The sequence below is a fragment of the Mesorhizobium sp. M0166 genome (genome assembly GCF_040322255.1).
Taxonomy (GTDB): Bacteria; Pseudomonadota; Alphaproteobacteria; order Rhizobiales; family Rhizobiaceae; genus Mesorhizobium.
Window position 1 is genome coordinate 56,972 of the sequence record NZ_JAMYTD010000005.1, and the last position, 112,525, is coordinate 169,496.

Annotated in this window: 107 protein-coding genes, 3 tRNA genes, 2 pseudogenes and 1 riboswitch (2 of these 113 cut by a window edge); of the genes and pseudogenes, 56 read left to right on the top strand and 56 right to left on the bottom strand. The window is 62.4% G+C overall.

Features of this window, described 5'->3' with window-relative positions:
- Positions 1–310: the beginning of an HAD family hydrolase gene (locus NKJ46_RS08545; RefSeq protein ID WP_352664351.1), read on the bottom strand. Its footprint begins 407 nt before the window's first position; 310 of the gene's 717 nt are visible here — the first part of the coding sequence; the start codon lies at positions 308–310; its stop codon lies off the left edge, out of view.
- A 167-nt stretch (positions 311–477) separates the two neighbouring features.
- On the opposite strand from NKJ46_RS08545, the gene NKJ46_RS08550 reads away from it, so the two are divergent.
- The 4 genes from NKJ46_RS08550 to NKJ46_RS08565 all read left to right on the top strand — a co-directional run bounded on the left by NKJ46_RS08550 (position 478) and on the right by NKJ46_RS08565 (position 4,722).
- Positions 478–1,911, top strand: a complete 1,434-nt coding sequence (locus tag NKJ46_RS08550) for a glutamine synthetase family protein (RefSeq protein WP_352664045.1) — start codon at positions 478–480, stop codon at positions 1,909–1,911.
- A 57-nt stretch (positions 1,912–1,968) separates the two neighbouring features.
- Positions 1,969–2,337, top strand: coding sequence for a four helix bundle protein (locus tag NKJ46_RS08555; protein WP_352457075.1), 369 nt, complete (start codon positions 1,969–1,971; stop codon positions 2,335–2,337).
- A 62-nt stretch (positions 2,338–2,399) separates the two neighbouring features.
- Positions 2,400–3,686 carry an NAD(P)/FAD-dependent oxidoreductase gene (locus NKJ46_RS08560; RefSeq protein WP_352664047.1) on the top strand — a complete coding sequence of 429 codons (1,287 nt, stop codon included), beginning with the start codon at positions 2,400–2,402 and terminating at the stop codon, positions 3,684–3,686.
- A 259-nt stretch (positions 3,687–3,945) separates the two neighbouring features.
- Positions 3,946–4,722, top strand: coding sequence for an SH3 domain-containing protein (locus NKJ46_RS08565; protein ID WP_352566409.1), 777 nt, complete (start codon positions 3,946–3,948; stop codon positions 4,720–4,722).
- Between the two features lie 63 nt (positions 4,723–4,785).
- Here NKJ46_RS08565 and NKJ46_RS08570 read toward each other — a convergent pair whose 3' ends face one another.
- Positions 4,786–5,532: an SDR family oxidoreductase gene (locus tag NKJ46_RS08570; protein ID WP_352664049.1), complete on the bottom strand. Its 747-nt coding sequence runs from the start codon at positions 5,530–5,532 to the stop codon at positions 4,786–4,788.
- Between the two features lie 274 nt (positions 5,533–5,806).
- Here NKJ46_RS08570 and zwf point away from each other — a divergent pair, with 274 nt between their 5' ends.
- From zwf to edd, 3 genes are all read left to right on the top strand, one after another.
- Positions 5,807–7,276 (top strand): glucose-6-phosphate dehydrogenase, encoded by a 1,470-nt coding sequence (gene zwf, locus NKJ46_RS08575; protein ID WP_352472717.1) that lies wholly within the window; start codon positions 5,807–5,809, stop codon positions 7,274–7,276.
- Positions 7,258–7,971, top strand: a complete 714-nt coding sequence (gene pgl, locus NKJ46_RS08580; RefSeq protein WP_352664052.1) for a 6-phosphogluconolactonase — start codon at positions 7,258–7,260, stop codon at positions 7,969–7,971. The genes zwf and pgl overlap by 19 nt, the downstream gene beginning before the upstream one ends.
- A 73-nt stretch (positions 7,972–8,044) precedes the next feature.
- Complete coding sequence (gene edd, locus NKJ46_RS08585; protein WP_352664054.1) at positions 8,045–9,868, top strand: phosphogluconate dehydratase; 1,824 nt, start codon at positions 8,045–8,047, stop codon at positions 9,866–9,868.
- Positions 9,869–9,974: 106 nt separating this feature from the next.
- Here the strand turns inward: edd and NKJ46_RS08590 are convergent, their stop codons facing one another.
- The 5 genes from NKJ46_RS08590 to NKJ46_RS08610 form a co-directional block, all read right to left on the bottom strand.
- The gene (locus NKJ46_RS08590; RefSeq protein WP_352664056.1) at positions 9,975–11,642 is read right to left on the bottom strand and encodes a vWA domain-containing protein; all 1,668 of its coding nucleotides are present in this window, start codon (positions 11,640–11,642) and stop codon (positions 9,975–9,977) included.
- Positions 11,643–11,753: 111 nt separating this feature from the next.
- Complete coding sequence (locus NKJ46_RS08595; RefSeq protein ID WP_352464953.1) at positions 11,754–12,752, bottom strand: GlxA family transcriptional regulator; 999 nt, start codon at positions 12,750–12,752, stop codon at positions 11,754–11,756.
- A gap of 16 nt (positions 12,753–12,768) precedes the next feature.
- Positions 12,769–13,668, bottom strand: coding sequence for a bifunctional methylenetetrahydrofolate dehydrogenase/methenyltetrahydrofolate cyclohydrolase FolD (gene folD / locus NKJ46_RS08600; RefSeq protein WP_352664058.1), 900 nt, complete (start codon positions 13,666–13,668; stop codon positions 12,769–12,771).
- 37 nt (positions 13,669–13,705) lie between these two features.
- On the bottom strand, positions 13,706–13,840 hold the full coding sequence (locus NKJ46_RS08605) for a hypothetical protein (protein WP_352664060.1): 135 nt from the start codon (positions 13,838–13,840) through the stop codon (positions 13,706–13,708).
- 36 nt (positions 13,841–13,876) lie between these two features.
- Complete coding sequence (locus tag NKJ46_RS08610) at positions 13,877–14,542, bottom strand: hypothetical protein (RefSeq protein ID WP_352664062.1); 666 nt, start codon at positions 14,540–14,542, stop codon at positions 13,877–13,879.
- Positions 14,543–14,768: 226 nt separating this feature from the next.
- Here NKJ46_RS08610 and proC point away from each other — a divergent pair, with 226 nt between their 5' ends.
- A complete protein-coding gene (proC, locus tag NKJ46_RS08615) occupies positions 14,769–15,584 on the top strand; it encodes a pyrroline-5-carboxylate reductase (RefSeq protein ID WP_352664064.1) in 816 nt (271 codons plus the stop codon).
- A gap of 170 nt (positions 15,585–15,754) precedes the next feature.
- Here proC and NKJ46_RS08620 read toward each other — a convergent pair whose 3' ends face one another.
- Positions 15,755–17,071: an NAD(P)H-dependent oxidoreductase gene (locus NKJ46_RS08620; RefSeq protein ID WP_352664066.1), complete on the bottom strand. Its 1,317-nt coding sequence runs from the start codon at positions 17,069–17,071 to the stop codon at positions 15,755–15,757.
- A gap of 257 nt (positions 17,072–17,328) precedes the next feature.
- Between NKJ46_RS08620 and NKJ46_RS08625 the strand changes: the two genes are divergently transcribed.
- From NKJ46_RS08625 to NKJ46_RS08650, 6 genes and pseudogenes are all read left to right on the top strand, one after another.
- Positions 17,329–18,564, top strand: coding sequence for a pilus assembly protein TadG-related protein (locus NKJ46_RS08625; protein ID WP_352664068.1), 1,236 nt, complete (start codon positions 17,329–17,331; stop codon positions 18,562–18,564).
- A 5-nt stretch (positions 18,565–18,569) separates the two neighbouring features.
- Positions 18,570–19,010: a TadE/TadG family type IV pilus assembly protein gene (locus NKJ46_RS08630; RefSeq protein ID WP_352664070.1), complete on the top strand. Its 441-nt coding sequence runs from the start codon at positions 18,570–18,572 to the stop codon at positions 19,008–19,010.
- Entirely contained in the window at positions 19,000–19,404 is a 405-nt protein-coding gene (locus tag NKJ46_RS08635) for a TadE/TadG family type IV pilus assembly protein (protein ID WP_352664072.1), read from the top strand. Before NKJ46_RS08630 ends, NKJ46_RS08635 begins: the two co-directional genes overlap by 11 nt.
- Positions 19,405–19,572: 168 nt before the next feature.
- Positions 19,573–20,454, top strand: coding sequence for a YihY/virulence factor BrkB family protein (locus NKJ46_RS08640; RefSeq protein ID WP_352664074.1), 882 nt, complete (start codon positions 19,573–19,575; stop codon positions 20,452–20,454).
- Between the two features lie 80 nt (positions 20,455–20,534).
- Positions 20,535–20,675 (top strand): annotated as a pseudogene (locus tag NKJ46_RS08645) (SDR family oxidoreductase); the annotation flags it as partial.
- Between the two features lie 105 nt (positions 20,676–20,780).
- Positions 20,781–21,284: a DUF2314 domain-containing protein gene (locus NKJ46_RS08650; RefSeq protein WP_352664076.1), complete on the top strand. Its 504-nt coding sequence runs from the start codon at positions 20,781–20,783 to the stop codon at positions 21,282–21,284.
- Between the two features lie 70 nt (positions 21,285–21,354).
- Here NKJ46_RS08650 and NKJ46_RS08655 read toward each other — a convergent pair whose 3' ends face one another.
- From NKJ46_RS08655 to NKJ46_RS08670, 4 genes are all read right to left on the bottom strand, one after another.
- Entirely contained in the window at positions 21,355–22,116 is a 762-nt protein-coding gene (locus NKJ46_RS08655; RefSeq protein ID WP_352664078.1) for a glutamine amidotransferase, read from the bottom strand.
- 88 nt (positions 22,117–22,204) lie between these two features.
- The gene (locus tag NKJ46_RS08660) at positions 22,205–23,206 is read right to left on the bottom strand and encodes a rhamnose ABC transporter substrate-binding protein (protein WP_352488291.1); all 1,002 of its coding nucleotides are present in this window, start codon (positions 23,204–23,206) and stop codon (positions 22,205–22,207) included.
- A 46-nt stretch (positions 23,207–23,252) separates the two neighbouring features.
- Complete coding sequence (locus NKJ46_RS08665; RefSeq protein ID WP_352664080.1) at positions 23,253–24,242, bottom strand: ABC transporter permease; 990 nt, start codon at positions 24,240–24,242, stop codon at positions 23,253–23,255.
- Positions 24,239–26,797, bottom strand: coding sequence for an ATP-binding cassette domain-containing protein (locus tag NKJ46_RS08670; RefSeq protein WP_352664082.1), 2,559 nt, complete (start codon positions 26,795–26,797; stop codon positions 24,239–24,241). The genes NKJ46_RS08665 and NKJ46_RS08670 overlap by 4 nt, the downstream gene beginning before the upstream one ends.
- 197 nt (positions 26,798–26,994) lie before the next feature.
- Between NKJ46_RS08670 and NKJ46_RS08675 the strand changes: the two genes are divergently transcribed.
- The 5 genes from NKJ46_RS08675 (at position 26,995) to NKJ46_RS08695 (ending at position 30,921) form a co-directional block, all read left to right on the top strand.
- Positions 26,995–28,278, top strand: a complete 1,284-nt coding sequence (locus NKJ46_RS08675) for an ROK family transcriptional regulator (RefSeq protein WP_352664084.1) — start codon at positions 26,995–26,997, stop codon at positions 28,276–28,278.
- A gap of 191 nt (positions 28,279–28,469) precedes the next feature.
- Positions 28,470–28,670 (top strand): CsbD family protein, encoded by a 201-nt coding sequence (locus NKJ46_RS08680; protein ID WP_352664086.1) that lies wholly within the window; start codon positions 28,470–28,472, stop codon positions 28,668–28,670.
- Positions 28,671–29,193: 523 nt separating this feature from the next.
- A complete protein-coding gene (locus tag NKJ46_RS08685; protein WP_352664088.1) occupies positions 29,194–29,721 on the top strand; it encodes a hypothetical protein in 528 nt (175 codons plus the stop codon).
- 265 nt (positions 29,722–29,986) lie between these two features.
- Positions 29,987–30,244 (top strand): hypothetical protein, encoded by a 258-nt coding sequence (locus NKJ46_RS08690; protein WP_352664090.1) that lies wholly within the window; start codon positions 29,987–29,989, stop codon positions 30,242–30,244.
- Positions 30,245–30,327: 83 nt separating this feature from the next.
- Positions 30,328–30,921: an SOS response-associated peptidase gene (locus NKJ46_RS08695; protein ID WP_352664092.1), complete on the top strand. Its 594-nt coding sequence runs from the start codon at positions 30,328–30,330 to the stop codon at positions 30,919–30,921.
- Between the two features lie 98 nt (positions 30,922–31,019).
- Here the strand turns inward: NKJ46_RS08695 and NKJ46_RS08700 are convergent, their stop codons facing one another.
- The 3 genes from NKJ46_RS08700 to NKJ46_RS08715 all read right to left on the bottom strand — a co-directional run bounded on the left by NKJ46_RS08700 (position 31,020) and on the right by NKJ46_RS08715 (position 34,193).
- On the bottom strand, positions 31,020–31,565 hold the full coding sequence (locus tag NKJ46_RS08700) for a group I truncated hemoglobin (protein ID WP_352664094.1): 546 nt from the start codon (positions 31,563–31,565) through the stop codon (positions 31,020–31,022).
- A 984-nt stretch (positions 31,566–32,549) separates the two neighbouring features.
- Positions 32,550–33,341: a DUF1194 domain-containing protein gene (locus tag NKJ46_RS08705; protein ID WP_352488279.1), complete on the bottom strand. Its 792-nt coding sequence runs from the start codon at positions 33,339–33,341 to the stop codon at positions 32,550–32,552.
- 777 nt (positions 33,342–34,118) lie between these two features.
- A tRNA-Thr gene (locus NKJ46_RS08715) sits at positions 34,119–34,193 on the bottom strand.
- Positions 34,194–34,364: 171 nt separating this feature from the next.
- Here NKJ46_RS08715 and NKJ46_RS08720 point away from each other — a divergent pair.
- From NKJ46_RS08720 to NKJ46_RS08765, 10 genes are all read left to right on the top strand, one after another.
- A complete protein-coding gene (locus NKJ46_RS08720) occupies positions 34,365–34,571 on the top strand; it encodes a hypothetical protein (protein ID WP_352664096.1) in 207 nt (68 codons plus the stop codon).
- Between the two features lie 158 nt (positions 34,572–34,729).
- Positions 34,730–36,022, top strand: coding sequence for a UDP-N-acetylglucosamine 1-carboxyvinyltransferase (murA, locus tag NKJ46_RS08725; protein ID WP_352664098.1), 1,293 nt, complete (start codon positions 34,730–34,732; stop codon positions 36,020–36,022).
- Positions 36,023–36,115: 93 nt separating this feature from the next.
- Positions 36,116–36,550 (top strand): DUF2948 family protein, encoded by a 435-nt coding sequence (locus NKJ46_RS08730; protein WP_352488277.1) that lies wholly within the window; start codon positions 36,116–36,118, stop codon positions 36,548–36,550.
- Positions 36,551–36,554: 4 nt separating this feature from the next.
- Positions 36,555–37,847 (top strand): histidinol dehydrogenase, encoded by a 1,293-nt coding sequence (gene hisD, locus NKJ46_RS08735; protein WP_352664100.1) that lies wholly within the window; start codon positions 36,555–36,557, stop codon positions 37,845–37,847.
- 2 nt (positions 37,848–37,849) lie between these two features.
- Complete coding sequence (locus tag NKJ46_RS08740; RefSeq protein ID WP_292663977.1) at positions 37,850–38,335, top strand: UPF0262 family protein; 486 nt, start codon at positions 37,850–37,852, stop codon at positions 38,333–38,335.
- 1 nt (position 38,336) lies between these two features.
- Entirely contained in the window at positions 38,337–38,804 is a 468-nt protein-coding gene (locus NKJ46_RS08745) for an arsenate-mycothiol transferase ArsC (RefSeq protein WP_292663983.1), read from the top strand.
- Positions 38,805–38,893: 89 nt separating this feature from the next.
- Positions 38,894–39,112, top strand: a complete 219-nt coding sequence (gene infA / locus NKJ46_RS08750) for a translation initiation factor IF-1 (protein ID WP_006200926.1) — start codon at positions 38,894–38,896, stop codon at positions 39,110–39,112.
- Between the two features lie 25 nt (positions 39,113–39,137).
- Positions 39,138–39,767, top strand: a complete 630-nt coding sequence (locus NKJ46_RS08755) for a Maf-like protein (protein WP_352664102.1) — start codon at positions 39,138–39,140, stop codon at positions 39,765–39,767.
- On the top strand, positions 39,764–39,955 hold the full coding sequence (gene yacG, locus NKJ46_RS08760; protein ID WP_352488273.1) for a DNA gyrase inhibitor YacG: 192 nt from the start codon (positions 39,764–39,766) through the stop codon (positions 39,953–39,955). Before NKJ46_RS08755 ends, yacG begins: the two co-directional genes overlap by 4 nt.
- 308 nt (positions 39,956–40,263) lie before the next feature.
- Positions 40,264–40,339, top strand: a tRNA-Phe gene (locus NKJ46_RS08765).
- Positions 40,340–40,540: 201 nt separating this feature from the next.
- Here the strand turns inward: NKJ46_RS08765 and NKJ46_RS08770 are convergent.
- The 9 genes from NKJ46_RS08770 to NKJ46_RS08810 form a co-directional block, all read right to left on the bottom strand.
- Positions 40,541–41,359 carry a class I SAM-dependent DNA methyltransferase gene (locus NKJ46_RS08770; protein WP_352664104.1) on the bottom strand — a complete coding sequence of 273 codons (819 nt, stop codon included), beginning with the start codon at positions 41,357–41,359 and terminating at the stop codon, positions 40,541–40,543.
- A 13-nt stretch (positions 41,360–41,372) separates the two neighbouring features.
- Positions 41,373–42,128, bottom strand: coding sequence for an AAA family ATPase (locus NKJ46_RS08775; protein WP_352664106.1), 756 nt, complete (start codon positions 42,126–42,128; stop codon positions 41,373–41,375).
- Entirely contained in the window at positions 42,125–42,568 is a 444-nt protein-coding gene (locus NKJ46_RS08780) for a hypothetical protein (protein WP_352664108.1), read from the bottom strand. Before NKJ46_RS08780 ends, NKJ46_RS08775 begins: the two co-directional genes overlap by 4 nt.
- Positions 42,569–43,008: 440 nt before the next feature.
- Entirely contained in the window at positions 43,009–44,601 is a 1,593-nt protein-coding gene (ggt, locus tag NKJ46_RS08785) for a gamma-glutamyltransferase (protein WP_352664110.1), read from the bottom strand.
- Between the two features lie 21 nt (positions 44,602–44,622).
- Positions 44,623–45,342 carry an ABC transporter permease gene (locus NKJ46_RS08790; RefSeq protein WP_352664355.1) on the bottom strand — a complete coding sequence of 240 codons (720 nt, stop codon included), beginning with the start codon at positions 45,340–45,342 and terminating at the stop codon, positions 44,623–44,625.
- On the bottom strand, positions 45,339–46,052 hold the full coding sequence (locus tag NKJ46_RS08795; RefSeq protein WP_352664112.1) for an ABC transporter permease: 714 nt from the start codon (positions 46,050–46,052) through the stop codon (positions 45,339–45,341). Before NKJ46_RS08795 ends, NKJ46_RS08790 begins: the two co-directional genes overlap by 4 nt.
- A 70-nt stretch (positions 46,053–46,122) precedes the next feature.
- Entirely contained in the window at positions 46,123–46,968 is an 846-nt protein-coding gene (locus NKJ46_RS08800) for a transporter substrate-binding domain-containing protein (RefSeq protein WP_352664114.1), read from the bottom strand.
- A gap of 85 nt (positions 46,969–47,053) precedes the next feature.
- Positions 47,054–47,701: a GntR family transcriptional regulator gene (locus NKJ46_RS08805; RefSeq protein ID WP_352664116.1), complete on the bottom strand. Its 648-nt coding sequence runs from the start codon at positions 47,699–47,701 to the stop codon at positions 47,054–47,056.
- Between the two features lie 531 nt (positions 47,702–48,232).
- Positions 48,233–48,682 (bottom strand): VanZ family protein, encoded by a 450-nt coding sequence (locus NKJ46_RS08810; protein ID WP_352664118.1) that lies wholly within the window; start codon positions 48,680–48,682, stop codon positions 48,233–48,235.
- A 92-nt stretch (positions 48,683–48,774) separates the two neighbouring features.
- Here NKJ46_RS08810 and NKJ46_RS08815 point away from each other — a divergent pair, with 92 nt between their 5' ends.
- Complete coding sequence (locus NKJ46_RS08815) at positions 48,775–48,927, top strand: hypothetical protein (protein WP_352664120.1); 153 nt, start codon at positions 48,775–48,777, stop codon at positions 48,925–48,927.
- 333 nt (positions 48,928–49,260) lie between these two features.
- Here NKJ46_RS08815 and NKJ46_RS08820 read toward each other — a convergent pair whose 3' ends face one another.
- Both NKJ46_RS08820 and NKJ46_RS08825 read right to left on the bottom strand, forming a co-directional pair.
- On the bottom strand, positions 49,261–49,590 hold the full coding sequence (locus NKJ46_RS08820; RefSeq protein WP_352664122.1) for a DUF6894 family protein: 330 nt from the start codon (positions 49,588–49,590) through the stop codon (positions 49,261–49,263).
- A gap of 40 nt (positions 49,591–49,630) precedes the next feature.
- Positions 49,631–49,822 carry a DUF3606 domain-containing protein gene (locus NKJ46_RS08825; protein ID WP_352664124.1) on the bottom strand — a complete coding sequence of 64 codons (192 nt, stop codon included), beginning with the start codon at positions 49,820–49,822 and terminating at the stop codon, positions 49,631–49,633.
- A 423-nt stretch (positions 49,823–50,245) separates the two neighbouring features.
- Here NKJ46_RS08825 and NKJ46_RS08830 point away from each other — a divergent pair, with 423 nt between their 5' ends.
- The 3 genes from NKJ46_RS08830 (at position 50,246) to NKJ46_RS08840 (ending at position 51,657) form a co-directional block, all read left to right on the top strand.
- Complete coding sequence (locus NKJ46_RS08830) at positions 50,246–50,545, top strand: DUF1236 domain-containing protein (RefSeq protein WP_352664126.1); 300 nt, start codon at positions 50,246–50,248, stop codon at positions 50,543–50,545.
- Positions 50,546–50,684: 139 nt separating this feature from the next.
- A complete protein-coding gene (locus NKJ46_RS08835) occupies positions 50,685–51,134 on the top strand; it encodes a hypothetical protein (protein WP_352664128.1) in 450 nt (149 codons plus the stop codon).
- 181 nt (positions 51,135–51,315) lie between these two features.
- Complete coding sequence (locus NKJ46_RS08840) at positions 51,316–51,657, top strand: hypothetical protein (protein ID WP_292663955.1); 342 nt, start codon at positions 51,316–51,318, stop codon at positions 51,655–51,657.
- Positions 51,658–51,720: 63 nt separating this feature from the next.
- Here NKJ46_RS08840 and ggt (NKJ46_RS08845) read toward each other — a convergent pair whose 3' ends face one another.
- The 3 genes from ggt (NKJ46_RS08845) to NKJ46_RS08855 all read right to left on the bottom strand — a co-directional run bounded on the left by ggt (NKJ46_RS08845) (position 51,721) and on the right by NKJ46_RS08855 (position 57,464).
- Positions 51,721–53,457, bottom strand: a complete 1,737-nt coding sequence (gene ggt, locus NKJ46_RS08845; protein ID WP_352664130.1) for a gamma-glutamyltransferase — start codon at positions 53,455–53,457, stop codon at positions 51,721–51,723.
- Positions 53,458–53,890: 433 nt separating this feature from the next.
- Positions 53,891–55,183 carry an L-rhamnose catabolism isomerase gene (gene rhaI, locus NKJ46_RS08850; RefSeq protein WP_352664132.1) on the bottom strand — a complete coding sequence of 431 codons (1,293 nt, stop codon included), beginning with the start codon at positions 55,181–55,183 and terminating at the stop codon, positions 53,891–53,893.
- 178 nt (positions 55,184–55,361) lie between these two features.
- A complete protein-coding gene (locus NKJ46_RS08855; RefSeq protein WP_352664134.1) occupies positions 55,362–57,464 on the bottom strand; it encodes a bifunctional rhamnulose-1-phosphate aldolase/short-chain dehydrogenase in 2,103 nt (700 codons plus the stop codon).
- Between the two features lie 187 nt (positions 57,465–57,651).
- On the opposite strand from NKJ46_RS08855, the gene NKJ46_RS08860 reads away from it, so the two are divergent.
- The 7 genes from NKJ46_RS08860 (at position 57,652) to NKJ46_RS08890 (ending at position 64,793) form a co-directional block, all read left to right on the top strand.
- Positions 57,652–58,461 carry a DeoR/GlpR family DNA-binding transcription regulator gene (locus tag NKJ46_RS08860; protein ID WP_023677380.1) on the top strand — a complete coding sequence of 270 codons (810 nt, stop codon included), beginning with the start codon at positions 57,652–57,654 and terminating at the stop codon, positions 58,459–58,461.
- 55 nt (positions 58,462–58,516) lie between these two features.
- Positions 58,517–59,512 (top strand): rhamnose ABC transporter substrate-binding protein, encoded by a 996-nt coding sequence (gene rhaS / locus NKJ46_RS08865; RefSeq protein WP_352664136.1) that lies wholly within the window; start codon positions 58,517–58,519, stop codon positions 59,510–59,512.
- Between the two features lie 83 nt (positions 59,513–59,595).
- Positions 59,596–61,137 carry a sugar ABC transporter ATP-binding protein gene (locus NKJ46_RS08870; protein ID WP_352664138.1) on the top strand — a complete coding sequence of 514 codons (1,542 nt, stop codon included), beginning with the start codon at positions 59,596–59,598 and terminating at the stop codon, positions 61,135–61,137.
- Entirely contained in the window at positions 61,134–62,111 is a 978-nt protein-coding gene (locus NKJ46_RS08875) for an ABC transporter permease (RefSeq protein ID WP_352664140.1), read from the top strand. The genes NKJ46_RS08870 and NKJ46_RS08875 overlap by 4 nt, the downstream gene beginning before the upstream one ends.
- Positions 62,108–63,109, top strand: a complete 1,002-nt coding sequence (locus NKJ46_RS08880) for an ABC transporter permease (protein ID WP_352664142.1) — start codon at positions 62,108–62,110, stop codon at positions 63,107–63,109. Before NKJ46_RS08875 ends, NKJ46_RS08880 begins: the two co-directional genes overlap by 4 nt.
- Positions 63,109–63,426 carry an L-rhamnose mutarotase gene (gene rhaM / locus NKJ46_RS08885; protein WP_352664144.1) on the top strand — a complete coding sequence of 106 codons (318 nt, stop codon included), beginning with the start codon at positions 63,109–63,111 and terminating at the stop codon, positions 63,424–63,426. Before NKJ46_RS08880 ends, rhaM begins: the two co-directional genes overlap by 1 nt.
- Positions 63,423–64,793, top strand: a complete 1,371-nt coding sequence (locus NKJ46_RS08890; RefSeq protein WP_352664146.1) for an FGGY-family carbohydrate kinase — start codon at positions 63,423–63,425, stop codon at positions 64,791–64,793. The genes rhaM and NKJ46_RS08890 overlap by 4 nt, the downstream gene beginning before the upstream one ends.
- Before the next feature lie 36 nt (positions 64,794–64,829).
- On the opposite strand, the gene NKJ46_RS08895 is transcribed toward NKJ46_RS08890, so the two are convergent.
- Together NKJ46_RS08895 and galE are read right to left on the bottom strand one after the other, a co-directional pair.
- Positions 64,830–66,080: a D-amino acid dehydrogenase gene (locus NKJ46_RS08895; RefSeq protein WP_352664148.1), complete on the bottom strand. Its 1,251-nt coding sequence runs from the start codon at positions 66,078–66,080 to the stop codon at positions 64,830–64,832.
- A 43-nt stretch (positions 66,081–66,123) separates the two neighbouring features.
- Complete coding sequence (galE, locus tag NKJ46_RS08900; protein WP_352516604.1) at positions 66,124–67,119, bottom strand: UDP-glucose 4-epimerase GalE; 996 nt, start codon at positions 67,117–67,119, stop codon at positions 66,124–66,126.
- Positions 67,120–67,384: 265 nt separating this feature from the next.
- On the opposite strand from galE, the gene hemA reads away from it, so the two are divergent.
- Positions 67,385–68,662 (top strand): 5-aminolevulinate synthase, encoded by a 1,278-nt coding sequence (hemA, locus tag NKJ46_RS08905; protein WP_352448656.1) that lies wholly within the window; start codon positions 67,385–67,387, stop codon positions 68,660–68,662.
- Between the two features lie 79 nt (positions 68,663–68,741).
- On the opposite strand, the gene NKJ46_RS08910 is transcribed toward hemA, so the two are convergent.
- Positions 68,742–69,908: a pyridoxal phosphate-dependent aminotransferase gene (locus tag NKJ46_RS08910; protein ID WP_352664150.1), complete on the bottom strand. Its 1,167-nt coding sequence runs from the start codon at positions 69,906–69,908 to the stop codon at positions 68,742–68,744.
- A 111-nt stretch (positions 69,909–70,019) separates the two neighbouring features.
- Entirely contained in the window at positions 70,020–70,442 is a 423-nt protein-coding gene (gene mscL / locus NKJ46_RS08915; protein ID WP_352664357.1) for a large conductance mechanosensitive channel protein MscL, read from the bottom strand.
- 235 nt (positions 70,443–70,677) lie between these two features.
- Here mscL and NKJ46_RS08920 point away from each other — a divergent pair, with 235 nt between their 5' ends.
- Positions 70,678–74,166, top strand: a complete 3,489-nt coding sequence (locus NKJ46_RS08920; protein ID WP_352664152.1) for a PAS domain-containing hybrid sensor histidine kinase/response regulator — start codon at positions 70,678–70,680, stop codon at positions 74,164–74,166.
- A gap of 3 nt (positions 74,167–74,169) precedes the next feature.
- On the opposite strand, the gene NKJ46_RS08925 is transcribed toward NKJ46_RS08920, so the two are convergent.
- Both NKJ46_RS08925 and NKJ46_RS08930 read right to left on the bottom strand, forming a co-directional pair.
- Positions 74,170–74,832: a response regulator transcription factor gene (locus tag NKJ46_RS08925; protein ID WP_031211969.1), complete on the bottom strand. Its 663-nt coding sequence runs from the start codon at positions 74,830–74,832 to the stop codon at positions 74,170–74,172.
- A gap of 119 nt (positions 74,833–74,951) precedes the next feature.
- A complete protein-coding gene (locus NKJ46_RS08930; RefSeq protein WP_352470125.1) occupies positions 74,952–75,383 on the bottom strand; it encodes a hypothetical protein in 432 nt (143 codons plus the stop codon).
- A 125-nt stretch (positions 75,384–75,508) separates the two neighbouring features.
- On the opposite strand from NKJ46_RS08930, the gene NKJ46_RS08935 reads away from it, so the two are divergent.
- Together NKJ46_RS08935 and NKJ46_RS08940 are read left to right on the top strand one after the other, a co-directional pair.
- Positions 75,509–75,859 carry a DUF952 domain-containing protein gene (locus NKJ46_RS08935; protein WP_352664154.1) on the top strand — a complete coding sequence of 117 codons (351 nt, stop codon included), beginning with the start codon at positions 75,509–75,511 and terminating at the stop codon, positions 75,857–75,859.
- Positions 75,856–76,929 (top strand): quinone-dependent dihydroorotate dehydrogenase, encoded by a 1,074-nt coding sequence (locus NKJ46_RS08940; RefSeq protein ID WP_352664156.1) that lies wholly within the window; start codon positions 75,856–75,858, stop codon positions 76,927–76,929. The genes NKJ46_RS08935 and NKJ46_RS08940 overlap by 4 nt, the downstream gene beginning before the upstream one ends.
- Positions 76,930–76,932: 3 nt before the next feature.
- On the opposite strand, the gene NKJ46_RS08945 is transcribed toward NKJ46_RS08940, so the two are convergent.
- A complete protein-coding gene (locus NKJ46_RS08945; protein WP_352664158.1) occupies positions 76,933–78,267 on the bottom strand; it encodes an MATE family efflux transporter in 1,335 nt (444 codons plus the stop codon).
- On the opposite strand from NKJ46_RS08945, the pseudogene NKJ46_RS08950 reads away from it, so the two are divergent.
- Positions 78,224–78,874: pseudogene (locus NKJ46_RS08950) on the top strand (histone deacetylase family protein); the annotation flags it as partial. The gene NKJ46_RS08945 and the pseudogene NKJ46_RS08950 sit on opposite strands and share 44 nt — an antisense overlap.
- Positions 78,875–78,878: 4 nt before the next feature.
- Here NKJ46_RS08950 and NKJ46_RS08955 read toward each other — a convergent pair.
- On the bottom strand, positions 78,879–79,142 hold the full coding sequence (locus NKJ46_RS08955) for a DUF6460 domain-containing protein (protein WP_023677362.1): 264 nt from the start codon (positions 79,140–79,142) through the stop codon (positions 78,879–78,881).
- Positions 79,143–79,275: 133 nt separating this feature from the next.
- Between NKJ46_RS08955 and NKJ46_RS08960 the strand changes: the two genes are divergently transcribed.
- Positions 79,276–79,349, top strand: a tRNA-Gly gene (locus NKJ46_RS08960).
- A 332-nt stretch (positions 79,350–79,681) separates the two neighbouring features.
- Here the strand turns inward: NKJ46_RS08960 and NKJ46_RS08965 are convergent.
- Positions 79,682–80,671: a LysR family transcriptional regulator gene (locus NKJ46_RS08965; protein ID WP_352488235.1), complete on the bottom strand. Its 990-nt coding sequence runs from the start codon at positions 80,669–80,671 to the stop codon at positions 79,682–79,684.
- Between the two features lie 319 nt (positions 80,672–80,990).
- Here NKJ46_RS08965 and chvE point away from each other — a divergent pair, with 319 nt between their 5' ends.
- The 4 genes from chvE to araD1 all read left to right on the top strand — a co-directional run bounded on the left by chvE (position 80,991) and on the right by araD1 (position 86,158).
- Positions 80,991–82,055 (top strand): multiple monosaccharide ABC transporter substrate-binding protein, encoded by a 1,065-nt coding sequence (gene chvE / locus NKJ46_RS08970; protein WP_352664160.1) that lies wholly within the window; start codon positions 80,991–80,993, stop codon positions 82,053–82,055.
- A 99-nt stretch (positions 82,056–82,154) separates the two neighbouring features.
- Positions 82,155–83,687: a multiple monosaccharide ABC transporter ATP-binding protein gene (gene mmsA / locus NKJ46_RS08975; RefSeq protein ID WP_023677359.1), complete on the top strand. Its 1,533-nt coding sequence runs from the start codon at positions 82,155–82,157 to the stop codon at positions 83,685–83,687.
- A complete protein-coding gene (gene mmsB / locus NKJ46_RS08980) occupies positions 83,684–84,976 on the top strand; it encodes a multiple monosaccharide ABC transporter permease (RefSeq protein WP_292659525.1) in 1,293 nt (430 codons plus the stop codon). The genes mmsA and mmsB overlap by 4 nt, the downstream gene beginning before the upstream one ends.
- Before the next feature lie 189 nt (positions 84,977–85,165).
- Positions 85,166–86,158, top strand: a complete 993-nt coding sequence (gene araD1 / locus NKJ46_RS08985; RefSeq protein ID WP_352664162.1) for an AraD1 family protein — start codon at positions 85,166–85,168, stop codon at positions 86,156–86,158.
- Between the two features lie 54 nt (positions 86,159–86,212).
- Here araD1 and NKJ46_RS08990 read toward each other — a convergent pair whose 3' ends face one another.
- Positions 86,213–87,364: a 2'-deoxycytidine 5'-triphosphate deaminase gene (locus tag NKJ46_RS08990; protein ID WP_502903374.1), complete on the bottom strand. Its 1,152-nt coding sequence runs from the start codon at positions 87,362–87,364 to the stop codon at positions 86,213–86,215.
- Positions 87,365–87,442: 78 nt separating this feature from the next.
- Positions 87,443–87,520, top strand: a riboswitch (SAM riboswitch).
- 70 nt (positions 87,521–87,590) lie between these two features.
- Between NKJ46_RS08990 and NKJ46_RS08995 the strand changes: the two genes are divergently transcribed.
- Positions 87,591–88,781: an O-succinylhomoserine sulfhydrylase gene (locus NKJ46_RS08995; RefSeq protein ID WP_352664166.1), complete on the top strand. Its 1,191-nt coding sequence runs from the start codon at positions 87,591–87,593 to the stop codon at positions 88,779–88,781.
- A 36-nt stretch (positions 88,782–88,817) separates the two neighbouring features.
- On the opposite strand, the gene NKJ46_RS09000 is transcribed toward NKJ46_RS08995, so the two are convergent.
- A complete protein-coding gene (locus tag NKJ46_RS09000) occupies positions 88,818–89,972 on the bottom strand; it encodes a ceramide glucosyltransferase (protein ID WP_352664168.1) in 1,155 nt (384 codons plus the stop codon).
- A 228-nt stretch (positions 89,973–90,200) separates the two neighbouring features.
- On the opposite strand from NKJ46_RS09000, the gene apaG reads away from it, so the two are divergent.
- Positions 90,201–90,593 carry a Co2+/Mg2+ efflux facilitator ApaG/CorD gene (gene apaG, locus NKJ46_RS09005; protein ID WP_352664170.1) on the top strand — a complete coding sequence of 131 codons (393 nt, stop codon included), beginning with the start codon at positions 90,201–90,203 and terminating at the stop codon, positions 90,591–90,593.
- Positions 90,594–90,671: 78 nt separating this feature from the next.
- Here apaG and NKJ46_RS09010 read toward each other — a convergent pair whose 3' ends face one another.
- From NKJ46_RS09010 to NKJ46_RS09020, 3 genes are all read right to left on the bottom strand, one after another.
- Positions 90,672–91,682: an Hsp33 family molecular chaperone gene (locus NKJ46_RS09010; RefSeq protein WP_352664172.1), complete on the bottom strand. Its 1,011-nt coding sequence runs from the start codon at positions 91,680–91,682 to the stop codon at positions 90,672–90,674.
- A 162-nt stretch (positions 91,683–91,844) separates the two neighbouring features.
- Complete coding sequence (argF, locus tag NKJ46_RS09015; RefSeq protein ID WP_352664174.1) at positions 91,845–92,756, bottom strand: ornithine carbamoyltransferase; 912 nt, start codon at positions 92,754–92,756, stop codon at positions 91,845–91,847.
- Positions 92,757–92,770: 14 nt separating this feature from the next.
- Complete coding sequence (locus NKJ46_RS09020; protein WP_352664176.1) at positions 92,771–93,970, bottom strand: aspartate aminotransferase family protein; 1,200 nt, start codon at positions 93,968–93,970, stop codon at positions 92,771–92,773.
- A 354-nt stretch (positions 93,971–94,324) separates the two neighbouring features.
- On the opposite strand from NKJ46_RS09020, the gene NKJ46_RS09025 reads away from it, so the two are divergent.
- On the top strand, positions 94,325–94,849 hold the full coding sequence (locus tag NKJ46_RS09025; protein WP_352664178.1) for a GcrA family cell cycle regulator: 525 nt from the start codon (positions 94,325–94,327) through the stop codon (positions 94,847–94,849).
- Between the two features lie 89 nt (positions 94,850–94,938).
- Here NKJ46_RS09025 and NKJ46_RS09030 read toward each other — a convergent pair whose 3' ends face one another.
- The 3 genes from NKJ46_RS09030 to NKJ46_RS09040 all read right to left on the bottom strand — a co-directional run bounded on the left by NKJ46_RS09030 (position 94,939) and on the right by NKJ46_RS09040 (position 98,171).
- Positions 94,939–95,946, bottom strand: coding sequence for a magnesium and cobalt transport protein CorA (locus NKJ46_RS09030; protein ID WP_023677347.1), 1,008 nt, complete (start codon positions 95,944–95,946; stop codon positions 94,939–94,941).
- A gap of 116 nt (positions 95,947–96,062) precedes the next feature.
- Positions 96,063–96,788, bottom strand: coding sequence for a phosphate signaling complex protein PhoU (gene phoU / locus NKJ46_RS09035; RefSeq protein WP_352664180.1), 726 nt, complete (start codon positions 96,786–96,788; stop codon positions 96,063–96,065).
- Between the two features lie 117 nt (positions 96,789–96,905).
- Positions 96,906–98,171 carry a sensor histidine kinase gene (locus tag NKJ46_RS09040; RefSeq protein ID WP_352664182.1) on the bottom strand — a complete coding sequence of 422 codons (1,266 nt, stop codon included), beginning with the start codon at positions 98,169–98,171 and terminating at the stop codon, positions 96,906–96,908.
- A gap of 198 nt (positions 98,172–98,369) precedes the next feature.
- Between NKJ46_RS09040 and ppk2 the strand changes: the two genes are divergently transcribed.
- Entirely contained in the window at positions 98,370–99,272 is a 903-nt protein-coding gene (ppk2, locus tag NKJ46_RS09045; protein WP_352664184.1) for a polyphosphate kinase 2, read from the top strand.
- A 21-nt stretch (positions 99,273–99,293) separates the two neighbouring features.
- On the opposite strand, the gene NKJ46_RS09050 is transcribed toward ppk2, so the two are convergent.
- From NKJ46_RS09050 to NKJ46_RS09060, 3 genes are all read right to left on the bottom strand, one after another.
- Entirely contained in the window at positions 99,294–100,043 is a 750-nt protein-coding gene (locus tag NKJ46_RS09050; RefSeq protein WP_352664186.1) for an enoyl-CoA hydratase-related protein, read from the bottom strand.
- Positions 100,044–100,058: 15 nt separating this feature from the next.
- Complete coding sequence (locus tag NKJ46_RS09055) at positions 100,059–100,697, bottom strand: acyl-homoserine-lactone synthase (RefSeq protein WP_352475930.1); 639 nt, start codon at positions 100,695–100,697, stop codon at positions 100,059–100,061.
- A gap of 97 nt (positions 100,698–100,794) precedes the next feature.
- Positions 100,795–101,526 (bottom strand): helix-turn-helix transcriptional regulator, encoded by a 732-nt coding sequence (locus tag NKJ46_RS09060; protein WP_023677341.1) that lies wholly within the window; start codon positions 101,524–101,526, stop codon positions 100,795–100,797.
- A 271-nt stretch (positions 101,527–101,797) separates the two neighbouring features.
- Here NKJ46_RS09060 and NKJ46_RS09065 point away from each other — a divergent pair, with 271 nt between their 5' ends.
- Positions 101,798–102,649, top strand: coding sequence for an ABC transporter substrate-binding protein (locus NKJ46_RS09065; protein ID WP_352664189.1), 852 nt, complete (start codon positions 101,798–101,800; stop codon positions 102,647–102,649).
- A gap of 14 nt (positions 102,650–102,663) precedes the next feature.
- On the opposite strand, the gene NKJ46_RS09070 is transcribed toward NKJ46_RS09065, so the two are convergent.
- Complete coding sequence (locus NKJ46_RS09070) at positions 102,664–103,074, bottom strand: tellurite resistance TerB family protein (RefSeq protein WP_352664191.1); 411 nt, start codon at positions 103,072–103,074, stop codon at positions 102,664–102,666.
- Between the two features lie 246 nt (positions 103,075–103,320).
- On the opposite strand from NKJ46_RS09070, the gene NKJ46_RS09075 reads away from it, so the two are divergent.
- On the top strand, positions 103,321–104,976 hold the full coding sequence (locus tag NKJ46_RS09075; RefSeq protein WP_352664193.1) for a lysine--tRNA ligase: 1,656 nt from the start codon (positions 103,321–103,323) through the stop codon (positions 104,974–104,976).
- On the opposite strand, the gene NKJ46_RS09080 is transcribed toward NKJ46_RS09075, so the two are convergent.
- From NKJ46_RS09080 to NKJ46_RS09105, 6 genes are all read right to left on the bottom strand, one after another.
- Positions 104,939–105,775 carry a thermonuclease family protein gene (locus NKJ46_RS09080; RefSeq protein WP_352664195.1) on the bottom strand — a complete coding sequence of 279 codons (837 nt, stop codon included), beginning with the start codon at positions 105,773–105,775 and terminating at the stop codon, positions 104,939–104,941. The genes NKJ46_RS09075 and NKJ46_RS09080 overlap by 38 nt on opposite strands.
- 11 nt (positions 105,776–105,786) lie before the next feature.
- Positions 105,787–106,431, bottom strand: a complete 645-nt coding sequence (locus NKJ46_RS09085; RefSeq protein ID WP_023677336.1) for a S24 family peptidase — start codon at positions 106,429–106,431, stop codon at positions 105,787–105,789.
- Between the two features lie 81 nt (positions 106,432–106,512).
- Entirely contained in the window at positions 106,513–108,732 is a 2,220-nt protein-coding gene (locus NKJ46_RS09090; RefSeq protein WP_352664197.1) for a 3-hydroxyacyl-CoA dehydrogenase NAD-binding domain-containing protein, read from the bottom strand.
- A 12-nt stretch (positions 108,733–108,744) separates the two neighbouring features.
- The gene (locus NKJ46_RS09095) at positions 108,745–109,953 is read right to left on the bottom strand and encodes an acetyl-CoA C-acetyltransferase (protein ID WP_352664199.1); all 1,209 of its coding nucleotides are present in this window, start codon (positions 109,951–109,953) and stop codon (positions 108,745–108,747) included.
- Between the two features lie 31 nt (positions 109,954–109,984).
- Complete coding sequence (locus tag NKJ46_RS09100) at positions 109,985–111,154, bottom strand: acyl-CoA dehydrogenase family protein (protein ID WP_352664201.1); 1,170 nt, start codon at positions 111,152–111,154, stop codon at positions 109,985–109,987.
- Positions 111,155–111,268: 114 nt separating this feature from the next.
- Positions 111,269–112,525 carry the 3' portion of an acyl-CoA dehydrogenase gene (locus NKJ46_RS09105; protein WP_352664203.1) on the bottom strand. It continues 540 nt past the right edge of the window, so 1,257 of the gene's 1,797 nt are visible here — the last part of the coding sequence; the start codon falls outside the window, past its right edge — the gene reads right to left on this strand; the stop codon is at positions 111,269–111,271.

Here is a 112,525-nt window from a genome sequence, read left to right on the forward strand (position 1 = left end):
CGATCGGATGGCTGAGCATCTCGCGGCCCGCGGCGAGAATTTCGGCAACGGTTGAGGCCGGCACCTGGCCCTCCGTGACCTCGATCGCCGTCTCGATCATCGACAGCGTGAATCCCTTGATGCCGAAGCCGTAGACCGCGAGGTTGCGCTTCTCGGCCTCCAGCAATCTTGCCGAGATCCGGTCCGCCTCGGCGTGGTCGGCGAGCAGTGCGGCAAAGCGCTTCTCGGTCACGCGGAAGAACTGTTCGTTCTGCCACAGTGTGTCATCGGCGTCGAAGCCGATCGTCGTCAGTTTGCGGCTGTGTTGCATGCGGCCCATTAATTGCAGCGTTGCGGGAGGCCGACCCTAGACCAGGAGGCTTTTATCCGGAAGTCGTTGTGTTCCCCCGGTTATCGAGGCGCACGCCAGCTGGCTCCCCTTCCCTTTCGTCGTCGGCAACGGCTATACTCCACAATCTGCAACAAATCTGGTGATTGATGCCGCCTGCAAAAAAGGAAGTCCGTCCGTCGAGCCGCGGAGGACGCGCCCGCACGCCTGCCTTCGTGAAAAACCAACGTGGCGTCAAGAACTGGAAGGAAGTCAGCGCCTGGCTGGAATGGCGCGGCATCGAAGACATCGAATGCATCACACCCGACCAGGCCGGGGTTGCGCGCGGCAAGATGATGCCATCGAAGAAGTTCACCTCCAACACCTCGCTGGCGCTGCCTTCGGCGGTGTTCATGACGACGATCTCGGGCGGTTATCCGGAGGACGGCAATGGCTTCCACTATCCGGAGGACGATGGCGACCTCAAGCTGATGCCCGACCTCTCGACGCTGACCGTGGTGCCGTGGGAGGAGGACCCGACGGCGGCAGTGATCTGCGACCTCGTCCACCAGGACGGGCGCTCGGTCGAGTTCACGCCCCGCAATGTGCTGAAGCGCGTGCTTGCCGCCTATGACAAGCGTGGGCTGAGACCGGTCGTGGCGCCCGAGATCGAGTTCTACCTGGTGCGCAAGAACCCCGATCCGGACTATCCGCTGACCCCGCCAGTAGGTCGATCGGGACGGCCGATCGGCGGCGGCGCCGGCTATTCGATCGCCGGGGTCAACGAATTCGACGAACTGATCGACGACATCTACCATTTCTCCGAAAGCCAGGGCCTGGAGATCGACACGCTGATCCACGAGGAGGGCGCCGGCCAGCTCGAAATCAATCTGCGTCACGGCGATCCGATCGAACTCGCCGACCAGGTGTTCATGTTCAAGCGCACCATCCGCGAAGCGGCGCTCAAGCACGAAATCTACGCCACGTTCATGGCCAAGCCGATCCAGGGGCAGCCCGGTTCGGCCATGCATATCCATCAGTCGATCATCGACAAGAAGACCGGCAAGAACGTCTTTTCGGCGGAGGACGGCTCGGAGACCGAGGCCTTCTTCCATTTCATCGGTGGCATGCAGAAACATGTGCCGAACGCGCTGGTGATGTTTGCGCCCTACGTCAATTCCTACCGGCGGCTGACGCAGTCGGCCTCGGCGCCGGTCAACAACAAATGGGGCTACGACAACCGCACCACGGCCTTCCGCGTGCCCCGCTCCGACCCGGCAGCGCGGCGCGTCGAAAACCGCATCCCCTCCTCGGACGCCAATCCCTATCTGGCGATGGCGGCATCGCTCGCCTGCGGGCTGATCGGCATGACCAACAAGATCAAGGCCGAGCCGCCTGTTCTGACCACCGCCAACGAGGACCAGATCGACCTGCCGCGCAGCCTGCTCGAAGCCGTCGACCTGTTCGAGGCAGACGAGGAACTCTGCGCGCTGCTCGGCAAGTCATTTGCCGCCACCTATGCGGCGATCAAGCGAGCGGAATTCGAGACCTTCATGGAAGTGATCAGCCCGTGGGAGAGGGAGTATTTGCTGCTGAATGTGTAGTAGGGGAGTAGGGGAGTAGGGGAGTAGGGGAGTAGGGGAGTAGGGGAGTAGGGACGAATGGCTGAGAAAACGGGTTCCTACAAGGATTTGATAGTCTGGCAGCAGGCCATGGACCTTGCTGTGGCCGTTTACGGCGCGACTAAATCATGGCCCAAGGAAGAACTTTATGGACTGACCAGCCAGGTGCGGCGCGCTGCAAGCTCGGTGCCGTCGAACATTGCTGAGGGATATGGCAGAGAGATCCGAGGTTCCTATCAACAATTTCTCCGTATCGCTCAAGGATCATTGAAGGAACTGGAAACTCAGCTTCTGATCGCCGAGCGTACCGGCATCGCGCCGAAGGCGACCGCGGCTTCATTGTTGGCGAGTACCGAAAGCGTTGGGAAGCTTCTTCGCCTTCTGATCCGCAAACTGTCACCCGACTAGCTTCCCTACTCCCCTACTCCCTACTCCCTACTCCCTACTCCCTACTCCCCTAGCCGAGCATCATGACCTACCAATCCCCAATCTCCCCCGGCCGCTCCTGGTACGAAGACACGGCAGGACCGAGGCCCGAATATCCGGCGCTCGACGGCGACCGGACATGCGATGTGGTGATTGTCGGCGGCGGCTTTACCGGCCTGTCGGCGGCGGCTCACCTCGCCAAGACAGGCGCGGATGTCGTGCTTATCGAAACGCATCGTTTCGGTGATGGCGCATCGGGCCGCAATGGTGGCCAGCTCGGCACCGGACAGCGGGCCTGGGCAGAGGAGTTGGAAGCGGAGTACGGCTTTTCCCGCGCCAAGGCGCTGTTCGAGCTGGCCGAAGAGGCCAAGGCGCATCTGCTCGATTTCGCCGCGATGCACCAGATCGAGATCGACTATATGCCCGGCCAGATGTCGGTAGCGCACAAGAAGCGCTATGTCGACGACTACAAGGCTCATGCCGAGATCATGGCGAGCCGTTTCGGCTATCCGCACATCTCATTCATGGATGCCGCGGAGACAGCCGGGCGGCTGGGCTCGACGCATTATTTCGGCGGCACCCGCGACACCGGCACCGGCCACATCCATCCGCTGAAGCTGGTGATCGGCACAGCGAAAGTCGCGGCGCGGGCCGGCGCAAAGCTATGCGAGCAGACGCCGTCGACCGGCATCACCTCCGGCGGCGGCAAGGTGAGGGTGACGACGCCGAAGGGCACGATCATCGCCGGGAAGTGCTTGATCGGGGTCAACGCCTATGGCGGCACGCTCGAACCGGTGAGTGCCGCGCATATCATGCCGATTGGCTCGTTCATCGGCGCGACGGTACCGCTGGGAGCCGATTCCAAAGTGTTGCCGGGTGGCGAGGCAGTCGACGATTCGCGCTTCGTCGTGCGCTATTTCCGCAAATCGAAGGATGGGCGGCTGCTGTTTGGCGGGCGCGAGATCTACGCGGTCAACGATCCCAAGGACATCCACATCCACATCCGCCGGCAGATCGCCGAGATTTATCCGGCATTGAAGGACGTTGAGATCACCCATGGCTGGGGCGGTTATGTCGGCATCACCGTGCCGAGAAAGCCGTTCGTGCGCGAAGTGATGCCCAATGTGATCTCGATCGGCGGTTATTCCGGCCACGGCGTCATGCTGTCGAACTTTTTCGGCAAGCTTTATGCCGAGACGGTCGCCGGCAACCGCGACCGGCTGAAGCTGATCGAGGACCTGAAAATTCCACCCTTCCCCGGCGGCCGGCGTTTGCGCGCGCCACTGCTCTTTCTCGCGCTCAACTGGTACGCGTTGCGGGACAGAATCTAACCAGACGTTGCAGAACCCTTAACCAGGGCGCAGAATTCGCGCCACGGGCGCAGTGATGCCACAATCGCGGGCGAAAGATGATGCTCGTGGGCAGCTGAACGGGGAATTTTTGCGGGCCTGCCCGCTTTTGGTTTGGGACCGATGCCGATCGAAATGCCGGCTCTCCGGCATCGGTCGTAAGAACATCGGCCCGCAAATGGAGGTGGCAAGAGTGAGAGAGCCCTTCAGTTTCGGCGCGCCGGAACGACGGCGCCTTGCGATGCAATTCGGTTACGATATGCGGCCGACGTTCTGGCACGGGGTCCGGTCGAACGCGCATCTGGTAATCGCCGCGCTTGGCACGGCCGCACTGCTCGGCGTTGCCGCGGTGGCGCTGTGGCTGGCATTGCCGGCAAATGAGCGACAAGCGGCCGCAAGCCCTGAGCAGATCGTTCCGACCATCCCGGTCAAGACGACGAAGATCATGCCTGCCAAGGTTGCTGCGGCGCCGAGGACGACGGGCAAGGCAGATGCAGTTTCCCCAGCGGTGGCCGCAGCGGAAGCCGAGATACCGGCGCTGGCTCCCAACGATCCGCGCTGGACGGGGCCAAAGACGGCATCGGCCGCCGCCACGGCAGCATCCGACCAGCTGGCAAGCCAGACCGAGCAGGCGGCCGATAAATCGTCTGCTTCGGTGGCATTCGCCGACCCGGCGGCAAAACCCGACGCTGCGGCATTGTTTGCCAAGGTGGCGGCTCCCGGCAGCTCGACGAAGAACACAGGGCCTGACGGCGCGCAGACCGCCGCCATTCCCACGCCCAAGCCGCAACCGGCGGCGCAGACCGCGAGCGAAGACGACAACAGCACCAAGGCAAAATCCGGACGGATCCTGAGATCCGTTACCATGCGCACCGGCCCAAAGAAGAATGCGGCCGCCATTCTCACCGTGCCGGCCAAGACCTCGGTGCAAGTGATGAGCTGTAAGCAATGGTGCCAGATCGTCTACAACGGCAAGCGCGGCTGGGTCTACAAGAGCTACGTCAAAACCGGGGCGTAGGGCCGGCAGAGCGATTGCGGGTCGCTCGCCATCAGCCAGTCCTCCGCCGGATGACTGGACCGTTCAAATACAACGCCCGCCATCGACTTCCAGCGCCACGCCGGTGATGAAAGCCGCCTCGTCCGAAGCGAGCCAAAGCGCGGCATTGGCTATGTCGAGCGGCGTCGAAAGCCGGCCGAGCGGGATCGACGCGCGGAACTTCTCGCGGATCTCGGGTGTGTCGGCGCCCATGAATTTCGCGAGCATGCCGGTCTCGCCGGCAACCGGGCAGAGGCAGTTGACGCGGATGTTCTTCGGCGCGAGTTCCACCGCCATCGATTTGGTCGCGGTGATCGCCCAGCCTTTCGATGCGTTGTACCAGGTGAGGCCAGGCCGCGGCCTGATACCGGCCGTGGAGGCCGTCGTCAGGATGACGCCACCGCCTTGCCGCTCCATCACCGGTACCACGGCAAGCGCTGCGTGGTAGATCGCCTTCATGTTGACTGATGTGATCAGGTCAAAGGTCGCCTCATCGACTTCCAGCATATCACCGTTGCGATGGGTGTAACCGGCGTTGTTGACCATGATGTCGATGCGACCGAAGGCGCTCATTGCAGCATGGACCATGTCGTCGAATTCGGACCGCAGCGAGACGTCGGTCTGGGTCCAGATCGCGTTTTCGCCGATCTCGCCGGCGACGCGCTCTGCACCCTTGGCGTTCAGATCGGCGACGACTACCCGCGCGCCCTCCTCGGCAAAGCGCCTGGCCATGCCCTCGCCAAAACCCGAGGCGGCGCCGGTGATGATGGCGACCTTGTTTTTGAGGCGCATGCTTTTCTCACTCATCGTTGAAGACGATCGACGACGCGTTTGGCCACGGCCATCGAAAGATGTGTGTCCATTGCCGATTTCTCCTTTGGCTTTCGCCTTGATCCCGCTCTATGCTGCACCTGCGAACGCTCCCGGAAGCATCGCTTGCCGACAAGCCTCCGGCTAGCGCCGGTGTCAAGAGCACACGCGGATGTGACGCAATGGCACTGGCAAGTTTAAATCGATTAGATTATATCAGCCGCGTTATCGCGACCGGCGTCAGAGCGGACAGACCATGACCAGCCAGATCATCCCCGTCGACCCTTTCGACTTCATCATTTTCGGCGGCACCGGCGATCTGTCGGAACGCAAGCTTCTGCCATCGCTGTACCACCGCCAGCGCGACCACCAGTTTTCCGAGCCGACGCGCATCATCGGCACATCACGTTCGAAGATGACAGACGAGGAGTTCCAGTCTTTCGCCAGGCAGGCGATTGCCGATCATGTGAAACCGGAAGATATCGACGCCACGGAACTGAAGACGTTCCTCGCACGGCTCTCCTATATCCCGGCAGATGCAACAACTGGTGCCGGCTTCGACAGGCTGAAGAAGGCGATCGGCGACAGCGAACACATCCGCGCTTTCTATCTGGCGGTGGCGCCGGCGCTGTTCGGCGACATCTCGCACAAGCTGAAGGAGCACGGGCTGATTACGCCGAATTCGCGCATCGTGCTGGAAAAGCCGATCGGCCGCGATCTCGCTTCGGCGCGCGCGCTCAACGACCTGGTCGGCGACGACTTCCATGAAAGCCAGATTTTCCGCATCGACCACTATCTCGGCAAGGAGACGGTGCAGAATTTGATGGCGCTGCGCTTTGCCAACGCGCTCTACGAGCCGCTTTGGAATTCCGCCAATGTCGATCATGTGCAGATCACCGTGGCCGAGACAGTCGGCCTGGAAGACCGCGTCACTTATTACGACAAGGCCGGCGCATTGCGCGACATGGTGCAGAACCACATGCTGCAACTGCTCTGCCTCGTCGCCATGGAGGCGCCGTCGTCGATGGACGCCGATGCAGTCCGTGACGAAAAGCTGAAGGTGCTGCGGGCGCTGAAGCGCATCAACGGCAACGAGGCGCCGAAGCACACGGTGCGCGGGCAATACCGTGCCGGCGCCTCGGCCGGCGGGCCGGTGAAAGGCTATGTCGAGGAGCTCGGCAAGAACAGCAACACCGAGACTTTCGTTGCGCTCAAAGCCGAGATCGGCAACTGGCGCTGGGCGGGCGTACCGTTCTACCTCCGAACCGGCAAGCGGCTGGCGACGCGCGTTTCGGAGATCGTCATCGAATTCAAGCCGATCCCGCATTCGATCTTCGGCGAGAGCGCCGGGCCGATTTCCGCCAACCAGCTGGTCATCAGGCTGCAGCCCGACGAAGGCGTCAAGCAGTTCATCATGATCAAGGATCCAGGGCCGGGCGGCATGCGGCTACGCCAGATCCCGCTCGACATGAGTTTTGCGCAATCCTTCGACGGCCGCGCCCCCGATGCCTATGAGCGGCTGATCATGGACGTCATCCGTGGCAACCAGACGCTGTTCATGCGCCGCGACGAGGTCGAGGCGGCGTGGAAATGGATCGACCCGATTCAGGATGCCTGGGAAAGCGGAAGGCAAGAGGCGCAAGGCTACACCGCCGGCACATGGGGTCCCTCGGCCTCGATTGCGCTGATCGAACGCGACGGGCGGACATGGCACGAGAGCAATTAGGCGGCGCCTACAACTGGCACGAATTTGCCGGACGCCAGGAGTTGGCGACAGCACTTGCCGGCCACGTCGCCGGCCGCCTGTCAAAGGCGATCGCCGAGCGCGGCACGGCACTGCTGGCGGTCTCGGGCGGCACGACGCCGGCGAAATTCTTTGCGGCGCTTTCGACCGTTCCGATCGCCTGGGAAAAGGTGACGATAACATTGGTCGACGAGCGCTTCGTGCCGCCCTCATCGCCCCGCTCCAATGCCGGCCTGGTTGCCGCCAACCTGCTGCAGAACGCGGCCGCCGCCGCGAATTTCGTGCCGCTCTACCACGCCGCGGCAACGATCGAGGGGGCAGCGGTCTCCGACAGTGAGGCGCTGCAAGTGCTGCCCTGGCCACTCGACGTTGTTGTGCTCGGCATGGGAACTGATGGCCACACCGCCTCGTTCTTTCCGGATGCCGACAACCTGGCAAGATTGCTCGATCCGTCGTCGCAAAGGATTGTGCTTCCAGTTCACGCGGCAAGCGCCGGCGAGCCACGGCTGACGCTGTCACTGGCGCGGATCATCAATGCCGCCTTCATCGCGCTGCATATCGAGGGCGCGGAAAAACGCACCGCATTCGAGGCCGCGCTTGGAACTGGAACACGACAGCCCATTCGCGCCGTGCTCGATGCCACTCAAAAGCCCTTAGAGGTTTTCTGGGCACCCTGATCTCAACTTGGCTGCAGGTCCCGGCAACAGCCGGAAGGTGTTTGCGGGACCTCGCCTGAAAGGACCGACCGCCATGACAGCAAGACGCGACATCGAAGCCATCACCCAGCGCATCCGTGAGCGCTCCAAGCCCGGTCGCGCGGCCTATCTCGGCCGCATCGCCGAAGCCTCGAACCGCACCGCCAACCGGGCCGTGCTGTCTTGCGGCAACCTGGCCCACGGCTTTGCCGTCTGCAGCCCTTCCGAAAAGGTAGCGCTTGGCGGCGACCGGGTGCCGAACCTCGGCATCATCACCTCCTATAACGACATGCTGTCGGCGCATCAGCCTTTCGAGACGTTTCCGGCGCTGATCAAGGACGCGGCCCGCGAGGCCGGCGGCATCGCCCAGGTGGCCGGCGGCGTACCGGCGATGTGCGACGGCGTCACCCAGGGCCAGCCCGGAATGGAGCTGTCGCTGTTCTCGCGCGACGTGATCGCCATGGCCGCGGCGATCGGCCTGTCGCACAACATGTTCGATGCCGCCGTCTATCTCGGCGTCTGCGACAAGATCGTGCCGGGGTTGGTGATCGCGGCGCTGACCTTCGGCCATCTGCCGGCAGTCTTCATCCCGGCCGGGCCGATGACGACCGGCATTCCGAACGACGAAAAAGCCAAGATCCGCCAGCTCTATGCCGAGGGCAAGGTGGGGCGGGCCGAACTGCTCGAAGCGGAATCAAAATCCTATCACGGGCCGGGAACCTGCACTTTCTACGGCACAGCCAATTCTAACCAGATGCTGATGGAGATCATGGGGCTGCACACGCCCGGTGCCTCGTTCGTCAATCCGGGCACACCACTGCGCGACGCGCTGACCAGGGAAGCGACCAAGCGGGCACTGGCGATCACCGCGCTCGGCAACGCCTACACGCCGGTCGGGCGGATGATCGACGAGCGCTCGATCGTCAACGGCATCGTCGGCCTGCACGCCACCGGCGGTTCGACCAATCACACCATCCACCTGATCGCCATGGCAGCGGCGGCCGGCATCGCCATTACCTGGCAGGATATTTCCGACATCTCGGAAGCGGTGCCGCTGCTGGCGCGGGTCTATCCGAACGGCCTTGCCGATGTGAACCACTTCCACGCCGCCGGCGGGCTGGGGTTCCTGATCCGCGAACTGCTCGACGCAGGCATCCTGCACGAGGATGTGCGGACGGTGTGGGGCGAAGGGCTGCGCCCCTATGCGGTCGAGGCCAAGCTCGGCGCCGACGGCGGCGTCGTGCGCGAGGCCTCGCCGCGCCATAGCGGCGACGAGAAGGTGCTGGCGCCGTTCAAGAAGGCGTTCCAGCCGAGCGGCGGTCTGAAAGTGCTTTCGGGCAATCTCGGCCACGCCGTCATCAAGACATCGGCGGTCAAGCCGGAGCGGCGCATCATCGAGGCGCCGGCCAAGGTGTTCGACAGCCAGCAAGGCCTGAACGAGGCGTTCAAGGCGGGGTCGCTGACCGGCGACTTCATTGCCGTCATTCGGTTCCAGGGACCGAAGGCCAATGGCATGCCGGAATTGCACAGGCTGACCACCGTGCTCGGCATCCTGCAGGACCGCGGCCAGCATGTGGCGCTGGTCACCGACGGGCGCATGTCGGGCGCTTCAGGCAAGGTGCCGGCGGCGATCCACGTGACGCCGGAAGCGGCGGAGGACGGGCCGATCGCCAGGATCCATGACGGCGATATCATCAGGCTCGACGCCGAGGCCGGAACGCTCGAAGTACTGGTGCCAGCCGGCGATTTCGCACTGCGCCGCCCCGCGGACAGCGACCTCATAGGCAATGAATTCGGCTTCGGCCGCGAGCTTTTCGCCGGGTTCCGGCAGTTGGTAGGCCGCGCCGACCATGGCGCCAGCGCCTTCGGTACGGCGTGACCCTTTTTCGGCCATGAGGAAGAGCGGCCGATGGCTGCTCCCCCTTTATTTCTGCGCAATTCCGGACGGAAAACCGTTCCACACTTTTCCTGGAATTGCTCTGGATCTATTGAACCGTCAGCTCGGCTCGCGCACCGGCCCTGACCGTGACCGTGCCTTCTTTCGAGCTGTTGTCCGGTTTCTCCGAAACCACCGCGTAGTCGCCGGACGACAGGGTGGCTTCATACTTCTGGTCATAGGCGTAGCCGACCGACTTGCGGGTTCCGTCGATGTTCTTCCTGGCCTCGAATATCTCGATCTTCGAGGCCCCTGGCGCGGTTATCGTCAGCATGCCGGCGTTTATCGCGATCTTCAGATCCTGATGGTCGCCAACCTTGACGCTGAACGGCTGCTCGGCCACCGCAAGGTCGACCGTCGCGACCATTACATAATCGTCGGGCGGCAGATCGAACTTGCTGTCCGGACCGTAGGCATAAGTCACCTCCCGCCTGGTTCCGTCGACGTTCTTTTTCGCCTGGAGCACCTTGAAACCAACGCCCGAACCCTCGGCCTTGTCACCGCCGGCAGCATAATAGGCATTGGCAACGATACGCCCGACGCCGACAATGATGTCCTTGTCGATGACCCTGCCGGCGGCAAGCAGGATCGTCTCGGTAACCATGCCCTGGCCGATCGTGACGGTCACCTTCTGGTCGCCGGCCGGCAGCACGACTTTCGTGTCGCCGTAATAGGTCGGCGGGGTATCGACGCCGGGATAGCCGATTACGACAGCCGCGCCGTCATCTACGTCCGCTCCTTCGCTTGGCCTGGGGTGGATGACCAGCGTGCCGGCATTCAGGTTGAAGTGCGGCTTGGCGACCTCGCCAGGCTCTATCTTGATCTTCTGTTCGGCCCTGGCCTCGCCGGCGCGCGCGACGACGATGTAGTCGCCCGGCTCCAGATTGCCTTTGTAGGCGCCATATTCGGTGATGACGGGATCGCCGCGCGTGCCGTCGGAATTCGCCTTGTAGATCTCCCAGGCATTGCCGTCGGTGACGGGATCGCCACCCTCGGCAAGCACGACGGTGGGCACGAAATTGGACTCCGCCGGCTTGGCGGGGGTCGGCTGGGGAGCAGGCTGCGGGGCGGGAGCCGGTTCAGGGACGGGTGGCGGAGGCGCGACGGTCTCGACCAAGGCGTCGTGCAATGCCTTTTCATCCGATGCCTCGACATATTTGCCGCCGGTGTTGTCGGCGAGGCAAGCAACCTGCTTGCCCTCGGCCGCCGTCAGGCCGAAGCCGACAACATTGACGGTGAAGTCGACGCCGGCAGCCTCCAGTTCCTTGCCGAGCGCACAGGGGTCGCCATTGCATGTCTCGATGCCATCGGTGATGAGAACGACCGTCGCCTTCTCCTCGGTGTATTTCAACGCCTCCGCCGCTTGCTTGACCGCGGCGGTCAGCGGCGTCTTGCCCTGAAATTTCAGGCTGTCCGCCGCGGCTGAGATCGCACTTGCCGAGCCGGCCTGTGGCGGCACGATCAGTTCGATGTCGTCGCAACTGGCCTTCTCGCGATGGCCATAGGCCATGAGGCCGATTTCCTCGTCGGCCGGGACCGATTGCAGCACGTTCCGCAGCGATTGACGGGCGATTTCGAGCTTGGGCTTGCCGTCGATCTGCGCCCACATCGAGCCGGAGGCATCGAGAATGACGATGACGCGATCGGCGGCGAAGCCGAACCCCGTCATCCACAGCAGCAGGGCCGCCGCAGCGGCGCTCCGCACGAATCCGGCCATTGAATATCTCCCCGTCAGTCGCCGCCGCTCGGCGCCGGAAAGCTATTTGACGCTGCGTCGCGACACAAGCCCGGGCGGAGCACGAAGCTCCGCCGCCTCTGTGCAAAACCCTCAATAGGTCGTGCGGCGTTCCTCGGAAGGTGGCCGGCCGAATTGCAGCCGGTAGCTCTGGGCAAAATAGGAATGCGAGGTGAAGCCGGTGGCGATTGCCACGTCGAGGATCGGCATGTTGGTCTGGCGCAGCAATTCGCGCGCCCGCTCAAGCCTGAGCCGCATGTAATAGCGCCCGGGCGTCACACTGAGGTGGCGCAGGAACAGGCGCTCGACCTGGCGCACCGACAGGCCCGCCGACTTGGCGAGCTGCACCGCCGACAGCGGCTCGTCGAGATGGTCGGCCATCAGCTCGACGATGCGCCGCAGCTTTTCTGACTTGCCGGTCAGGTCGCGCTCCGGGCCGACACGCTGGCGGTCACCGGCCGAGCGGATGCGCTCATGCTGGAACTGGTTGGCGACGCCATTGGCGAGGCTCGAGCCGAAATCGCCGCGCACGATCTCCAGCATCAGGTCGATCGAGGTGGTGCCGCCAGCGCAGGTGTAGCGCTTGCGGTCGATCTCGAAGACGTTGCCGGTGCAGTTGATCTCCGGAAAGCGTTCGAGGAAACCGGCGCGGTTTTCCCAATGTATGGTGCAGCGATAGCCATCGAGCTGCCCTGCCTCGGCAAGCAGATAGGACCCGACCGAAAGCGCGCCGAGCGCATTGCCGCGCCGGCCCCAGCTGCGCAGCGCCGCCAGCACCTTGCTCTTGCCGGGAAATTCCGTCGTTAGCCCGACCGAGACGAACAGGATGTCGACCGGCGGCAGATCGGCAACGGCGTAGTCGATCTTGAGCGGCAGGCCGTTAGACGCCATGACGGCATCGCCGTCGGCCGACACCGTCGTCCAGCCATAGAAATCGCGGCCGAGCAGCCGGTTCGCCGACCGGAACGTGTCGATTGCCGCGGCCAGCGAGAACATGGAGAACTTGTCGACCAACAGAAACCCGAACTGCCGGCCGCCCTGAACGGGATCATTGGTGACCGGCCGCTCTAAGGGGACAGTGAGGTTGGGCAAGGACGCTGCTCTCTGGTCAGAAGGAAGGCCGTTTCAACCCGGCTGCGAGGTAGGCGGAAGCTAGCGTGTTGGCCATCAGCATGGCAATGGTCATCGGCCCGACGCCGCCAGGCACCGGCGTGATGGCGCCGGCCGCCTTCGCTGCTTCGGCAAAGGCGACATCGCCGACAAGGCGGGTCTTGCCTTCGCCCTTTTCAGGTGCGGCGATGCGGTTGATGCCGACGTCGATGACGGTGGCGCCAGGCTTGACCCAGTCGCCGCGGACCATTTCAGGCCGGCCGACGGCTGCAACCAGAATATCGGCGGTGCGGGCAAGCGCCGGCAGGTCCCTGGTGCGGCTGTGTGCGATGGTGACGGTGCAGTTGGCGGCAAGCAGAAGATTGGCCATCGGTTTGCCGACGATGTTCGAACGCCCGACGACGACCGCATTGAGGCCGGACAGGTCCTTGCCGCGCACGCGTTCGGTCAGCAGCATCGAGCCGGCCGGCGTGCAAGGTACGAAGGCGGTCTCGAGCTCGCCGGTGCCAAGCTTGCCGACATTGATGAAGTGGAAACCGTCGACATCCTTCTCCGGCGCGATGGTCTGGATGATCTTGCCGGCATCGATATGGCCGGGAAGCGGAAGCTGCACCAGGATGCCGTTGATGGCCGGATCGGCGTTGAGCTGGCCGATGATCTTCAACAGGTCCGGCTCGGAGGTTTCGGCCGGCAGCGTGTGCTGAACCGAATGGAAGCCGCATTCCTTGGCGGTGCGCGATTTGGAGGCGACATAGACCTGGCTCGCCGGATCCTCGCCGACGATGACCACGGCGAGACCGGGCTGCCGTCCGCCCTTTTCCGCGAGTTCGGCGGTCAGGACCTTGACCCGCCGCACCACGTCTTCGGCGACGCTTTTTCCGTCAATCAACTCAGCCATGAACCACCCTCGACGCCTATCGCGTAAGCCTGCCGCGTCAAAACATCCATGCGGCGCGCTCCAGATATCTTTTATGCAGGTCGTTGCCCAGAACCATGCGCAGGCGGGCGGACTGCAGCGCGGCATTTTCACGAAAATCGAGCCGGGCAATCCCGTCAATGCGCCGTCCCATGCCGTTAACTCGAAACCGGCATGTTTTATTCGACGCTTAGAAATAGCGGCGGCGCGTGCGGTTTTCGGTGAGCTCCCGAACGACCTCGCGGAATTCGCGCAGGCTGGCGCGGATTTCTTCGATCTGGGTTTGCTGATCGGCGGCTTCCGAGGCCTGATTTGCCGCCTTCGACCAGGCCTGAGTATGGGCCGAATGCGGCGGCGTGGGTTGCTGCGGATAGAAGACAGGCGATATGGCTGCGCTGGAATTTGTCGCGGCGGAAGTCTCGCCGGACGCCATCTCCTCCGGCGCTCTGCCGGGCATGAGCCTGCGCAGCGCTGACAACACGGCGCCGATCGGACCCCGACGCGCTGCCCGGTACGCTTTGTCCTCAGCGGAGCCGGCATCGGGGCCGCCAAGGGAGCCAGCGGGTTCGAAAACTACATCGGCAGCTGCAGCCTCTTCCATCAGCATGGTGCCGGCCTTTGGCTCATCAGGATCGGGCTGGCTGATACCGGCGGCTGCCAACAGGATCGGGCTGGCACGCGCTTCGCGGCGCGAGCGGGCGAGACGATGGCGTGTGGCGGCATCCTCGCGCCATGACGGGCCTGCGCGGTCCTCTAGCGAAACCAGCGACGCTTCGTCCCCGTCGCTCGCTGCCTCGACGAACGACAGCAGGGACTGCTCGTTCCTCCAGTGTTCACGATTATTCCTATAAGCCATGGTTTCTGGAGCTTTCCCCTCGGGCTGGGACGTAGCGACCGCCACTGGTTAAGCGATGCTAAACAGGCATAGGAAATAAAAGGTTAATTTGGTCGCCGCGCCACTGCACGACTACATGCGCATGCCAACCGCAAGGTCCGGGTTTCCGCCTGATCACGGTCCCAACAGGACTTCCCCGCCCTGCCGCGAACGTCTATGGGGAAGCCATCTCTATGGGAGGCTTTCGATGACGATCAGGCTTGTTCTCGCCGGTTGCGGCAATATGGGCTACGCCATGCTCTCGGGCTGGCTGAAAGCCGGCAAGCTCGCTCCGGCTGCGGTGTTCGTGGTCGAGCCCAGTGCCGAGTTGCGCAAGCGTGCCGAAGCACTGGGCTGCTCTGCTGCCGCGGATGCCGGCGCCATCCCGGCAGACGCCGTGCCGGCCCTCGTCGTCCTTGCGGTCAAGCCACAGGTGATCCGCGACGTGACCGCTGGCTACATCCGCTTCAACGATGGCCGAACCACTTTCCTCAGCATCGCCGCCGGGACGCCGGTCGCCACGTTCGAAGGCGTTCTCGGCGACCGCGCGCCGATCGTGCGCTGCATGCCCAACACGCCGGCGGCGATCGGCAAGGGCATGATGGTGGTGTTTTCCAACAGGCTGGTTTCCGAGGACACCAAACGCCTTGTCGCCGACCTGCTTTCGGCGAGCGGGCAAGTGGCCGACATCGACGACGAAGGCCTGATGGATGCGGTGACGGCAGTCTCCGGATCGGGGCCGGCCTATATCTTCCACTTCATCGAAGCGCTGACCGTGGCCGCCGAGAAGGCTGGCCTGCCTGGCAAGGTCGCAAAGCTTCTGGCCATGCAGACGGTCTACGGCGCCGCCTCGCTTGCCGCCGAAAGCGGCGAGGAGCCTGGCGTGCTCAGGCAGCAGGTGACCAGCCCCAACGGCACTACGGCTGCCGCCCTTGCCGTGCTGATGGGCGAGGACCGTCTGACGCGCCTGCTCACCGAAGCGGTGGAAGCGGCGCGGCTGCGGTCGATCGAGTTGGGGAAGTAGGGCTTTTGAGAGAAGCCGGTCGGCGGCGATCGTCTGCCGTGCGTTTCAGCGGCAATAGCCGCCTTTAGAAAAGCAGGGCTCCTTCGCGCCCCCCTCTGTCCTGCCGGACATCTCCCCCACGAGGGGGGAGATTGGCAGTTTGGGCGCTTCGCTCACGAACTGCGATGCACCTACCCCGCCCCATACAGCATCTCGTCCTGCAGCCGGCGCAAGGCGAACAGCCTGGTCGTCGGGTCGGGCGCAGCATTGTCGGCGGTGAGCAATTCGCCTTTCCTCACCGGTTTCAGCACCTTGCCGCCTTCGAGCAGACCGACCGGCACGGCGCGGTGGGCGCGGGCTTCTTCGACGGTCATGGTCCAGGAGCGGTAGCAGGTCTCGCCGATCGCGTCGAAAACCTCGCCTGCCGCCAGATCCCGCTTGGCCACCGCGCAGACCTCGGCAACCGGCCGCGGCAGCGGCACCATGTCGGGTTTGCCGTAGAGCGCGATACGAGCGGCCGTCAGCGGAACTTCCAGCGAGGTCAGATGGTAGGGCCTGAAGAAGCTGTAATAGGGGCCGTGGCCGATATGCAGATCGTCCATGCGCTCGATGATGCGCGGATGCGTCGCCTCGACGATGACGAAGACGCCGGGCGCCACGCCCTTGCCGACGGTGTAGTCGACGACGCCCTTTTTCGACAGGATGCCGCCCTGCTCGCGCGGGATCAGCACCTTGACCAGCTCGTCGCGATCGGCCTTGGGGCCGTGCATGCCGGGAACGTCGGGCACCAGCCCGGTGGCGTTGGCAATGGCGCACATCTCGACCATGGTTTTCGAGCCGTCGACGAACTCGACCAGCATGCGCGGGTTCATGTTTCGGCGCAGCGCTTCGGCGCGGTAGTCGTCGGGAACGGCGTCGTGGTTGAGCGGGTTGTTCTTGCCCTTGCCCGCGGAGACGATGGTGTAGCCGAGCGCCGAGGCGAACTCGATCAGTTCCATGCAGCTCGACGGCTCGTCGCCGGCGCCGACCGAATAGACGACGCCGAGCCTGTCCGCCTGCTGCTTCAGATAGCAGCCAATGGTGACATCGGCCTCGACATTCATCATCACCAGATGCTTGCCGTGCTGCATCGCCATCAGGTCGAAATCGGCGGCGACGCCGGGCTTGCCGGTAGCATCGATGACGACGTCGATAAGCGGATTGGTGACCAGCATTTCGTTCGAGGTAATTGCGATCTTGCCGTTTTCGATCGCCTGGCTGACCTTCGAAGCGCTGTCCGCTTCGGCTGCCATCGCCTCGTCGCCATAGGCAATGCGGATGGCGTCACGCGCCGTATGCGGCCGGCGGGTCGAGATCGCGCAAACCGAAATGCCCGGCATCAGCATGCCTTGCGTCACCAGGTCGGTGCCCATCTCGCCCGAACCGATAACGCCGATGCGCACCGGGCGGCCTTCCGCGGCACGCTTGGCAAGATCGCGGGCAAGCCCGGTCAATGCGACATTGGTCATACTGGAAACGTCCACTGCTTTTTGATTTGAAGCGGGAATAGCAGGGAACGGCAACCCATTGCCAATCGAAACCGGCCGCGGCGGCGATTTCTTGCGCGTGATGCCAAACCGCAATTGGCTCAATCTTGGAACAGCCGACCAATTCGACGGGCGAGAGGCTGCAGCAGAAACAACACGCGCCGCCAGAGCGAGGAGCCGGCTAACAATGGACGGAAAATCTTAGGCAATCCTTTAGTCGTTGCTGCCCAAATAGGGAAATGGAATGGCGTGCCCGTATTTTCACGCATGTGTTCCGCTCTCTGCAAGGAATCGGCGAGAGCGGCAACGTTGCTACTATATTTGCCCTGTCGTTGCCGATCGTCGTCGGTGCAGCGGGCCTCGGTGTCGAAACGTCCTACTGGTACTATAGCAGCCTGAAATTACAGGCTGTGGCGGATGCGGCAGCCTATGCCGGCGCTCTGGAAAAGGTTTCGGGATCCGACAAGCCAACGATAGTCTCCGCCGCGACGCTGTCGGCGACGACGAACGGCTGGGAACCGGCAACAGGTACGATCGAGGTCTTCATCCCTCCGTCTTCCGGCCCGAATGTCGCGAAAAAGGCGGTCGAGGTTATCGTTCATCAAAAGCTTGATCGATTTTTCACGGCAATATTTACGCAAAACTCGGTTGGCGCCCAGGCAAGGGCGGTGGCTCTTATCACCGACGCTTCAAAAGCCTGCATGCAGGCGCGCGATCCTTCCGCTTCCAAAGCGGTGCTCTTTTCCGGCAGTTCGACCACAAAACTGACCGGCTGCTCCGTGATGTCCAATTCCATAGCTGCGGATGCTATCAAGCTTCAGGGATCGGCCAACCTTCAGGTCGATTGCCTCATATCAGCCGGCGGCGTTTCGTTGAACAACCCTGTAACAACCGTTTGCGCCAGCCCCATAACCCAGGCCTTACCCGCTGGTGATCCCTTTATCGACTTGCCGACGCCACCAGCCACAACTCCCTGTCAAAACTCGAGATTGTCAACCCTGACCCCCGGGACATACTGCAGCGGGTTGAGCCTGAGCGGCAATGTTGTCCTCTCGCCCGGCATATACGTCATCCAAGGCGGTGATTTCAAAGCGAACTCGAACGCGAATATCTCCGGCGACGGAGTCATCATCTATCTGGCCGGCAGTTCGGGCGTCAGCATGAACGGCAACGCCACAATCAAGCTTAGCGCACCGACGTCGGGCACGTATTCCGGTGTCCTGTTTTACGGCAACAAGGGTAACCCGACGGGATCGAACACGTTCAATGGCACGGCGGATTCGCTTTTGACCGGCGCCCTGTATTTTCCAACCCAGGCAGTCAATTACCTCGGCAATTTCTCTGGCAAGGGCGGTTGCACCCAGGTCGTCGCCGGTACCGTGCAGTGGTCTGGCAATACGAGCATCAGCCAGGATTGCACGAGCCTCGGAATGCGTGACATTCCGGCCGCACAATCAATAAAGCTAGTCGAGTAATCTTCGTGGCACGGATTTCAGTCCGGATGTTCCGGAGCGATTCAGGTGCTGCCGCGGTCGAGTTTGCGCTGGTACTGCCGATCCTTTGCCTGGTACTTCTCGGCATTACTGACGGCTGGTCTTTTGTATCAAGCGCATTGTCGATGCGTGCCGGCGTTAAAACGGCGGCCAATCTAGTGATGCAAGGCGCAGCCGACGACGTGACTATCCAAGTCGTCGCCCTTTCGAGCTGGGAAACCCATCCCGATGACGCGCAGGTGACGCTGCGCCGGAAATATATGTGCGGGACCATCGTGGTCGATCCATCTGTCCTGTGCGACAGTTCGAAAGCTCCCGCCGTCTTTGTGGAAATACAGGCGACAGCCACCTGGTCACCGCCCTTCAGTTTTGGCGCGTTTTCCCTCTCGCGCGAACTCAGTCATCAACAGGTGATTCGTGTCCGCTAAGTCGAGAGCTTTCACGGGGGATGCATCAGGCGGAGCTGCATTAGAGTTCGCGCTGATCGCGCCTTTCCTGATAATGCTTTTGATCGGCATCTTTGCATTCGGCTGGGCTCTGAATGCCATGTCGAGTGTTCGGTACACGCTGGAAACGTCGTCACGTGCGCTGCAAATGAAAAACTCGCTGACGCAGGCCCAGATCCAAGCCATTGCCACGGAAAAATTACTGGATTTGGGATTGAAAGACGTCGAGGTGACAATAGCAATCGACGCCCCCAGCGGCGGCTTTCGCATGGCACATCTGACCGCCCAATATGCATTCGCAGTCGAGTTCCCGTATTTCGACCGATATCCGATAAATTATCAGACAACCGTCACAGTTCCCCTGACTGCATCGTGAGCACGACCTGGCCAGTCGAGCGGCACCTTTCGATGTTCGCTGCGCGCCGCCTTTATAGGCGATCGCCTTGTACAGCGTGCCGTTGCCGGCTTTGTTCCGGCCGAGCCTCTCCCCTCGCCCGGCGCTGCGCCGCCGCTACTTGTTTGTTGACAGGCATGCGAGGCCTACATGTGGAATTTGGCAGCAGAGGGCTGGAGGCTCCTCAAGCAGAGCGTCATCGGCTTTATCGACGACAATGCGCTGAGCCATGGGGCGGCGATAGCGTTTTATGCCACGACCTCGCTCGCGCCGATCCTGCTCATCATTGTCGCTATCGCCGGCATGGCCTTCGGGCACGAGGCGGCGCAACTCGCGCTTTCGGCACAGATCGCCGGCCTGATGGGGCCGCAAAGTGCCGATCTGCTGCAAGCGACGATCGAAAACGCCTCGCAGAAGGAAGCGGGAACCCTTGCCAGCATTCTGGGGCTGGTCACGCTGTTCGTTGCCGCATCCGGCGTGTTCGGCGAAATGCAGCTGGCGCTGAACGAAATCTGGAAAGTCAAACCGAGCGGGGCAACGATTTCACGGCTGGTCCGGGCACGCATTGCAAGCCTGGGCCTGGTCGCCGCCCTCGGGTTCCTGCTGCTGGTGTCGCTGGTCGTAAGCGCCGCAATTTCGGCGCTCGGAGAAGTCATCAACGCCTACCTGCCGTTCGGCACCATCATCCTGAGCGCGATCAACGGGATCGTCTCGTTTGCCCTGATCACGCTGCTGTTTGCCGCGATTTACAAGGTGCTGCCCGACCGCAGCCTGCAATGGCGCGATGTCGGCCTCGGCGCCGTGGTCACCGGGTTTCTGTTCACCATCGGCAAGTCGCTGATTGGCTGGTATATCGGAACCAGCGCCATCTCATCATCATACGGCGCGGCCGGCGCGCTGCTTGTCGTGCTGTTATGGGTCTATTATTCGGCGGAGATATTTCTGCTGGGCGCCGAATTCACGCGAGCCTATTCGGTCCGACACGGCAGCCGGTCCGATTTGAAGAACAAGGTGGAATCGCATGAGAAATGAGTTCACACCGAAATTCGACCTAGCCGGCAAGGTGGCGCTGGTCACCGGCGCCTCGCGCGGCAGCAGCCGCGCCTGCGCCTGCATTTGCTGGCCACATCCCGCTCGGCCGCATCGGCGACCCGATCGACGTCGCCGGCACCGTGGTGTTCCTCGCCTCGCCGGCGGCGTCGCTGATCAATGGCGCGAGTATATTGGTGGATGGCGGTTGGTCGGTAGCGTGATAGGGCTCTTTGGCTGGTAGTGCGACACCGCCTCTCCCACTCCGGAAGAAGCGCGCGGACTTCGCAGCTCGTTGAGCGGTTCAAGGTTAGTCCAAGAGGTCTTTTATGGGCGAAAAATCTCAATTGAACAGTGAATTCGACGAACCGCGGAATGAGCCACTCTTCACGGCTATCTCGCAGAAAGACCCCGCCTTCCTTGCAGCTTACGATCGCGCGCTTGCGAGTGTGCCGACATTTGTCGAACACATCGAGGGAAATGCAGATGCCTTCTGTTCCGCGAAGCTTCGGTTTCGCGATCCCGACGAGTCCGAACGTCTTGGGGAGGACCACTTTGTTTTCCTTTGGCTTGCCGCAGTGCATTATCATGCTGAGGAGCGGCTATTTTCGGGTACGTTTTTCGAGGTGCCACCCGAGCTTCAGAAATGGCATCAGGTTGGACAGCGGCTTGCATTTGAAGGCGATGATATTTTCGATTGGATGGTTCTCGACGCGGGGCACTTGCAGGGGGGATTCACATTGCGCGTAACCCGAGACAAGCTTCCTGAGAAAGATCGTGGCTCATACGATCGATACATCGGAGTTTCAGTTTATGAGCCACTGCCGTCCTGATTCAACGCATGCTTGATGGCCTGGTTTTTCGTTGGAGGATTGGGCAACCGCACTGGTCAAACCAGCTTTCTCATTCATTGCCGGCGAGCCAATGGACCATGTTCGCCATCAGTCTTCCGTAGAACGGCCATCCGAGGAAATCCTGCGAGAGCCAATGCGGGCCGATATCGGTTGCCCAGGCAATCGTGCGGCCGCGGCCATGGCTGCCGACGGCAAGGAGCGGCCAGTCGGCGCCGCGATGGTGGCAGGTCGCCAGAAGCCGGGACGAACCGTCGCGCCTGAATTCCAGCTTGTTCATGCCGAGAATCGGCGGCAGCGGCCCCTCCACTCCGGACAATATCGGATGTGACGGCTGCAGGATGGAGGCCTGCAGGCCTTGCGGCACCTCCATGCCGTCACAGAAGGGCAGGCAGCGGACCGGCAGCACATCCTCAACCGGGGTGTCGTGGAACCGCGCCGTCCCGAACATGCCCTGAAAGCCCATGTAACCGCCGGCCAGCATCAGCCCGCCGCCACCTTCGACATAGGCCTTGAGCAGATCGAGGCGGTTGACGCCGACACGCCCGGCGCGGGCATCCGGCGTCACCAGCAATGTCAGGGCGCCGACATCGGAGATCACCACCGCCTGATATTGGGCGAGCGCATCGAGTTCATAGGGAAACTCCGCGCTGCAACGCTCACCGCCGATCTGCGTGACCGCGATGCCTTCACTGGCCAGCGCGGTATTGAAGGCGGTCGCACCATTTGTCGAGGCCGCGCTTGTAAGTACATCGCTGCCGATGGCGACCGACGTCGTCGCCGCAAAGGTTTCGCCTGCAAGCAATATCTTCATTGCCGCCCCCGCACTGTTTTCATTCGAGATGTTTTAGGAGGGGCGCCGGATGGACCCGGCGCCCCGCTGGAACTTGAGCTCTAAAGGATCAGAACTTGAACTCGGCCAGATTTTCGGGGGTCACGATCTTGGCCGGACCAAGGATCAGTTCGCCGCCGGCGCCAATCGTGTATTCGCCGAGCCTGCCTGCCGTGAACTTCTCACCCTCCTTGCCGGTGATCTTGCACTGCGCAAGCGCCTGGGCTGTCTGATAGGTAAGATAGCCAAGATCGGTGACGTTCCACCAGATATCTTGAGCCGCCCCGTCCTTAATGTATTTCGAGATCAGAGTGGCCGGCGCGAGGCCGGTCAGCTTGACCTTGCCGATCATGCCCGCTTCCTCGAGTGCACGCGCGGCCGCCGGAAGGCCGATGCCTGCCGGGACGATGATCACCTTGAGATCGGGAAACGCCTGGACCAGCGCCAATGCCTGCTGCTGGTTGATCTGTTCGCTTTCTTCGCCGTAGGCCACCTGCACCAGCTTCATCTTGGAGAACTTCGGCTCGGCCGCCATCTTCGCCTTCATGAAGTCGATCCAGGCGTTCTGGTTGGTCGCCGTCGGCGTCGACGACAGGATCGCGAATTCGCCTTCACCGCCACTGAGGGCGAATGCACTTTCGAGCATCATTTCTGCCAGACTGTCGCCCTTGACCTGATTGACAAATGCCGCGCGGGCATCGGCGGCCACATCGGAGTCATATGAAATCACCCTGACGCCTTGCTGAACGGCGCGCTTCAGCGCAGGCGCGACGGCATTGGCGTCGTTGCCGGCAATTGCGATGACCCCGACCTTCTGCGACACGAGGCTGTTGATGAATTCGATCTGTGCCTCGGCAGTCGCCTGCGATGGGGCGACCTGGGTAGCGGTGCCGCCAATTTCCTTGGCCGCCTCTTGTGCGCCTCCGAAGGCCACTTTGAAGTAGGGGTCCGTGTCGAGCTTGGGCAGGAAACCGACCGTTACGGGTTCCTTGGCGCACTCCTGGCTGAAGGCCAGCGACGTTGGCGCAAGCAGAACCGCGGATGCGAGCAGGGCTAATCTAAACGCTTTCATTGTGACTCCTCCGTCAAAATTCGGGCTTGAAGGAAGGGGCCCGAGATCACCCCTTTGTCTCCCGCATTGCGCGGGATCTATTGAGCATCTCCTGTGTGGAGCGCCAGTAATTGCCGACCAGCAGCGAACCGATCAGAAGCAGGCCGATGATCATGCCCTGCGCGTCGCCACCGATCTGGTTCAGCGCCAGCACGTTACGGATGATGGCGATGAGGACCAGTGCCAGCATGACGCCGGTCAGGCGGCCCTTGCCGCCAAAGACGCTGACGCCGCCGAGCAGCACGATGGTGATGACATCGAGCTCCATGCCGAGCGCGTTGTTGGCGCGGGCGTTGGAAAGGCGCGCGGTATAGACGATGCCGGCTATCGCCGCGACGACGCCCGAGACGACGAACAGGTTCAGCACCATCCGGCGCGTGTTTATGCCGGAATAGCGCGCCACTTCGGGGCTGCCGCCGAGCGCGTAGATGCGCTTGCCGGTCGGCGTCTTCTGCAGCACGACCGCGAACACCGGCGCCAGCACCAGGAAGGGCACGATGGTCCACGGTATCTCGGTGCCCGGCAGGTTGTTGATGCCGAAGTCGACGACCGCGGGCGGCAGGATGTTGACCGAGCCGGTGCCGAGCAGGATGTAGCCAATGCCTCGATAGAGCGCCATGGTGCCGAGCGTCACAACCAACGACTGCAGTCCAAGACCCGAGACCAGATAGCCGTTGAAGGCGCCGAGCAGGCCGCCGACGGCGAGCGTCAGCGGGATTGCGGCAAGCGTCGGCACACCGGCCTGGACCAGCAAGCCAAAGACGACGGAGGTCAGCGCCAGCACCGAGGCGATCGACAGGTCGATTTCGCGGGTAATGATGAGCAGCGTCATCGGCAGGATCAGCAATGCCTTTTCCGAGGCGCTGGCGGCCAGTTGCGAAAGATTGAAGCCGGAAACGAAATTCGGCACGAAGATCGCGGCATAGAGGAAGATGGCCACGCAAGAGGTCGCCAGCAGCAGATCCCAGAAGTCGATCGAACGGAGGAACTTTTTCACCGCGCCCTCGCCTGTCTTGCCTGCTCGGCACGCCGCACGATGAAGGTGTCGATGCCGATGGCGACCAGGATAACCAGGCCGTAGACGCCCTGCAGCCACAGCGGGTCGACGCGCACCAGCGTCAGCCCGTTCTTGATGACGAGCAGTGTGAGGGCTCCGAGAATGATGCCGAGCAATGTGCCCGAACCACCGCGGATGGCGACGCCGCCGACCACCGCCGACGCGATGACGGTGAGTTCGAAGCCGAGCGCGACGCGGGCGTCGATGGTCGCATAGCGCGATGCCCACAGCGCGCCGCACAGGCCGCCGAGCAGGCCGGCCATGCCAAAGGCCAGCAGGATGCGGCGGTCAACGGGGATGCCGATCAGACGCGCGCCGTCCGGATTGGAGCCGGCGGCGAACAGTTCGCGGCCGACGGCGGTGCGATAGAGCAGCACATAACCCAGGCACAGGATGACGATCGCGATGACGACGATCAGCGGCACGCCGGCGATCTTCAGGCCGGTCATGTCGAGCCAGGCTTGCGTGACTTCGTCGGCGCTGATCTGGTCGCCGGCCGCCCAGATCGAGTTGAAGCCGCGGAAGATCGACATCGAGGCCAGCGTGACGACGATCGCCGGGATCTTTCCCCTGGTGACGACGAGGCCGTTGATCAGGCCGGCGACACCACCGACGGCGCATGCGGTCATCAGGCCGATGCCAATGTCGAGCCCCGGATAGGCCTGGACCATGCTGGCCGCCATGTAAGCCGACAGGCCGATCACCGCTGCGATCGAAAGGTCGATGTTGCGGGTGATAAGCACCAGCATCTGCGCGAGTGCCGCTACGACGAGCAGCGCGGCATCCATCGACACCGCGGTCAGGTTTGCAGCGCTCACCATGCGCGGGTTGATGATGGTGACCGGGATGGCGACCGCCAGCATCGCGGCGAGCAGGCCGAACTCCCGCCGCTTCAGTATGTCGAGCGGTCCTTTTCTTGTCTCCTCACCGGCGGCCTGTGCCGCCGCATCGGCGCTTTCGCCGGCTTTCGTCGCTGCTTCCAGCACCTTTTCCTGGGTAGCTTCGCCCCTGCTGAATTCGGCCGTCCGATGGCCTTCGCGCAGGACGATGATGCGGTCGCACATGCCGATGAGCTCGGGCATTTCGGAGGAGATCAGGATGATGGCCATGCCTTGCGCTGCAAGGTCGGCGATCATTGCATGCACTTCCGCCTTGGTGCCGACGTCGATGCCTTGCGTCGGTTCGTCGAGGATGAGGACGCGCGGTTCGGTGCGCAGCCACTTGGCCAACACCACCTTCTGCTGGTTGCCGCCGGACAGTTCCTTCACCGGCTGCGCGTAGCCGGAAAAGCGAAGCTTCATGCGCTTCAGCCAGTCCGAAACCAGATCGATCGCGCGGTTCGTGCCGTAGACGCCGGAGCGGGCCGCCTTGTCGAGGACGGGCAGCACGGCGTTGTCGAGGATGGAAAAATCCATCACCAGGCTCTGGCCCATGCGGTCTTCCGAGACATAGGCGATGCGCGCATCCATGGCGTCACGCGCCGACGCGAAGCGCACAGTCTCGCCGTCGATCAGGATTTCGCCGGCATCGGGCTGGTCGATGCCGAACAGCACGCGCGCGATCTCGGTCCGCCCGCTGCCGACCAGGCCGCCGAGCCCGAGCACCTCGCCGGCATGGAGCTTGAAGTCGATATTGGAAAAGCCGCCGGCGTGTGAAAGCCCCCTCGCCTCCAGCACCAGTGCGCCGGTGGCGTGGTTTCGCTGCGGATAGAGGTCGGTGACCTCGCGGCCGACCATCATGCCGATGGCGGCGGCGCGGCCAAGCTCGGCCTTCGGCTTGACACCAATGAGACGCCCGTCGCGCAGCACCGCGATGCGGTCGGCGATGCGGAAAATCTCGTCCATGCGGTGGCCGACGAACATCATCGCCACGCCGTGCAGCCGCAGGTCGGCGACGACGGCGAACAGCCGCTCGACCTCGCGCTGCGACAGGGCGGCCGTCGGCTCGTCCATGATCAGCACCCGCGCGTCGAGCGACAGGGCGCGGGCGATCTCGACCAGTTGCTGTTCGGAGGTGCGCAACGTTCCGAGCCGGGTTTCGGCCGGCACGTCGAGGCCGACTGTCGCCAGCACCCTGCGCGCGCCGGCAAGCATGGCGGCGTTGTCGATACCGCCGAAGCGGTCGCGCGGCATATGGCCGAGATAGATGTTTTCCGCCACCGAAAGATCCGGGAAAAGACCGGGGTGCTGGTGCATGACCGAGATGCCGGCAGCCTGGGCGTCGTGCGGCGAATGAAAGACCACAGGCTTGCCATCGACTTCGACATGGCCGCCGGTCGGGAGATACACGCCGGCCAGCAGCTTTACGCAGGTGCTTTTGCCGGCGCCGTTTTCGCCAAGCAGAGCCAGCACCTCACCTGAGCGCAATTCGAAGGACGCGTCCTTGAGGGCAATCGTGCCGCCGAAGGCTTTTGTCGCCTGAACCAGGGCAACGGGGACAGCCGCGTCGCTCTTCACCATGGCATCGGCTTCGCCTAATGCGCCCAAGTGCAGCACCTTTCCTCCCTGGTCCTGTTTTTTCAATTTGCTATATTAAATGGCTGAATGCCGCAACTGGAAAATTGACTTCCATGGCCGCGAGGGGCACTGTCGCGTCGCGCACGGGTGCGATTGGAGTGCTCGACCCCGCGGCACCCTCAAAGCTGCAAGCGGCTGGAGTGGCTCTGCGGGAATGAAATGAGGAGGCGCCGGTTTTGTCCGGAAAAGGCAGCAATTCGGTCAAGGTTCGGCATTATAACGAGCGCTTCGTGCTGGATGCCATTCGCCGCCTGAAGGAGGCATCCAAGTCCGATTTAGCGCGCGCCGCAAATCTGACGCCGGCTGCAGTCGCAACCATTGTCGACGGGCTGGAATCGTCCGGATTCGTAAAGCAAGTGGGAAAAAGGTTCGGACAACGCGGATCGCCATCCACTCTCTACCGACTTGCACCCGAGCGTATCTACAGCGTCGGCATCAAGATCGGCCGTCGAGCGCTGGAAGCCGTGCTCGTCGACTTTGCCGGCGAGGTCCGCTCCCGCGAGTCGCATGAATATCGCTTTCCAGATCCCGATATGGTGCTCAAGGCCGGCAACATGTCGCTCGCCAATTTCGACAAGCTGGTCGAGGGGCTTGGCGATGCCAGCATTGTCGGCGTCGGCATCGCCTCGCCATATTTCCTCGGCGGCTGGAGCGAAGAGCTCGGCTTTCCCGACGATCTTGGCAGCCGCTGGGAAGCAATCGATCTGACGACGTTCTTTGCCACAAAGCCGACGACCCCGGTCTTCGTGGAAAACGACGCGTCATCGGCCGCACTCGCCGAACTCATCCAGGGGACCGGCGCGCGCTTCCGCGACTTCATGCATATCTCGATCGATACCTTTGTCGGCGGTGGACTGGTGCAAGGCGGCAAGGTCCATACCGGGCCGCACGGCAACAGCGCCGCGCTCGGTCCTTTGCCGGTCTCGCCTTCAAGCCTCGATTCGGTGGCGGCCAAGCCGGCGCGCTACCAGAGCCTACTGCATCGCGCTTCGATCTATGTGCTGGTCAATCATCTCAAATCGCGAGGCATCGAGATCAACCGCGTGCGCGAGCTCGATCCCTTGCCGCCGGGGGCGCGCGAACCGCTGTCCGAATGGATCGACGATTGCGCCAATGCGCTGGTCGAGGCGATCATCGCCATCACTTCGGTCATTGACATCGAGGCGATCGTTCTCGACAGCATCCTGCCGCGGCCGATCCATCTCGAGTTGCTGGCAAAGGTGCAGACCCAGTTCAACAGGGTCAGCGCCATCGGCATCGTGGCGCCGGAAATCGTCTCGGGACAATTCGGCCCCGAGGCCTCGCCGATCGGCGCGGCGATGCTGCCGTTCTCGGCCCTGCTAGCGCCCGACAGCGGCGTGCTGATGATCGGCAAGGACAGAACAATGCTGCCGGGCAGCCTCTCGAGGCTTGCCGGCCAAAGCCAGCAAGCAAGAAGTCCGGCGACTTCAACGGGATAAGATGGCGCTGCGAACGGCAATCAAGCTTTGGATAGCATCAACATCAGCTCGCAGTCCGGCACGGGCACGGCGGGCTTTTTGCGCCGGCACCGGAACTTTTAGCGGCTGCTAATCTTCATTCGTAACCAACATCGAAATGCGGATCGGTCCGCGCTCCGCTCAGTACGGGCCCAGGAAGCAAGGAGGAACATATGAACTGGGATCAAATCAAGGGAAAATGGACGCAGTTCAAAGGCAAGGCGAAAGAGCAGTGGGGTGACCTCACCGACGATGATCTCGATCGGATCGAGGGCAACCGGGACCAGCTGGCAGGCCGGATCCAGGAGCGATATGGCATCGCCAAGGAAGAGGCGGAGCGCCAAATAGATAACTGGTCCAGAAGCATCAGCTAGGTCTTGGACGCAACGCCTTACGCTGCCCATCACCCGGCAAATGTGCGTCGCCCGCCGTGCCGACTGGTGCGGCGGGCTCTTTCGACAGCAAGGCCCGCGAGGAACCTTTAGCCATATCTAATGTTCTACATGCGTGGCGGGCTTCGCCTCGGCGTGCGCCCAGCCCGTAGGCGAAGGAGCGTAATGATGAACAACATTATCTGGCTGGTCGGCGCCATTGTGATCGTAATCGCCATTTTGAGCTTTTTGGGTCTGCGGTAGCGTCCTAGCCCTCTCTTCGACCTCTTCGCCTCGGCAGCGGCTCCCCCGCCGGCATGGCCTCGCTGTCCGTTGCACTCAAGCAGGTCAGACTTAGGTCCCAAGCAAAATACTCCAGGATTGGACCGAAGCCCCGGCTGAGGAACGTAGCCCGCCGGCTCACGTTGTGGTGAGCTTTGGCGCGACGAAGATGCGTCCGGGCGGAGAGTTCAAAGCCAGGGAGGAGAGGCCCGACGCTCCGAACGAGCTTCGGGCCTGGCCGTAAATGCAAACGATCAGCAGACTGTTCAATTCCCATGCCCAGGCAGCACGTGCCGTTGCCAGGCTTCAGGCCGCCGGGATTCGCCGCCGCCAGATCAGCGTCGTCGGATCTTACAACGACAACGATGAACCGATCAGCGTTGCTGGATATTACGATGATGAGGTGAGCGTTCTCTGGCGGGGTGCGGTTGCTGGTGCCGCACTTGGCGCGACGGCTGGTCTGTTGGCCGGTTTCAGTGCTTTTGGAGCTCAAGACATTGATCCTGCGGGCATGACCGGGATGGCCCTGGTCGGTGCGGCGTGGGGCGGCTTTGCCGGCGTGCTTCTCGGAACTTTTGCCGATTTCGCCCAGAAGCCGCGCAAGCCGAAGATCGCACAGGGTGTCGTACTGGTGATGGCACGCGTCGATGAAAGGCAGGCCAGCGCCGCGCATACGGTGCTCCGGAGTTTCGCGGAGATGCCTTCCGGGCCGATGAAGAGGAGCACTTTGCCGAATTCAAGCCGGCTCCGCGTCCGATCTGGTGCCCGATGAAGTTTGTTTCGCGAAACAGGAATTCAAACCGGAGGCGCCCGACGAAAGCTTGGCAAACCAACACTTTGGAAGCATGCGGGCTACTTGCCGTCGTGCTGTCCTTTATTCTTACCGTTCTGTTGGTTGGTCTCATCCTTGGCTGAACCCATGCCCTTGCCACCGGCGACACTATGCCCGGCAATTGGCGAAGGTTGTGGCGAGTTCGAAGGATTAAACCATTCGTGCTAAGCGTTAATAGCTTGTCGCCATAGGAGAGGACGCCAACGTGGACAAACGGGCTGAAGGAGACGCGGAGAAATTGGCTCGAGGCGAGTTCGAGCTCAAAGCCGAACGATATGGCGTGAACGCCTTTCTTCTCGTTGTCGAACTTGTAAATCTTCTGGAAAAGCGCGGAACGATCAGCAGCGACGACGTCGCGAAAATAGCCGAGGCCGCCGCACTTGCCGTTGCCGCATCCAGCGAACCCGACGTGAGCAGCATCAATCTGTTGCAGGCCATCGCTGCCGCACGCCGGCCCAAATAGGCTTATAATCAAATCCGCCAGCAATCAGCGCCAACAAGCGCCATATATTGAACTGATCTCGATCGAGCGTGCGGAGCCATTCCATGTGCAATGACTACGAGCAGCACATCGCCTGGGCCGAGTATTGCCGGATGATGAAATCGCTGGCGCTCAATATCCCCAGTCATCAAACCGAACTGGATCTGCCGCAGGCGGATGACATCCACATCAACGATCCCGCCCCGGTAATGCGGGCTGCCGGCGACGCAATCGAACTGGCGTCGATGACGTTCGGCTTTCCTCCGGCCGGACCAAAAGGCGGACCTGTGTTCAACTTTCGCTCGGAGGGCCGGCAGTTCGGCAACAGCAAGCGCTGTCTCGTTCCCGCGTCGGCATTCTTCGAATTCACGGGAACGAAATATCCAAAGACCAAGCACAGGTTCTCGCTGAATGGCCATTCGTTCATGGCAATTGCCGGGCTGTGGCGCGAGGGTGTCGGCAACAAGCCGCCGACGTTCACGATGCTGACGAGCGAGCCAGGCCCGGATGTCGCGCCATATCACAACCGGCAAGTGGTTGTGCTGCGGCCATCGGACTGGGCGGCGTGGATCCACCTGACGAGGTCCGAGGCTGAACTCCTGCGACCGCTGCCGGAAGGGTCGCTCCAAGTGGAGACAGCTCGGGCAGGTTCGGAGTAGGAACCATCGGGATAATTGCCCGCTGAGCTGCGGCCGCGCTGCATAGTCACAGCGACGCGCGCCATGCTCAGAACGGATGCCCGCACGATATAAGCGCTTCAGCCCCGCTTGACGTAGCCGGCGGTGACCTCGTCCTTGTGGGCGGCGAAAGCTTCCAGGACTTCGGTTTTCTCAGGCTTCGGAATTTTGAAGTGATCCAGGGTCCGCCCGAGTTCCGCTGCGACCTCATCGAATTCCGCTGGGGAGATCCGCAGGTCGCGATGCGCTTCCTCGAGGCCGAGCGGCGTCGCGCCGGGCTTGGTGGCGACGAACTTGAAGGGCCCACCGGAAACGTCGCAGACCCACAGCGTGCGCATGAACTTGAGGCCGGGCAACCTTTCAAGGTTCTTGGTGTGCCATTTGCGCAATTGCGGGTTCTTGGACTTCTGGCCGACGATGGGGTTCTTCACGACGGCGTCGCTGAAATGATCGATCACCGCTGCGATGGCGAACACACCCCCCAGTCGCTCATACAGACTTTTCTCGGATGTGGTTTTCTTCGTCTGGGCGAGCGCCTTGTCGGCAGGCAATACCGACGTTGATGCGGCGGCCAGCGCCAGCCCGGCGACAACACTTCGTCTCGTGAAAGAGGCCGAAATTTTCATCCCTGGTTCCCTTCGAGGTTAGGCCAGAGCAAGCCGCAGCCTGACTGGCGGGCTTCATGAAGTGACATTCGGACACTTTTCCATATTTAGCATCGTCTAAGGAACTAACGAGTCCTTCGCCCGAATTATTCCGATGGACGGCGTTCTCACGGTCCGCGGAAAAGGGCGAAGGCCGCGCGGATGAGGAAGGCTTAAGCACGCGTCGCGGCACGCGGCAGAGGGCATCTGACTTGCTCATTGAGCCAGCAAGATCGACAGGGCCGCCGATGCGGCCGAAGCGGCCGACCAAACGGCTGTGCCAAAGCGGGACCAGACCAATTCGCCTCGGAACGCCGCCAGGCTAGTGCGCCTTCTCTGTGCCTTTTGAGCGACGAAGAGACCTAACTTCCTCCAGCAGTTCGCGCTCATTGGTAGTCACGTTTCGGAAGATTGCGACAATCATCACCGCCAAGGCTTCGGCATCCAGGCTTAGAGGGTCAATGCGTTCATCTGCGCAAACCTGATCAAACACGCGTTCACAAATAGCCAAATCGTGAGGGCTGAGGCGAGTGCGATTGAAACGCCGGCGCGACATTTGCGAGCCTTCGAGGCCCGCTGCCCGTGGAAAAGAGGCGGGTCTTGGCAAGAAACGCGAGGGTTGAGTGATTGTTCCCGGCTGCAAGCTTTGTTACGCCGCCTGCGGCAGGGGCAGACCAGATGCTTTCCCACCTCGACCTTGGCATTTTCCTGGCATGGCGAGATGCTTGGCACCTCAGGCATTTTCGAGCGCCCGCCCGAACGGCTCTGGCTGCCATGCGCGGACTGATTTTGGACGGCTGGACCGTTGGACTCACGTCAGACACAGTAGTCTGGGCAAGACTGCTTCGAACCCTAAACGGGGCCGTCGACTACCGTTTTGCTTCGAGATCAGCGTGGCCGATTTTTGGACCGCCCCAAAATCGCTCGAACCTTTCTTAGCTTCGTCGGGCAGACTGCAGGATCCGTCTAAGAACGTGCTTTGCCGGAGGCGGAACTCACTTCTCGAATTAACTTCCTGATTATTGCCGATTGAAAGGCAGCGGCACTGTCGGCGGGAATGACGAACGAGCCGGGTCCTCCGATCACGTGCCTCGAATAATATTCCGTCGTCGTCTCACCATTTTCAACGTCAGCGCCTATTGGAAGGCCATTAATTACAATGGCTTTCTGGAGTGCTCTCTGACGGCTGTCCTCGACGGACGTTCCGTCATTGTTTGATCCGTCGCCTGAAATATCGATGATTCTGCGCAACGTTGGGACAGGCAGTTTGTCAAAGGCGTCCACAGAGGCGTCGATCGCGTATGAGATCGACGTATTCGATCCGCGCGGACCAGATCGTCGCCTTTCCGACTTCTTCCGGAGTGCCTCAGCGATGACGGCCGCATCATTTGCATCGGAAAGAATGGTCCAGCCCACCCTGGTTTCCAAGGAGCCGCGGCTCGACCATTCGACAAAGGTGACGGCGATCTTGCCGTGCACACCCTCTTTGATCACGTTAAGCACGGTTGCTGATTCCAAAGCAGCGGCATAGCTCTCGCGCTGTAGCTTGGCCTCTATGTGGTTGATGGAGCCGGACATGTCGGCCGCAAGAACGATTGCGACGTCGACTTCGTTAATCGGATCGTCAAAGACAACCTTCTCGCGATTTTCATCAGGAGAGAGACCGTTCGTATAAGGATTAGCGTGAGTATACTGGACAGAGACCAGCACAATTTTCAGCAATCCTGCGACCAGTGCGCTAAAGGATAGGACATGCATCTGCCATCTATCCTCATGAGCTTATGAAACTCTGGGGGGCGGTTGATCGCTGACTTCTATTAATTCTGAAGGGAACTCAAGTAGTTGAGATAAAAGGGGGTTACTCTCCTAACATTAGCTTTCTCTATATTAGCTGTGACTATTTCAAAAGTCAACAAAATGGAGGGAGAGACACGGGGTAGGCAGCATGCCGGAGCGGAACGCGAGAACGGCTGCACAGGAGGACGCTCCAGCATCTTTTTATTAGCTAGTGCTAATTAGCAGGCATATGATCTTCAACATGTGGCCGAAGCGGCAACCGGAAAAGGGAATGGCGCGGCGCCGAGCCACTGCCGCGGTCGTCCTTGCGGCACTTTCGTCGCCAGGGTTTTTGGTTCCCTCGAGGGCGCATGATGCCCCGTCCGGCTGGGGCTATCCGCCGGCCTGCTGTCACGGCGACGCGGAACACGGCGAGTGTCAGCGAATCCCAGCGCGGGCGGTTCATGTTCGTCCCGGTGGCTGGGTTGTCATCCTGAGGCCTGGGGATCATCGGAAGATCACGCGGCAGCAGCGATTTGCCTTCATCCGACCGAAGAGCATGAGAACTGTTTTCTTGCACCGCCCGATGCCATGTGACCCGGGAGCGGCGCTGCGTCCGAAAAATCGCGAGATGCGGGAACGGCGCTGCAAGCCGGGTCCAGGAGCATGCTGGGTCGGCGCCCTAAAGGCCGCAATTACACGGCGAGTCAAAGGGCAATGAAATTCAGGCGCAACACAAATCCTCGGTGACCGAAAATCTGGTGCTGCGAGAGAGGATTGAACTCTCGACCTCTCCCTTACCAAGGGAGTGCTCTACCACTGAGCTACCGCAGCCGCCGATGGCGGGCTTCTGCCATATCGAACCGGCAAGCGCAAGGCCAAGACAGGGGCACAAAACGGGGCCGGGTTGAAAGGCCGCACCGGTCGATCGTTGCGGACATGGCCGTGCCACAATGTTGGCTATCCCTTGATCCGCACCGGCGGGTCGCCGGCCGGGACGGAACGATGAACGGCAAGACAGTTTCTCCGAACAAGGATGGACCACCGGAGAAGGATGGTTCAGCGAAAAAGGCCGGAACGGGCCGCAAGGATCGGCTGGCCGAGCAGCTGCGCGCCAACCTGCAGAAGCGCAAGGCGCAATCGCGCTCGCGAAGGACCGGCGACGCCGACGAGCGGCCGGAGGGGCTGCAGGCGGCGATGAAAAAAGATTAACGCGAATCGGCTATGTTTATCGCCGGTACTTTGGCCAAAGTCGGCGTGGGCCAAAGTGGGGAGTAGCCTGTTTCTTGAACCAAGCCGGCCAATGGTCTAGACGGCCGCAACAGACTCAACCGATTTAAACCGGCCTTTGCGCCGAGGGGACGCTCTTCATGGATCGCATCAGAATTGTCGGCGGCAATAAGCTTGCCGGAAGCATCCCGATCTCGGGCGCCAAAAACGCCGCGCTGCCGCTGATGATCGCCTCGCTTTTGACGGACGACACGCTGACGCTGGAAAACGTGCCGCATCTGGCCGATGTCGAGCAGCTGATCCGCATCCTCGGCAATCACGGCGTCGACTATTCGGTCAATGGACGCCGCGAAAAGCAGCAGGAAGGCTATTCGCGAACCATCACTTTCTCCGCCCGTAACATCGTCGACACGACGGCGCCTTACGAGCTGGTGTCGAAGATGCGGGCCTCGTTCTGGGTGATCGGCCCGCTGCTGGCCCGCATGGGCGAGGCCAAGGTGTCGCTGCCCGGCGGTTGCGCCATCGGCACGCGCCCGGTCGACCTGTTCCTGGAAGGTCTGCAGGCGCTGGGCGCCGATATCGATGTCGACACCGGCTACGTCATCGCCAAAACCAGGAACGGCAGGCTTGTCGGAAACCGTTATGTGTTCCCGAAAGTCTCGGTCGGCGCCACCCATGTGTTGATGATGGCGGCCTCTCTGGCCAAGGGCGAGACGGTGCTCGAAAATGCCGCCCGCGAGCCCGAGATCGTCAACCTCGCCGAATGCCTCAATGCCATGGGCGCGAAGATCTCCGGCGCCGGTACGGCGACCATCACCATCGACGGCGTCGAGGCGCTGTCGGGCGCCCGTGTCAGGGTGATCCCCGATCGTATCGAGACCGGCACCTATGCGATGGCGGTGGCGATGACCGGCGGCGACGTCGTGCTGGAAGGCGCCCGGCCCGACCTGTTGCAGACGGCGCTCGACATCATCTCGCAGACGGGCGCTGAGATCACGCAGACCAATTCCGGTATCCGCGTCAGGCGCAACGGCGCCGGCATTTCGCCGGTCGACGTGACGACGGCCCCCTTCCCGGCTTTCCCGACCGATCTGCAGGCGCAGTTCATGGGCCTGATGACGATGGCCAAGGGCAAGTCGCGCATCACCGAGACGATCTTCGAAAACCGCTTCATGCACGTCCAGGAACTCGCCCGGCTCGGCGCCCACATCACGCTGTCCGGCCAGACGGCGATCGTCGAGGGCGTCGCGAAGCTGAAGGGCGCGCCGGTCATGGCGACCGACCTTCGCGCCTCGGTGTCGCTGGTCATCGCCGGCCTTGCGGCCGAAGGCGAAACCACGGTCAACCGCGTCTACCACCTCGACCGCGGCTTCGAGCGGCTGGAGGAAAAGCTGTCCGGCTGCGGCGCGGAGATCGAGCGCATTTCGGGCTAGAGCCTTTCCGCAAGGCTTGCGGTCCGGTTGCGCGCATCGCCAAGACCGCCTAACAGAAGGCCAAATGTAAACCTTCGCAGGTGCGAATTCCGCATGAATGGCCTCAAGCTTGTCGCACTCGACGATCAGGATCTGAGCATCATCTCGGCGCATGTCCAGGATGCTGTCATGAAGGTCAGCGATCTCGAATACCTGCCTTCGGTAAAGCGCTTCGTGCTGACCATGAACCGCTTCGTCTGGGAGGCGAAATCCGGCTTCTTCCGCCAGCACAATGAGCGGCGGCAGGCGGTGCTGCATTTCGACCGGGTGCTCGGCGCCAAGACCAGTGGCATTGCCCGCGACAAGCCCGACGAAGTGCTGTCGCTGCTGGCGATCAGCTTTCTCGCGCTCGACAAGCCGGCCGGCATCGTCGAGCTGATCTTTTCGGGCGGCGGCACAATCATGCTCGACGTCGAATGCATCGAGGCACGGCTTGCCGATGTCGGCGGCGCCTGGGAAGCGACGTCGCGCCCGGTCCACAGGGTTTGAGCCGATGGCCGTCACGCTTCGCCAATCCGACCCCGATTTCGAGCAGCGCTTTGCCGCGTTCCTGCTGACCAAACGGGAAGTCTCGGCCGATGTCGACGCCGTGGTGCGCGAGATCATCGCCAAGGTGCGCGCCGAGGGTGACGCGGCGCTTATCGGGTACACGCAGAAGTTCGGCGGCGGCGACCTGGCCAGGCTCGGCATCGCCGTCTCCAGGGATGACATTGCCAGGGCCTACCAAGCCGCCGATCCGCAGACGGTCGAAGCGCTGAAATTCGCGCGCGAGCGCATACGCTCCCATCACCAGCGGCAGCTGCCGCAGGACGACCGCTACACCGATGCCGCCGGCGTCGAGCTCGGCTCGCGCTGGACGGCGATCGAGGCCGTCGGGCTCTACGTGCCGGGCGGTACGGCGAGCTATCCAAGCTCGGTGCTGATGAATGCCGTGCCGGCCAAGGTCGCCGGCGTCGAGCGCATCGCCATGGTGGTGCCGGCCACCGACGGCGAGGTGCCGCCGCTGGTGCTGGTGGCGGCCGACCTTGCCGGCGTCTCCGAAATCTACCGCGTCGGCGGCGCCCAGGCGATCGCGGCCCTTGCCTATGGCACCGAGACGATAAAGCCGGTCGCCAAGATCGTCGGCCCCGGCAATGCCTATGTCGCTGCGGCCAAACGCCAGGTGTTCGGCACGGTCGGCATCGACATGATCGCCGGGCCGTCGGAAGTGCTGGTCGTCGCCGACGGCAGCAACGATCCCGACTGGATCGCCGCCGACCTGCTCGCCCAGGCCGAACATGACGTGTCGGCGCAGTCGATACTGATCACCAACGACCGTGCCTTTGGCGCAGCGGTCGAACAGGCAGTCGAACGCCAATTACAGAACCTGCCGCGCCGAGAAACGGCGGCGGCGAGCTGGCGCGATTTCGGCGCCATAGTCCTGGTGCCGACGATCGAGGCAGCACTGCCGCTGGTCGACCGCATCGCGGCCGAACATGTCGAGCTTGCCATCGACGACCCCGAGGCCTTCCTGGCGCGGATGCGCAATGCCGGCGCGGTGTTTCTCGGCCGCCACACGCCGGAAGCCATTGGCGACTATGTCGCCGGCTCCAACCACGTGCTGCCGACGGCGCGCTCGGCGCGCTTTTCGTCCGGGCTTTCGGTGCTCGATTTCGTCAAGCGCACGTCGATCCTGAAGCTCGGGCCGGAGCAGTTGCGGGCACTGGCGCCGGCGGCGATCACGCTGGCCAAGGCGGAAGGCCTCGATGCACATGGACGCTCCGTCGCCATCCGGCTGAACATGTAGAAATGTCCGACTACGACCAAACCCGCGCCAGGCTGATCGATGTCGAGCTCGACGAGACGATCGGCCGCTCGACGCCTGATGTCGAGCATGAGCGGGCGGTGGCGATCTTCGACCTGATCGAGGAGAACCGCTTCCAGCCGGTCAATGACGACGGCGCCGGGCCGTACCGGCTGAAACTGTCGCTGGCCGAGTCCCGGCTGGTGTTCGCGGTGGCGCGAGAGGACGGCGCCGCCGTGGTCACCCACATCCTGTCGCTGACGCCGCTTCGGCGGATCGTCAAGGACTACTACATGATCTGCGAAAGCTATTACGATGCCATCCGCACCGCGACGCCCAGCCACATCGAGGCGATCGACATGGGCCGGCGCGGCCTGCACAATGAAGGCTCGCAGACGCTGATGGACCGGCTTGCCGGCAAGATCGAGATTGACTTCGACACGGCGCGCCGGCTGTTCACGCTGGTTTGCGTGCTGCACTGGCGAGGCTGAACTGGCTGCCCCGCTGCCCCGCCCGATCCTGCCCCGCTCGATCCTGTTTGTCTGCGGCATGAACGCCGTGCGCTCGCCGATGGCCGAATTGCTGGCGCGCAAGGTGCTTCCGCCCACCACCTTCGTCGCCTCGGCAGGAGTGCGCGGCGGCGAACGCGATCCGTTCGTCGATGCCGTGCTGGCCGAAGAAGGGCTGTCGCTTGGCGAACGGCACCCGAGAACGATGGACGACCTCGAGGACGACTATTTCGATCTGATCGTGACGCTGGCGCCGGAAGCTCACCACACCGCGCTCGAGCTCACCCGCTCGCTGGCCGTTGAGGTCGAGTATTGGCCGATGCCCGACCCGACCGGCGTCAGCGGCACGCGCGAGCAGATCATGGCCGCCTACCGCGACGTACGCGAGCGGCTGAAGGCGCGGATCGGCCGCCGTTTTCTCGGCAACGGGGCTGAAAACGCCGCGGATTAAGCATGTTCACAAGCGGACGTTTATCATATAGGTTCCGCGCAACTTTCCGGCCGGGGCGCTGGAAGTACCCATCCAAGCAAAGGTATCGAATGCCGAAGGAAGAAGTCCTCGAGTTTCCGGGTGTCGTGACGGAACTGCTGCCCAACGCGATGTTCAGGGTCAAGCTCGAAAACGAACATGAAATCATCGCCCACACGGCCGGCCGCATGCGCAAGAACCGCATCCGCGTTTTGACCGGCGACAAGGTCCTGGTCGAGATGACGCCCTACGACCTGACCAAGGGCCGCATCACCTACCGCTTCAAGTAAGTTCAAGGACCCGGCCGGGATCGCGATGGGCATTTTGCAGAAGCTCGTGCTTGCCTCGGGTTCGCCGCGCCGGATCGAGCTGCTGCAGCAGGCCGGCATCGAGCCGGACCGTGTGTTGCCGGCCGATGTCGACGAGACGCCGCTGCGCGCCGAACACCCGCGCTCGCTGGCCAAGCGCCTGGCGACGCAGAAGGCCGAAAAGGCGCTGGCCTCGCTGAAGACCGAGACGGACTACGCGCCGAGCTTCGTGCTGGCCGCCGACACGGTGGTTGCGGTGGGGCGGCGCATCCTGCCCAAGGCCGAGACGCGCGACGACGCCGCCAACTGCCTCGGGCTTTTGTCCGGCCGTTCGCACCGCGTCTATTCGGGCATCTGCCTGATCACGCCGGGCGGCAAGCAGCGCTTGCGGCTGGTCGAGACCAGGGTCCGCTTCAAGCGGCTGCCGCGCGAGGAGATCGAGGCCTACATCGCGTCGGGAGAATGGCGCGGCAAGGCCGGCGGCTATGGCGTCCAGGGGCTTGCCGGCGCCTTCGTCGTCAAGCTTGTCGGCTCCTACACCAACGTCGTCGGCCTACCGCTCTACGAGACGGTGGCGCTTTTGAGCGGGGAAGGGTTCAAGGTGCACGCCAACTGGCTGTCGGGTGCGCGGCTATGAGCCCGGACGACAAGGTCACGCCGTTACGTCCCAAGCGGCCCTGCCCCGAATGCGGCAAGCCATCGGCGCGCGAAACCTATCCGTTCTGCTCGAAGCGCTGCAAGGACATCGACCTCAACCGGTGGCTGAAGGGGGTCTACGTCATCCCGGGTCGCGACGACGAGGACGACAACGACGACCAGAAATAGCGCCGTCCGCCTGCGGTTTTCCACAAGCTTGGGACGGTTTCGCGGCCGCGATCGTGACCGATGATCGGCCTTGCCGACTGCCTCTCGTTTCCCGCCTGAAATCAATGTCCAGGCCCTGTTCCCATCCGGATAGATCGGATGGAACAGGGTCTGGCGTTTTGTCTTTTCCGAAAACCGGATTCCACTTTTCGGGATCATGCTCTAAGCGCTGGACAGGCCGAATTCCCGTGCTATAACCCACGCGCTTTCAAGGGGTGCCGACGGCGCTTTCATGAACCCGGTGTGCAGATTGCCGCGTGCCGGAGCAGGCCCAGATAGCTCAGTTGGTAGAGCAGCGGACTGAAAATCCGCGTGTCGGTGGTTCGAATCCGCCTCTGGGCACCACTACTTCCTCATATAAAATTAATGGCTTGCGGTGTCGCCAACTTGGCGACTTACGGCATTTCATGTCGCGCCGCGTTGCGAACTGATTGAGCCAAGCGAAGCGCAGCCAAAAACGACACTCGATACTTTCCTGCCAATGGCTTCAACAAAGACCAGCCTCATGGCAAATGCTCGGTTTCAAATTTCATGTGCCCGCCGGCTTTACCGCTTTCTGGCAACCACCAGGAAATTCTGCGCAAGCCCCGCCGGAATCCTGGCACTTGCGCAGATCCTTTCAAACGGCACGATCAATATTTCGCAGAGTCTTGGCAGCAAATTCCCGGGTCGCGGCAAAAAACCGTACCCAACTATCCGCTCGACAATAAAGCCATTTGCAATGAGCATCTGCTCGTATCGTTTAATGCTCAAAGTGTGGCGGACTGTCCCTCCTGCATAACGGTTCAGAATGCGGCAGACCAGCCCTATTGGCGAGGTCGCATTCATGTGGATATTCGAGATTAGCAATCCACCTTCGTTCAAATGCGCGCTGATGGCCGACAGTGCATCCTTCCTGAGCTCATCTTCAGCATTGAGGAAGAATCTGAATGCCGTGACCACGTCGAACCTTTCGACAAGCGGAGAGAACGTAAGATCAGCGCGGACCAATCTCACGTTCTTCGGAACCCGTGCGCTAGCCAGCATAGATTGGGAGATGTCAACGCCGACGACTTCACCAAAAAATTGAGCGGCGATATTTGCTATGCGGCCTGTGCCGCATGCGAAGTCCAGGCATTTCCGGTTCGGCCCGCCGACAGGCAGGAGAGTACGTTCGACCAAAGGCTTTTCGATACCCGACCACAGAGCTGCATAGTAGCCGGACCGGAACGTGTCGGAGTAATGGGCACCGTACCCAACCGTCTGATGGCTTGCTCGGTAATCCGGACGAGCGGGTGCACGGTTCTCATGGGCGCTCCCTAACGGTCGCCACTGCGCCCGCAGAAATCTGCGAATGCCAACCAACGATCTCACCGTGAGCACCATGCAACTCGCGCCTCTAGTCTGGCCCGACGCATGCCGTCGCGGGCAATCCGTGCCCCACGATGCGCGCGACGACCTGTTCGAAATTGCGTGGGTCGAGGCCGTCGACACGCATCAGCGGCCATTTGTCTTGCAGGCATTGACCGATCTCCCTCGCGATATCCGCTTGCTTCAGGCCCCTGACCACTCCGACTTCGAGAAGGCGCTCTAGGTATGGCTGCCGCGCATACCGCTCAATGAGCCGGTGGCGCAGCGTTTCCCCGGGCGCGTCGACTTGAATGAGGAGATCCGGTCGCGGCAGGAACGTCAGGCAATTACGAACCATGTCGATACTTTGATCTCGTCCCAACAGGACGAGCGCACACAACGCCTGAACGATGCCCTCTTCGAAAATGAAGTACCCTTCTGAGGCCTGCGCCGTATTCCAGGCTTCGAAGAGCAAAACGACGTCGACCTTCAGACGCAATGCCCATATTCGACTTTTTGGAGGGATCGATGCCAAAAGCCGCGCAGCGGCCCCCTCGCTCGGCGGGGTCGAGAACAAGACCGGACTCGCGGTGGCGAGCTTGTGCACCAGACGCTGGATGCCATGGCGTGTCTCCGGGCCTTCATCCTCGACCGAATCGACTTCGCTGCCGAAAGAGACAAAATCAATCCGGCGATAGCCGTTGACGGTCTTCACACGGATGTCGTGTTTCGCCAGCTCACGGCAAAGGGCGCGGAGAAGGGTCGTCTTGCCTGCGCCCGGCGGACCGAACAACTCGATAATCATGTAGGGATCTCCCGAACAGGAAGCAGAAAGATCGGATGAAGCGAACTCGCCCGCTCCGGCGGTGTGGCGAGCGTAAATACTCTGGCATCCGCCTGGCCGAGTTGACCCCGCTCGCTGGCATCCTGCCGACGCCGCAAAAAGTTTTGGAGGAGATGCGATGCGGCGGAAGATTGCCTTTCCATGGCGTGCAGTCCCGTCTGTTGAGCCGCGACAGCGTTGCCGGTTGACGTGAGAACTTGCAATTGCTTCTCGATCGCCTGCGCTTGCGGCTGGTCGCTATCGAACTGGCTCGTCGCCCGTGCCATCTCCCGATCGATCGAGCGCCCCTCGGTTGCCCGTTGGTCGACGTCGGTCGTGGTGGCTTCCAGGCGTGCGAGCCTCGACGACGCCGACCCCGGCGCCTGCGCCAACACCTCCGTCGTCGCGCCGCTTGCGCCCATACATGGACCTCAGAAAGTCTCTAAAAACGCCTGGGGATCAAAGCTTACTGTGAGCGCCGAACCACACCATCATCCATCTGAATGACTGTCGGCACCACGGCACGCGCGTTTGGGCGCTGAACAGGGCAACGAGTTCAGGCCGAGCGGGCGCTTTTGGCTTGACGCGACACAAACGCGACATTCGGCCTAAAATCTGAACAATATCAATGACCGACAGCGGACTGAAAATCCGCGTGTCGGTGGTTCGAATCCGCCTCTGGGCACCATTTTTCCCTGTACGGCCCGGAGACATAGGTAACAACCTCGCGCCGATCGGCGATCGGATTGTCGATGGCGTGCAAGAATTATCTGGACCATGGCGCCAGCGACCCCTGCTCGCGGGCCAAATGTCGATGAAGAACGTCTTCGGCATCTTGGATCCCGCTTTGGCCATAACCGCTCTACAGACCGAGGGCGCAGCCGTCTTTGCGCGGTTCAGAACCGCCCAGCAGGGTCCCGTTTGCCCAGTCGATGCGAATGGCCTGCGCACCGCCGATCGGGTCCGTGGCGGGAATGATTTCGAAACCGCGCCGGCTAAGTTCAGCCGCGGTTTCGCCAGCGAGCCCGTGTTCGGCCTGGACCTTCATGGTGCCGCTGACCGGGGCGACCCGCGGCAGATCAATCGCCTCCTGCAGATCCATCCCGAAGTCGAGCACCTTCGTCAGCAGGTGCGCGTGGCCCATTGCCTGGTAGTAGCCACCCATAACGCCGAAAGGCATTTCTGCCCGGCCGCTTCTCGCAAGCATCCCGGGTATGATGGTATGCAAAGGCCGCTTGTTCGGCGCCACTGCATTGGGGTGCCTGGGGTCAAGCGAAAAGCTTTGCCCGCGATTGTGCAAGACGACACCGGAGCGTGGCGAGACCAGGCCCGAGCCAAAGCTGTCGAAGACCGAGTTGATGAAACTGACCGCATTGCGATCCTTGTCGACAACGGAAATATACACCGTGTCGCTGTGCAGCGGCATATCGAACGCGGGCAGGTCCGCGCGAGCGCGCTTTGGGTCAATCATGCCGGCCAGACGATCGGCCCAGGCATTCGACAACATGTCGGCCACCGGGACCTCGGACGCGTCGGGATCGGCGACGAGCAGGTCACGCGCGGCGTAAGCGAGGCGTGTCGCTTCGATTTCCAGGTGAAGCCGGTCGGCGGATTGCGGGTCGCCGTTGGCTTGGAAACGCGAGAGGATGTTTAGAATGAGCAGCGCGATCACACCCTGGCCATTCGGCGGACATTCGAACACATCGCAGCCTCGAAACGCCGTGCTGATCGGGGTCACGTATTCGCCTGTTGCCGAGGCGAAATCTTCGAGTGCGTGCAATCCGCCGAGCCCACGAAGATAGGCGACCATGTCTTCGGCCACAGGGCCAGTGTAGAAGGCCTCTCGTCCTTTTTCGGCGATCAGCCGCAGCGTTGCAGCCAACTCAGGCTGGCGATGCACTTCGCCAACGCGTGGTGCGCGGCCGTTTGGCAGGAAAATCCGTTTCGCCGTCACATCGGAGGCCAGAAGTTCTTCCTCCAACGCCCAGTCACGATGGACCCGCGGTGAAATGGCGTAGCCTTCCTCGGCGAAACGTATAGCGGGGGCCAGGATTTGATCGAAGGGCATGTGTCCATGATCAGCGTGCAATCTGGTCCAGGCATCGATCGCTCCCGGGATGGTGACGGAGCCAGGAGAATTGCGGGCCACCTCGGCCATGCCACGTTCGAGGAACCAGTCAATTGTGAGGGCCGCGGGTGTCCTGCCCGATCCGTTGTAGGCGATGACCTCGCCGGATCCGTTTCGCGACAGGAGAGCGAAGCAGTCGCCCCCAATGCCGGTCGAGGCTGGCTCGACGACACATTGCACTGCGCAGGCTGCGATGGCGGCATCCATGGCGTTGCCGCCGGCCGCCATGATCTCGACCGCCGTCAGGGTTGCCGACGGATGAGAGGTGGCGGCCATGGCCTCGCGTGAAACGACGACCGAGCGCGTTGGTTTCTCAAAATTTCGCATGCTATGCCCTTCTGATCGTGCTCAAGAGGCGGCGTCGCTCATCGTCGAGGGGCGGTGCCGCAGATGCCGCGACATCCAGTATTCGAGTGCCGCCAAGGCACGGATGATCGCGAAGTTCAAAGTGAGATAAATGGCGCCCGCGCAGATGAAGACTTCAAAGGCGCGGTAGGTCTGCGAGATCAATCCCTGCGCAATTCCAGTCACCTCCATCAAGGTCACGATGGAAGCCAGAGACGTGCCCTTGATCATCAGGATGATTTCATTGCCGTAACTCGGCAGCGCCTGGCGAAAGGCCAGCGGCAGGATAACGTGCCGATAAGTCAGACAGGTGGACAGGCCGACAGACCGGGCCGCCTCGACAAGGCCGCGTGGCACCGATTGAATCGCGCCGCGGAGGATTTCGCTGCCATAGGCGGTGGTGTTGAGTGTCAGGGCGATGATTGCGCACCAGTAGGGTTCTCGGAAAACGGCCCATAATCCAATTGCCGACAGTTGGTGCCGGAACTGACCAAGGCCATAATAGGTCAGAAAAATCTGCACCAGCAGAGGCGTGCCCCTGAACATGGCAACAAAGCCACGGATCGGCAAAACGACGAAGGGCGATTCCGATTGCTGGGCAAGCGCCAATGTGACGGCAAGAACGAAGCCGGCAACAATGGAAGTCAGGGCCAGTTCCATCGTAAGCGGCAGACCGGCAAGGAGCTTCGGCAGGATCTCGAGGAAAAAACCGAAATCTATCATGCCGACCGGACGCGCCAAGGCGCCTTTCGTTCCAGACGGTAAAAGGCATGGCCGGTGACGGAAGCGATAGCCAGATAGAGCAAGGCTGCAGCAATGTAGAAGATAAACGGTTCACGGGTCGAACCTGCAGCGATCTGTGCCTGGCGCATCAGTTCAACGAGGCCGATTACCGATATCAGCGACGAGTCCTTCAGAACCAACTGCCACACATTGCCGAGACCCGGCAGGGCGTATCTCAGGAGCTGGGGAAAAATAACCTGTCGCAGCCGCTGCAGCCGGTTGAGACCAAGCGCGCAAGCGGCATCGTGCTGTCCCTGGTCGATGGCGAGGTAAGCCCCTCGATAGACCTCGGCTTGATAGGCGCCCGAGATGATCGCGATAGCCAAGGTTCCAGTGGCAAAGGCCGGAACGCCGACGAATCCGGATCCGCCCAGGCTATGACCAAGCGAGGTCAGGGCGACGCTTCCTCCATAGTAAAGCAGATAAATGGTCAGAAGGTCGGGCACGCCTCTGAAAACGGTGCAATAGCCAAGGGCCAAGAACCTCAATACCTTGGAGTTGCGGAGACGCCCGGCCGCTGCCAGCCCACCGAATACAGTGCCAAGCGCAAAGCCCAGCACAGACAGAAGCACTGTAACCGAGGCCGCCACGAGAAGAGCAGCCCCCCAACCTCCGTGCTGGAAACCAAGCAGCCGGAATGCGTCAACCATTGATACCCCCGGCAGGGCGAACGGCTCAGCTCCGGAACGTGGTCAGGAATGGCCGTTCGCCGACAAGCGCCTACTTGACTGGAGTGACGTCGCTCTTGAGCCATTTAAGCGACAGGGTTTTGATCGTGCCATCTGCGATCGCGGCGTCGATGGCGCCGTTGAGCATGTCTTTCAGCTTGGTGTCCTCTTTGCGGATACCGGCACCGGAGCCAAGACCGAAGAGCCCCCCGACAAATCCTGGTCCTGCAAGCGTATAGTCGCTGAACTCCGGTTTGCTCAGCGTGGCGGCCAGCGCTGTCTGCTGTGCGAAGAGCGCGTCGATGCGACCGGCGGCGAGATCGAGATCGTGTTGCTCGGTGGTCTTGTATTCGCGAATCTCGGCGACGTCCGAGAAGTATTTTTTCACGAATTCCAGGTTCGCCGTTGCGGCCTGAACGCCAATGATCTTTCCCTTCAGCAATGGCTTGAGCTTGTCGATTGCCGCCTGCGCAGAGGCTTCATTGTCCAGCTTGAACCGCTCATTGGAAATGCCGAGCTTGCCCAGTTCGCTATCCTTTGCGACCGCGAAACCTGAGGGATCCACCGCATATGGCTGGGTAAAGTCGATGACCTTCAAACGTTTTTCAGTGATGAACATGCTCGCCATGATCACGTCGAACTTGCCGACGGTCAGCGCGGGGATCATGCCGTCCCAGTCCTGTGCGACGATCTTGCACTCGATCTTCATTCGCCCGCACAGATCATTGGCGAGATCGACTTCGAAGCCGTCCAGCTTGCCGTCGGCTGTTGTGAAATTCCAGGGCGCGTAGGCTCCTTCGGTGGCAATGGTAATTGCCTTTGGTGTTTCTTGTGCAACGGCGGCCTGGACCAGGCCGAACAGGACCGACGCAATGGCTGCGATGCGGCTAATTTTCATGTCATTCTCCTCTTTTTGCCGGTATGGCAGTTCCCTTTCGTCGTGCCGGATTATCTTCCGGCTTCAACGAGTTAGATGATATTTCCTAGCGGCGGCCGGGACTTGCGAAGTTGGCCAGAAGCGGTGCCGTCTCGACGATATGATCCCGCATGACGATCTCTGCCTTGCCGGCATCACCTGACCGCAGCACGTCGATCAGGATCTCGTGCTCGGCACGCGCGCTGGCGGGCTTGTCGACATAGTCGAACCAGATGCGCAGGTAGGGCTCGATCACGACGTGCAGGCTGGCAATCTGCCGGACCAGCTTGGGTCTGTTGCTCAATTGGCAAATCTGCAGATGGAAGGCCTGATGGCGCACGACCCAGTCGCTGCTGCCGGTCTGGCTGGCGCGCTCCATGCGGTCGAGCTGGCGTTCCAGTTCTTCAAGCACTTCGACATCGATGTGCGGCATGGCAAGCCTTACCGCCAACCCTTCGAGCGCCGAGCGTATTTCAAATGTTTCGTAGATCTCATCGAGGGTAAGCCCGGCGACGATGCAGCCACGGTTCGGGCGAATGACCACAAGACCTTCCGCGGCCAGCTGGCGGAATGCTTCGCGAACCGGCATGCGGCTCATGCCGATTTCAGTCGCGATCTCTTCTGGGATCAGCCGGTCCCCGGCCCGATAACGCCCCATCCTCAGGGCCCGCTGAATGTGGCGATAAGCCTCCTCCTCGGCGGTCGTGATGCCCAACGGCCCGATTGCGTCAGCTGCCATGTCCAGGGTCCAATCAGAGCGTATCTGTGTATCCACTTATCCAGTTGTCAGAACCTGTGTCAAGCACCGATGCTTGCGCGCGTTGGAATTTCTCTTGTGAGAATAAGCACTTGGTAGGGAAAATCGGGCAAGCACACCGTAATCGGCTAGCCGCTGATCGGCCTACTTTTCAACGTCCTGCAAAAAAAGGCCCGCCGCCCCATTTGCGAAGCGGCGAGGCCCCATATTCGGGGACGTTGCCGGGGTTACCGGCAGTGCCTACAGTGCAATTCAGGTGCCAGAATTGTTGATCCAAAACGGGTCACCGCACCGGAGGCGCGAACGCGGACCTTCCGCGATCACGCTACTGCCGCGCTTTGCCATTCCTGCTATGTTATTTTCTGGCGGACCTGATTTTTTCCGCCTGGCCGGCGCCCCATCAGGCAACTTACCCCAACGCGCCCCCCAAGTGGCGCCGGCCATTTTCCCCTTATTGGGGCACGGGCGCGCCGATTCTGCGCTTTCGAGCTATGGCAATCCGCCGGCGAGCCGCTTTGTCCAGCCTGCAATTGTCAGCCCGCACGCGATTCCCGCGCAGTCGGCCACCCAGTCGAACAGATCCGGGTCGCGCCCTATCAGTTGCACGGCCTGAAGACCCTCGATCGCCGCGCCGGTGAGAACGAGGAGTACAATCAGCTTCGCCTTGCGTTCCGGCCAGCCGAGACTTCCGAGAGCCGCAAGGACGACGAAGGCGGCGGCGTGATTGAGCTTGTCGTAATCAAACGTGAAAGCCAGGCCAAGACCCTGCAGGAGGCGCTCCGGCAAAAGGGCGAACAGCAGAACGCCGGCAAACGCGGCCGGAAAGGCAATCCTTGCCACGATCTGATAAGAATCCAGGCGCCACAAGGATAGAATGGCCTTTCCGAATGTGCAGGGGGCACCGCCGATCGCTGAATTGAGCGCGAGCGCGGCGTCCAATTTCCGCCGTCCGGGCGTCCGGTGCATCGTCAGAATGAATGAATGCCGCGGTTCTGCCGCTGCACAGGCCGAACTGCTGGGAGTGCTCTGCAATGGTGCGGCTTCCGCGATCACGCAATTACCTGCTGCGCCAGCGCGGCTACTATCTGGCTGCGGCGGACCTGATTTCCGCTTGGCCGGCGCTGCGTCAGGGCACCTTACCCCATGCCACGCGAAGCGGCGCCGGCCAGAATTCCAACGGTTGAGTGAGGAGCGACCCGCGTCAAAAGCCCGCCGCCCTGTCGGACGACGGGCTCCGTTGCCTGGGCGCCAGGGCGCCGCGGTAGCGACTGATGCTACTAATGCTCCCGCAGGTCTCCAATATGCTGCTGCCGGACGGCGTTGCGCATCGGCTAAACAAACGAAGCCCGCGCCTCTGGCGGAGGGCGCGGGCCGACCGGGTTGCAGCCCGATCTGCAGCTGAAACCCGGGAGGTTCCCGCTGCTTAGGATAACAATCAGAGACTTCTAATGTTCCGGTTTAGGGAAGATGCCGGCTGCTTCAGAAATCTCATGGTCGGAGCGATGACGATCGAGGCGTCAGCTCGTGCGCAAGTCGATCTGGAAAATCCGCTCGTCGAAGTGCCGCGTTTCGACGGCAAAGGTCAAGGCCACGTCAAGGACCAGACCGCCATAGTCGTCCCGGACCTTGACTGCAATCCTGCGATGAGGAAGGCCATCCCTGGCCATCTCGCCCAATGTGCGAAGGGCTTCTTTCCTGACCAGCGGGACATCGTCGTATAACGTTCCCTGATCGTCGGAATAGACGATTCCGTCTTCATCGGAATCGAAGAAGTAGCGGGGCATTGCGCTTGGCCGAAGCGGCGGCATCCGGGCACGTTGTCGATAGCTGGCCGCGATCTCGGCCAATCGCGATCAGTGCCTCTCCACCGTTGGCTTGGCCGCCATCTCACTTGCGCTCGCGCAATGCCTTCACCGCCTGCGAGAGGATCATCCGGTCGCCGCCGGTCCTTTTGATCAGCTTGCTCACCTGGCTGGGCGAAACACCATTTTTCCGCGCGAAATATTCGACCTCGTAATACTCATCCGCCGAAACGCGATTGCGATCGCTGAAGTCTCGCTTGGTCTTGTCGTCGGCCATTTCTGTTCTCCTCGCCCCTTCTCTTCGCTTCAGGGGGTCAACTTTGGTGCACGCAGCAATTTAAGGGTTCGCCCGCCACAAAGTGACGGGCGAACCCTTATCGGCGCAGGAAGGGACAGGGCTGCGCAGATGCCGGGTTCGATCGGAATGGAAACAGCCAAGATCGGTGCGAGCAACCGTCGACTTTTTCCATGGAATCCTCCCGGAACGTGCAGCCAGCAACGGCTAGGCGCCGCGGCGGTTCCGGGTCACGCGGCAAACCCACCCTTTGCGCACAAGGATCAGACTTAGGTCCTGCGGCAACACGTCGATTGGTCCCTGCCGGGCGGGACCGAAGCCCCGTCGACGGAACGTTTTCAGCTGCCTTCCGTTCGAGGGAGCCTTGGCGTGAAGAGCGGACCGAGTTCGCAAAGGAGACGACCCATGAGAATGCATCTTTCCACCGCGGTGGCAGGATTGTTGCTGCTGGCAGGCGTCGGTGCCGCCGCGGCGCAAGACGTTGTCATCGAACCGCAGCAGGAAACGGTCATCAAGGAGTATGTGAAGAAGCAGCCGCTGGCCTCGGTGAAAATCCCTGGGGTGGAGCTCAATATCGGCTCAACGCTTCCCGATACTGTCGAGCTTCATGAAGTCCCCAACGTCAAATACCGCTATGTCGTCGTCGACAACCGCACCGTCGTCGTCGACCCAGGCACGCGCAAGATCGTCAAGATCATCGAGTGACGTGAAAGCTTCGGGCAGCCATCGCCCGCCGCTCAGAAATGAGCGGCGGGCGATGTATGCGTCAAGGGTTCCTCGGCGTCCTCGCTCAGCAGGAACCTGCCGTACTATTGAGGGCCGGGGGGCCTCACAGGCAGTTTCAATGCGAACAATCAGCAGACTTTTTGATTTCCATGACCAGGCGGCGCGAGCCGTCGAAGCACTTCAGGCGGCAGGAATTGCGCGCCACCAGATCAGCATCATCGGGCCCTACGACGACGAAATCGGCGCCGTCTTGCGCGGTCCAGGCACCGGTGCCGCCCTTGGCGCGGCGGCGGGTTTGTTGGCCGGCCTAGGCGCCTTTAATATTCCCGGCATCGATCCCCTCGGCGCGGGATGGCTGGCATCGGCCCTCGTCGGTGCAGCCTTGGGCTGCGTTGTCGGCAGACTTTTCGGCACATTGTCCGATATCGGCAAGCAGCCAGGCAAGCCGGATGCCGCACAAGGTGTGATCCTGGTGCTGGCGCATGTCGATGAAAGGCAGGCCGACACCGCACAGGCGGTGCTTGGGGCTTCCGTTCAGGCAACGCAGTCTTTGGCCAGGGCGGCATGAAGATTCAGCTCGAGCAAAGCGCTTGACCAGGCCGCGCAGCGGGACGGCGATCCAAGCGCGAATTCAAAAATCTCTGGCAAGCCGCCGCCAGAAAGTGTTGAACACCGTGCCGATCACATTCGGCGAGCGGTTGCGCTCGGCGAGGCTTGATGATTTGCTGTCGGTTTGCGGAGAACGAATAATGCATGAGCCTGTCGGTCAAGACGAATATGGGTCGACCAGCCCGTTCGATCCGGACGATCTGTCGAGGTTGAACGCAATCGGCCCGAGCGCCGGCAGCAACGATTTCGAAAAATACGCAGTCGCCGTGATCATCGTGTTCGGCGCCCTGATCATCGGTGGCCTGATGGCTGCCGGCTTGAGCTTCGGGCGCCGCAGCACCTTCTTTTTCGCGCTTGGCGGCGCCACAGCGGCATGGATATCCGGCAATGCGCTTCTGCTCGACCGGCCGCGCATCTACGCGCTATTCGTCGGCATCGCGGCACTGATGCTGATAGCGTCGACGATCGCGCTGGTCACCTGATTCAGAGCGTAATCTTCTTGTCGACCATGATCTTATCCGTAAACCGGTCCCCACTTTTTGGGCCTAATACCCGATAGCCTTGCCGGATGCGGCGCGGCTGTCGATGGCGCCATTGTAGCGGGCGCCGCCACCCTTCTCGATTTCCGCCAGGCTCTTGCCGCCGACCAGGATGCCGGCCGCCTGGCCCCAGGTCGTGTCGGCAAGATCGAGGTGGTAGCCCATGCCGGTGAGCAGCTTTTCGGTATCGGGCGACAGGCCGAAAGGTTCGATATAGACCGTGTCGGGCAACCATTGGTGATGGACGCGCGGTGCGTCGATGGCCTCCTGGATGTTCATGCCGTGGTCGACGACGTTGACGATCGCCTCCAGCGTGATGGTGATGATGCGTGAACCGCCGGGGCTGCCGATGACCATGAACGGCTTGCCGTCTTTGGCGAGGATGGTCGGGCTCATCGACGACAGCGGCGTCTTTTTCGGCGCGATCGCGTTCGCCTCGCCCTGGACCAGGCCATAGAGATTAGGCACTCCGGGTTTCTGGGTGAAATCGTCCATCTCGTTGTTGAGCAGAATGCCGGTGCCGGCGGCGACAACGCCGGCACCGAAAGAGCCGTTCAGCGTGTAGGTTACCGCGACAGCGTTGCCATCATTGTCGATGATCGAATAATGCGTCGTCTCGCTGCTCTCGCCAAAGCCCTTCGGCATCAATTCCTGCGAGACGCCGGCCCGGAACGGATCGATCTTTTCGCGGATTTCCCTGGCGTAATTCTTGTCGAGCAGTTTTGCGACCGGGTTGTCGACGAAACCGGGATCGCCGAGCGCCGAATTCCGGTCGACATAGGCGTGGCGCATCGCCTCGACCATAACGTGAACCGTCTCGGCCGAACCGGCGCCGAGATAGGACAGCGGATAGAGCTCAAGCACGTTGAGGATCTCGCAGATGATGATGCCGCCGGAGCTCGGCGGCGGCGAGGAAATGATCTCGTAGCCGCGATAATTGCAGGTCGCCGGCTTGAGCTCACGAACCACGTAGTTTTCGAAATCGGCCCTGGCCAGAATGCCGCCCTTCTCGCCGCTCGCCTTGACGATGGCGTCGGCGGTCGCGCCTTTGTAGAAGGCATCCGCACCGCGCTCGGAAATGGCGCCAAGCGAAGCCGCGAGATCGGGCTGAACGAGGCGCTCGCCGACAGCATAAGGCTTGCCGTCCGGCTTGAGGAAAATGGCTGCCGCCGCTGGGTCCCTCGCCAACCGCTCCGCGCCGCCCCGGAGCGAGGCCGCATCGCCCTGCTCCAGCACGAAACCTTCTTTGGCAAAGCGGATTGCCGGCGCCAGCAAGTCCTGCCGAGACAGCGTGCCGTATTTCTCCCGCGCCATCTCGAAACCGGCAACCGAGCCCGGCACGCCGACCGCCAGATAGCCGTCGAGACTGGCGCCCTTCACCGGCTTGCCGTCCTTGTCGAGATACATGGTTTTGGTCGCGGCCAACGGTGCGCGCTCGCGAAAATCGAGGAAGGTCGAGCGACCGTCCTTGAAGCGGATGGTCATGAAGCCGCCACCGCCGATATTGCCGGCGGTCGGATAGACAACGGCCAGCGCATAGCCGACGGCGACCGCGGCATCGACGGCATTGCCGCCCTTCTTCAGCACCTCGACGCCGACTTCCGAGGCCAGATGCTGGGCGCTCACCACCATGCCGTGCTCGCCCTTCGCCGGCTGCGGCGAGGCGGCAAAGGCGAGGAACGGTACGAAGGTCAGGGTGAGGGAAAGGCTGACGGCGATTAGGGTTCGGCGGGTGTTGTGCATGGCCGTTCTCCGAGGCGTGGGGTAGACCTAGGAAACGCGCTTGGCGGGGTCGAGTCTACTGACATTAATGGGAAGGCGAGGGTTCAGGCCGGCGGAACTGCCGATCTCCCCCCTTGCGGGGGAGATGGCCGGCAGGCCAGAAGGGGGGTGCTGTCCCTCCGACCTCTCCAGCAATGCGCGGGCACATCCTCTGGCTATTTTGCAGGTTGCACGATTCGACGTTGGAGATCCGTCCCACCCCCCTCTGTCCTGCCGGACATCTCCCCCGCAAGGGGGGAGATCGGATTTCGCCTTTGGTTTTCGCCAACATTCAACGCTGACAGGCAACTTTGTTCTTGCTTTGTGCCGGCAGCTATGCTACTAATTCCGGTATGGTGCTAATTGGCTCCAACGACCCGCCCTTCGTGGCGGGTTTTCCATTTTCACCCCAACATCAAACAATCCCGCCACCGACGCTTGCGACCGCCGGCCGTTCGGCTGCGACCTTCGCCCGGTAGCCGGCGGCGCGGTAGGCGGCGACCGGATCGATGGCGCCACCGGTCTTCAGCCGCGCCATGGCGAGGATCGGCTCGACGTCGGTGCGATAGGCTGTCTTCAGCGTTTGCGTCGCCATCAGCGCGTCATTGGCGTCCTGAAAGCCTTCGAGCGCCTTGCGGTCGACCAGCAGCGCCTGGGCATAGGCGCGCTGCACCTCGACCGCCGACAGCATCAGGCTTTCGATCGGATCGGTGACGTTATGGCTTTGGTCGAGCATGTGGGCGGGATCGAAACCTTCGTCACCGGCAAGCTCGGCATCGACCAGTTCATTGAAGACGAGGAACAGGCGGTAGGGATCGATCGAGCCGGCGTCGAGGTCGTCGTCGCCATATTTCGAATCGTTGAAATGGAAGCCGCCGAGCTTCTTGAACTGGATCAGCCGCGACACGATCATTTCGATGTTGACGTTGGGGGCGTGATGGCCGAGGTCGACCAGGCAGAACGCCTTGTCGCCAAGCTCTTTGGCGATGATGTAGTTGGTGCCCCAATCCTGCACAACGGTCGAATAGAAGGCCGGCTCATACATCTTGTGCTCGGTGAACAGCTTCCAGTCGTCCGGCAGCCCGGCATAGATCTCCTTCATCGCGTCGAGATAGCGCTCGAATGCCCTGGCGAAATTGACCTGGCCGGGAAAGTTCGAGCCGTCGCCGATCCATACCGTCAGCGCTTTGGAGCCCAGCGTCCTGCCGATCTCGATGCATTCGAGATTGTGCTCGACCGCCTGCCGGCGTGTTGCTGCATCGGCATGCGACAGCGAGCCGAATTTATAGGAAAGTTTCTGGTCCCTGGCGTCGGAGAAGGTGTTGGAGTTGATGGCGTCGAAGCCAAGGCCGAAGCGGGATGCCGCCTGTTTCAGCCGGTTCGGATCGGCCTTGTCCCAGGGAATGTGCAGCGAGACGGTCGGCGTCGCCTGCGTCAATTGCCGGATTACGGCGCAGTCCTCGATCTTGTCGAAAATGTCACGCGGCTCGCCGGCGCCGGGAAAGCGGGCAAAGCGGGTGCCGCCGGTGCCGACGCCCCAGGACGGGATGGCGACGGCGAATTTCTCGACCTTGTCGCGGATGGCGTCGATGGCGATGCCGCGGCGGTCGAGGCGCTCGCCGAGAGACTCGTAGTCGCGTCTGAGATCGGCATCGCGCGCGGCATTGTGCCTGTCGACGAGGTCGGCGGAGATGATGGTTTCGGACATGGTGGTTTCCTCCCAATTTGCGTTGGTCGGCGCTGCCCCTCACCCTTACCCTCTCCCCGTAAAGAACGGGAAGAGGGGGGATCACCGGCGTTGGAGCGCTTCCCTTCTCCCCGTCACTATACGGGGAGAAGGTGCCGGCAGGCGGATGAGGGGCAGCGCAACCCTTAAAGACGGTCGCTTATCGCGTAAAACTCTGCGCGTTGCCGGCGTCGACGTTGATGATGTTGCCGGTCGATTTGGCCGACATATCGGAGGCGAAGAAATAGATCGCCTCGGCGATGTCTTCGGGGAACACCGACCGCTTCAGCATCGAACGCGAGCGGTAGTGCTCCTCGAGATCGTCGGTCGACATCTTGTAGGCGGCGGCGCGCTGTTCCTTCCACTCGCCGGTCCAGATCTTCGAGCCGCGCAGCACAGCGTCGGGGTTGACGACATTGACCCTGATCTGCGCTTCCGCGCCTTCCAGCGCCAGGCAGCGTGCCAGATGGATCTCGGCGGCCTTGGCCGTGCAATAGGCGGCGGCGTTTGGCGATGCGGCAAGCCCGTTCTTGGAGGCGACGAAGACGACGTTGCCGCCGATCTTCTGCGCCCGGAACAGCCGGAACGCTTCCCGCGAAACCAGGAAATAGCCGGTCGACAGGATGTCCATGTTCTTGTTCCACAGCGCCAGCGTGGTGTCCTCGATCGGCGCCGACGTTGCCAGACCGGCATTCGACACGAGGATATCGATGCCGCCAAATTCGACCGCCGTTTCGGCAAAGCCGGAGATCACCTGATCCTCGGACGTGACGTTGATGACGACGGGCCGGACGAAATCCTTGCCATAGGCCTTGGCAAGCTCGTCATTGGCGCTGGCAAGGGCTGCTTCGTCGATATCGGCCAGCACGACGCAGGCGCCCTCGCGCAGCAGCCGGTTGGCGGTGGCCCGGCCGATGCCGCCGGCGCCGCCGGTGACCAGCGCAATCTGGCCGGCAAGAGCCTTTGGTTTCGGCAGGCGCTGCAGCTTTGCCTCTTCGAGCAGCCAGTATTCGATGTCGAAGGCTTCCTGGTCGGGCAGGCCGACATAGGTCGACACCGTCGAGGCGCCGCGCATGACATTGATGGCGTTGACGTAGAATTCGCCTGAAATGCGCGCCGTCGCCTTGTCGCCGGCGAAGGTGAACATGCCAACGCCGGGCATCAGATAGACGACGGCGTTCGGATCGCGCACGGGCGGCGAATCCGGGTGCTTGCAGCGGTCATAATATGCCTGATAGCCGACGCGATACTCCGCCACATCGTCGGCAAGACGGGCAATGACGGCATCGACGTCGGGATTTTGGGGGTCGAACTCGATGACCAGCGGCCGGATCTTGGTGCGCAGGAAGTGGTCCGGGCAGGACGTGCCTAGTGCCGCCAGCGGCCGCAAATCCCTGGAACTGACGAATTCGAGCACGGCAGGGGAATCGTCGAAATGGCCGAGCTTGTGGCTGTTCTCCGAGATCAGGCCGCGGATCCTCGGCATCAGTTTTGCGGCCACGGCGCGACGCGCCGGCGCATCGAGGGATTTGACGACTTCGCCGCCGAAGATCGGCTTGCCCTGGCTCTTGCGCTCGAACCAGTCGATCGCCTGGTTGATCACCGAGATCGTCGTCTCGTAGCATTCCTTCGGCGTGTCGCCCCAGCTGAACAGGCCATGGCTTGCCAGCACGACACCCTTGGCGTTGGGGTTCTCGAGGCAGAATTTCTCCAGCCACAGGCCGAGCTCGAAGCCCGGACGTTTCCATGGCAGCCAGCCGATCGTGTCGCCGAAGATCTCCTTGGTCAGCGCCTGCGAATCCTTGGCGGCAGCAATGGCGATGATCGCATCGGGATGCATATGGTCGACATAAGGCTTCGGCACGAAGGCATGCAGCGGCGTGTCGATGGAAGCCGCGCGCGGGTTGAGATTGAAGGTGCAGTGAGGCAGATAGCCGACCATCTCGTCTTCGTGTTCGAGGCCGCGATAAAGACCTTTCAGCGCACGCAATTTGTCCATGTAGAGCGTGGCGAAGCCGTCTGTTTTAATCGAGGCGCTGTCGCCGCCCGAGCCCTTGACCCACAGCACTTCCACGCTCTCGCCGGTGAGCGGATCCTTTTGCCAGATCTTGGAGGAGGTGTTGCCGCCGCCATAATTGGTGACGCGCTTGTCGGAGCCAAGAACATTCGAGCGATAGACCAGACGTTCGGGCTCGCTCATTGCTTGCGCTTTTGCGTCATCCCAAAGATTGGCGAGGCGCGTGCCGGAGCGCTTGTCGAGCATAGGTATCCTCCCTTTGGGACACGCAAACGGCGCGGGTCCCTTTTGTACGAATTTCTACGCAAGCGGCGGCCTTGTCAATCACAAACGATCAATATCAGTCATATTGCATCGCACAACGAAATTATCTGATCGGAAATGATTGACACTGCGCGCTTTGGGTGCCTAGATGCTCAGGCAGGGAGGAACCATGCACGAAAAAGAGCGCCACAGGATCATTCTGTCCGCCGTCCAGGAAAAACCTGTGGTGACGGTGCAGGAGATGGTCGACCTGACGGAGTCGTCGGAGGCGACGATCAGGCGCGACATCGCGGCATTGCATGTGCAAAAGCGGCTGCGCCGCGTGCGCGGCGGGGCCGAGGCGCTTTCGCCGCCGCAGTTCATCGGCCTTGCCGGCCGGCCCTTCTCCGTCAACGAGACCATCAACGCTTCGCAGAAGCGGGCAATCGCGCGGGAAGCCGTGGATCTATGCAAGGACGGCGAGCCGATCATCATCAATGGCGGCACCACCACCTTCCAGATGGTGCATTTCCTGACCGGCCGCCGCATGCCGATCTTCACCAATTCCTTCCCGATCGCGGAGCACCTGCTCAGGCACTCCAAGAACACGGTGATGCTGTCAGGCGGCACCATCTACCGCGAGCAGAACATCATCCTGTCGCCGTTCGACAATGACGTGACGCGCAATTTCTACGCGCGCCGCATGTTCATGGGCGCACAAGGGCTGGGGCCGCTCGGTCTTATGGAAGGCGACCCGCTGCTGATCCAGGCCGAACAGAAACTGATCGACCAGGCAGACGAGTTGGTGGTGCTGGTCGATTCCTCGAAATTCCGCAAACGCTCGAGCCTGATCCTGTGCGGCCTGTCGCGCATCGCCACGGTGATCACCGACGACGCCATCGAGGATCGCGAAGCCAAGATGCTGGAGACCGCCGGCGTCACGCTGATCATCGCCCGCACAACGGCAACCAACAAGGAAGAATCTTCGCTGCAGGCCTGAGAAAAACTCACGCCCGCAGCGGTGATGGAATGCAACGCTCAAGGGAGGATATTCGATGAGCTTTCTGAAGAAATTGATGGTTACGGCGGCGTTCTCCGCCGCCATGTTCGTGAATGCCGCCTACGCCGAAAACGTCAAGATCGCGCTGGTGGTGAAGTCGCTCGGCAACGGCTTCTTCGACGCCGCCAACAAGGGCGCCGAAGAGGCGGCCAAGGAGCTCGGCGATGTCGACATCATCTACACCGGCCCGACCAAGGCGACCGCCGAAGCTCAGATCGAAGTGGTCAATTCGCTGATCGCCCAGAAGGTCAACGCCATCGCCATTTCGGCGAACGACGCCGACGCGCTGGTGCCGGTGCTGAAGAAGGCGATGCAGCGCGGCATCACCGTTATCTCGTGGGATTCAGGCGTCGCGCCGGAAGGCCGCCAGCTTCACCTCAACCCCTCCGACACCAACCTGATCGGTGAGACCATCATCAAGCTGGCCGCCGACTATCTGCCGGAAGGCGGCGATGTCGCCATCCTGTCGGCTTCTTCGACCGCGACCAACCAGAATGCCTGGATCGACGCGGCCAAGAAGGTGCTGCCGGAGAAGTTCCCCAAGATCAAACTCGTCGCCACCGTTTATGGCGACGACGACTCGGCCAAGAGCACGGACGAGGCCAAGGGTCTTTTGAAGTCCTATCCGAACCTCAAGGCGATCATCGCACCGACCACGGTCGGCGTCGTTGCCGCCGCGCAGGTGGTGACCGATGAAGGCCTGATCGGCAAGGTCAACGTCACCGGCCTGGCGCTGCCGTCGGAGTTCAAGAAGTTCATCGACAATGGCGCCAGCCAGGCGGTTGCGCTGTGGAACCCGATCGATCTCGGCTATTCCGCGGTCTACCTCGCCCATGACCTGGCGGTGAAGAAGGAAGAAGGCAAGCCCGGTGCTACGCTGTCGATCGGCCGCGTCGGCAAGGTCACGCTCGACGACACCAACTCGGCTGCGATGGCTCCGCCCTTTCAGTTCGACAAGTCGAACATCGAAAAGTTCTCCAAGATCTATTGATCCTGGAGCCTTCGAAACGGTGCGGCGGGGCTCAGGTTCCGCCGCGCTTTCAAACGAACCTTGTTTCAGGGCTTGATACGATTATGGACACGACAGCCCAACACGAAGTGGCGAAGGAAGCGCCTTTGTCTCCCGGACCGCGCCTGATGCTGTCCGGCATCTCGAAAAGCTTTCCCGGCGTGCGGGCGCTGCACGATGTCGGCCTGTCGCTCTATCCCGGCCAGGTAACCGCGCTGATCGGTGAAAACGGCGCCGGCAAGTCGACGCTGGTCAAGATCATGACCGGCATCTACCAGCCTGATGCTGGCACGATCAGCATCGACGGCCAGCCGGTCACACTGCCCAGCGCCCACGCCGCGTTCGGGCATGGCATCACCGCCATCCACCAGGAAACGGTGCTGTTCGACGACCTGACGGTGGCCGAAAACATCTTCCTCGGCCATGCGCCGCGCACGCGTTTCAAAACCATCGACTGGCGCACCATGCGCAAGAATGCCCGCGAGGTGCTCGACACGATGGGCGCCGGCCATATCGACGCCGATGCCAGGCTGAAGGATCTCGGCATCGCCAACAAGCACCTTGTCGCCGTCGCCCGCGCCATGTCGATCGACGCGCGGATCGTCATCATGGACGAGCCGACGGCAGCGCTTTCGATGAAGGAGATCGAAGAGCTTTTCCTGCTGATCGAATTCCTCAAGAGCGACGGCAAGGCGATCCTGTTCATCAGCCACAAATTCGATGAGATCTACCGCATCGCCGACCGCTATACCGTGTTCCGCGACGGCGAGATGGTCGGCGAAGGCCTGATCAAGGACGCCGGCCAGAGCCAGATCGTGCGCATGATGGTCGGCCGCTCGGTCGATCACATCTTTCCGCAGCGCAAGGCCGAGATCGGCGCGCCGGTGCTCGCCGTCTCCGGCCTGTCGCATCCGACCGAGTTCGACGACATCGGCTTCGAACTGCACAGGGGCGAAATCCTCGGCTTCTACGGCCTTGTCGGCGCCGGGCGCAGCGAGGTGATGCAGGCGATATCAGGCATCACCCGCACCAGCGGCGGCACGATCACGCTGGAGGGCAAGGCGATCGCGCCGAAATCAGCGGCGGATTCGATCAATGCCGGCATCGTCTATGTGCCGGAGGAGCGCGGCAAGCAAGGTGTGGTGATCGGCCTGCCGATCTTCCAGAATGTCTCGCTTCCCTCGCTCAGGCGTACCTCCAAGTCCGGCATGTTGCGGCTGGCGGAAGAGTTCGCCCTGGCCCGCGCCTATACCGAGCGGCTCGACCTGCGCGCTTCCTCGCTCAGCCAGGATGTCGGCACGCTGTCGGGCGGCAACCAGCAGAAGATCGTCATCGCCAAATGGCTGGCGACCGCGCCCAAGGTGATCATCCTGGACGAGCCGACCAAGGGCATCGACATCGGCTCGAAGGCAGCCGTGCACGGCTTCATGGCCGAGCTCGTCGCGCAAGGCCTGTCGGTGATCATGGTGTCGTCCGAACTGCCGGAAATCCTCGGCATGTCCGACCGCGTCGTCGTCATGCGCGAGGGCCGCATTGCCGCGGTCTACGACAATAAGGGGCTCGACGCCGAAACCTTGGTCAGGACGGCAGCGGGGATCGCGGCATGAAGGCTTTTCTCAGATATCGCGAGGTCTGGCTGCTGGCGGCAATCGTCGTGCTGATCGGGCTGATCTCAACGCGGTTTCCAGGTTTTGCCGATCCGGCCAATCTGCGCCAGGTGTTCAACGACACGTCGATCCTGATGATCCTGGCACTCGGCCAGATGGTCGTCATCCTGACCCGCTCGATCGACCTGTCGATGGCTTCCAATCTCTGCTTCACCGGCATGGTGGTGGCGATGCTGAACGCCGCACATCCGGCAATCCCGACCCCGCTGCTGATCGTCATCGCACTTCTGGTCGGGCTGGTGCTCGGCGCCATCAACGGCCTGCTGGTATGGCGGCTGAACATTCCCTCGATCGTGGTGACGCTCGGCACGCTCACCATCTACCGCGGCGCCACCTTCGTCATATCAGGCGGCGCCTGGGTCAATGCCGACCAGATGAGCCCTGATTTCATCGGCCTGCAGCGCGCGGCGTTCCTCAGTATTCCGGTGCTGTCGTGGATCGCCCTTTTGGTCATTGCCCTGTTCTTCCTCGTGATGACACGCACCGCGCTCGGCCGCTCGATCTATGCCATCGGCGTCAACCCGACCGCATCGGTCTATGCCGGCATCGATGTCGGCCGGACGAAATTCATCGTCTTCTGCATCTCGGGGATGATCGGCGGCCTCTGCGGTTATCTCTGGATCTCGCGCTACGTCATCGCCTCGGTCGAGGTCGCCAATGGCTATGAGCTCAACATCATCGCCGCCTGCGTCATCGGCGGCATTTCGATCGCCGGCGGCATCGGCTCGGTCGGCGGCGCGGTGCTCGGCGCGCTGTTCCTCGGCATCATCTCCAACGCGCTGCCGGTGATCAATATCTCGCCCTTCTGGCAAATGGCGATTTCAGGCAGCGCCATCATCCTGGCCGTGGTGCTCAACGCGCGCGGCGAACGCCGGCAAGGCCGCATCATTCTCAAAAAGGCGGAAGCGGCATGACCGACACCCCTGCCCCACGCCACATTCCCGATCGGCTCGACAAGCCTTTCACTGCGGCGGTCTTCTCCTGGGAGGCGCTGCTGGTCGTTGTCGCTGTTGCCATTTTTGCCGTCAACAGTTTTGCCTCGCCCTATTTCCTCGACCCATGGTCGCTGTCGGACCTGACTTTCAACTTCACGGAAAAGGCGCTGATCGCGCTCGCCATGGCGCTGCTGATCATCTCCGGCGAAATCGACCTGTCGGTGGCCGCCATCATCGCACTCGCGTCAACAATGATGGGCATGGCGGTGCAGGCCGGTGCTGGCACTCCGGTGCTGATGGCAATCGGCCTCATCGTCGGGCTCGGCTGCGGCGCCTTCAACGGCCTGCTCGTCACCAGGCTCGGCTTGCCGTCGATCGTCGTCACCATCGGCACGATGAGCCTGTTTCGCGGCATTGCCTTCATCATCCTGGGCGACCAGGCCTACAAGGGCTATCCCGCGAGCTTCGCCTTCTTCGGCCAAGGCTACGTCTGGTGGGTGGTGTCGTTCGAACTGACGCTGTTCCTGGCCGCGGCAGTTATCTACTGGTTCCTTTTGCACCGGACGAGCTTCGGCCGCCGGGTCTTTGCCATCGGCAACAACCCGGTCGCGGCGCAGTTTTCCGGGGTACGTGTCGGCCGCATCAAATTCATCCTGTTTTGCCTGACCGGCCTGATGGCGGGCATCGCCTCGGTGCTGATCACATCGCGGCTCGGCTCGACCCGGCCGTCTATCGCGCAGGGCTACGAGCTCGAAGTCATCACCATGGTGGTGCTCGGCGGCGTCAGCATCCTGGGCGGCGCCGGCAGCATTCTGGGTGTGGTGCTGGCCGCCTTCATCATGGGGCTGGTGACCTTCGGCCTCGGCCTGCTCAACGTGCCGGGGATCGTCATGTCGATCTTCATCGGCCTGCTGCTGATCATCGTCATTGCGCTGCCGATCCTGTGGCGGCGCGTGCAGCGGGAGCGCTTTGCCTGATGCCGGAGAAATACGCGTTCAAGATGAGGCTCAATCCGGGCATGAAGGCCGAATACAAGAGGCGCCACGACGACATCTGGCCGTCACTCGTCGCGTTGCTGAAACGGGCCGGTATCTCCGATTATTCGATCCATCTCGACGAGGAGACCAACACCCTGTTCGGCGTGCTGTGGCGGCGCGATGACCACGGTATGGACGAATTGCCGAAGCATCCGGTGATGCAGCGTTGGTGGGCCGAGATGGCGGACATCATGGAGACCAGGCCGAACAACGAGCCGGTGGCGGTGCCGCTGGAAACAATGTTCCATATGGAATGACCCGCCACGTCGCCGTCATCGATATCGGCAAGACCAACGCCAAGGTGGCGCTGGTCGATCTTGCCGCAGCAAGCGAAGTCGCGCTGCGCAGGATGGTGAACGAGCCGGTTCGGCAAGGCCGGTACCCGCACCATGACGTCGAGCGGTTATGGGCGTTTATCCTCGGCAGCCTGGCCGAGATCGATCGCGAGCAGCGCATCGATGCGATATCGATCACCACCCATGGCGCAACGGCCGTGCTGGTCGACGCATCTGGCGAACTGGCGCTGCCGGCGCTCGACTACGAATTCGACGGGCCGGATGCCCTTGCCGGGGACTATGACACGATCCGTCCGGCGTTCTCCGAGACCGGCACGCCGCGCCTGCCGGCCGGCCTCAATCTCGGTGCGCAGCTGTTCTGGCAGCAGAATCGCTTTCCGGCGGATTTCGCCAGAACCGCCGCGATGCTGATGTATCCGCAATACTGGGCCTTGCGCCTGACCGGCGTCGCCGCCAGCGAGGTGACTTCGCTCGGCTGCCACACCGATCTTTGGAACCCGTGGAAAGCGGATTTTTCGTCGCTGGTCGACCGGCTGCAATGGCGCCGGCTGATGGCGCCGGTGCGGCAGGCCAAGGACCGCCTGGGCCCGATCCTGCCCGCTCTGGCGTGGCAAACCGGCCTCGACCCACAAACGCCGGTGTATTGCGGCCTGCACGATTCCAACGCCTCGCTGCTGCCGCATCTCCTATCCGGCAAGCCGCCTTTCTCCGTCGTCTCGACCGGCACCTGGGTGGTGTCGATGGCGGTCGGCGGCAGCAAGGTCACGCTCGATCCGGCACGCGACACGCTGGTCAATGTCAACGCACTCGGCGATCCCGTGCCCTCGGCGCGCTTCATGGGCGGCCGCGAGTTTTCCGTGCTGACCGAGGGCCAATCGGAGAACTGGACGGACGACGATGTTGCCACGGTGCTGGCGCGCAAGACGTCCCTGTTGCCCTCGACCCAACAGGGTTCGGGGCCGTTTCCGCATCATACCGCATCATCGCTTAACGCGGACGGGATGAGCGCCGGCCAGCGCTTTGTCGCCATCTCGTTCTACCTGGCGCTGATGACCGCGACCTGCCTCGACCTGATCGGCGCGGACGGTCCCACCATCGTCGAAGGACCCTTCGCCCGCAACCGGCTGTTCACCCGCATGCTGGCTGCGGCGACAGCACGCGCCGTCATTGCCTCCGAGGCTGCGACAGGCACCAGCATCGGGGCCGCCTTGCTGGCGTCGGACCAGGGGACACCGCAAGGCAGGGGCGAAAGGACCGAACCGTCGGCCGATCCACTCTGGACAAGTTACGTGCGCTCCTGGCGTTCGGCGGTCGACGAACGAGCCTGACCGCCGAGCTCATGGCGCCCTGATGTCGGGAGATGCCTAGCCCGCGTAGAGCAATCCTTGCGGATCGATCTCCGGCTTGCGGCCGGCAACTATGTCGGCAAGGAACTTTCCCGAGCCGCAGGCCATGGTCCAGCCGAGATGGCCGTGGCCGGTGTCGAGGTAGAGATTGTCGTACCGCGCCCGGCCGATGACCGGCACGGAGTTCGGCATCATCGGGCGAAGTCCAGCCCAGAGCTCAGCCTTGCTCTCGTCGAAGGCGCCGGGGAACAGGTCCTTGCCGGTGTTCAGGATCGAGTTGAAATCGCGTGGCTTGAACGTGCGGTCGAACCCGGTGAACTCCGCCGTCGAGGACATCCGCAGCCGATTTCCCAGCCTGGAATAGCCGATCAGCCGATCCTCGTCGGCGCCGCCCATGATCGGCCCCTTGCTTTCATCTTCCAGCGGAACAGTCACGGTATAGCCCTTCACGGGGTAGACGGGGAGGTCGATGCCGTAGCGGCGGCCGAGCAGGCCGCTCTCCGGCCCCATGGAAATGACCACCGCGTCGCCGGCCACCGGGCCGGCCGAGGTCATCACGGCGCGCACGCGGCCGCCGTCGATCTCGAGGCCTTCGACAGTGGTGCCGTAGAGGAACTGGACGCCGAGTTTCTCGGCGGCATAGGCAGCGAGGCGCTGCGTGAATTGGCTGGAGTCGCCGGTCTGGTCGATCGGCGAATAGACGCCACCGGCAATCTTGTCCTTAGCGCCGGCGAGGCCCGGCTCGAGCTCGACCAGCCGGTCGCGGCCGACGATCTCGATCGGCAGGCCGTGTTCGCCGAGATAGCGGTAATTGTCGGTGCCGGTGTCAAAGCTCTGCTGCGAGCGGAAGAAATACAGAATCCCCTTCTTGCGCTCGTCATAGTGGATGCCGGTTTCGGCGGAGATGGCGTTGATGCAGTCGCGCGAATAGAGCCCCAGACGCAGCTTGACGTCGGTGTTGGCGCGCATGCGCTTATGCGTGCACTGGCGCAGGAAGCGCAGGCTCCAGGCGAAAAAATATGGATCGAAGCGCAGGCGCACCTTGATGCCGAGATCGTGGTTATAGAGGCCGCGCAGGAACGTCTTCAGCGCTGCCGGCGAGGCCCAGGCGGTGGCGTCCCCGGGCGACACCAGGCCGGCATTCGACCGGCTGGTGCCGCGTGCTGCCGCCGGATGGCGCTCGATCACCGTCACCTCATGGCCGTCGCTGGCCAGACAATAGGCCGCCGCCGTGCCGACGACGCCGGCTCCAAGCACCAGGATTTTCATTCCGCCCCCAGCGCGCTGAACCAACCTTTGCGGAGAGCCCACTTCACCCCAGAGCCGAATTCTTGCTGGTCAGGATGCGCTCCCAGGCAAGCGCATCGGCAACAATCTGGTCGAGGTTGTCGCGCTGCGGGGTCCAGCCGAGTTCGCCGCGCGCCAGCTCCGAATTGGCGACGACCGCGGCGGCGTCGCCGGCGCGGCGATCGCCCATCCGCACGTCGAAATCATGGCCGAAGACGCGGCGGACGCTGTCGATGACCTCGAGCACCGAATAGCCGTGGCTGTAGCCGCAATTGGCGACCAGGCTCGATCCGCCGGCACGCAGCCGCTGCAGCGCCAGCCGATGCGCCGCCGCCAGGTCGCTGACGTGGATATAGTCGCGCATGCAGGTGCCGTCCGGCGTCGGATAATCGGTGCCGAACACCTGCATGAAGGGACGCTTGCCGAGCGCCGTCTCGCAGGCGACCTTGATCAGATGCGTGGCACCGGGCGTCGACTGGCCGGTGCGGCCCTTCGGATCGGCGCCGGCGACGTTGAAATAGCGCAACGCCGTATAGCGCAACCCATGGGCAATGGCTGCGTCGCGCAGCATCCATTCGCTCATCAGCTTGGACAGGCCATAGGGCGATTCCGGCGCAAGCCGGGCATCCTCGCGCACCGGCTCCAGGCCGGCGCCGCCATAGACGGCGGCGGTCGAGGAAAAGATGAAATTGGGCACGCCTTCGCGCACTGCGGTCTCGATCAAGGTGCGCGTCTTGCAGGTATTGTTCTCGTAATAGGCAAGCGGGTCGGCGACCGATTCGGGGACCACGATCGAGCCGGCGAAATGGATGATCGCGTCGACCTTATTGTCGCGGATGATCGAGGCGACCAGTTCCCTGTCGGCGACATCGCCGACGACGAGCTTTGCTTCCGGGGCTACTGCCCATTCAAAGCCGGTGGAAAGCCGGTCGAGGACGACGACGCTGTCACCCGTGTCCAGCAATTCCCAGACCATATGGCTACCGATATAGCCGGCCCCGCCTGTCACCAAAACCGTCATCCGCATCCTCGCTATTCATGATTTATCGGAACTGTCTCAATCGTCGCCTTACTGGAAAACCTGCCGCCAAGCCATTAGAACCTGCGGTAACCGGTCTCATCGGCGTGTGGCATTGTCCTGAAACAAGATTGATCCACATCAAGGGAATAGGCCACGTTCCGTGGTCGTTAGGAACAGGCTCGGGGCGTGGCATTTTGACCAAAAAGGCCAGGTGGACGACGAATGGGCCAATGACTATGATCCCGCGCAAAACTGGGAAGGCGACATGAACTATCAGCGGTTTTTCGAGGAAGCGATCGACCAGCTCCATGCAGAGCGCCGCTACCGCGTCTTCGCCGACCTTGAGCGTATCGTAGGGAAATTCCCGCGCGCCATCTGGCGTGCCAATGGCCGCGCCGAGGAAATCACCGTCTGGTGCTCCAACGACTATCTCGGCATGGGCCAGCATCCCGACGTCATTGCCGCGTTCCAGAAGGCGGCAGGCAAGATGGGGTCGGGGGCCGGCGGCACCCGCAACATTTCCGGCACCAGCAACCCGCTGGTCGAGCTCGAACTGGAGCTGGCCGACCTGCACGACAAGGAAGCGGCACTGGTTTTCACCTCCGGCTTCGTTTCCAACGAGGCGTCGATCTCGACCATTGCAAAGCTGCTTCCCAATTGCCTGATCATCTCGGACGAGCTCAACCACGCTTCGATGATCGAGGGCGTGCGGCGCTCGGGCGCCGAGAAGAAGATCTTCCGCCATAACGATGTCGCGCATCTCGAAAGCCTGCTGCAGACCGCCGGCCGCGAGCGCGCCAAGCTGATCGTCTTCGAGAGCGTCTATTCGATGGACGGTGACATCGCGCCGATCAAGCAGATCGTCGATCTCGCCGAGCGTTACAACGCCATGACCTACATCGACGAGGTCCACGCCGTCGGCATGTACGGGCCGCGCGGCGGCGGCATCACCGAGCGCGAAGGGCTGGCCGACCGCATCGACATCATCGAGGGCACGCTGGCCAAGGCGTTCGGCACGCTTGGCGGCTACATCGCCGGCAACACTGCGGTGATCGACGCGGTGCGCTCCTATGCGCCGGGCTTCATCTTCACCACGGCGTTGCCGCCGGCGATCGCTGCCGCGGCAACCACCTCGATCCGCCATCTCAAGCGTTCGCAGGCCGAGCGCGACGCGCAGCTGCGCCAGGCGACACGGACCAAGCAAGTGCTGGCCGCGGCCGGCCTGCCGGTGATGGAATCGCCTACCCACATCGTGCCACTTCTGGTCGGCGATCCCGAGCTCTGCAAGATGGCCAGCGACCGCCTGCTCGGTGTGCACGGCATTTACATCCAGCCGATCAACTACCCGACAGTGCCGCGCGGCACCGAACGGCTACGCATCACGCCGACACCGTTCCATTCGGACGCGCTGATCGCCTCGCTGCAGGACGCGCTGGTCGAGACATGGGACGCGTTGGGGATTCCCTACGGTTCGGCCGGCCGGCCTTCGGTGGCCAAAAGCGACCGCGTCATTCCGTTGCTGGTGCCGAAGTCGGGCGGGTAACTCCGCCGCCACGGGCAGCCGCCTATCGGTGCCGCCTCATTTTCAGTGCTGCGATGCCTGGCGCAAACCTCAACACACTTCACACACTCGTCATCCATTTCGCCAGCCGGTGCGCGGCTTCCTCGAGCTGGTCGAGGCGGCGGTGGAAGCACAGCCTGAGGAAGGCTTCGCCGCCGGGGCCGAAGGCGGTGCCGGGAGCCAGGCCGACATTGGCGCGATCGACCATGTCGAAGGCGGCAGCGCGGGAATCGCTGATGCCGTCGACTGCGAAGAACAGATAGAATGCGCCCTGCGGTACGGTGAACCGGGCCCTGCCGGTTTCGGCGAGAATGCCGCAGACCAAGTCGCGCGCCGCCCTCGCCCGCTCGACCTGCTCGACGATGAAGGCGTCGCCTTCATCGAGGGCAATGACGGCGCCGCGCTGCATGAACTGCGCAACGCCGGAAGTCGAATACTGGACCAGGTTCTCGAACACCTGCTGCAAGGCGGGATGGATCTTGATCCAGCCGATGCGCCAGCCGGTCATCGCCCAGTTCTTGGAGAAGGAATTGACGAATAGGATGCGATCCTCATCGGCCATGATGTCGATGAAGGACGGCGCGCGGCCATGGCCGTAATGAAACAGCGAGTAGATTTCGTCGGCGATGATCCACAGGCCCCTCTCGCGGGCGAGATCGAGGATCGCCTGCAGCGTCTCCTTGTCGGCGGTCCAGCCGGTCGGGTTGGACGGCGTGTTGACGAACAGCGCCTTGGTCCTTGGCGTGATCGCCGCTGCGATCTTGTCGACGTCGCAGGACCAGCCATTGCCCGACTGGTCGAGCGTGACCGCGACCGGAACGGCGCCGGCCACCCCGGCGGCGGCGGCGAAGTTCGGCCATGCCGGCGACAGGTAGACGAGTTCGTCGCCCTTGCCGGCCACCGCATCGATGGCCATCTGGATGGCGTGCATGCCGGAGCCGGTGACGATAAATTCCTCGTTGGCGAAAGTCTTGCCGAAATGCCTGGTGTAGTAGCGGGCGAGCGCCTGCCTGAGTTCAGGAATGCCCCGCTGCCAGGTGTAGAAGGTCTCGCCGGCGGCCAGCGCCTTGGCGGCGGCATCGGTGATGAAGGCAGGCGTCGGCAGGTCGCCCTCGCCGGCCCAGAGCGGTATCATGCCGTCGCGGCCGCGGCCACGGTTCATGACGGCGACAATGCCGCTTTCAGGCGCCGCACGCGCCTCGGCGCGCAGAGTATCGATCAGGGTCATGGATGGGTCCGTTTTCGTTTGCTCGACTGCTAGCGTGTTTCAGGGCGGACGAAAACAGAAAACCCCGGCCGCAAGCGACCGGGGTTTTGGTCCAGAAAGTTGCCGCAGGCGCTACTTTCTGGCGAGGAGATCGCGAATTTCGGTGAGCAGCGCGACGTCGGCTGGCGGCGGAGCGGCCGGGGCGGCCGGTTTTTCACGCTCCAGCCGCTGGCGCAGATTGTTCACCGCCTTGACCATCACGAAGATGATGAAGGCGAGGATGAGGAAGTTCAGCGCCACGGTGATGAAGCTGCCATAGGCGAAGACCGCACCCTGTTTCTTTGCATCAGCCAGCGAGGTTGCATTCACCGCGGAAGACAGGGGTATGAAGTAGTTGTTGAAGTCCAGTCCTCCGAAGATCGCGCCAACAATAGGCATGATGATGTCGTCGACCAGCGAGGTGACGATTTTGCCGAAGGCAGCGCCAATGATGACGGCAACGGCCAGGTCCATCACATTGCCCTTGGAAATGAATTCCTGAAACTCTTTCAGCATTCGACTCCTCCTTGTCCTGACCGGCCGTTCTGCCGTCCGCTCCCCCGGCATCGACCGGCAGGCAGAATAGCAAAAACCTGCGGTTGCAACAGGAACAAAAGCTGGTTTCAGCCGGTCACGATTGCCCGACGCAGTCGATATGATACGCCGAAAGCCGCGATGGACTCGATCGCCAAGCTGTGATTGCGTCTGCAAGGCCGGATGAAAAAGCCGGCGCAGGGAGGAAGTTCGAGGCGTGCAGGGCTGGTTCATCGTCATCATCGCGATCGCCTATGTGACGTTGCTGTTCGTCATCGCCAGCCTGGGCGACCGCCGCTCGACTTCAACCGGGCCCGGCTGCGCCCGGCCGTTCATCTATGCGCTCAGCCTCGCCATCTACTGCACCTCCTGGACCTTCTTCGGCTCGGTCGGCCTGTCCTCCGAGCGCGGCCTCGAGTTCCTCGGCATCTATATCGGACCGGTCCTGGTGTTCGTGTTCGGCTTTCCGCTGCTGCAGCGCATCGTCAGGCTGGCCAAGACCGAGAAGATCACCTCGATCGCCGACTTTCTCGGTGCCCGCTACGGCAAGAGCTTCGCTGTCGCGGCGATCGCCACGCTGATCGCGACCATCGGCGCCGTGCCGTATATCGCGCTGCAATTGAAGGCAATCTCCGGCTCGGTCAGCCTGATGGTCGAGCATTATACCGGCTCGCCCCCGTCGTTCGATCCGTTCGTCAGCGACATCTCGCTGGTCGTGGCCATGCTGCTGGCGCTGTTTGCGGTGCTGTTCGGCACGCGCCATGCCGATGCCACCGAGCACCAGGACGGGCTGGTGCTGGCGGTGGCAGTCGAAACCGTGGTCAAGCTCGCCGCCTTCCTTGCGATCGGCCTGATGGTCACGTTCCTGATCTTCGGGGGGCCAGGCGACATGTTCGACCGGCTCGCCGAAAACACGCAGGTGCGCCAGGCGATGGGCTACAACACCTCACTCGCCACCTGGCTGGTGCTGACATGCCTGAGCGGCTTTGCCATCCTCATGCTGCCGCGCCAGTTCTACGTCACCATCGTCGAGAACCGCAGCGAGGCCGAGCTGCGCACCGCGACATGGGTGTTTCCGCTCTATCTGGTGGCAATCAACCTGTTCGTGCTGCCGATCGCATTGGCCGGCCTGGAGCTGGTCGGCCCCAGGACCAGCAGCGACCTCTATGTGCTGTCACTGCCGCTTTTCAGCGGCCACGACGTGCTGGCCATGGCCGCCTTCATCGGCGGCCTGTCGGCGGCGACCGCAATGGTGATCGTCGAAAGCGTTGCGCTGTCGATCATGATCTCCAACGACCTGATCATCCCGCTGTTCGTGAGGCGATTGCTGCGGACCACGACCTCAGAGAGCGAGGACTGGTCGACGCTCATCCTCAATGTGCGGCGGGCGGCGATTTTCATCATGCTGTTCATCGCCTTTCTCTACTACCGCGAGAGCACCAACAGCGCGCGGCTGTCCTCTATCGGCCTGATGTCGTTCGCCGCGATCGCGCAGTTCGCGCCGGCAATGATCGGCGGCCTGGTCTGGCGCGGCGCCAACGGCCGGGGTGCCGCGCTTGGCATGGTCGCCGGCATCGTCGTCTGGAGCTACACGCTGCTGCTTCCGTCGCTCGTCACACCCGATACTGGCATCCTGGTCCACGGCCTGTTCGGCTTCGATGCATTGCGGCCGCAGGCGCTTTTCGGCACCGTCGCCGAGCCGCTGAACCATGGCGTGCTGTGGAGCCTGTCGATCAACACGCTGTTTGTTGTGTTCGGCTCGCTGTCGCGCGCCTCTGTGCCGCTGGAACGCATCCAGGCGTCGATCTTCGTGCCGCGCGAAGCGGGTCCGCTGCCCAGCCTGCGCCGCTTCCGCACCACGATCACCGTCAACGACCTCAAGGACACGATCGCGCGCTATCTCGGTGTCGAACGGACCGAGCGGTCCTTCCAGTCGTTCGAAAAGAGCAGCGGCACTTCACTGCTCGGCAACGAACAGGCCAGCATGGATGTCATCCGCTTCTCCGAGCAGCTTCTGGCCAGTGCCGTCGGCTCCTCTTCGGCGCGGCTGATCCTGTCGCTGCTGCTGCGTCGCAACGACCGCGAATCCAAGGACGCCTTCCGTCTGCTCGACGACGCCACCGAGGCGCTGCAGCACAATCGCGACCTGCTGCAGATCGCGCTCGACCAGATGGAACAGGGCATCACCGTCTTCGACCGCGATTTCCGGTTGATCTGCTGGAACCGCCAGTACCGGGCGCTGTTCGACCTGCCCGACGAGATGGGCCAGGTCGGAGTCTCACTCGATCGTATCCTGCGCCACCTTGCCGAGCGCGGTGACATACCGGCAGACCAACGCGTCACCATGCTCAACCGCCTGACCAGCTTCGTCAGCCCATGGCAGATGGAGTTGAAGACCAGCGGACGCATCCTCGAATTGCGCTCCAATCCGATGCCGGACGGCGGCATCGTCGCCACCTATGCCGACATTTCCGGACGTGTCGAACAGGATCTGGCGCTGAAGCGCGCCAACGAATCGCTGGAACAGCGAGTGAAGAGCCGAACCGCCGAGCTCACCCGCGTCAATGAGGAGCTGGCGCAGGCGCAGATGCTGGCCGAGGAGGCCAATCTCGGCAAGACCCGCTTCCTCGCTGCCGCCGGCCACGACATCCTGCAGCCGCTGAACGCCGCCCGCCTCTATTGCTCGTCGCTGATCGAGAAGACCGGCAAGGGACCTGCCGGCAAGGCGGCGATGAATATCGAATCGTCGCTGGAATCGGTCGAGACCATCCTCGGCGCGGTGCTCGACATTTCGCGCCTCGATGCCGGCGCGATGAAGCCGGACGACACGAGCTTCGGCCTGGACGGGCTGCTGCGCCAGATCGGCAACGACTTCCGGCCGCTTGCCGCCGAAAAGAAACTCGAGCTCTCGATCATGCCCTCGTCGCTCAGCGTCATGACGGACCGCAATCTGCTGCGCCGGCTGATCCAGAACCTGGTCTCAAACGCCATCAAGTATACGCGCCATGGCCGCATCCTGGTCGGCGTGCGGCGGCGCGGCGAACTGGCCGAGATCCAGGTGATCGACACCGGCATCGGCATTGCCGGCGACAAGCTCAACACCGTGTTCCGCGAATTCACCCGGCTCGATGAGGGCATGCGCGAAGCGGAAGGCCTCGGCTTGGGGCTCTCCATCGTCGACCGCATCGCCCGCGTCCTGCGCCTCGAAATCCGGATCTTCTCCAATCCCGGCAAAGGCACGCGCTTTTCCGTGCTGCTGCCGGTGGCGGCCGTGCAGGCACCGCGGCGCGAGGCCGAGGCGAAGCCGCCTGCCCGTGTCGCGGCCTCGCTTGCCGGGCTCAATGTGCTCTGCATCGACAACGACGCCCGCATCCTCGACGGCATGCGGCTGCTGCTGGAGGGCTGGGGCTGCAGCGTCGACACGCTTTCCGGCGCGGAGGATATCGAGAGGTCCGGCATGCATCGGCCGGACATCGTGCTTGCCGACTATCATCTCGACAACAGGACCGGCCTTGAATTGATCGCCCAGTTGCGTGCGATCCATGGCGAGGACCTGCCGGCCGTGCTGGTCACCGCCGACCGCTCGAGCGAGGTTCGCGCCGCCGCCGGCAGGCTGGACGTGCCGGTGATCAGCAAACCGCTGAAACCGGCGATGCTGCGCTCGATGATGGCCAGGGTCAGGCCGCTGGCGCCGGCGGCCGAATAGGAATCAGCCGGCCGTCTGCAACGGGTCGCTGCCGATCTTGGACAAAAGGATGACCGCCTGGGTGCGGCTGTCGACGCCGAGTTTCTGCAGGATGGCCGAGACATGCGCCTTGATCGTCGCTTCGGAGACCCCGAGCTCATAGGCGATCTGCTTGTTGAGCAGTCCCTCGGCCAGCATGCCGAGCACGCGCGTCTGCTGTGGGGTCAGCGCCTGCAGCCGCTTGATCAGGTCGGAAATCTCGGGATCGCGCTCCACCCCGAGATCGATGCCGACGGGAGCCGCGATATCACCTGCAAGCACCGACTGCACCGCATTGCGGATCTCCTCCATGCTGGCCGATTTGGAGATGAAGCCGGAGGCGCCGAGATCGAGCGCGCGCCGGATCGTCACCGGATCGTCATGCGCCGAGACCACCATCATCGGCACCGCCGGATGGATGCCGCGCAACGAAATCAGGCCAGAAAGACCGCTTGCCCCCGGCATCGAGAGATCGAGCAGCACCAGATCGACATCCTCATTGGCCAGGACCAGCGCCTTGGCGCTTTCGAAATCGCCGGCCTCGTGAATGGCGGCAACGTCGCCGATGCCCGCGAGTGCCTCCCTCAATGCACCGCGAAAAAGCGGGTGATCGTCGGCAATGACGAATGTGTAGCCCAACGGTGATATCCCTCCCCGAATCCCGTTTGCGATTTTCCGCCTTGCAGGATCTGAACAATCATAACGCTACGCCTGCTGTTCGGCGTGGCCGGCTTGCTATTCCCGCCCCAGGTCTTTTTGCGAATTGCCTAGGTCTTTTGCGAATTCGGCTTGGCGCCGTCTTCGTCCTTGTCCATGTCCTTGACGATGTCCATGAAGCTGCGCAGGAAGCGCTCCATGTAGCCCATCGTCTTGTTGAAATCCTCCTCGCTGGGCAAAGTCGATTCGAAACGCGCGGCAAGCGAATTTTCGAGTTTGGCGACGCGTTCGTCGAGAGCCTTCACCGAATTTTGCAGCCGGTCGACCTCATCCTGCAAGGCGGCACGTTCGTCGGCCGCCGTCTTGCAGACAAGCTGACCGGAGCGCTCCTCGCAGAGCGACATGGCGCCGGTTTGCGTATCCATGCGCACATAGCCATTGGCCGATTTTTCCAACCGGTAGCGATCGGCTTCCTCGGAAAAGGCCGAGGCCGCGACAAGCGACACCAGTGCTGCGGGGATCAATACGTGTTTCAGACGCATGTTTTCCTCCATGAGCCAGTTGGTTCAATGTATCACATGTTTGCGCCTGAAATGGGGAAGAGTTCGGAGCGTCCGAAACCCGCTTGCCCCTTCCCCGCATGATCTGTTCGGACTATAGCGCAACGATGTCCGAGATCATCTACAAGATAGTTCCCGAGGCGCTGTGGCGCGAGGCTGAAAGAGAAGGCCGCTTCACCGGCGCGCCGATCGACGTCGCCGACGGCTTCATCCATTTTTCCACCGCCGGGCAGGTTCGAGAAACGGCGGCCAAACATTTCGCCGGCCAAAGCGGATTGCTGCTGGTCGCCGTCGATAGCGCGCGCCTCGGCGATGCGCTGAAATATGAGGTCTCGCGCGGCGGCGCCTTGTTCCCGCATCTCTATGGCGGGCTCGGCCTCGATGCGGTCGTTTCAGTGCAGGCATTGCCGCTCGGCGCCGACGGCCGGCATGAATTCCCGGCGCTGGGGGCCGAATGAGCGCGTTCGACCGGATCGGCCAGAAACTGTTGTTCACGCTCGATCCGGAAACCGCGCATGGGCTGTCGATTGCCGCGCTGAGATGCGGGCTGCCGGTCTCCGGGCGCCCTTTGCTAGACGACAGGCTAAGGGTCAGCCTTTGTGGACTCGATTTCCCGAACCCGCTCGGCATGGCTGCGGGTTACGACAAGAATGCCGAAGTGCCTGACGCACTGCTCGGCCTGGGCTTCGGCTTCGCCGAGGTCGGCACCATCACACCGCTGCCGCAGACGGGCAATCCGAAGCCACGCATCTTCCGGCTGCCTTCGGACGGGGCGGTGATCAACCGGCTGGGTTTCAACAATGAAGGCCACGCCGCCGCAGAGAAGCGTCTTGCCGCCCGAAAAGGCCGCCCCGGCATCGTCGGCATCAACATCGGCGCCAACAAGGACAGCGCCGACCGCGTCGGCGATTATGAGCGCGGCGTGATCCGGTTCGCGCGATATGCCAGTTATCTGACAATCAATATCTCCTCGCCGAACACGCCGGGCCTGCGCAACATGCAGGCGCGCGAACAGCTTGGCGAGCTCCTGTCGCGGGTCATGGCTGCGCGTGCGGCGGCACCGGAAAAACCGCCCGTCTTCCTCAAGATCGCGCCGGATCTGGTCGAGGCCGAGCTGGAGGACATCGCCGCCGAGGTCACTGAGAAGAAAATAGACGGCGTCATCGTCTCCAACACCACGATCGCGCGAGCGGGACTGCGCAGCAACGATTTTGTCGAGGCCGGCGGGCTTTCGGGAAAACCGTTATTCGAGCGCTCGACCACCGTGCTGGCAAAAATGCGGAAACTGCTTGGCCGGGATCCTGCCGTCATCGGCGTCGGCGGCGTCGATTCCGCCGAGACGGCGCTGGAAAAGATCCGTGCCGGCGCCGATCTCGTCCAGCTCTATACCGGCATGATCTATGCCGGGCCCGCGCTGCCGGGGCGCATTCTTTCCGGCATGGCCCGTTTCATGGACAGTCAAGGGCTGAAGTCGCTGCGCGAGCTTCGCGACAGCCGCCTCGATCAATGGGCAGCGAAGCCGCTTTAGCGATCAGCCAAAGGCTGTGCGCACCCGCAGCCGCAATATGGCGAGCAGGCTGAAGCCACGCACCAGCAGGAAGACATGCAACGCCGCCCATAGGCCGTGATTGCCGAAGGCCGGCGCCAGGATCAGCAGAGCGGCGCTGAACGACAGGAACGACAACAGCATCATGTTACGCATGTCGCGCGACCATGTCGCGCCGATGAAAACCCCGTCCATCTGGAAAGCTAGCGCGCCGCTGAGCGCGGTGAACGCCGCCCAGGGCAGGTAGATATCGGCAATGGTGCGAACGTCGGTCGAGGTCGTGATCAGGGCGACGAGATCGGTGCCCTCCAGCAGGAAGAAGAGCGTCGCCGCGCCCGACAGCCCGAGCCCCCAAAGCAGCGTCAGCCGCACGGCCTGGTCGAACGCCGTGGCGGCGCGGGCGCCGATGGCGCGCCCGGCGAGCTGTTCGGCGGCGGTGGCGAAACCATCGAGGAAGTAGCCGGCAACCAAGAAGAGGTTCATCAGCACAGCGTTGGCGGCCAGCGTCAGAGTGCCGAATTGTGCGCCTTGGCGCGTGAACAGCGCAAAGGCGGCGAGCAGCGAAAAGGAGCGGATCATGATATCGCGATTGAGCGACATCATGCGCAGGAATGCCGGCAGATCGAGGACGCGGTGGCGCGGCAGCCTGGGCGCCGCCCAAAAGCGACGGCCGACAATGGCGAGACCAAGCAGCATGGCGACGAATTCGCCGGTGAGCGTTGCCCAGGCAACGCCGGCAACGCCCCAGCCGAGCTCTAGGCCAAGCAGGAAGCAGAGGGCGATGTTGATGCCGTTCAGTATCAATTGCAGCATCAGTCCGAGCCCGCCCTCGCCGCGCCCCAGCACGTAACCGAGGATGGCGTAATTGATCAGGGAGAACGGTGCTGCGAGCATCCTGATGCGGATATAGACGTCCATCGCCGCGCTGACGCGCGGTTCGGCGCCTATGAACCATTGCCCGGCAGTGGAGACCAGGGGCGCAAGCGCGGCAAGCACGACGCCGGCGACGACCGCGATCAGCACGGCGCGCCAGAACACCGCCTGCTCCTCCAGCGCATCGCCGCGCCCGAAGGCCTGGGCGACGAGGCCGGTGGTGCCGGAGCGCAGGAAGTTGAAGGTCGTGAAAACGACGTCGAAGATCAGGGCGCCGGCCGCCAGGCCGCCGAGAAGGGCGGCGTCGCCGAACTGTCCGACCACCGCAGTATCGACAATTCCGAGCAACGGCGTCGTCAGATAGGCAAGCGTCATCGGCACGGCGATGGCGAGCACCGAGCGTGGACCGCGGGTCTCGCTGAGGGCGCAGCTCGCAACGGCCGGCACGGTGCTGGCAGCGCGGCTGGCCTTGCTGAACGGCATCGCCTGCAACACCGCCGGCGGCAGCCATCACGCGCGGCGCGCGCAAGGCGCCGGCTTCTGCACTTTCAACGACGTGGCCGTGGCCGCGCTGGTGCTGCTCGCCGAAGCTGCTGTCCAAAACATCCTGGTCGTCGACCTCGACGTGCATCAGGGCGACGGCACGGCGGATATCCTGAACGACGAGCCGGGCGTGTTCACCTTCTCCATGCATGGCGACCGTAACTACCCTGCGCGCAAGATCGCCTCCGATCTCGACATCGCCCTGCCCGACGGAACCGGCGATGCAGCCTATCTGGAGCGGCTGGGCGCCATCCTGCCGGAGCTGTCGGCGCGAGCGCGCTGGAACCTCGTCTTCTACAATGCCGGGGTCGACGTCCATGCCGAGGACCGGCTCGGCAGGTTGTCGCTCACGGATGACGGGCTGCGCGCTCGCGACGATATGGTGATCCGCCATTTCCGCACGCTTGGCATACCGGTGTGCGGCATTATCGGCGGAGGCTATTCGACGGATGTCGCAGCACTCACCGCACGCCATGCCATCCTGTTCGAAGTGGCCGCTGCCTACGCCTGAAAATTCACTTCCGGTAGTTAGCGATCCTGAGCAGGATGAATGCCGGCACGACGATCGCGGCACCGAGCAGGATGTAGCCGAGAAAGCGGTCGATGGCGTGGAAGCCCAAATTCCACAGGTCTATGAAGAATTTGCGGATGCCGTAAAGCACGTCCATCGGCGACCAGCCGAAGGCGTTCATGACCAGGCCGACGAGGAACGACACCACGAGCAGCTTCAGGATCACCCGGAGCGGCGTATCGCCGAGAAAGCGGTTCAGTGCGGACAAGGGCCTGTCTCCACAGTCGGGTGCCGCGATTCGGGCACATGCCAAGAAATACGCAGTCGCCCGCGCCGCATCAAGGCGGCGCCTCAAATCGGATTGCGCATCGGCGCCGGGCCATGATATCGGAGGAACCAGCGCGGGTATGATGTAATGGTAGCTTGTCAGCTTCCCAAGCTGAACGCGCGGGTTCGATTCCCGCTACCCGCTCCAGCTTTTGCCCCGGTGCATTGCACTTGTTCTGGTCAGGCTGAAAACCAGCGGCTTCACAGGCATTTTTTTGCAGCCGGCTGGCCGTCTTTCATCTGTTTGGCCGATGTGCCAGTTCGTGGAATATCTCACATTGAGGGTCGGCGGGGCCTCGAATGACCCCAACCGGAAAGTCTACCCTTGGCCCGCTGGCGTCTGCTGGCGGGCTTTTTTTTGAGCATCACGCGGTATTGCCAACGTGCACCGGCGCCGCTCAGGCGGGCCCGTCTGGTCGTCTGGCTGGCCATGGAATGCGCCCGCTACCCGCGGAATGCGCCCGCTACCCGCTCCAACCCTCAGCCCACCTCCCGCAAAATAAAATCGTGCAGCATCTTGGCTGCCGGTGACAGCGCGCGGTTCTTTACCGTGATCAGGCTGTAAGGCCTGACCTCGATGTCGAACTCAGTCTGGACGACATCGATAGCGCCGGCCAGGCCTTCGGGGTTCTGAATGAACTTCGCAACCTGGACCGACACCGGCGCGATGGCGTCGGATTGCGCGACCATGACCAGAGTCAATAGCAGCGAACTGGTGTTGAGGATGCGGTCCGGCAGCGCGATGTTGCGGTTCAAGAAGTTGCTTTCCATCGCCTGGCGCAGCGGCGAGCCGCCCGACTGGAAGACCCAGTCATAGGCGGCGGTGTCTTCCAGCCGCACTGCCTTGCCCTTGGTCAGCGGGTGGCCGCGGCGCACGATCAGGCAGGCCTTCTCGACGCCGATGACGCGGGCTTCGAACAGCCGCGGATTGAGGTCGTCGGGGATGCGGGCGATGATGAAATCGTGGCGCGAGGCGATCAACTCGCGCGCCAGCACATTCGAGGTCTCGACCTGCATGGTGATTTCGATGCGCGGATAGAGGCGCCGGATCTCGCGGATCGCCGGCACCGCCAGCTCGATCGCCGGTGCTGTCACCGCGCCCAGGAACACCGAGCCGCCCTTGCCCGCCTTGAGCTCGAAAATCTCACGGTCGACCTCGCGCATCTCGAGCAGGATCGATCGCGCGCGCCGTGCCAACGCCTTGCCATAGGGTGTCAGCGTGATGCCGCGCGGCAGCCTTTCGCAGAGCTTGACGTCGAGCACCGCCTCCATCTCGGCGATCATGCGCGAAGCGGCCGGCTGCGAGATGTTCATGACCTGGGCCGCGGCACTCACCCGGCCGTGCTCGTCGAGGGCTGCGATCATGCGCATGTGACGCAGGCTCAAGCCGCTGCGCAGCAAGGTTCCGCCATCACCCGGGATTTCATCGTAACCGGCTGATATTCCACCAGGATTTCGCAGCGCCGCCATGATTTTTCCCTACTTCTGCGCCCGGCGCCCCGGCTGATCATCCGGCAGCCTCGCCACTAGCTTTAGCCATATCGGTTTCGATATAGCAACCATCAAAGATCGCATTTGACAGTTATGGCAAAGCGACACACCCTTCGCGCGTCCTGAGACTTGACGATCGGCGACGAGGGAAAACTCGTATCGATTGAAACCAGAGTTTCGGGGCCGATTGGGAGGATACCGGAGATCGATTGAGGGCAGCGGCGCGTTTGGCGCTCCTGCACGATTGCGCGGCCCACGAAACCCAAGGGTACGCGTCCATCAACCAGGGAGAGTTAATGTGAAGATCATCAAGACACTGGCCGCCGTCGCGGCCCTAGGCATCGCGGCCATGACGCTGCCGGCGCAGGCGGGCGAAGGCCTGATCGGCGTTCTGATGCCCACCAAGACCTCGCAGCGCTGGATCAACGACGGCGACGCCGTCAAGTCCCAGCTCGAGGCTCTGGGCTACACTGTCGACCTGCAATATGCGCAGGACGACATTCCGAACCAGCTCAGCCAGCTGGAAAACGAAATCACCAAGGGCCCGAAGGCGCTGATCATCGCTTCGATCGACGGCACCACGATGGGCGATGCGCTGCAGAAGGCGAATGACGCCGGCGTCGTCGTCGTCGCTTACGACCGCCTGATCAAGAAGACGCCAAATGTCGACTACTACACCACCTTCGACAATTTCGGCGTCGGCGTCATCCAGGCCAAATCGCTGCTCAAGGGCCTTGGTTATCCCGAGAAGAAGGGGCCCTTCAACATCGAGCTGTTCGGCGGTTCGCCGGACGACAACAATGCGTTCTTCTTCTATAACGGCGCCATGTCGGTTCTTCAGCCGCTGATCGACGACAAGACCCTCGTCGTGAAGTCCGGCCAGATGGGCATGGACAAGGTCGGCACGCTGCGCTGGCTGGCGGCAACCGCCCAGGCCCGCATGGACAATCTGCTCTCCGCCAACTACTCGGACGGCAGCCGCGTCGATGGCGTGCTCTCGCCCTATGACGGCCTGTCGCGCGGCATCATCGCTTCGCTGCGCGCCGTAGGCTACGGCACTGCCGATCAGCCATGGCCGATCGTCACCGGACAGGACGCCGAGACCGCTTCGGTCAAGGCGATCATCGCCGGCGAACAGTATTCGACCGTGTTCAAGGACACCCGCGAACTCGCCAAGGCGACGGTCGAACTCGTCGACAAGGTGCTCTCGGGCGGCAAGCCGGAAGGCCTCGACACCAAGACCTACAACAACGACGTCAAGGTCGTTCCCTCGATCCTGTTGACGCCGCATGATGTCGACAAGTCGAACTACCAGGCGCTGGTGGTCGACTCCGGCTACATCAAGGCCGAAGAACTGAAGTAATCGCGGTTACAAAGCCTGGGGTCCTGCGCAGGCAGGGCCCCTTTTCGTTGGCGAGCCAGCCCGGTATTGTTTGCGGACCTCGCAGGAGTGGTATTCTCAATGGCATCGACGATTTTGGAGATGCGCGACATCACCAAGACGTTTCCCGGCGTCAAGGCGCTGTCGAACGTCAAGCTTATGGTCGAGGAAGGCGAGATCCATGCCGTGGTCGGCGAGAACGGCGCCGGCAAGTCGACGCTGATGAAGGTGCTGTCGGGCGTGTATCCGTCCGGCACCTATGACGGCCAGATCATCTATCGCGGCGATGAGTGCCATTTCAAAGGCATCCATGACAGCGAGCGCAAGGGCATCGTCATCATCCACCAGGAGCTTGCGCTGGTGCCGATGCTGTCGATCGCCGAAAACATCTTTCTCGGCAACGAGCACGCCAGATACGGCGTCATCGACTGGAATGCAAACGAGGCGCGCACCAGCGCCCTGCTCAAGAAGGTCGGCCTCAAGGAAGACCCCAACACGCTGATCACCAATATCGGCGTCGGCAAGCAGCAGCTGGTCGAGATCGCCAAGGCACTCAGCAAGGAAGTGAAATTGCTCATTCTCGACGAGCCGACGGCGAGCTTGTCCGAAAAGGACAGCCAGGCGCTGCTCGATCTGCTGCTCGAATTCAAGCGGCAGGGCATCACTTCGATCCTGATCTCGCACAAGCTCAACGAGGTGAACCGGGTCGCCGACAAGGTCACGATCATCCGTGACGGCCGGACCATCGAGACGCTGGCCAAGAAGGACATCTCGGAGGACCGCATCATCACCTCGATGGTCGGCCGTTCGCTCGACGACCGCTATCCGCCGCGCGAGCCGAAGATCGGCGAGACCGTTCTCGAAGTGAAAAACTGGTCGGTCTACCACCCCATCCATGCCGAGCGGCAGGTCATCAAGGGTATCAACCTCAACGCGCGCAAGGGCGAGGTGGTCGGCATTGCCGGGCTCATGGGCGCCGGCCGGACCGAGTTTGCCATGAGCCTGTTCGGCCGGTCCTATGGCCGCCGCATCACCGGCGAGGTGTTCCTTAACGGCAAGCCGATCGATGTCTCTTCGGTGAGCAAGGCGGTGGAACACGGCATCGCTTACGTTACCGAGGACCGCAAGACCTACGGTCTCAACTTGATCGACCATATCAAGCACAACATCACGCTCGCCAACCTGCCTGGAGTGTCACGCCATGGCGTGATCGACGATTTGCGCGAGCTTTCGGTCGCCAACGATTATCGCGGCAGGACCAATATCCGCGCCTCGAGCGTCTACCAGATGACCGGCAATCTTTCTGGCGGCAATCAGCAGAAGGTGGTGCTGTCGAAATGGCTGTTCGCCAATCCGGAAGTGCTGATCCTCGACGAGCCGACACGCGGTATCGACGTCGGGGCCAAGTATGAAATCTATACGATCATCGCGCGTCTCGCCTCCGAGGGTAAGGCAATCATCGTCATCTCGTCGGAAATGCCCGAACTGCTCGGCATCACCGACCGCATCTACGTCATGAACGAAGGACGCATCGTCGGCGAAATGGCGGCAAGCGACGCCAGCCAGGAAAAGATAATGCGCGCCATCGTCCGCGGAGAAGGAAAAGCATCATGAGCACCGAAAGCGCTCCCGGGCCGCAGACCGGCGTTGCCCAGGACCTACAACAGGGACCTCGCATTGCCGTCTCGGCGCTGGTCACCAACTTGCGCGAATACGGGTTGGTGCTGGCGTTGATCGCAATCATGGTGTTCTTCCAGTTCACCACGTCCGGAACGCTGTTCAAGCCGGTGAACCTCAGCAATCTGGTTCAGCAGAACAGCTTCATCATCGTGATGGCGCTGGGCATGCTTCTGGTGATCGTTTCGGGCCATATCGATCTCAGCGTCGGCTCCGTCGCCGGCTTCATCGGCGCACTGGCGGCGATGATGATGGTCATCTGGCCGCTTGGCCCATTGAGCAATCCGCTGGTGGTGTCGATCATCTGCCTGATCGTGGGTGGCGCGATCGGCGCGGCACAAGGCTACTGGATTGCCTATCACCGAATACCGAGCTTCATCGTCACACTGGCGGGCATGCTGATCTTCCGCGGCATCTGCCAGGCGCTGCTGGGTGGCGGGTCTTCGGTGGGGCCGCTCCCCGTCGGCTTCAAGGCGCTCAGTTCCGGCTTCATTCCGGACCTGATCGGCCCATTGACGCTGATACCGCCAACCGTGAACGCCGCCGGCAAAACCATTGTCGGCAGCGGCCTGACGCTGCACCTGACGACGATCGTGATCGGCCTCGTCGCCGTGCTCGCCTATGCCTATTTCGGGCTCAGGGCACGGCGCACCCGCGAGAAGCATGGCTACGAAGCCGAGCCCTTCTCGCTGTTCGTCGTCAAGACCCTGGTGATCAGCGCGCTGGCGCTGTTTCTCGTCTACCAATTCGCCACCTACAGGGGCCTTCCCATCGTTCTCATGGTGATGGGCGTGCTGATCGCGTTGTTCGTCTTCGTTACCAAACGCATGACGATCGGCCGTCGCATCTATGCGATGGGCGGCAATGCCAAGGCAGCCCAGCTATCGGGCATCAAGACCGAACGGCTGACGTTGATGGTGTTCATCAATATGGGCGTACTGTCGGCACTCGGCGGCCTGATTATCGCTGCGCGCCTGGGGCAGGCTGTGCCGGCGGCCGGCCTCGGCAGCGAGCTTGACGTCATCGCCGCGGTGTTCATCGGTGGCGCTTCGGCGATGGGCGGCGTCGGCCAGGTCATCGGCGCGGTGGTCGGCGGTTTCATCATGGGCGTCATGAACAACGGCATGTCGATCATGGGCGTCAATGTCGACTGGCAGCAGGTGGTAAAAGGCCTGGTGCTGCTCGGCGCCGTCGTCTTCGACGTCTACAACAAGAACAAGGCTTGAGAGGCAACCAGGAGGCATACGGGTCACATCGCGGCGCTGCCGGGCGGCGCAAAAAAGTCCCCCGAGGGACCTGATCCGCGAGCGCAATCCGGACGAAGAATTTCAACCGAGGCGCGGACAGGGTCCGGGCCACGCAGGGTAGGGTTTGCCGCCAAAGGCAGGCCAGCCCGCAATTCAGAGAGGGTTACCATGCTGATCTCACAGATCCTCGACGACGCCGAGACGATCCGCGTCGTTGCCCGCAACAGCGGCAAGACCCGCGTCATTAACGGCGCCCGCAGCGTCTATTCGCTGGCGATGGAGGCCGCGCGCACCGGCAGCGGGCTTGTCGCCCTGATCGAGCGCAAGGGCTTCGGCGAAACCGTCGATCTCGACGCAGCCTACAAGAAGGGCCGGCTGCTGTCGCCGATCAACCATCCCGATCCGGCCCATCTCCATCTCACCGGCACCGGGCTGACGCATCTCGGCTCCGCCGCGACCCGCGATTCGATGCACAAGAAGCTCAGCACGGACGGCGAGGAACAGCTGACCGATTCCATGAAGATGTTCCGCATGGGGCTTGAGGGCGGTAAGCCGGCGAAAGGCCAGATCGGCGTGCAGCCGGAATGGTTCTACAAGGGCAACGGCACCATGGCAGTGGCGCCCGGGGCCGCGCTTATGTCGCCCGCCTTCGCCCAGGACGCCGGGGAGGAGCCGGAAATCGCCGGTATCTATGTGATCGGCGACGACGGCGCCCCGTTCCGCGTCGGCTTCACGCTGTCGAACGAGTTTTCCGACCACGTCACCGAGCGCGTGAACTATCTCTTCCTTGCCCATTCCAAGCTGCGCAACGCTTCGTTCGGCCCGGAGATCCTGATCGGCGATCTGCCGTCCGATATCCGCGGCGCTTCACGTATCCTGCGCGACGGCAAGCTGCTTTGGGAAAAGCCGTTCCTGTCGGGCGAGGCGAACATGTCGCACACCATTGGCAATCTCGAGCATCACCACTTCAAATACTCGGCCTTCCGCCAGCCGGGCGACGTGCATGTGCACATGTTCGGCACGGCGACGCTGTCCTTCGCCGACGGCGTCAGGACCGAGGCCGGCGACGTGTTCGAAATCGAGGCCCCTGATTTCGGCCTGCCTCTGCGCAACCCGCTTGAAATCGAGCAGCCGGTGAAGGTCGCGGTGAAGGCGCTTTGAGGCGTCGATGACAGCGTGATCTCCCCCCTCGTGGGGGAGATGGCAGTTCCAACCTCAGCGCGCGGCGCGGAAATGCTTGGACAGTTTCAGGCCCTGCGCCTGATAGTTCGAGCCGAGGTCTGTGCCGTAGAGCGCTTGCGGCCGTTTCAGCATGTGCTCGTAGATCAGCCGTCCGACGATCTGGCCGTGGTCGAGGATGAACGGCACTTCGTGGCTGCGTACCTCGAGCACCGCCCGGCTGCCGGTGCCGCCTGACGCCGAATGACCGAAACCCGGGTCGAAGAAACCCGCATAATGGACGCGGAACTCGCCGACCAGCGGATCGAAGGGCGTCATTTCGGCGGCGTAGAGCGGCGGCACATGCACCGCCTCGCGCGACACCAGAATATAGAATTCGTCCGGATCGAGCACCAGTTCGCCGGCGCCGCTCTTGTAGAGCGGCTCCCAGAAATCGACTACATCCTGCGCGGCGCGCTTGTCGACGTCGACCAGGCCGGTGTGGTGCTTGCCGCGATAGCCGACCAGCCCATCCTTGTCGCCGTCGAGGTCGATCGACAGCGCGATGCCGCCGCCTGAGATGTTGGGCGGTTCAGTGGCGACCAGCATCTCGGCGCGGTGCAGTTCGTGCAGGTCGCTTTCCGACAAGAGCGCATTGCCGGTGCGGAACCTGATCTGCGACAGCCGCGAGCCGGTGCGAACGACAATCGGGAAGGTGCGCGGGCTGACCTCCAGATAGAGCGGACCTTCATAGCCGGCGGCGATCTTGTCGAACTCGTGGCCACGGTCGGTCATCACCCGAGTGAAGATATCGAGCCGTCCGGTCGAGCTTTTCGGGTTGGCGGAGGCGGAAATATGCGCGGGCAGCGCCAGGCTTTCGAGCAGCGGCACGATGTAGACGCAGCCGGTTTCCAGCACGGCACCTTCGGCGAGGTTGATCTCGTGCAGCTTCAGCCGGTCGAGCTTGTCGACAACCCTGTGGTCCGGGCCGGGCAAGAAGGAAGCACGCACCCGCCAAGCCTTGTCGCCGAGCCTGAGGTCAAGGCTGGCCGGCTGGATCTGATCGGCATCGAGCGTGCGCGGCGATTTTAGCGCGCCCGTCTGGAACAGCGCGGAAATATCCTGATCGGGAAGAATGCCTGTCTGCCGCAAGGGTCTGGCTCCGTTCGAACGCCGGGCGAGGTCTTGTTCTGTCGCAGGTCCGACCATGGACGCCTTTGGCACCTGCTTGGTACAACCCTCTTAATCATGCCGGCAATTGACGCAAGCGTGGCGCGGGTCTAAAGCTCGTTATCCCGTGGTGATTTGGCCGGTCGGCTTGCAGCCACGTTAAACAAGTCGCTAAAGGACCGTCGGGCCGCAAGGCCATATGGACCGGTTGCGACTTTCGCGACCGGTTTTTTGTTGTTTGGACCAATTTTGGTGTTTGGATAGAATGATGACCAAGAAGCGCGACTGGAAGCCTCAGACCGCACTCGTGCATGCCGGGACGCTGCGTTCCAGCTTCGGCGAGACCTCCGAGGCGATGTATCTCACCCAAGGGTATGTCTACGAGACGGCGCAAGCGGCGGAAGCCCGCTTCAAGGGCGAGGAGCCAGGCTTCATCTATTCGCGTTATGCCAATCCGACCGTCGACATGTTTGAAAAACGCATGTGCGCACTGGAAGGAGCCGAGGACGCGCGCGCCACTGCATCCGGCATGGCGGCGGTGACGGCAGCATTGCTGTGCAGCGCCAAGGCTGGCGACCATATCGTGGCGGCGCGCGCACTGTTCGGCTCCTGCCGCTGGGTGATCGAGACGCTGGCGCCGAAATACGGCATCGAGGCAACGCTGGTCGACGGCACAGACATCGCCAATTGGCAAAAGGCGGTCAAGCCGAACACCAAACTGTTCTTCCTGGAAAGCCCGACCAATCCGACGCTGGAGGTGGTCGACATCGCCGCCGTCGCGGCACTTGCCAATTCGATCGGCGCCAGGCTGATCGTCGACAATGTCTTCGCCACGCCCTTGCAGCAGAAACCCCTGCAGCTCGGCGCCCACATCGTCGTCTACTCCGCGACCAAGCATATTGATGGCCAAGGGCGCTGCCTTGGCGGCATCGTTCTGTCGGACAAGAAGTGGATCGACGAGAACCTGCATGACTATTTCCGCCACACCGGCCCCAGCCTCTCGCCCTTCAATGCCTGGACGCTGCTGAAAGGCCTGGAGACGCTGCCGCTGCGCGTACGCCAGCAGACGGAAAGTGCCGGCCGCATCGCGGATTTCCTCGCCGAGCGCCCGCAAATCGCCCGCGTCATCTATCCCGGTCGCGCCGACCACCCGCAAGCGGCCGTGGTCAAGAAGCAGATGTCGGGCGGCTCGACGCTGATCTGCCTGGATGTGAAGGGCGGCAAGCAGGCGGCCTTTGCCTTCCAGAACGCACTCGAAATCGTGCTCATTTCCAACAATCTCGGCGACGCCAAGAGCCTGATCACCCATCCGGCGACGACGACGCACAAGAACTTGACCGATGAGGCCCGCGCCGAGCTCGGCATCGGACCGGGCACGCTCAGGCTGTCAGTCGGCCTTGAGGACGCCGACGATCTGCTCGAAGACATCCAGCAGGCGCTGAGAGTTGCCGGATAAGGGCTGGACGAACAGAGGCGAGCGGGGACGCGCCGATCAGGCGCCGGACGGGGTCTGTTCCAGCTCCGCGACGGCCTTGCTCTGGATAGTCATCACATTGCCTCGCCAATCGACGGCGCCGCTCAGCCATCCGCGCGCCCAAATGGCGGGAAGCATCAGGTCTCGCGCCATCATCGCCGGGATCGTGCGCAGCGACAGGTGCCATCCCTTGGCCGAGGCCAAGGCGCATTCCGGCAGGTAGGCCGCGACCAGCACGGCGGTGGCGGTGGCCGGCAGGCTGACGCCGGCGTCAGCCGCGGCAACCAGCGCAAGCACCAGCGGCGGTGCCGCGCCGATCAGGATTTCGGGGGCAAAGAACAGTGCAAAGGTGACGCGGCGCAGCCGCGCCCAGCGCGCCTGCCGCGACCAGATCTCGCCAAGCGTGCGCCGGCCGAGCGGCTGTTCGAAGGGCGAGGCGACAAGATTGACCCGCAGTCCGAGCCGGTTGACCAGCTTGGTCGCGGCGGCGTCCTCGGCGATCTCGGCAGCAAGCGCGCGGATGCCACCATTGGCGTCGAGCATGGGCTTGTTCCACAACATGCTCTTGCCCTGGGCGAAGCCGAGGCCGAGCGCCGCTCCAGCGTACTGCCAGCGCGCCTGCAGCGTGTTGAGAAAGGCGCATTCTACCTCCCCCCAGAAGCCGTCCGGCCGCGAGCCGATCGGCGTCGAGCAGACGAGGCCGGTGTCGTGCCGCCACGCCGCCATCAGGTGCTGGACGTAATCGCTCGGCATAAGCACGTTGGAATCGGCAAGGATGACCCAGCGATAATGCGCCGCCTCCCAACCCTTCACACAATTATTGAGTTTCGGATTGCCGCTGATGCGGTCGTCACCGACTAAAAGGCGGGCGCGAATAGCTGGAAAGCGCGCCATTGCGGCGGTGATCGGCTCGACCACCGGGTCGTCGGCATGGGCGACGCAGAAGATGAGTTCGTAGCGCGGCCAGTCGAGGGAGAAGGCGCGCTCCAGCGTCTCTTCGGCAAACGGCTCGACGCCGCGCGCCGGGATGACGATCGATACCGGCGGCGCGTTGGCCGCGGGCGGTGCAATCCTGGCTGGTCGCTTTAGCTTCAGCAAGGCTAACAGGATGCTGGCGAGATTTGAAAGAAGGAGGGCTATGGAAAGGAGAGCGGCTGCGAATGTCGGTTCCATCGAGATCTGGTCACTCCAGAAATGCTGGCCGCATGACGGCCGTTTTCAACAAATCGACAAAACGCTGAGTCGCCCGGCACAAGCCTGCACACCATCATTGTCATGTGTCACTCAAATGACATTGTTTTTCGGCACCTGCGCTTGAGATCGGGCAAGAAGATGCCGCGCATCGTTGACCAAACTGCGCTGAGCATCGAAAGTTCCATCTACATTGCTTTGGAGCAGTTTATGTACAGCGCCGTCACCCGCAACATCGAAGTGCAGGTCAGGCCGTTCTATCTGGAGGATCACTCCGACCCGCCACAAAACCGCTATGTCTGGGGCTACCAGGTGACCATCGACAATCAGTCGGACGACTTCGTGCAGCTTCTGTCGCGCTACTGGCACATTACCGACGGCACCGGCAAGGTCGAGGAAGTGCGCGGCCCCGGGGTCGTCGGCGAGCAACCTGGACTCAACCCCGGCGACAGCTATCAGTATACGTCTGGATGCCCGCTCTCGACCCCGTCCGGCATCATGGTCGGGCACTACACAATGCGCAACAAACGGGGTGAGACCTTCGACGTCGCCATCCCCGCCTTCTCGCTCGATTTGCCGGGCACGCGGCGCACCGTCAATTGACGTTCACTTGGATTCCTCTCCCCGCCTTGCGGGGGCGAGGAAATCCAAGTTCTGCGAAGGCAGCCGCACTGATGCTCGTTATTGAGCCGCTTCAAATTCCGCCGGATCGAAGTCATATTGTTTCGAACAGAATTCGCAGGCCACGTGAATGCTGCCATCCTCGGTGCTGTCCCTGATCTCCTCGGCGGAAAAGCCTTCGAGGATGCCCTGGATCTTCTCCCTCGAGCATGAGCACTGGTCGGCGACCGGCACCCCGCCGAAGACGCGGACGCCATGCTCGTGGAAAAGCCGGTAAAGCAGCCGTTCGGCGCCGATCGTCGGATCGATCAGCTCGGTCGGTTCAATAGTACCAAGCAGCGCCAGCAGCTCCTGCCAGGAATTGTCGGCCGGGTCGTGGATTTCCTCACGCGGATCGCCGTCGCCACCGGGAAAGTCGGGGACGCGCATGCGCTCCGCCGACTGCGGCAGGAATTGTGCCAGCAAGCCACCGGCCCGCCATTGCTCGCGGGCACCGCCGACGCCGGGCGTCAGAAGCTTGGCAACCGAAAGCCGGAGGTCGGTCGGAATCTGCTCCGACTGGCGGAAATAGGTGCGTGCGGCATCTTCCAGCGTGACGCCGTCGAGCTGGACGATGCCCTGGTAGCGTTGCGTGTGGGCGCCCTGGTCGATGGTCAGCGCCAGGACGCCGCTGCCGAGCAGCGTCTGCGGTGACGTCTCGCCGGCAGAAGTCAAAGCCTGCAGCCGGTCGGCATCGAAGCGGGCATAAGCGCGCAGCGCGTGCGGCGTGGAGAAATCCGCGACCAGCATGTCGACCGGCCCGTCGGTGCGGGTCTGCAGAATGAACTTGCCCTCGAACTTCAGCGAAGTTCCGAGCAATACCGTCAGCACACAGGCTTCGGCCAGGAGGCGGGCGACCGGCTCGGGATAGTCGTGGCGGCTGAGAATAGCGTCGAGCATCGGCCCGAGCTGGACGGTGCGGCCGCGCACGTCGAGCGGGCCGACCTCGAACGGCACGACATGGTCGTCGCCGGCGTAGCCGAATTCGCCGAGCTTGGGTTTATGTTCAGCCAATTGATGAGTTTCCAACATGACAAAGCTCCGGGGCGCGGCGATGCCGCCCTCCGGGGCGCATGCGACGAGACGCGCTCGATTTGCGTGATGCGCCTGAGATAGGCACCACCCACTCCCGGATCAAGGCGGCCCGGATCAACGCGGCGCAGATCAGGCCAGCCCGGATCAAGGCGGCCCTTATCAAGCGCCCAGGCACCAGGCCAAGACCGCCTTCTGGGCATGGAGCCGGTTCTCCGCCTCATCGAACACCACAGAATGCGGTCCGTCGATGACCTCGTCGGTAACCTCCTCACCGCGATGCGCCGGCAGACAGTGCATGAACAGCGCGTCAGGCTTGGCTTTCGCCATCAGTGCCGCATTGACCTGGTAGGGTAGGAAGACATTGTGGCCGCGGGCACGGTGCTCCTGGCCCATCGACACCCAGCAGTCGGTGACGATGCAATCGGCCTCGTGAACGGCCTCCTCGGGCGAACGGGTGAATTTCAGCTTGCCGCCATTGGCTTTCGACCAGTCGACATGCTTCTGGGCCGGTTCGCTGCCCTCGGGCACGGCGATGTTCAGCTTGAAGCGGAAGCGCGCAGATGCCTCCAGCAGCGAATGCAGCACGTTGTTGCCGTCGCCGGTCCAGGCGATCGTCTTGCCGGCCACCGGACCACGGTGCTCTTCGAAGGTCATGATGTCGGCCATCAGCTGGCAGGGATGGGTCTCGTCGGTCAGCCCGTTGATGACGGGAACCGTAGCGTTTTCCGTCAGTTCCAGCAGCCGGTCATGCGAGGTGGTGCGGATCATGATGGCATCGACATAGCGTGACAGCACCTTGGCCGTGTCGGCAATGGTCTCCGAGCGGCCAAGCTGCATCTCGGTGCCGGTCAGCATGATCGTCTCGCCACCCAACTGCCGCATGCCGACGTCGAACGACACGCGCGTCCGCGTCGACGGCTTGTCGAAGATCATCGCCAGCACCTTGCCTTCGAGCGGCTTGCTGCGTTCGCCGGCCTTGAGCCTTGCCTTTCGCACAGCTGCGTCGTCGAGCATGAAACGCAGATCGCCTTCGGAAACGGCGGAAAGATCGGTGAAATGGCGAAGGGACATCAGGAATTCCAGGATTACTTCGCTGCGGCAGCGACGATGGCATCCGCCAGGCTCTTGGCGCCGGCACGAATGCGCTCGAGCGCTTCGTGGATCTCGGCGTCGGTGACGGTGAGAGGCGGCAGCAGGCGGATAACGTTGTCGCCGGCCGGAACCGTCAAGAGATGCTGGTCACGCAGTGCCACCGTGACTTTGGTGTTGGGCATCGCGCATTTAAGCCCGAGCATCAGGCCGGTGCCCCTGATGCTTTCGATAACATCCGGAAATTCGTCGGCGACGCCTGCAAGCCCCTGCTTCAACAGCAGTGCCTTGCGCTGGACGTCCTCGAGAAAGCCGTCCTCCAGCACCACGTCGAGCACGGCGTTGCCGACCGCCATCGCCAGCGGATTGCCGCCGAAGGTGGTGCCGTGCACGCCGGCGGTCATGCCGACCGCTGCCTCGTCGGTGGCGAGGCAGGCACCCATCGGGAAGCCGCCGCCGATGCCCTTGGCCACCGCCATGAGGTCGGGGGTTACACCCGCCCACTCATGCGCGAACAGCTTTCCGGTGCGGCCGACGCCGCACTGGACCTCGTCGAAAATCAGGAGCAGCCCGTGCTGATCGCAGAGCTGCCTGAGGCGCTTCAGCGATTGCGTCGGCACTTGCCTGATGCCGCCCTCGCCCTGCACCGGCTCGATCAGGATCGCCGCGGTCTCAGGCGTGATCGCCTTTTCGGCCGCATCGATATCGTCGAAACCGACCTGGTCGAAGCCGTCGACCTTGGGGCCGAAACCTTCCAGGTATTTGTACTGGCCGCCGGCGGCGATGGTGGCCAGGGTGCGGCCGTGGAAAGCGCCTTCGAAGGTGATTGTGCGGTAGCGCTCGGGATGGCCCTTGACGAAGTGGTAGCGCCGCGCCGTCTTGATGGCGCATTCGAGCGCCTCTGCGCCGGAATTGGTGAAGAACACCTTGTCGGCGAAGCTGGCGTCGGCCAGCCGCTCGCCGAGCCGGCTCTGTCCCGGAATCTCGTACAGATTGGAGACATGCCAGAGCTTGGCGGCCTGCTCGGTGAGGGCCGCGACCAGATGCGGATGGCTGTAGCCCAATGAATTCACGGCGATCCCGCCGGCGAAATCGAGATATCGCTCGCCCTTATCAGTGACCAGCCAGGTGCCTTCACCGTGGTCGAAAGCCAGGGGTGCGCGAACAAAGGTCTCGAAAAGCGCCGAACCGCTCATTATATGCGTCTCCGGAACCGGAAAATCAAAAAGCCGCCAAAGCGGCGGCCCTTGTGGCTTATCGTGTTTTTCGGCCGTGAAGTCAACGAAAAGGTCGCGTAAGGACGTGCGGCAAGCCCTCCAGCACAACGCCGGCTCATAAGCGACCGGGCAAGTTGGGGAAAACCGAAAAAACCGATTCGTGTTGGCGTTGGGACTCTTGTCACCGAGTCAGCGCATAAGGTAATTGTAGTAGAGAAATAACTAGATTTCGTGCGGCGGACCTAATCACCCGATATATGTGGTGTCTGCCCGGCAGAAGCCGGGTCGGGAATGGATTCCGATTGCCGCACGTTTCAGCAGGAGCGCGGTCTCATGAACTGGACTGACGAGCGAGTCGAACTTCTCAGAAAATTGTGGTCAGAGGGCCTCAGCGCCAGCCAGATCGCCGCACAGCTTGGCGGGGTCAGCCGCAATGCGGTCATCGGCAAAGTGCACCGGCTGAAACTGTCCGGTCGCGGACGCACGACCGCCTCACCGGCACGCCAGAAGAAGACGGCACAGGGATCGACGATCCAGAAATCGGTGTCCCGGGCAGCAAGCGCCACGCGCCATGCCACCACGTCGATGTCGATCGGTGCGACCGCGCTCAAGGCACAGTTCGATGCCGAACCGGTGGCGCGCCACTATATTCGCCCGGTCGAGAACGTCGTCGTGCCGATCTCGCGGCATCTGCAACTCGTCGAGCTGAACGAGCGCACCTGCAAATGGCCGAATGGCGATCCGCTTTCGGAAGACTTCCATTTCTGCGGCAACGACGCCGCCGAAACCGGGCCCTACTGCAAGTACCACGCCCGCGTGGCGTTTCAGCCGGCATCGGAGCGGCGGCGGAGCAGATAGTTAGGGGAGTAGGGGAATAGGGCAGTACGGCAGTATGTGGTGAATTGCAGAGAAGCGTGGTCAGAAGCGATATCCTACTGCCCTACGCTTCATAGCCACCCATTCTTGCGAAACCGCCAGTAAAGAAACGTGCAGATCAGGGCAATCGCCGCCAGGACGGCCGGGTAGCCATATTCCATCCTCAGTTCCGGCATGTCGCTGAAATTCATGCCGTAAATGCCGGCGAACGCCGTGGGCACCGCCAGGATGGCGGCCCATGAGGCAAGCTTCTTGGAGATCGCCGTCTCCTGGCTTTGACCGACCAGAAGGCTGGCCTCGAAGGCGAAGGCGAGAACCTCACGCAGGCTGTCGATCTTTTCCTGGACAGTGCGGATGTGGTCGGTGACGTCGCGAAACAGTGGGTGCATGGCTGTGTGGATTTGCGGCAGATCGGCGCTGGTGAGCCGCCGGCAGACCTCCACCAGCGGCAGGGCCGCATTACGCAGGCGCAAGAGATCGCGGCGCAGCATATAAAGCCGTTCGATATCGGAGCCGGTCATCGGTTTCAGCAGAACCTTGTCCTCGATCGCCTCGACCTCGTTTTCGATCTGCTCGAGCACCGGCATGTAGTTGTCGACGATGAAATCGAGAATGGCGTAGAGGACGAAATCCTCGCCCTTGGCAAGGGAATGCGGGCAGCTTTCCCAGTGCTGGCGAACGGCTGCGTAGGAGGTCGACGGGCCATGCCTGACGCTGACGATATAGCCGGCGCCGACGAACAGATGCGTCTCGCCGAAGGTGACACGGCTGTCGATCAGCTGCGCCGTGCGGGCAACGATGAACAGGGCATCCCCATATTGCTCGATCTTCGGTCGCTGGTGCGGATGCTCGGCGTCCTCGATCGCCAACTCATGCAGATGGAATTGCGCCTGGACGCGCAGCAACAAATTGCGGTCGGGCTCCAGCAGTCCGATCCAGACCACGTGGCCCGGCTTCCCGGCCCATTCGCCGGCTTCCTCGATCGGAATGTCGGCGATGCGCCGCCCAGCCGTATAGACGCCGCAAGCGATGATGCCCGACATCGGCGGCGCGGGAGCAAACTCGCGGACATATTCCATCGCAGCCTCCTGAAGGCGGGGCCTTCATCGCGGAACTGAGAAGTCGGCGTGTCGAGAGCTTAGCGCAATTGTCTCTCAGGTGGCGAATCCGAAATTCGCACCAGTGCGGAGAGAACTCACTTCGCTGGTTGGGTTGCCGGAAGAACAATCTTGTCCGTCTTGTCGCCCTTCGGACGATCGGCCGGCATCTGATCACCGGTGACGACATAGTAGATCGTCTCGGCGATGTTGGTGGCATGGTCGCCGATGCGCTCGATGTTCTTGGCGCAAAACAGGAGATGTGTGCAGGGCGTGATGTTGCGTGGGTCTTCCATCATGTAGGTCAGCAATTCGCGAAACAGCGAGGTGTACATGGCATCGATCTGGTCGTCGCGGTCGCGCACGAAACCGATTTTTTCCACCGACCGCGATGCGTAGACGTCGAGTACTTCCTTGAGCTGGGTCAGTGCCAGATTGGCCAAAGCCTCGAGGCCGCGGAACAGACTGTTCGGCTGGCGCCCGTCTGCAACGGCAACCACCCGCTTGGCGACGTTCTTGCCGAGGTCGCCTACCCGTTCGAGGTCCGCCGAGATGCGGATCGCGCCGACGATCTCGCGCAGATCCGTCGCCATCGGCTGGCGCTTGGCGATTATGATGATCGCCTTGTCGTCGATCTCGCGCTGTCCCTCATCCAGAACCAGGTCGTCTCGAATGACTTTCTGGGCAAGCCCCGGATCCGCATTGACCAGCGCCGCGACTGCCTGCTCGACCATGCGCTCGGCATGCCCGCCCATCGCCGCGATGCGCTTCGACAGATATTTCAGCTCCTCGTCATAGGCGCTGACTATATGCACGGACTGCATGGACGAAATGCCTTCCCGGGATTTTCTGGTTGAGTCGTTCCCTCGAATCCCCGCTGATACGCTAGCCGGATGACAGAAAAAAGAAACGGCCCATTATGTGCTAGAGATAGTACCGCGTCAGCGAGCCGGCAAATGGACCGTGAACGCCGCACCCTTGCCGACCTCCGACCTGATGGAGAGCCTGGCGTTGTGGCGGGTCAGGATATGCTTGACGATGGACAGGCCAAGGCCGGTGCCCTTTTGGCTCCGGCTGTTCTCGACGTCGACGCGGTAGAAGCGCTCGGTGATGCGCGGGATGTGCTCTTCGGGGATACCGGGGCCGAAATCCCTGATGGTGACGTCGATGCCCGGCTCGGGATCGCTGTCGCTGCGCGTGATCGACACCACGACGCGTCCGCCCGACTGACCGTATTTGCAGGCGTTTTCCAACAGATTTTCGAAGACCTGGAAAAGCTCGTCCCGATCGCCGGGCACGTCGAGCGGCCCTTCCGCGAAATCACGCTCGATGACGACGCCGTTTTCCTTTGCGAGCGGCCCAAGCGAATCGATGACGCTGTCGATGACCTGGCGCAGGTCGACCTCGGTTCCCGGCTTGAGATAGGGCTTCATCTCCAGGCGCGACAGCGACAGAAGGTCGTCGATGAGGCGCGCCATACGGCTGGTCTGGTTCTGCATGATCTGCAGGAACTGCTCGCGCGCCGCGGGGTCGTTGCGGGCCGGCCCGCGCAGCGTCTCGATGAAGCCGGCGATCGACGCGAGAGGCGTGCGCAGCTCGTGGCTGGCATTGGCAATGAAGTCGGCACGCATTCTGTCGATCCGGCGCGCCTCACTCTGGTCCTTGAACACAAGCACGTAGAGATCCGTGGCATGGCCGACTGAAGACGCGCTCACCCGATAGGCTCGTTCGACCGGCAGCTTTTCTGTGTAGTCGACGCTGTCCGAAGCGACGTTGCCCGCCAAGATACTATCCAGCAAGGCCTGCATTTCCGGCGCGCGGAATTTCAGCGACAGCGACATGCCGGGGGCAATTCCGCCAAAGGCGGCAAAGGCGGCGGCGTTGGCGTGGACGATGGCGGCGGAGCGATCGAAAATGATCAGCGGATCGGCAACCGCCGCCGCGAGATATTCGCCGGAAAGCCGTTGCAGACCGCTCGCCTCGATGGCCGCAGCATTTTCGGTCGATTGACGCGCGACGCCGGCCGGCAGCATCGCAGCGGCAACCAGCAACGCGCCTGCCAGCAGCACCACATAGCCGGACATGCCGGCAAAAGCATAGACCATCAGCACCGCAACGAGGCCGGCCGCCAGCAGCCAGCGGCTGTTCCACAGCCGCATGGCGACACCTTGCGCCCTGCCTTTCCGCTTTGTGCCGATGTCGGCCATTTGCGCTCCGTCTGCGGCCAACTTCAAGAACTTCCTGCTGGACCGGCGCTAGAGCACAGTGCGTTCAATTGGACGCACAAAGGACGCTCTACCACTTCATCTGCTGCATCGTTCTTTCCGAAAATCGATTCCGATTTTCGGGCCGATGCAGTAAGGCTCCCAATAGCATGAGTCCGAAAGCTGGAAAGGCTCGCCTCGATGAAAAACACCAAGGAAAGTCCCGCCGTACCTTCATCGGGTCCGCTGAAGATCATCATCGACGGCAAGGAGCGGGCGTTCGACATCGAGGCCCCGATGCTTCCCGACTGGGTCGAGGACCGCAAGCTGACCGCCGGCGGGTATCCCTACGACAAGAAGATGAAGAGCGAGGAGTATGACGAGAGGCTTGAGAAGCTGCAGATCGAGCTGGTCAAGGCGCAGGCGTGGCTGCAGTCGAAAGGCAAGCGGGTAATGTCGCTGTTCGAGGGGCGCGACGCTGCCGGCAAGGGCGGCACGATCTTCGTTTTGCGCCAGTATCTGAACCCTCGCACGGCGCGCAACGTGGCGCTGACCAAGCCAACACCCACCGAGCTTGGACAATGGTACTTCCAGCGCTACGTCGACCACTTCCCGACGTCGGGCGAATTCGTCACTTTCGACCGCTCCTGGTATAATCGCGCCGGCGTTGAACCGGTGATGGGATTCTGCACGCCCGAGCAGCACGAGCAATTTCTGGACGAGGTTCCGCATTTCGAGCGGATGATCCGCAACGAGGGCATACATTTCTTCAAATTCTGGCTGAACATCGGCCGGGAAACGCAGCTCGAGCGATTCCATGACCGCCGCTGGAGCCCGCTGAAGAGCTGGAAGTTTTCGCCAATCGACATCGCCGGCATCACCAAATGGGACGAATACACCAAAGCGCGCGACCTGATGGTCGAGCGCACGCACAAGGAGTTCGCGCCCTGGATCATTGTGCGGGCGAACGACAAACGGCGCGCGCGGCTGGCCGTCATGCAGCGCATTCTCCTTTCGCTTCCCTATGACGGCCGCGACCTCGACGTCATCGGCAAGGAGGACAGGAAGATCATCGGCGAAGGGCCGACTTTCCTCGAAAAATAAGCTCACCTCGATACGCGGCTCTCATGCCGCCAGCCGGGCAATCCGCTGCAGTCGCTTCAGCGTTGTGTCGTCCTGCAGCGCCTGCTGGAAAAGCGAGATCTCCTGGTCGATGCGGTCGCAGAGCGCGCCGGTGTCGCCCCTGAGCAGGTCGCGCGTCTGCTGCAGCGCCGCGACAGGCTTCTTGGCGAGTTGCCTGGCTCTTGCCAACGTGGCTTCCTCGACGCTGCCGTCCGTCACGATCTCGCCGACAAGGCCCAGTGCCCTGGCATCTTCGGCGGCGAGCGTGTCGCCCAGGCAGAAGAAGCGGAACGCCCCGGCATAGCCGAGCTTCCGCGGCGCCAGAATGCTGGTCGCCGCGTCCGGCACCAGGCCGAAATCGACGAACGGCACCCGAAACGTGCTCTTGGTCGAGGCGATCACCATGTCGCAGTGGAACAGGATGGTGCAACCGACGCCGACGGCGTCGCCGTCGACACAGGCAAGGACCGGTTTCGGGAACGTCGCCAGCGTGCGGAACATATCGGTGACGGCGGCGATCAGTCGCCGATGTTTGGTGGCGTCGAGAAATTCGGAGAAATCGGCACCGAGGCAGAAGCACCCGGCCAAGCCGCGCAGGACCACAACGCGGACGTCGTCGTCGACAGCGGCTTCGTGGAATGTCCTGGCCAGGCTTTCATAGGCCCGCCTGTCCAGCACCGGGCGGCCGTCACCCGACGATACCGTGACGATCAGCGTGTGATTGCGGAATTCTGCTTTTGAGTGAACGTTCATGGCCTCTCTCCAATCTCACGAGGCGCGTCTCTGTCCGAGCATGTCCGGGTACCCTCTGGCCAGCACCGGCGCAAAGTGGTTGCGGCGCGAACGCACCACGTCGAGCGTGTGCTCGTTGAAGGTGAGCAGTGTGGCAACGACCTGCTGGTTGCCATAGGTACGCTGGTAACCGAGCGGCGTTGCCAGGAAATGCAGCTGCAGCGCGCGAAGCACCCACATCGGCTCGAATTCGATGATCACCTGGTTGACGTTGCGCTTCAGGCCCCACTCGACGAAGCCGGCGATCAGCTCCGTGCCCACCGTTGACACGCCGCGCCGACCGTCGCGGAACCCCGGCGCAACCGCATAGCGGGTCAGTTCATAGACATTCGGGCCCGACGGTGGGGTTCCCTCATAAAGGTCCGCCAGCACGTCGGTTAGAAGATGTGCCCGGGTCGTCGGCAACATCCGCTGGTAACCGGCGAGCTCGCCATTGCGGATGACGATCTGGTGCACTGCCTCGTCGTGGTCGAATTGATCGATCTCCAGGCCATCGGGGCGCTGCAGATCGGTCCATCCCATCTCTTCGACGAAAATCTTGTAACGCAAACGATGAACTGACTCCCAGAGGTCGGGCCGTTCCATCAATTCCTGGGTCGTGAGGGAAAAAAGCATCTTGCCGTCTCCTGTTTCAATAGGAAGATACGGCCGTGCTTTCCCAAAAAAATTACGCGATCACGCAAGCAAGAATTTCTAGGCCGGCGCGGCCGACCTAGTTAATATAGCCGCGCCTTATCGCTTCCGCGACGGCCTGGACCCGGTTGACGGCACCGAGTTTGCTTTTGGCGTTAAGAAGGTGTTTCTCTGACGTGTGTTCCGAAATGCCGAGAATTTGTGAGATCTCCCATTCGGACTTGCCAACGGCGGCCCATTGCAGGCATTCGCGCTCACGCGGCGTTAATTCGACATGATCGATGGTTTTGCCCGCCATGGTGTGGAGCTGCATTGCGCGGCCAATCGCATAAGTCGAGACCAGCGACACCAGCCCGAACTCGGCGCTCGACAATTCGACAGCCTCGCCGCCCAGTGACACCATGACGATCTGGCCATCGAGCGTGATTAGCGGGAAGGCCAACCCGTCGCGCAGCTTGAATTCGCCGGCATCGCCCATCACCTCGCCGCCGCTCTTGCCGATGCGGATGCCCTGAGACGCTTCCCGCCACTGGAATGGCGCTTGAAGCTGCTTCATGTGACTGACGACGGGGTCGTGATCGACGTAGTTGCGCGCAACGTAGCGCTCAAGCCATTCAGCCGGCCAGTCGCAGAGCAGCACATGGTCCTTTTGCTGGTTTCTCGGCGTGCCAGGTTGCGGAACCGTCCCGGCCATCAGCGCCGTCAGCCCGAACCCGCTTGTTACCCCCAGCAGCTTTTCGCAGACGGCGGCCGCTGTGCCGGCGTGCTGCAACTGATCTATCAGTTCCAGGGTACGATCGAAATGACCCATCGCAACATCTACCCCATGTTGCCTTCCGCTCTTGAGGCCAATGGCAGTGATCAACCCGCACCACGCCATCAACCCCGGACTGCAAAGCTGCTTCCCCTGTGCGTCCTACTGCTCCTCTTCAGCCGGCATCACGCAGTCATTTGCAAACTCACTAAACAATATCCCTAAATCGTCACGATGAAACCAAAAACCGTTGTACCTGTGTTATTTTCGTACAAAAACCTGTGTTATTTCGTACTAAAGTCGGTGCAAGACCGGACGGAGTCGTCGCGTGGCGTTTCGGCGCATATCCATTTCATTGATCTCGATACTGATCGGAGCGCAATTGCTTGCGGCTGCTGCGCTCGCCGCGGAGCCGCAGGTGCCGGTGTTTTGGGACGCCAAGGAGCGGCTGCCAAAGCCGGACCTTTCGATGCTGCCGCGGCTGCGATTCCTGACCACCACGGATTTCCCGCCGTTCAATTTCCTCGATGGGGCAGGCCGGCTGTCGGGCTTCCATGTCGACCTGGCGCGCGCCATCTGCGCCGAGCTCGGCATTGCCGAAAAATGCCAGATCCAGGCGCTGCCCTGGGCCGAGCTCGAAGGTGCGCTCGGGAAAGGCGAAGGCGAAGCGATCATCGCCGGCATCGCCGCGACTCCGGAGTCGCGGTCGAGATACGCATTTTCACGCTCCTACCTGCAATTTCCGGCACGCTTCGTCATGCTAAAGACAAAGGCGCTGACCGAACCAATGTTCGACAGGCTGCGCAGCAAGCGTGTCGGCGTGATCGCCGGCTCCGCGCATGAGCGGATGCTGCGCGACTATTTCGGCGACGTCCAAATCGTCCCCTTCGCAAAGCCGGAGGAGCTTTATGGCGAGCTGAAAGCCGGCAAGATCGACGCCGCCTTCGGCGACGGCATGCGTTTCGCATTCTGGCTCGGCGGTTCCGATGCGACGGGCTGCTGCCGCTTTGCCGGCGGCCCCTATCTGGCGCCCGAATATCTCGGCTCAGGCATGGCGATCGCCACCAGGGCCGACGATCCGGCACTGGCCGCCGCTTTCGACTACGCGCTGCAGGAAATTTCGGTGAAAGGCACGTTCGCCGAGTTCTATCTGCGCTATTTTCCGGTCAGCTTTTTCTGAGCTTGGCTGCCGGCTCACGTCAGCGTGCGAAGGCGGGCCTTGGCGGCTCGGGCAATGGCGGCGACCGTCAGCGCATCGAGGTCGAGTGCCCGGCGGACGAGCTGCAGCACGCGCACCTCCTCCAGGCGCATTTCGAGATCGACGGCCGCGACCTCGAAGGCGGCCGCATAGGCGGTGTCACGCAGGCGTTCGGGCAGCGCCTCGGCGACACGCGCAAGGACGCCCTCCAGCCCGTCTTTTTCCTGCAGCATTTTCTGGCAGGCCTGGGCGACTTCGACCAGCCGCTCCCGGTTGAAATCCTCAAACACCGGCCAGGATCGAACGACGTCGCCGATCCGCGCCAGTTCGACGTCGGTCATGTCGCGGTCTGACGCCGAGGTGATGACCATCAGGTAGATCATGGCTTCGTGTGGCGACAATGGCATTTACAACTCCTTGAGATGGTCCCGAAGTTAGGAACGAGGGACCGGCGCCGCAAGGAAAAACAGCCGCGATCGTCGGCGCTTCGGTCACACCTTGGAACTTGATCCATCCTGACTATCGGGACGGGGGCTCTTAATCTTCTTGCCTGATCACGGTCCTGCCCGGAAACCGGGTTCCACTTTTCGGGATCATGGTCTAGAGCATGCGGCTGCCGGCATGGATGCTGGCAAAGTCGCAGGAATAGCATCATGGCCGAACAACAGCCGATCGATCTCAGCCCGGAAGTCCTCGCCGCCGCCGCCGAAAGCAAGGCGTGGCCGTTCGAGGAAGCGAAAAAGATCGTCGCCCGTTACGCGAGCAGCGGCTACCCGGAAACGGTGCTGTTTGAGACCGGCTACGGCCCGTCGGGGCTGCCGCATATCGGCACGTTCGGCGAGGTGGCGCGCACATCTATGGTGCGCCACGCCTTCCGCGTGCTGACCGAAGACAAGGTCAAGACGCGGCTGCTGTGCTTCTCCGACGACATGGACGGATTGCGCAAGGTGCCGGACAATGTGCCTAACAAGGACATGCTGCGCGCCTATCTCGGCAAGCCGCTGACCAGGATACCGGACCCTTTCTCCAATGAGTATCCGTCGTTCGGCGCCGCCAATAACGCACGGCTGCGCGCTTTCCTCGACCGTTTCGGCTTCGATTACGAATTCGCTTCCTCGACCGACTATTACACTTCCGGCCGCTTCGACGCGACGCTGCTCAAGATGCTCGAGCGCTTCGATAAGGTGATGGCAATTATGCTGCCGTCGCTGCGCGAGGAGCGGGCGCTGAGCTATTCGCCCTTCCTGCCGATCCATCCCAAGACCGGCATCGTCATGCAAGTCGCGATCGACGAGCGCAAGCTCGATGCCGGTACCATCGTGTGGCGCGACCCGGACACCGGCGAGCGCTTCGAGACGCCGGTGACCGGCGGTCATGCCAAGCTGCAATGGAAGCCCGATTGGGCGATGCGCTGGGCAGCACTCGGCGTCGATTACGAGATGTCCGGCAAGGATCTGATCGATTCCGTCAAGCTCGCCGGGCAGATTTGCCGCGCGCTCGATGCTCCGGCACCGGAGGGCTTCAATTATGAGCTGTTCCTCGACGAGCACGGCCAGAAGATCTCGAAGTCGAAGGGCAATGGGCTGACCATCGACGAGTGGCTGACTTACGCGCCGACCGAGAGCCTCAGCCTTTATATGTTCCAGCGCCCGCGAACCGCGAAGAAGCTTTATTTCGACGTCATCCCGAAGGCGGTAGACGAATATTACACGTTCCTCTCTGCCTATCAGAGGCAGGACTGGAAGGAGCGGCTGGGCAATCCGGTCTGGCACATGCATGACGGCAATCCCCCGGCAGTCGACCTGCCGGTGCCGTTCGCGCTGCTGCTCAACCTGGTCAGCGCCTCGAATGCCCAAAACAGGAGCGTGCTGTGGGGTTTCATTTCGCGCCACGCGCCGGGTGTGACGCCGACGACGCATCCCGAGCTCGACCGACTGGCCGAATATGCGATCCGCTATTTCGACGATTTCGTGAAGCCGGCCAAAGTGTACCGTGCTGCCGACGCGGTGGAGCGCGAGGCGCTGACCAAGCTTTCGGAAGCGCTCGCCGCGCTGCCGGCTGATGCCGACAGCGAGGCGATCCAGAACGCTGCCCTCAATGTTGCGCGCAAGATCGAGCGCTACCAGGATCATTCCAAGCAGAGCCCGGAGGGCGGACCCGGTGTCTCCGTCGCCTTCTTCCAGATGATCTATCAGGTGCTGATAGGTCAGGAACGCGGGCCGCGCTTCGGCTCCTTCGCCGCGCTCTACGGCATCGCCGAAACGCGCGAGCTCATTCAGCGGGCGCTGGCTGGTCAGCTGGCGGCATGAGGACGCCGTCCTGCTCTTCCAGGATCGAGCTCGGCGCTACAGGCGCGGATCGCGACGCAGCCGGGAGCGGCGGCAGGCCTGAAACGCTCGGCGCCGGCCCGAAGACGCCTTTCTTTGCTGCACGCGCCTTCTCGCCGGCTTCTACGTAAGCGCCGCCCTTGGCGGCGCGCGCCCAGCCGTTTTCGACCAGCCATTGGCCGATATCCTGGTTGCCGATCCGGCACTCGGCGGCGATCAGATCACGGCCGCCTTCGGGCGGCACGGCACAGACCACCGCACGACTACGCAGAAAGGCGCGGAAGGCCGTTCGCGCCTGGATGCCGCAATTCCAGGATTTGCCGCCGTCGGTGCAAGTCTCCTCCTGCTTGACGATGTCGATACCGGAAACTGCAATCGAATAGCCCTTTGCCTCGATGAGCCCGGCGGCCGGCGCGACAGGCTGGAACAGTTTCGTGCCTTTCCAGTCGTCGGGCATTTTCGTTTTTGGCGGCTTGGGCGGTCCGGCCAATGCCAGATCGCTCAACGGGGCGCGCGGCTCGATCCGCTCGAGCTCGTTGGAACCGAGCTGCGGCGGCACCACGATTTCTGGATCGATTGCCCTCGAATGCGCCGCCTGCTTGGCCGGCTCTGGTTTGGGGATAGCCGACGTAGCCGGCGCGACGGGCTGCGGTTCAGCGCTGACCTGGATTTGCTCCCAGGGGCCGCCGCTTTCGCTCTGGACGGCGCGGCCGCCGGCGACAATTGCCGTGGCCATCGCGGGGATCGCCAGAACAGCCAAGGCAAGGTGAGGCAGACGCACCGGCCCCGCGCCTACTGGCTTGCCCAGACAATCCGCGCCACCCATTCGACATCGCGCATGGGGATGTCGCGGTCCGGGTGATCGGGATTGAGGGAGACCAGCGCGATCGACCTCGGTGTCTGGCGGTCGAGCACCTTGGCCATCACCTCGCCGGCATTGGTCTTGACGACGACGCGATCGCCCTTTCGTATGGTAGCCCCCGGCTCGACGATCAGGACATCGCCATTGCGATAGAGCGGCAGCATGGAATCGCCCTGGACCTTCAAGGCATAGGAGGTTTCGGTTGCCCTTGCCGGAAGCTCGATCAGGTCCCATCCCTGCCCCGCCGGAAACCCGGCGTCGTCGAAGAAGCCACCGGCGCCCGCCTGGGCGAAGCCGAGCAGCGGCACCGACGATCTCTGCACGGGCAGTGCGCCGGAATTACCCCGACCCTCGACCAGCCCCGCAAATTCATCCAGCGAGGCGCCGGTCGCCTCGATGATCTTGGCCAGCGATTCGGTCGACGGCCAGCGCGGCCGCCCGTCTGAGGACAGCCGCTTCGATTTGTTGAAGGCGGTCGAGTCGAGGCCCGCGCGCCTGGCCAATCCGGAGGCCGAAAGCGAATAACGCTCGGCAAGAGCGTCGATGGCGGCCCAAACGCGGTCGTGCGAGAGCACCTTGCTCTCCTTCAAAACAGGAAAAAATACCTTCCCTGTTCTACCCCTTGGCCGCCATCTTGTCCACCGCCGAAGACGGCGTCACGCGGCCTCCTTGGCCTCGTCCCTGGTATAGGGATCGAAGCGCTCGTAGAAGGTCTCGCCCTTCTCGGCCATGTCGAGCAGCAGCTTCGGCGCCTTGAACTCGGTGCCGTATTTCTTCTGCAGGCGCTTGGCGAGTTTGACGAATTTCTTCGCGCCGATGCCGTCGATGTAGGACAGTGCACCGCCTGTATAAGGCGCGAAGCCGAAGGCCAGGATCGAGCCGACATCGGCCTCGCGTGGGTCAGTAACGATGCCTTCTTCCATCACCCGTACCGCCTCAAGCGCGATGGTGACCAGCAGCCGCTGCTTCAGTTCCTCATAATCGACCTGCTCCGGCGCCAGCTGCGGATAGAGGTCCCTGAGGCCTGGCCACAGCTTCTTCTTCGCCGGTTTTGCCGGATAGTCATAGAAGCCCTTGCCGTTCTTGCGGCCCAAGCGACCATGCGTGTCGACCATCGTGTTGATCAGCGCCATCTGCTTCGGATCGACCGCCTTGTCGCCGAGGTCGCGCATGGTCTGCTTCATGATCTTCTGGGCAAGGTCGATCGCCGTCTCGTCGGTCAACGCCAGAGGACCGACCGGCATGCCGGCGGCTTTCGCCGCATTCTCGACCATCGGCGCCGGAACACCTTCGATCAGCATCTTGTAGGCTTCCGACATGTAACGCAGCACGCAGCGATTGACATAGAAACCGCGCGTATCGTTGACGACGATCGGCGTCTTCTTAATGGCGCGGACAAAGTCGATCGCGGTGGCCAGCGCCTTGTCGCCGGTTTTCTTGCCGAGGATGATCTCGACCAGCATCATCTTGTCGACCGGCGAGAAGAAATGGATGCCGATAAAATTCTTCGGCCGCGCCGAATTCCTGGCCAGCGATGTTATCGGTATGGTCGACGTATTCGAGGCGAAGATCGCCGACGGCTTGAGCACAGCCTCGGCCTGTTCGGTGGCACCCTTCTTTACGGCCGAATCCTCGAATACCGCCTCGACCACAAGATCGCAGCCGGCGAGATCGGCGTAGTCGGCCGTCGGCGTGATCAGCGACAGTAACTGGTCCTTGTCCTGCGGCTTGGCACGGCCCTTCTTTACCTGATCCGAGATCAGGTTGTCGGAATGCGCCTTGCCCTTGGCGGCGGACTCCATGTCGCGGTCGAGCAGCACCACCGGAATGCCGGCCTTGGCCGTCACATAGGCTATACCCGCGCCCATGAAGCCGGCGCCGAGCACGCCGATCTTCTTGAACGTCGTTTCCGGTACACCGGCCGGGCGGCGCGCGCCCTTGTTCAGTTCCTGCAGCGACACGAACAATGAGCGGATCATCGCTGCCGCTTCCCTGGTCTGCATGATCTCGGTGAAATAGCGTTGCTCGATCCGCAAGGCGGTGTCGAACGGCACCAGCAGGCCCTCGTAGACGCATTTCAGGATGGCGGCAGCCGCGGGATAGTTGCCATAGGTCTCGCGGCGCAGGATGGCGATAGCCGGCGGCCACAGATTGGCACCGGCCATCGAATAGATCGGAGCGCCGGGCAGCTTGAAGCCCTTTTCATCCCAGGGCGCCACCGGCTTCAAGCCGTTCCTGATCATCGCCTTGGCGGTTTCGACCAGTTTGTCCGGCTCGGCAATTTCATGGATCAGGCCCATCGACTTGGCCTTCTGAGGCGACAGCGTCTGGCCGGACGTCAGCATTTGCAGCGCCTGCTGCTGGTCGGTCAGCCGTGGCACGCGCTGGGTGCCGCCGGCGCCCGGAAAAATGCCGATCTTCACTTCGGGAAGCGCCATCCTCACCTTGTCGGAATCGGCCGCGACACGGCCATGGCAGGCGAGCGACAATTCGAACGCCCCACCCATGCAGGTGCCATTGATCGCCGAAACCCATGGCTTTCCCGAGGTTTCCAGCTTGCGGAACAGGCCGTTCATGGTGCCCGCATTGTCGAACAGCGCCTTGGTCGCCTTCTCCGGGTCCTTCGCCTTGTCGGCGGCGAAGGCCGCCAGCATCTTCTGCAGCATGGTGATGTCGGCGCCGCCCGAGAACGTATCCTTGCCGGAGGCGATGACCGCGCCCTTTATCGCTGCATCGCTCGCCACATTGTCGACGATGGCGTTCAGTTCGCGCATCACCTCCTCGGTGAAGACGTTCATCGAACGGTCCGGCATGTCCCAGGTGACCAGCGCAATGCCATCGGCGTCGACTTCGAGGGTGAAATTGGTGTAGCTCATCATCTCTCTCCGTCAGACGCGTTCGATGATCGTTGCGGTGCCCATGCCGGCGCCGATGCAAAGCGTCACCAGCGCGGTGTTGAGGTCGCGGCGTTCCAATTCGTCCAGCACCGTACCGAAGATCATCGCACCGGTGGCGCCGAGCGGATGGCCCATGGCGATGGCACCACCATTGACGTTGATCCGGTCATGCGGAATGTCGAAAGCCTGCATGTAGCGCAGCACCACCGAAGCGAAGGCCTCGTTGAGCTCGAACAGGTCGATGTCCGACAGCTTCATCTTCGCCCGCTTCAACAGCTTCTCGGTGACGTCGACCGGGCCGGTCAGCATCAGCACCGGTTCGGAGCCGATATTGGCAAAGGCGCGGATGCGCGCGCGCGGCTTGAGGCCGAGCGTCTTTCCGGCCTTTTTCGAGCCGAGCAGCACGGCCGCCGCGCCGTCGACGATGCCGGAGGAATTGCCGGCATGGTGGACGTGGTTGACCTCTTCCACCTCGGGATGCTTCTGCACGGCGACGGCATCGAAGCCGCCCATCTCGCCGGGCATGACAAAGGACGGATTGAGTGCGGCCAGCGACTGCATGTCGGTTGAGGGCCGCATGTGTTCGTCGTGGTCCAGGATGGTCAGGCCGTTCTGGTCCTTGACCGAGATCACCGAATTCTTGAACCGGCCCTCGCCCCAGGCCGTGGCAGCACGCTTCTGGCTCTCGACCGCGTAGGCATCGACGTCGTCGCGCGAAAACCCGTATTTGGTGGCGATCAGATCGGCCGAGATGCCTTGCGGCACGAACCAGCCGGGCAGACCGACCGACGGGTCCATGAACCAGGCGCCGCCGGAGGCGCCCATGCCGACGCGCGACATCGATTCGACGCCACCGGCAATGACGATCTCGTCGGCGCCTTGCGCGATTTTGGCGGCGCCGAAATTGATAGCGTCGAGGCCCGAAGCGCAGAAGCGCGATATCTGCATGCCAGGCGCCTTGGTGTCGTAGCCGGCCTCGAAAGCAGCGGCACGTGGAATGACCGCACCCGCCTCGCCAACCGGATCGACACAGCCGAAGATGATGTCGTCAACAGCGGCGGTGTTCAGTCCGTTGCGGTCGCGGATGGCCTCGAGCACCTTGGCGCCGAGCCGCACCGCCGGCACTTCGTGCAGCGAGCCATCCTTCTTGCCCCTGCCGCGCGGCGTGCGCACGGCATCATAGACATAAGCTTCGGCCATTTTCCTGCTCCTTGGGTTTGCTGAAACTCGCTCAGAGCGAGCGCCCGATCAGCAATTTCATGATCTCGTTGGTGCCGCCGTAGATGCGCTGGACGCGGGCGTCGCGAAACATGCGCGCAATCGGATATTCATTCATGTAGCCATAGCCGCCATGCAATTGAAGGCATTCGTCGACGACTTTTCCCTGCAGGTCCGACAGCCAGTATTTGGCCATAGACGCCGTCACCGGGTCGAGGCCACCGTTAATGTGGCGGGCAACGCAGTCATTATAGAAGACGCGGCCGATGGTCGCCTCGGTCTTCAATTCGGCAAGCTTGAACTGGGTGTTCTGGAATTCGATGATGGCCTTGCCGAAGGCCTTACGCTCCTTGACGTAGTCGATGGTAAGCGCCAGAGCCCGCTCGACCATGGCGATGGCTGTGGTGCCGATCTGCAGCCGCTCCTGCGGCAACTGTTGCATCAACTGGACGAAGCCCTGGCCTTCGTCGTTGCCGAGCAGGTTCGAGGTCGGCACACGCACGTGGTTGAAGAACAGTTCCGACGTGTCGTTGGCTTTGAGGCCGATCTTGTCGAGGTTGCGGCCGCGCTGGAAACCCTCCACCTCGTCGGTCTCGACGACGATCAGCGAGATGCCCTTGGCGCCCTTCTCAGGATCGGTCTTGGTAACGACGATGATGAAATTGGCGAGCTGGCCGTTGGTGATAAAGGTCTTCGAGCCGTTGAGCTTGTACCGGTTGCCGTCCTTTTCGGCGCGGGTCCTGACGCCTTGAAGGTCGGAGCCCGCACCCGGCTCGGTCATGGCGATGGCGCCGATCAGCTCGCCGGTCGCCAGCCTCGGCAGCCACTTCTTCTTCTGCTCCTCCGAGCCGTAATGGAGGATGTAGGGGGCGACGATCGAATTATGCAGGCCAATGCCGAACCCGTCGACGCCGACATGGCCGATCGCCTCGATGATGGCGCTCTCATGCGCGAAGGTGCCGCCCGAACCACCATATTCCTCCGGCATCGAGGCGCAGAGCAGGCCGGCAGCACCCGCCTTCAGCCAGCTTTCGCGGTCGACCATCTCGTTCTTCTCGAACTCGTCGTAACGCGGCGCGATCTCTTCCGACATGAAGCGGTGCGCCATATTGTAAAGCATGCCGACCTCGTCCGCCGCCCAGGCGGGCTTGGGAAGGCCAAGGATTTCGGCGGGGTTGGTCATGTTTATTCTCCGATCCTCCTTCCAAGCACGCCGCCAGAATTGAGCTGGCGCGCTGCCGTGGCGACCGTTCCCTTCGGGCCACCCTCCTCTCAAAGGGGGAAGGGAATGCCGAACCTAGAACGCTTCCGCCGGCAGTGCCATCAATGTATCGGCACCGCTGGAGATGCGGGCAAGATGCGCCGACGTCTCCGGCATGATCCGCTCTATGAAGAAGCGCGCCGTCACCAGCTTGTTATCGTAGAAAGACGAAGCGCCGTCGGCGCCATCAGCCAATTTCGCTGCGGCCACCTTGGCCATCCGGGCCCACATATAGCCCAGCGCCACCAGGCCGAAGAGATGCATGTAGTCGGTCGAGGCGGCACCGGCATTGTCGGGCTTGGCCATGCCGTTCTGCACCAGCCACATCGTCGCCATCTGCAGATCGTTGACGCCCTTCTTCAGCGCCTTGGTGAAGGGCGCCATCTTCTCGTCGGTGCGGTTTTCCTCGCAGAACTCTCCGACTTCCTTAAAGAAAGCCTGGACCGCGCGGCCGCCATTCAAGGCCAGCTTGCGGCCGACGAGGTCGAGCGCCTGGATGCCGTTGGCACCCTCATAGATCATGGCGATGCGGGCATCGCGGACGAACTGGCTCATGCCGTGCTCTTCTATATAGCCGTGGCCGCCGAAGACCTGCTGCGCCATTACCGCATGATCGAAACCCTTGTCGGTGAGCACGCCTTTGACCACCGGCGTCATCAGGCCGGTGTAGTCGTCTGCGACCTGGCGATCTTTGTCGTCACCGGAGCGGTGAGCGATGTCGGACTTGATCGCCGTCCACAGCGCCAGCGCGCGGCCGGCCTCGTTGAACGCCTTCATGGTCATCAGGCTGCGGCGGATGTCCGGATGGACTATGATCGGATCGGCCTTCCTGTCCGGCGCCTTCGGTCCTGACAGCGAGCGGCCCTGCAGACGATCCTTGGCGTAGGAAACCGCATTCTGATAGGCGACCTCCGATAGCGAGAGCCCCTGCAAGCCGACGCCAAGCCGCGCCTCATTCATCATGGTGAACATTGCTTTCAGCCCGCCATTGGCCTCGCCGAGCAGCGTGCCTTCAGCGTCGTCATAATTCATGACGCAGGTCGAGTTGCCATGGATACCCATCTTCTCCTCGATCGAGCCACAGGAGACGGCGTTCTTCTCGCCCGGATTGCCTGAGGCATCGAGCTTGAGCTTCGGCACTATGAACAGCGAGATGCCCTTCACGCCATCCGGCGCGCCGTCGATACGGGCCAGCACGAGGTGGACGATATTGTCCGATATGTCATGCTCGCCGGCCGAGATGAATATCTTCTGGCCGGAGATCCTGTAGGTGCCGTCGCCATTTGGGACGGC

Excerpts from the sequence above, each read along its gene's own strand:
- NKJ46_RS09100 (WP_352664201.1), bottom strand. The coding sequence starts at position 111,154 with ATGACCAACCCCGCCGAAATCCTTGGCCTTCCCAAGCCCGCCTGGGCG.
- NKJ46_RS08870 (WP_352664138.1), top strand. The coding sequence starts at position 59,596 with ATGGACACGACAGCCCAACACGAAGTGGCGAAGGAAGCGCCTTTGTCT.
- apaG (WP_352664170.1), top strand. The coding sequence starts at position 90,201 with ATGTACAGCGCCGTCACCCGCAACATCGAAGTGCAGGTCAGGCCGTTC.
- NKJ46_RS08880 (WP_352664142.1), top strand. The coding sequence starts at position 62,108 with ATGACCGACACCCCTGCCCCACGCCACATTCCCGATCGGCTCGACAAG.
- NKJ46_RS08660 (WP_352488291.1), bottom strand. The coding sequence starts at position 23,206 with ATGAAAGCGTTTAGATTAGCCCTGCTCGCATCCGCGGTTCTGCTTGCG.
- NKJ46_RS08790 (WP_352664355.1), bottom strand. The coding sequence starts at position 45,342 with ATGATAGATTTCGGTTTTTTCCTCGAGATCCTGCCGAAGCTCCTTGCC.
- NKJ46_RS08890 (WP_352664146.1), top strand. The coding sequence starts at position 63,423 with ATGACCCGCCACGTCGCCGTCATCGATATCGGCAAGACCAACGCCAAG.
- NKJ46_RS09090 (WP_352664197.1), bottom strand. The coding sequence starts at position 108,732 with ATGAGCTACACCAATTTCACCCTCGAAGTCGACGCCGATGGCATTGCG.
- NKJ46_RS09050 (WP_352664186.1), bottom strand. The coding sequence starts at position 100,043 with ATGAACGTTCACTCAAAAGCAGAATTCCGCAATCACACGCTGATCGTC.
- hemA (WP_352448656.1), top strand. The coding sequence starts at position 67,385 with ATGAACTATCAGCGGTTTTTCGAGGAAGCGATCGACCAGCTCCATGCA.
- NKJ46_RS08650 (WP_352664076.1), top strand. The coding sequence starts at position 20,781 with ATGGGCGAAAAATCTCAATTGAACAGTGAATTCGACGAACCGCGGAAT.
- murA (WP_352664098.1), top strand. The coding sequence starts at position 34,730 with ATGGATCGCATCAGAATTGTCGGCGGCAATAAGCTTGCCGGAAGCATC.
- NKJ46_RS08700 (WP_352664094.1), bottom strand. The coding sequence starts at position 31,565 with ATGAAAATTTCGGCCTCTTTCACGAGACGAAGTGTTGTCGCCGGGCTG.
- ppk2 (WP_352664184.1), top strand. The coding sequence starts at position 98,370 with ATGAAAAACACCAAGGAAAGTCCCGCCGTACCTTCATCGGGTCCGCTG.
- NKJ46_RS08770 (WP_352664104.1), bottom strand. The coding sequence starts at position 41,359 with ATGGTGCTCACGGTGAGATCGTTGGTTGGCATTCGCAGATTTCTGCGG.
- NKJ46_RS08800 (WP_352664114.1), bottom strand. The coding sequence starts at position 46,968 with ATGAAAATTAGCCGCATCGCAGCCATTGCGTCGGTCCTGTTCGGCCTG.
- hisD (WP_352664100.1), top strand. The coding sequence starts at position 36,555 with ATGGCCGTCACGCTTCGCCAATCCGACCCCGATTTCGAGCAGCGCTTT.
- NKJ46_RS08695 (WP_352664092.1), top strand. The coding sequence starts at position 30,328 with ATGTGCAATGACTACGAGCAGCACATCGCCTGGGCCGAGTATTGCCGG.
- NKJ46_RS08815 (WP_352664120.1), top strand. The coding sequence starts at position 48,775 with ATGGTGCGGCTTCCGCGATCACGCAATTACCTGCTGCGCCAGCGCGGC.
- phoU (WP_352664180.1), bottom strand. The coding sequence starts at position 96,788 with ATGCAGTCCGTGCATATAGTCAGCGCCTATGACGAGGAGCTGAAATAT.
- NKJ46_RS08610 (WP_352664062.1), bottom strand. The coding sequence starts at position 14,542 with ATGGCTTATAGGAATAATCGTGAACACTGGAGGAACGAGCAGTCCCTG.
- NKJ46_RS08590 (WP_352664056.1), bottom strand. The coding sequence starts at position 11,642 with ATGGCCGGATTCGTGCGGAGCGCCGCTGCGGCGGCCCTGCTGCTGTGG.
- NKJ46_RS08625 (WP_352664068.1), top strand. The coding sequence starts at position 17,329 with ATGGAATGGCGTGCCCGTATTTTCACGCATGTGTTCCGCTCTCTGCAA.
- folD (WP_352664058.1), bottom strand. The coding sequence starts at position 13,668 with ATGGCTGAGTTGATTGACGGAAAAAGCGTCGCCGAAGACGTGGTGCGG.
- NKJ46_RS08840 (WP_292663955.1), top strand. The coding sequence starts at position 51,316 with ATGCATGAGCCTGTCGGTCAAGACGAATATGGGTCGACCAGCCCGTTC.
- NKJ46_RS08720 (WP_352664096.1), top strand. The coding sequence starts at position 34,365 with ATGAACGGCAAGACAGTTTCTCCGAACAAGGATGGACCACCGGAGAAG.
- NKJ46_RS09000 (WP_352664168.1), bottom strand. The coding sequence starts at position 89,972 with ATGGAACCGACATTCGCAGCCGCTCTCCTTTCCATAGCCCTCCTTCTT.
- NKJ46_RS08830 (WP_352664126.1), top strand. The coding sequence starts at position 50,246 with ATGAGAATGCATCTTTCCACCGCGGTGGCAGGATTGTTGCTGCTGGCA.
- NKJ46_RS09020 (WP_352664176.1), bottom strand. The coding sequence starts at position 93,970 with ATGAGCGGTTCGGCGCTTTTCGAGACCTTTGTTCGCGCACCCCTGGCT.
- NKJ46_RS08605 (WP_352664060.1), bottom strand. The coding sequence starts at position 13,840 with ATGGGACGGCGCATTGACGGGATTGCCCGGCTCGATTTTCGTGAAAAT.
- NKJ46_RS08565 (WP_352566409.1), top strand. The coding sequence starts at position 3,946 with ATGCAATTCGGTTACGATATGCGGCCGACGTTCTGGCACGGGGTCCGG.
- NKJ46_RS08550 (WP_352664045.1), top strand. The coding sequence starts at position 478 with ATGCCGCCTGCAAAAAAGGAAGTCCGTCCGTCGAGCCGCGGAGGACGC.
- NKJ46_RS08940 (WP_352664156.1), top strand. The coding sequence starts at position 75,856 with ATGAGCGCGTTCGACCGGATCGGCCAGAAACTGTTGTTCACGCTCGAT.
- yacG (WP_352488273.1), top strand. The coding sequence starts at position 39,764 with ATGAGCCCGGACGACAAGGTCACGCCGTTACGTCCCAAGCGGCCCTGC.
- NKJ46_RS08555 (WP_352457075.1), top strand. The coding sequence starts at position 1,969 with ATGGCTGAGAAAACGGGTTCCTACAAGGATTTGATAGTCTGGCAGCAG.
- NKJ46_RS09010 (WP_352664172.1), bottom strand. The coding sequence starts at position 91,682 with ATGTTGGAAACTCATCAATTGGCTGAACATAAACCCAAGCTCGGCGAA.
- NKJ46_RS08705 (WP_352488279.1), bottom strand. The coding sequence starts at position 33,341 with ATGCATGTCCTATCCTTTAGCGCACTGGTCGCAGGATTGCTGAAAATT.
- NKJ46_RS08895 (WP_352664148.1), bottom strand. The coding sequence starts at position 66,080 with ATGAAAATCCTGGTGCTTGGAGCCGGCGTCGTCGGCACGGCGGCGGCC.
- infA (WP_006200926.1), top strand. The coding sequence starts at position 38,894 with ATGCCGAAGGAAGAAGTCCTCGAGTTTCCGGGTGTCGTGACGGAACTG.
- NKJ46_RS08780 (WP_352664108.1), bottom strand. The coding sequence starts at position 42,568 with ATGGGCGCAAGCGGCGCGACGACGGAGGTGTTGGCGCAGGCGCCGGGG.
- NKJ46_RS09025 (WP_352664178.1), top strand. The coding sequence starts at position 94,325 with ATGAACTGGACTGACGAGCGAGTCGAACTTCTCAGAAAATTGTGGTCA.
- araD1 (WP_352664162.1), top strand. The coding sequence starts at position 85,166 with ATGCTGATCTCACAGATCCTCGACGACGCCGAGACGATCCGCGTCGTT.
- NKJ46_RS09070 (WP_352664191.1), bottom strand. The coding sequence starts at position 103,074 with ATGCCATTGTCGCCACACGAAGCCATGATCTACCTGATGGTCATCACC.
- ggt (WP_352664110.1), bottom strand. The coding sequence starts at position 44,601 with ATGCGAAATTTTGAGAAACCAACGCGCTCGGTCGTCGTTTCACGCGAG.
- NKJ46_RS08680 (WP_352664086.1), top strand. The coding sequence starts at position 28,470 with ATGAACTGGGATCAAATCAAGGGAAAATGGACGCAGTTCAAAGGCAAG.
- NKJ46_RS08755 (WP_352664102.1), top strand. The coding sequence starts at position 39,138 with ATGGGCATTTTGCAGAAGCTCGTGCTTGCCTCGGGTTCGCCGCGCCGG.
- NKJ46_RS08825 (WP_352664124.1), bottom strand. The coding sequence starts at position 49,822 with ATGGCCGACGACAAGACCAAGCGAGACTTCAGCGATCGCAATCGCGTT.
- NKJ46_RS08570 (WP_352664049.1), bottom strand. The coding sequence starts at position 5,532 with ATGCGCCTCAAAAACAAGGTCGCCATCATCACCGGCGCCGCCTCGGGT.
- NKJ46_RS08965 (WP_352488235.1), bottom strand. The coding sequence starts at position 80,671 with ATGGCGGCGCTGCGAAATCCTGGTGGAATATCAGCCGGTTACGATGAA.
- NKJ46_RS08620 (WP_352664066.1), bottom strand. The coding sequence starts at position 17,071 with ATGACCAATGTCGCATTGACCGGGCTTGCCCGCGATCTTGCCAAGCGT.
- rhaI (WP_352664132.1), bottom strand. The coding sequence starts at position 55,183 with ATGTCCGAAACCATCATCTCCGCCGACCTCGTCGACAGGCACAATGCC.
- galE (WP_352516604.1), bottom strand. The coding sequence starts at position 67,119 with ATGACGGTTTTGGTGACAGGCGGGGCCGGCTATATCGGTAGCCATATG.
- NKJ46_RS08640 (WP_352664074.1), top strand. The coding sequence starts at position 19,573 with ATGTGGAATTTGGCAGCAGAGGGCTGGAGGCTCCTCAAGCAGAGCGTC.
- NKJ46_RS08730 (WP_352488277.1), top strand. The coding sequence starts at position 36,116 with ATGAATGGCCTCAAGCTTGTCGCACTCGACGATCAGGATCTGAGCATC.
- NKJ46_RS08990 (WP_502903374.1), bottom strand. The coding sequence starts at position 87,364 with ATGGTCGGACCTGCGACAGAACAAGACCTCGCCCGGCGTTCGAACGGA.
- NKJ46_RS08560 (WP_352664047.1), top strand. The coding sequence starts at position 2,400 with ATGACCTACCAATCCCCAATCTCCCCCGGCCGCTCCTGGTACGAAGAC.
- NKJ46_RS08860 (WP_023677380.1), top strand. The coding sequence starts at position 57,652 with ATGCACGAAAAAGAGCGCCACAGGATCATTCTGTCCGCCGTCCAGGAA.
- pgl (WP_352664052.1), top strand. The coding sequence starts at position 7,258 with ATGGCACGAGAGCAATTAGGCGGCGCCTACAACTGGCACGAATTTGCC.
- zwf (WP_352472717.1), top strand. The coding sequence starts at position 5,807 with ATGACCAGCCAGATCATCCCCGTCGACCCTTTCGACTTCATCATTTTC.
- NKJ46_RS08655 (WP_352664078.1), bottom strand. The coding sequence starts at position 22,116 with ATGAAGATATTGCTTGCAGGCGAAACCTTTGCGGCGACGACGTCGGTC.
- NKJ46_RS08795 (WP_352664112.1), bottom strand. The coding sequence starts at position 46,052 with ATGGTTGACGCATTCCGGCTGCTTGGTTTCCAGCACGGAGGTTGGGGG.
- NKJ46_RS08740 (WP_292663977.1), top strand. The coding sequence starts at position 37,850 with ATGTCCGACTACGACCAAACCCGCGCCAGGCTGATCGATGTCGAGCTC.
- NKJ46_RS08930 (WP_352470125.1), bottom strand. The coding sequence starts at position 75,383 with ATGCGTCTGAAACACGTATTGATCCCCGCAGCACTGGTGTCGCTTGTC.
- NKJ46_RS09030 (WP_023677347.1), bottom strand. The coding sequence starts at position 95,946 with ATGGAATATGTCCGCGAGTTTGCTCCCGCGCCGCCGATGTCGGGCATC.
- NKJ46_RS08835 (WP_352664128.1), top strand. The coding sequence starts at position 50,685 with ATGCGAACAATCAGCAGACTTTTTGATTTCCATGACCAGGCGGCGCGA.
- edd (WP_352664054.1), top strand. The coding sequence starts at position 8,045 with ATGACAGCAAGACGCGACATCGAAGCCATCACCCAGCGCATCCGTGAG.
- ggt (WP_352664130.1), bottom strand. The coding sequence starts at position 53,457 with ATGCACAACACCCGCCGAACCCTAATCGCCGTCAGCCTTTCCCTCACC.
- mmsA (WP_023677359.1), top strand. The coding sequence starts at position 82,155 with ATGGCATCGACGATTTTGGAGATGCGCGACATCACCAAGACGTTTCCC.
- NKJ46_RS08935 (WP_352664154.1), top strand. The coding sequence starts at position 75,509 with ATGTCCGAGATCATCTACAAGATAGTTCCCGAGGCGCTGTGGCGCGAG.
- NKJ46_RS08855 (WP_352664134.1), bottom strand. The coding sequence starts at position 57,464 with ATGCTCGACAAGCGCTCCGGCACGCGCCTCGCCAATCTTTGGGATGAC.
- NKJ46_RS08910 (WP_352664150.1), bottom strand. The coding sequence starts at position 69,908 with ATGACCCTGATCGATACTCTGCGCGCCGAGGCGCGTGCGGCGCCTGAA.
- NKJ46_RS09040 (WP_352664182.1), bottom strand. The coding sequence starts at position 98,171 with ATGGCCGACATCGGCACAAAGCGGAAAGGCAGGGCGCAAGGTGTCGCC.
- argF (WP_352664174.1), bottom strand. The coding sequence starts at position 92,756 with ATGTCCCTTCGCCATTTCACCGATCTTTCCGCCGTTTCCGAAGGCGAT.
- NKJ46_RS09055 (WP_352475930.1), bottom strand. The coding sequence starts at position 100,697 with ATGCTTTTTTCCCTCACGACCCAGGAATTGATGGAACGGCCCGACCTC.
- mscL (WP_352664357.1), bottom strand. The coding sequence starts at position 70,442 with ATGCTGAAAGAGTTTCAGGAATTCATTTCCAAGGGCAATGTGATGGAC.
- mmsB (WP_292659525.1), top strand. The coding sequence starts at position 83,684 with ATGAGCACCGAAAGCGCTCCCGGGCCGCAGACCGGCGTTGCCCAGGAC.
- NKJ46_RS08875 (WP_352664140.1), top strand. The coding sequence starts at position 61,134 with ATGAAGGCTTTTCTCAGATATCGCGAGGTCTGGCTGCTGGCGGCAATC.
- NKJ46_RS09095 (WP_352664199.1), bottom strand. The coding sequence starts at position 109,953 with ATGGCCGAAGCTTATGTCTATGATGCCGTGCGCACGCCGCGCGGCAGG.
- NKJ46_RS09060 (WP_023677341.1), bottom strand. The coding sequence starts at position 101,526 with ATGGGTCATTTCGATCGTACCCTGGAACTGATAGATCAGTTGCAGCAC.
- rhaM (WP_352664144.1), top strand. The coding sequence starts at position 63,109 with ATGCCGGAGAAATACGCGTTCAAGATGAGGCTCAATCCGGGCATGAAG.
- NKJ46_RS08685 (WP_352664088.1), top strand. The coding sequence starts at position 29,194 with ATGCAAACGATCAGCAGACTGTTCAATTCCCATGCCCAGGCAGCACGT.
- proC (WP_352664064.1), top strand. The coding sequence starts at position 14,769 with ATGACGATCAGGCTTGTTCTCGCCGGTTGCGGCAATATGGGCTACGCC.
- NKJ46_RS08775 (WP_352664106.1), bottom strand. The coding sequence starts at position 42,128 with ATGATTATCGAGTTGTTCGGTCCGCCGGGCGCAGGCAAGACGACCCTT.
- rhaS (WP_352664136.1), top strand. The coding sequence starts at position 58,517 with ATGAGCTTTCTGAAGAAATTGATGGTTACGGCGGCGTTCTCCGCCGCC.
- NKJ46_RS08995 (WP_352664166.1), top strand. The coding sequence starts at position 87,591 with ATGATGACCAAGAAGCGCGACTGGAAGCCTCAGACCGCACTCGTGCAT.
- NKJ46_RS09075 (WP_352664193.1), top strand. The coding sequence starts at position 103,321 with ATGGCCGAACAACAGCCGATCGATCTCAGCCCGGAAGTCCTCGCCGCC.